Raw genomic sequence first — 113561 nt, 5'->3', positions numbered from 1 at the left:
CGTGCGTGCTGTTCGGCGTGACGATCGTCCCCCTGGCCGTCTACTCGACCACCGAGACCATGCGGTTGATCCGGGACGAGAAGGTCACGATCCTCACCGGGGCACCGACGATCTTCCAGACACTGCTCGACGACCCCACCCGTGGCGACTACGACCTGTCGTCGCTGCGGGTGGCGGTGACCGGCGCCTCGGTGGTGCCGGTGGTGCTCATCGAGCGGATGCAGTCCGACCTGGGGCTGGAGACCGTGATCACGGCGTACGGCCAGACCGAGACGATGGGCTTCATCACCACCACCCGGACCGGTGACGACGACGTCACGGTGTCCACCACGTGCGGCCGCGCCTACCCGGGCATGGAGATCCGCATCGGCGAGCACGGTGAGATCCTCACCCGCGGCGAGATGGTCATGCAGGGCTATCTCGACGACCCCGAGAACACGGCCAAGACGATCGACCCGGACGGCTGGCTGCACACCGGCGACGTCGGCGAGATCGACGCCGACGGAAACCTGCGCATCACCGACCGGCTCAAGGACATGTACATCAACGGCGGGTTCAACGTCTATCCCGCCGAGATCGAGCAGACCCTGGCCCGCCTGGACGGAGTGGTGGAGACCGCCGTGATCGGTGTCCCGGACGATCGGATGGGCGAGGTCGGCAAGGCGTTCATCGTCCGCCGCGAGGGCTCGACCCTCACCGAGCAGGACGTGCTGGACTTCTGCTCCGAGCACCTGGCCAACTTCAAGCGGCCGCGCACGGTCGAGTTCGTCGACTCCCTTCCGCGCAACGCCTCGGGCAAGATCGTCAAGACCGAGCTGCGATGAGTCCCGGCGCGGTCCTGGTCACCGGCGCCTCCGGTGGGATCGGCGGAGCGGTCGCCCGACGGCTCGCGGACGAGTTCCCCGACGCGCCCCTGGTCCTCGGCTACCGCTCGACCGAGCCCGAGGACCTGGCGCGGGAACTGGGGGCGGAAGCCGTGCGCCTGGCGCCGGGCCACGCCGACGGGGACGGCGGCGGTGACGGCGGCGGTGACGACGACGAGGTGGCCTCGGTGATCGACGGGATCGCCTCCCGACACGGCGGGATCCGCGTACTGGCCCACTGCGCCGGTCCGCACGTGCCCATGGTGCACCTGTCCCGGATCGCGCCGTCCGAGTTCCGCCGGCAGCTCGAGGACGACGCGGTCGGGTTCTTCGCGATCGTGCGTCCCGCGCTGGAGCACCTGCGCGCGGTGGCGGGCAACGTCGTCGTCGTCACCACCGCCGCCACCACCCGCTACCCGGTACGCGACGGACTGTCGGCGGCCCCCAAGGGCGCGGTCGAGCAGCTCGTCCGGGGCCTGGCCGCCGAGGAGGGGCGCTTCGGCGTGCGCGTGAACTGCGTGGGCCCGGGGATGCTCACCGACGGGATGGCCTCCCGGCTCATCTCCTCCGGCGACCTCGACGAGCGCGCGCTGGAGGTCACACGCGGCAACATCCCCCTGCGCCGGTTCGGCACGGCCACCGATATCGCCGAGGCGGTCGCGTTCCTGGCGTCGGACCGCGCCGGGTTCATCTCGGGCCAGAAGCTCGACGTGGACGGGGGTTACGGGGTGTGACGAGAGCCGTCTGAATCCGGCTCGCCGCGCCCGTCCGGTACAGTTACCAACCAAGCACTTGCTAGGTAAGGAGAGTCCCAGGTCATGACCGATGCACCCATCCCCCCGGTCCTCGGGGTCGACGACCTCGGGCCGGACACCCAGCCCGTGGCCTACGAGGTCACCGACGGCACCGCGTACGTCACGCTCAACCGGCCGGACTTCCGCAACGCGCAGAACTCGGTCATGACCTACTCGCTGGACAACGCCTTCATCAAGGCCGTGGAGGACGACTCGGTCAAGGTGATCGTCCTGCGCGCGGCCGGCAAGCACTTCTCGGCTGGTCACGACATCGGCACGCCCGAGCGCGACCATCACGTCGAGTACACCAACCGCGCCGCCCTCTGGTGGGACCACACCACCCGCGGCGGCGGCGACCGGCGCCTGGCCCGCGAGACCGAGGTCTACGTCCAGATGTGCCGCCGCTGGCGGGAGATCCCCAAGCCGATGATCGCCCAGGTGCACGGCGCCTGCATCGCCGGCGGGCTCATGCTCGCGTGGGTCTGCGACTTCATCGTGGCCGCCGACGACGCCTTCTTCTCCGACCCCGTCGTGAAGATGGGCATCCCGGGCGTCGAGTACTTCGCCCACGCGTTCGTGCTCGGCCCCCGCCGCGCGAAGGAGATCCTCTACACCGGTCGCAGGTTCGGTGCGGCCGAGGCGCTCGAGTGGGGGATGCTCAACCACGTCGTGCCCCGCGACGAACTGCAGGCCAAGGTCGACTCGATCGCCGAGGAGATCAAGGCGATGCCGGCGTTCGGTCTGACGCTGGCCAAGAAGGTCATCAACTCGAACGAGGACCAGATGGGGTTGCAGACCTCCCTGGACACCGCGTTCGGCTGGCACATGTTCGCGCACTCCGCCAACGCCGAGCCGGACGACACCGACTCGTTCTCCGCCTCCCTGGGCGGCATGGACGCGCGCTCGATGCGCGACAGCGCGAACACCGGCTCGACGGGCGGCGCCGCCCCGACCGGCGAGAAGAAGGACTGACGCCGTGGATCTGGATCTGGACGCATCGACCCGCGAGTTCCGGCTCGAGGTGCGGCAGTGGCTCGAGGCCAACGTGCCCACCGAGCCGCTGCCCCACATGGACACCCGCGAGGGTTTCGAGGCCCACCGCCGGTGGGAGGCGACGATGGCCGACGCCCGCATGTCGGTCGTGTCGTGGCCCGAGGAGTTCGGCGGCCGCGACTGCGGGCTGGTCAACTGGGTGGTCTTCGAGGAGGAGTACTTCCGCGCCGGAGCCCCGCTGCGGGTGAGCCAGAACGGCATCTTCCTGCTGGCCCCGACCCTGTTCGACCACGCCTCCCCCGAGCAGCTGGCCCACATCATGCCGCGCATGGCCCGGGCCGACGACATCTGGGCGCAGGCCTGGTCCGAGCCCGAGGCCGGCTCCGACCTGGCCTCACTGCGCTCGACCGCCAAGCGCGTCGACGGCGGCTGGGTCCTCAACGGGCAGAAGGTGTGGTCCACCCGCGCGTCGTTCGCCGACAAGGGCTTCGGCCTGTTCCGCACGGACCCGGACGAGCCTCGCCACAAGGGCCTGACCTACTTCATGTTCGACCTGCGGGCCGAGGGGGTCACCGTCCGCCCGATCGACCAGCTCGACGGGCTGCCCGGCTTCGCCGAACTGTTCCTCGAGGACGTCTTCGTGCCCGACGACCCGGCGAACCCCGCCGAGTCCGGCGTGATCGGCGAGGTCAACCAGGGCTGGAAGGTGGCCATGTCCACCGCCAACAACGAGCGCGGCCTCTCTCTGCGCTCCCCCGGACGGTTCCTCGCCACGACCGACCGGCTGCTCGACCTGTGGGGCACCGCCGAGGCCGACCTCGACGACCGCACCCGTGGGTCCCTGGCGGACCGCGTCGTGGACGCGTGGATCGGGTCGCGCGCCTACGAGCTGAGCACCTGGAACACGGTCACGAAACTCACCGGAGGCGCCAACCTCGGTTTCGAGTCCTCCATCAACAAGGTCTTCTGGTCGGACTGGGACATCGCGACCCACGAGACCGCCCTGGACGTCCTCGGCACCGCCGGCGAGCTGGCCGGTGAGCAGTGGATGGACGGCTACCTGTTCGCCCTCGCCGGCCCCATCTACGCGGGCACCAACGAGGTCCAGAAGAACATCATCGCCGAGCGACTCCTCGGCCTCCCGCGCGGCTGAGAAGGCGGTTTTCTGAACATGCAGTTCGCACTCGATCCCGAGATCATCGACTTCGCCGGCAGCATCGACTCCCTGCTGGCCAAGTCCGACATGCCCGCGGTGATCCGCTCGTGGGCCGCCGGTGACACGGCCCCCGGCACCGCCGTGTGGGGCCGCGTCGCCGAGACGGGCGCGGCAGCCCTGCTCATCGACGAGGCCGCCGGCGGCGCCGGGGCCACCGCGGTCGAGGCCGTGGCCGCGCTCGAGGTCCTGGGCCGCCACGCGGTGCCGGGTCCCGTCGTGGAGACCGTCATGGTGGCGCCCCGTATCGCCGCCGCCCTCGGCGGGGACTCCGACGCCGGGGACGTGGCCGGGGAGATCGCCGGAGGTGCGCTGGCCTCCGTCGCCGCGCCCGGTGTGTCGCCGTTCGCGCCGGACCCCCACCTCGCGCAGTACCTGTGGGTGGTGTCCGACGACGAGGTGTTCACCGCCGAGGCCGGCGAGACCCGTCGGTCGGTCGACCGGGCCCGCACGGTGGCCACGCCCACCGTGGGCGCCCGCGCGGCCGCGGTGAGCACGACCGACCTCGTCAACCACGGCGCCCTCGGCATCGCGGCCCAGCTCCAGGGCCTCGGGCAGGCCATGCTCACGATGAGCGTCGACTACGCCACGCAGCGCAAGCAGTACGGCAAGCTCATCGGCGAGTACCAGGCGCTCAAGCATCAGCTCGCCGAGGTCGCGATCGCGCTGGAGATGGCCCGCCCGCTGCTGTGGGCCGGCGCGCTGGCGATCGCCGAGAACCCCGGCGACCCCGACGCCGCGGTCCGCGACGTCTCCGCCGCCCGCGTGGCCGTGGCGGACGCCGCCTACCTGGCCGCCCGCACGGCGCTGCAGGTGCACGGCGCGATCGGCTACACGCTGGAGCACGACCTGGGCCTGTGGCTGACCAAGACCCGCGCCCTGCAGACGGCGTGGGGCACCCAGAGCTACCACCGCGGTCGGGTGCTGGACTCACTGCGCGGCGAGGGTGCCGGAGCCGCGGGGACCGCCCGATGACCGCGCCCGCCACCCCGGCGACCGCCACCCCCGGTGTCGATACCGAGGAGCAGGCCGCGTTGCGGCAGTCCGTCGCCGCGCTGCTGGAGAAGAAGTCCGACTCCGCGGCCGTGCGCGCCGCGTTCTCCTCCGACGACGGGTACGACCCCGCACTGTGGGCGACGCTGGTCGACCAGATCGGGGCCGCCGCACTGTCGATCCCCGAGGAGCACGACGGCGCCGGGGCCACCTGGCTGGAGACCCACCTGGTGTGCGAGGAGCTGGGCCGACGCCTCACGCCCTCCCCCATGCTCGGGTCGGCCGTCCTGGCCGCGCAGGCCGTGCTCGCCACCGGCGACGCCGACGCGTGCGCCCGCCTCCTGCCCGGAATCGCCGCCGGCGACCTGTCCGCGCTGTGCTGGGCCGGGCTCGACGGCTGGGCCACCCCGGGTGTCCGCGCCGACGGCACGGCGCAGGGCAATGCCACGCTCACCGGCACCGCCCATCACGTCCTCGGCGCCGACACCGCCGCCACGCTGCTCGTCGTGGCGGTCGCCGGAGACGAGGTCGGCCTGTTCGAGTTGCCCGCCGACGCGGCCGGCGTCACCGTGACCCGCGTGCCGGTGATGGACCCCACCCGCACCCTGGCGCGCGTGGAGTTCGACGGCGCCGCGGCCACCGCGATCCCCACCCGTTCGAGCTTCCTGTCCCGCCTGCGCGCCGCCGGGTGGGCCGCACTGTCGGCCGAGCAGGTCGGTGCCGCCCGCGCCGTGCTGGACGCCACCGTGCAGTACACGCAGGAGCGCAAGCAGTTCGGCCGGGTCATCGGGTCGTTCCAGGCGCTCAAGCACCGGATGGCCGACATGTACGTCAAGGTCGAGACCGCCCGGTCGCTGTCCTACTCCGCCGCCGCCTCCGTCGCCGAGGCGCAGGCGCTCGGCGACGGGCCCGCCGCCGACGAGGCGGCCTACGCGGCGGAGATCGAGGCCGCCGCGGCCAAGGTCTACTGTTCCGAGGCCCTGCAGTGGATCGCCGGGGAGTCGATCCAGCTCCACGGGGGCGTCGGCATCACCTGGGAGTACGACGCCCACCTGTACTTCAAGCGGGCCCACGGGACAGCGCAACTGCTCGGACAACCGCACGAACTCCTCGCCGCCCTGGAGGTCGCGGCGGGGCTGTAGCCGGGGCCACTAGAATCACCCGCATGAGCCCCTTCCCCGCGCACGGACGGACCAACGACCAGCGGTCGGCCGAGGACCTCGCGGCCCAGGCCGGTCGCCTGCTCACCGACCTGCGGGTCTCCCGGGTGGCGCCGGAGGATCTCGGTGCGTTCGCGGAGGCCGAGGCGCAGTCCGTCATCATCGACCGACTGGCCGTGGCGAGGCCCGGCGACCTCGTGTTCGGCGAGTGGGACCCCGACTCCCGCGCCCGGCTGGAGGCCGACCGCGTGTGGTTCGTCGATCCCCTCGACGGAGTGCGCTCCTACGTGACCGAGGGCCGCCCCGACTGGGCCGTCCACGTGGCCCTGTGGGAGAAGGACCCCGAGGGTGTCGGCGGCATCACCGCGTGCGCGATCGCCATGCCCGCCTACGGCCGGGTCCTCACCGGGCGCGGCGCCACCACCTATCAACCCACTTCGATCATCCGCGGCCCGCGGCCCGGACCGCTGGTGCCGCCCCGCGAGGACGACCGCCTGCGCATCGCCGTCTCCGAGGCCGAGCCGCCCGCGTTCGCCGAGGAACTCGCCGAGGAGCTCGACGCCTCCCTGGTCCACCTCGGATCCGGCGGCGGCAAGACCGCCACCGTGCTCGAGGGTGAGTGCGACGCGTACATCCACACCAGCGGTCACCACCAGTGGGACTCCGCGGCCACTGTGGGCGTGGTGCAGCAACGCGGCCTGCACGCCAGCGCCCTGGACGGCTCCGAGCTGGTCTACAACACCGAGCAGATCGAGTTCCCGGACCTGCTGGTGTGCACGCAGGACGTGGCCGAGACGATCATCGACGCGGTCCGCAGATACCTCTAGCGCTCCAGGCCGCGGTAGCCGGCGAACCGCTCCGCGATCAGCTCCTCGCTGAGCCCGTAGTCGGCGAGCGTGTAGCGGTGCGCGGGGGCGCGGTCGCCGGACAGGCTCTTGTCGTTCTCGGCCACCACGCCCGCGCGCACGTCCTCCGGCAGCTCCGTGCCGACGGCGCCGTAGACGCGCTCCACCACGCCGGCCGGGTCGGCCAGCAGCTCATGGTGATCGACGTCGACGAACGTCGCCCGTGACGTCGGGTCCGCCTCGTGCCGGGCGCGGGCGGCGTCGAAGGTCTCGACGCCCCGCGCCCAGAAGTCCAACTGTGACTCACCTATGTATTGAGGGGTGAACCGCGTGGACCATTCCGCGGCGGTCTTGTGCGCGAGCGAGCACATCGACGCCATGGATTTGCGCGGATCGCGATGCGTCTGCACCACGACCGCGTCGGGGTAGACCTCGAGCAACGCGTCGAGGGCGAACAGGTGACTCGGGTTCTTGAGCACCCAGCGACGCTCGGGATCATTCGCCCCGATGAGCTGGAGGTTCCGCTTGTGCCGCCGGTACGCGGGCACCCAGTCGGCGCCGGCCAGCCACTGCGAGTAGCCGTCGAGCCGGGCCAGGCACTCGTACGACGCCGACGTGAGCGACTGCCGCAGCAACTGCCAGCACTCCTCGAGGTCGTCCGCGGAGATGTAGTGCACGCCGCCGTAGTCGGGGTTCTCCGCCATGAAGCCGGAGTACAGGTCCCGTAGGCCCACGTAGGCGGGGTCGTCCTCCCACTTCTCGCGCGGCGGCCGCGGCTGCGGCACCTCGGTCAACCACAGTTCGAGCCCCTGGTTGGCGGGGTCCGCGCCCAGGAGCCGGTGCAGCGCCGTGGTGCCGGTGCGGGGCAACCCGGTGACGACGACGGGCCGCTCGATCGCCACCTCCGCCCCGGCCGGGTTCGCCGAGAATCCCGCGTTCGCCAGCAACCGGGCGGTGAGCGCGCTCTTGAGGACCGACCGCCAGTACTTGCTGCCGGCCGGGGTCAGGCCCGCGTCGGAGTGCAGGGAGTCCAACAGGATCCCCAGCGCCTCACGGTGCCCGTCCTCGCCGTCGCCGAAGTCCTCGAGTCCGACCGTCCGCGAGGCGCTGGCGTGCAGGTCCTCGACGGTGCCGACATGCACACGGTCGGTGTCGCCTCCGGCCGAGACGGTCATGAGAGCCCCCTCCGGGCGAACGCGTCCTGGCGGGCGGCGATCCGCTCGCGCCACTGCTCCGGCGTCACCCGCAACTCCTCGTACCCGGGCACCTCATCGGCGAGCAGCTCGAACGGCACCACCTTCACGGTGGGGCCCAGCTCCGGTGTGATGGGATCTCCCACCCGCTGCCAACGGAACTGCATGATGCCCTCGCGGCGGCCCAGCGTCTCGACCCAGTTGGCCAGCCCCGGGTCGCGCTCGGAGACCACCAGATGGATCAGTCCGTCGGAGGTGACGTGCGCCTGGTCGGCGGTGAGACTGGTCTGGTGGTGCACGTACTCCAGCGAGGCGTACCACATGCTGCCCAGCTGGAAGCCCTGGTAGGGCACCCCGGCGACGGGCACAGAGATCACCATGGCCTCGTCCGGACCGAGCTCGAAGACGCCCGCGGACGAGAACTGCGTGGTTAGCCCACCCGGCGTCTGCCGCGGTTCGTTCAGCGTGTTGCGGGCCTGGTCGCCGAAGAACCACTCCGGGAACGCCAGCCACGTCCGCAGCCGCCCGACGAGCGCCTCGGCGAGCTTGGCGTAGAACTTCTCCTGCCCGGCGAGCGTCACCGGCTCCGGTGCGGTGCCGACCGTGTCGAGTCTGCGGATGATCGCCGACCCGGCCTCCTCACGGCTCCAGTCGGAGTACACCTCGCGGACCGCGATCATGGACGATCCCGGGTGGAGCACCACGTAGCCGGCGTCGCCCTCGTCGTCGTCGTACCTCGCCGGTCCCAATCGGAAGCGATACCGGCCGTCGGCGTCGATCTCCAACGCACGGTCGTCGAACGCCGCGTGCGACGCGGCGCGCTCGTCGGCCGAATACGTCCCGGCCATGACCTGGAACGACAGGTCCGCGGTGGTACCGCGCCGACCCTCGATCTCGTACTCGGCGCCGTCGGTGAGGTTGGCGTAGAAGTACAGCGTGTCCGGGTTGTCCAGGCCCATCTTGGTGTACGGGCCCGTGGCCTGGAACAGTTGCGGGTGACTGCGCCCGCGGTGCTGGCCGGTCTCGATGGCCCCCCGGATGGTCCCCATCAGGTAGTCCAGGCCCTCCGCGACGTCCTCCTCGGTGTGGACGTGCGGCGCCGAGCGGATGATCTCCTCCGCCTCGGCCAACGCCTTGGCCAGCGGCTCCGTGGCCCGCCCGACCTCGCCCACCGGCCCGCTCACAGCCACGTGTAGGAGTCGGCGGAGGTGATGAAGTTCTCCAACTCCTCCTGCTCGGGCGTCGGATCGACCACGTCCTCCTCGATGCTGAGGTAGGCACCGCGGTAGAACAGCAGCGGGCGGATGTCGCGCTTGGTCGGGCCGAGGTTGTCGACCCGCCCCAGCACGATCCAGTGATCGCCGCCGTCGAGGACCTGTTCGATCTCGCAGTCCAACCACGCCATGACGCCGTCGATCACCGGCGAGCCCAGCGGGCTGGGCGACCAGTCGATCTGCGCGAACTTGTCGTCACCGCGGCGGCCGAACGTCGAGGAGACGTCCTCCTGTTCCTCGGACAGGATGTTCACCACGAACCGTCCCGCCTTCTCGATCCCCTTCCACGAACCCGAGGTCTTCATCGGGCAGAACAGCACCAACGGCGGCTCGAGCGACAGGGCCGAGAACGACTGGCAGGCGAAACCCACCGGCTTGTCGTCCTCGATCGCGGTGATGACGGTGATCCCCGTACAGAACTGTCCCAGTGCGTCACGCAGTTCACGGCTGCTGAAGGACTGGCCCTCCGGGCTCTCGTCGGTGCTGCTCATGTGGGTCGTCCTCCCTGGACTTTCGGCTCGTGAACTGTCTGCAAGGCCCAGCCTAGGCGGCTACTTGAACCCGACGGAGAAGTCGTGGCCCCACAGGCTCACGGCCGTCGACTCACGCGCCACCCACTTCTCGTCGTCCTCGACCTGCACGCCCTCACAGCCGTACTCGCAGTCGAAGCCTCCGGGCGTCTTCATGTAGAAGCTCAGCATCTTGTCGTTGACGTGCCGGCCGAGCGAGGCCGACATCCTCACCTTCTTGCGCGTCGCCCGGTCCAGCGCCAGCCCCACGTCGTCCGCGGTACCGACCTCGACCATCAGGTGGATGATCCCGGTCGGGTTGGGGAACGGGGTGAACGCCAGCGAGTGGTGCCGCGGGTTGCAGCCGAGGAACCGCAGCCACGCGGGCTCGCCGTCGGCCGGTCGGCCCACGATCTCCGGCGGCAGGCTCATCGAGTCACGCAGCGAGAACCCCAGGACGTCACGGTAGAACTCGAGCGCCGCGGTCTCGTCCGGGGTGGACAGGACGATGTGGCCCGCACCCTGGTCGCCGGTGACGAACTCGTGCCCGTACGGCGTCGGGATGCGACGGTGCTGCAGCGCGATGGTGTGGTAGATCTCCAGCGTGAACCCGGCCGGGTCCTGACAGGTGATCAGCCCGCGCACCTTGCGGTCGCGCGCCACCTCGGCAGGTGCGTCCTCCCAGGGCACACCGGCCGCGTCGAGGCGCCGCTTGACGTCCTCGAACTCGCCCTCGTTCGCACACTCCCAGCCCACCGCGGAGAGCGTGTCCTCCTCGCCGGGGACGATGATCCACCGGTGCGGATGATCGTCCATCCGGAAGTAGAGCGACTCCGGATCGTCGCCCGCTCCCACCACGAAGCCCAGCACCTTCGTGCCGTACTCGTGCCAGGCGGCCATGTCCGTGGCGAAGACCCGGACATACCCGAAATTGCTGATCGCCATAATTGCCAGTCCTTTCGATCCGTGAGGCGGATCAGACCATCGAGTCGGTGACCTTTTCGCCGAACTCGTTCTGTCCATACATGATGTACGCCTTGGTGGCCTCGTTGGCGGCGTGGACCCGCCCGGCGTTGGCATCCCGCCAGAATCGCTGGATCGGCGAGGTCTCCTCCAGGGCGCGGGCCCCGGAGTTCTGGAACAGCAGACCGATGGCGTCGATCGACCGCTGCGTGGCGCGGACCTGGTCGCGGCGGGCGCGCGTGCGGATCGTCATGTCCGGGTATCCGCCGGCGGTGATGATGTCCTGCTCCTCGCGCACGTTGCGCATGAGCTGCAGCCACGCCGCGTCGATGTCGCCGGCCGCCTCGGCCAGGCGCACCTTGGCGAACGGATCGTCCTTGACCGCGGTGCCGAACGCCGCGCGCACGCGCTCCCGCTGGTGCTCGCGGTGAACGTCATAGCAGCCGAACGCCATGCCGACGATCGGCGTCGAGATGGTGGTGGGGTGGATGGTGCCCCACGGCATCTTGTAGATGGGGTTGGTGTTGACCTCGAGACCCGGGCTCTTGGTGGCCGCCATGAGGCCGAAGGACAGCACGCGGTGCTCGGGGATGAGTGCGTCCTTGACCAGGATGTCGTTGGAGCCCGTGCCCTTGAGCCCGGCGACGTGCCAGACGTCGAGGATCTCGTACTGCGACTTCTCGACCAGGAACGTGCAGAAGTCGACCATCTTGCCGTTGTCGTCGAGCACCGGGCCGCCCACGAAGACCCAGTCGGCGTGGTCGGAACCCGAGGACCAGGACCACTTGCCGTTGAGCAGCAGCCCGTCGGCGGTCTTCTTCGCCGCACCCATCGGCGCGTACGAGGACGAGATCCGCACCGTCGGGTCCTCGCCCCACACGTCCTCCTGCGCCTGCTGCGGGAAGAGCGCGAGGTGCCAGTTGTGGATACCGAGGATGCTCGCGCACCACCCGGTGGACGGGCACGCCGTCGCGATGGTCTTGACCGCCGTGTAGAAGGTCTCCATGTCCGCCTCGTACCCGCCCCACTGGGCCGGCTGGCACAGCTTGAAGAAGCCGGCCTCGTCGAGTTCCGCGATGTTCTGGGGATGGACCTTGCGCAGGTCCTCCGTCTCCTGGGCCCGCTCGGCGAAACCGGGCAGCAGAGCCGTGATGCGGTCGATGACCTCGTGGGAGGCGTACTCGCTCATGTGAACCTCTCTGGCGTTCGTGGGAGTGATGCGGACTAGACTAGAACACGTTACAGTTTTGCACCAGGCAACCGCCGCCGAGCAAGAGCTTCTGGCACCCTGTGCCAGCACTTACGCACCCTGGTTGTGGCCTGCCCGCCCATTCTATAACCTGTTCTCATCCGGCTCACGCCCCTCAGGAGGAATCATGACCGCACCCGGCTCAGCCCCCGGAGCCGTCCGCGAGATCGATACCGGCAAGGCCCGGGATCGATATGCACGCGGCTGGCACTGCATCGGCACCGTCAAGGAGTTCTCCGACGGCAAGCCCCACTCCATCCACGCCTTCGGCACCAAGCTCGTGGTGTGGGCCGACGACGAGGGCGAGATCAAGGTCCTCGACGCGTACTGCCGCCACCTGGGCGGCGACCTGTCCGACGGCTCGATCAAGGACGGCAACATCGCGTGCCCGTTCCACGACTGGCGCTGGGGTGGCGACGGCAAGTGCAAGGGCATCCCCTACGCCAAGCGCGTTCCCCTGCGCGCCAAGACCCGCGCGTGGATCACCAACGTCCAGTCCGGCCAGGTCTTCGTCTGGCACGACCACGAGGGCAACCCGCCCCTCGAGGAGGACGCCATCCCGGTGATCGCCGAGTACGACACCGGTGAGTGGACCGACTGGGAGTGGAACCGCCTCGTCATCGAGGGCTCCAATTGCATGGAGATCGTCGACAACGTCGTCGACATGGCCCACTTCTACTACATCCACTTCGCGTTCCCGACGTACTTCAAGAACGTCTTCGAGGGCCAGACGGCGACCCAGTACCTCAACACCAAGGGTCGTCCGGACCACGACCCGTCCGGCGGCAAGTACGGCGACACCCTCCTGGAGTCCGAGGCCTCGTACTTCGGCCCCGCGTACATGATCAACCCCCTCAAGCAGATGTACGGCGACTTCGTCACCGACGCGATCCTCATCAACTGCCACTACCCGATCGACCAGAACTCGTTCGTGCTCATGTACGGGCTCTCGGTGAAGAAGCCGCAGGGCTTCGACGACGAGACGTCGGCGAAGATGGCCGCGAAGATCGCGACCTTCTTCGGCGAGGGCTTCCTCCAGGACGTCCGGATCTGGCAGCGCAAGTCCTCGATCGCCAACCCGCTCCTGTGCGAGGAGGACGGCCCCGTCTACCAGCTCCGCCGCTGGTACGAGCAGTTCTACGTGGACCGCGACCAGGTCGAACCCGAGATGCAGGAGCGTTTCGAGTTCGAGGTCGACACCACCGCGGCCAACCAGTACTGGGAGAGCGAGGTCGCCGAGAACATGCGCAAGCAAGCGGCCGGCGAGGCGGAGATCTCCGACGAGCAGACCCAGTACACCGGCATGGCCGAGGTCGCCGGCGAGGCGGGCGCGGCCCCGTCGAAGAAGTGATGTTCAAGAAGAACGATTCGCGGCGCGCGCCCACCTGGGACGAGACCGACCCCGCGCGCGCCGCGCGGCTCCACGAGTACACCGACCTGGATCGCGAGACCTACACGCGGGCCGGCTTCCAGCCCGTCGAGTGCCGCAGCTGCGGCACCAGCGTGGCCGTGCGCAAGAACAGCGAGAAGCACACCTCGATCCAGTGGACGGAGGGCGGCGACCGCAACTGCCCCGTCCTCAACGAGTGGCGCGAGGGTGGTGCACGGCCCGATGGCGAGGACACGTGCCCCCGGATGCTCGCGAGCATCCGCTACGCCTACGCCGAGGGTCTGCTGACCATCGCCGAGGGCGTCGACCCGGCCGACGACGAGCACATGGTGAACCCGCTCTACGTCCCCGAGTAACACCCCGACGGCCGGCGACTTCCCCGAGGCGAGAACAGCCCGGAGGAGGTCGCCGTCGTCTGGGACAGTGCACTGAAACCCGTCCGCGCGTATCCAAGCGATAGGCTCCCGATCCATGACCGAAACTCCCCCGCTCGGCTCCTTCGTGCGCGAGCTCACGATCGCCGAGGTGATCGAGGAGACCGCCGACGCCAAGTCGATCGTCTTCGATATCCCCGCCGGCTGCGAGGACGACTTCCGGTACACCCCCGGACAGTTCCTCACCCTGCGAGTCCCCAGTGAGCGGACCGGATCCGTCGCGCGCTGCTACTCCCTGTCGAGCTCCCCCACCGAGGACGCCCGGCTCAAGGTGACCGTCAAGCGCACGATCGACGGATACGGGTCCAACTGGCTGTGCGACAACGCCGAGGCCGGTATGAGCATGCACGTGCTCGCCCCGTCCGGCATCTTCACGCCCAAGAATCTCGACCAGGACTTCATCCTCCTGGCCGCGGGTTCGGGCGTGACCCCCGTGATGTCGATCCTCAAGTCGGCCCTCGCCCAGGGCACCGGCCACATCGTCATGGTCTATGCGAACCGCGACGAGAAGTCGGTCATCTTCAAGGACGAGCTGCAGAAGCTCCAGCGGGAGAACCCGGACCGCCTCACCGTTCTCCACTGGCTCGAGTCGGTCTCCGGCATCCCCACCGCGGAGATGATCGGCAACCTGCTCCAGCCCGTCGCGACCAAGCGACACTCCTACATCTGCGGTCCGGCGCCGTTCATGGAGACCGTCAAGGACGGGCTCCGCCGCTCGGGCGCCGACATGCACCTCATCCACACCGAGGTGTTCTCCTCGATCGAGGGCGACCCGTTCGCCGAGATCGTCATCGACGAGTCGGCCGACGAGGACGGCGCAGGCCCGGCGACCGCGATCGTCGAACTCGACGACGAGGTCCACGAGGTCTCCTGGCCCCGCAAGACCCCGCTCCTCGACGTCCTGCTCTCCAAGGGGATCAAGGCACCGTTCTCCTGCCGGAAGGGCGAGTGCTCGGCGTGCGCCTGCATCCTCAAGTCCGGCGAGGTCGAGATGATGCACAACGGGATCCTCGACCCCGAGGAAGTGGAAGAGGGATACGTCCTGAGCTGCCAACTCCTCCCCAAGACCGACCGCGTCGAGGTGTCGTACTCCGAGTGAGCCCGCTCGGAATCGAGCCGGGGCTGGCAGACTCGGTGGCGTGACCAGCCCCGTCGTCGCCTTCACCTCCAGGTACGGCTCCACCCGGCGCTACGCCACCGCGCTCGGGAGGCGACTCGGCACGCCCGCGGTCGAGCTCGCCGACCTCGCCCCCGCATCCGACGCCGACCCGCTGATCCTGCTCGCGCCCGTCTACGCGACCCGGATCCTCGGGCGACGTCGGATCATCCGGGCGATCCGCTCGGCTCCCGGGAGGGTCGCCCTCGTCGTCGTCGCGATCTCCCCCGCGGACGACCCCGGGCGCGGCTCCCTCTCAGCCCGCCTGATCACCGCCACCGGCCGGGCCGTCGCCACCTTCCACGTCCGAGGGGATCTCGACCCCGCCCGGCTCAACTGGGTCGACCGCGCCCTCATGGCCGCGCTCCGCCGCCAGTTGCGCAGGACCCCCGACACGCCCGCCGCGCGGATGCTGTTGTCCGGCGAGCCCCTGCACTTCGTCGACGAGACGGCCCTCGACCCGGTCGTGGCCTGGGCGGACGGCAGCGACACCGCCCCCTGAACCGCCAGCAGCCGCGCACTCCGGGGGTCATCCGGGGCGCGCGGCTGCAGGCCGGGAGGATCAGGCGTTGGCCCGCTCCTTCTGGATCTCCAGCGCGATGTCGATGAGCTGGTCCTCCTGGCCGCCCACGAGTCGACGCTCCCCGGCGCGGAGGAGGATCTCCGAGGCCGGCACGTCGTACCGCTGCGCGTGGCCCTCGGCGTGCTTCATGAAGGACGAGTAGCAGCCGGCGTAGCCGAGCATCATGGCCTGGCGGTCGACGACACACTCGCTCGGCATGAGCGGGCGCACCACGTCCTCCGCGGCGTCGGCGATCTTGAAGAAGTCGACGCCGGTGGTGATGCCGAGCTTGTCGCACACGCCGACCAGTGCCTCGACGGGCGTGTTGCCCGCGCCGGCGCCGAACCGACGGGTGGAGCCGTCGATCTGCTGGGCGCCCGCGCGGATGGCCATGATGGAGTTGCCCACGCCGATGTCGAGGTTCTCGTGGCCGTGGAAACCGACCTGGGCGTCGTCACCGAGCTCGGCGACGAGAGCCGAGACGCGGTCGGAGACCTGGTCCATGACGAGCGCCCCCGCCGAGTCGACGATGTAGACGCACTGGCAGCCGGCGTCGGCCATGATCCGGGCCTGCTTCGCGAGCACCTCCGGCGGCTGGGTGTGGCTCATCATGAGGAAACCGACGGTCTCCAGGCCGAGGTCGCGGGCGTAGCCGAAGTGCTGGATCGCGACGTCGGCCTCGGTGCAGTGGGTGGCCACGCGGCAGATCGACCCGCCGTTGTCCCGGGCCTGGAGGATGTCGTCCTTGATACCCAGGCCGGGCAGAGTGAGGAATGCGATCTTGGCCTGCTTAGCGGTCTCGGCCGCGACCTTGATGAGGTCCTGGTCGTACGACTTGGCGAAGCCGTAGTTGAAGGAGGCGCCGCCGAGGCCGTCGCCGTGGGTGACCTCGATGACCGGGACGCCGGCGCCGTCGAGCGCGGCGACGACGTTGCGAACGTCCTCGACGGAGAACTGGTGCCGCTTGTGGTGCGAACCGTCGCGGAGCGAGGAGTCGGTGATGCGGATGTCGAGCTCGGCGCTATAGGCGCGGGCGTGGGCGTTGTGCGGGTTGGTCGTATCCATGTCTGTCACACTCCGAGCTTGGTCTTGGCGATGTCCTCGCCGACCTTGGTGGCGGCGGCGGTCATGATGTCGAGGTTGCCGGCGTACGGCGGCAGGAAGTCTCCGGCGCCCTCGACCTCGACGAAGATCGCGACGCGGGCCATGCCGCCGGTGATCTCGGTGGGAGGGTCGAACTGCGGCTCCTGGAGTAGGCGGTAACCCGGCACGTACTCCTGGATCTCCTTCTCCCGCGTGCGGATGGCGGTGGTGATGAGGTCGTGGTCCGCATCCTCGGGGATGGCGCAGAAGATCGTGTCGCGCATGATCATCGGCGGCTCGGCCGGGTTGAGGATGATGATGGCCTTGCCGCGCTTGGCGCCGCCGACCTGCTCGATCGCCAACTTGGTGGTCTCGGTGAACTCGTCGATGTTGGCGCGGGTGCCCGGGCCGGCCGACTCGGAGGACACGGAGGCGACGATCTCGGCGTATTCCACGGGCACAACCGAGGACACGGCGTGGACCATCGGGATGGTGGCCTGGCCGCCGCAGGTGACCATGTTGTGGTTGGGGGCGTCGACGTGCTCGTGGAGGTTCGCCGGCGGGATGACCATCGGGCCGACCGCGGCCGGGGTGAGGTCGATGGCGATGATGCCGGCCTCTTCGTACTTGGGCGCGTAGGCCTTGTGCACGTACGCGCTGGTGGCCTCAAACAGCAGGTCGGGCTTCTCGCCACCGGCCTCGATGGAGGTGAGCAGTTCGTCGGCGCCGCCCGCCATGCAGGTGAGGCCGTGGTCGGCGGCGCGCTTCATGCCCTCGGACTCGGCGTCGATGCCGATCATCCATTTGGGCTCGATGTACTCGCTGCGCTCGAGCTTGTACATGAGGTCGGTGCCGATGTTGCCGGACCCCACGATCGCGGCGGTGAGCTTGGTCTTGTCTGTCATGACGGAAGTGTCGCGCGGGCGGGCTCGCGGGACAACAGGTTGTGCCACTCAGTGAAATCGCGGCACTCCAGGGCGGTGCACGCCGGCACTCAGGCCGGCCGTGCGCGCGCCCGGGCCGCGCCCGGAGGGTTCGTGAGGTGACCGTCTGCGCTGATGAGCCGGTCGGCGAAGGCGTTCCACTCGCGTTCCCGTATGGCGTCGCGCGCACGGGCCAAGGGGCCCTTGGGTCTGGTGCGGTGTTGGTGTCCGGTGTCGGTGAGGATGATCAGTTCGCCGAGTGGGCCGGGCCTGTAGGCGTTGGTCCCGAACGTCTTCTCCCGGTGGTGTTTCCGACACAGGCAGACGAGGTTCCACTCGGTGGTCGGCCCGCCGAGTTCGGGATCCTTCGTGTTGAACGCGATCACATGGTCCACGTCACAGTCCTCCGCGGGAACCGAACACCCCGGGTGGCGGCAGGTGCCGTCGCGCATGCGGATGCGCTCCGCCATCGCGGGGGTGATCAGGTAGCGCAGGGCGTGTTCCGGGGAGTCGAGCACGCCGGGGGCGGGGTCGACGAGTTCGAACCGCACGCGTGCGTCGTCGCCCTCCAGCAACTGCTGGCACAACCAGGAGTAACTGCTGTATGCGCCGTGCACGAACTCCACGCGGTTGGGCAGCCCCTGCGCGGCCGCGGCGATCACGCTCACCCGGATCGGCCGGCCGGCTGCGGCGGCGTTACCGAGCGACGGCCTGGGCATGTCCGCACCCACGGTGACCTCACCCAGCTCGATCGATCCGTCGTCCCCCGGGCCGGAGTCCGCCCCGCCGGCGTCGGCGGGCGCCGGGGCCGGGGCGGGCGCCGGGGCGTGCACGGCGAGGGAGGCGAGAGCGTCGGCACGCAGCTGATCCAGCGTGCCGGGCACCCCGTCTCCGGAGGCAGCGCGGGCGTCGGTCTCGATACGTCCCCGCAGCAACTCCGCATCGGCCAGAGGCAGCTTCGCCCACATCGAGGCCATCCCGTCCCGGCCCGACCGGAACCGGACCGTACGCGTGAGCGCCGCCCGGGCCCGGGCATCCTCGGCGCCCTCCGGGTCGAGCCGGCCGACGGCCTCATCGATCCGGCCGTCCACCGAATTGCGAGTCGGCCGGTCACCGCCGTCCAGGTCGTCGACGATGCCCGCCACCACCTCGTCCTCCACGTCCGAGATGATCGAGTCGGGCACCTCGGCCAGCTTGCAGGCGATGTCGATGGCGAGCTGTTCGGGAACGACCCCGCGCTCCACCGAGGCCCGCAGTCGCGCGAGCCGCGAATGGATCTGGACCCCGGCGGTGACCAGACGCGCGGCGTGCCAGCACGTGAGCTGACAGGCCGCCACGAGATGGTCACGAGCCCTGGATTGCGGGTCCAACCGTGCGTATGCCGGACGTGCACGAGCACCGCTCCCGGCGACCCCTTCGGCGCGGTCGACGCCCGTGCCGACCTCGTCCGCCCGGGACATCTGCTCGACCAGGGCCGCTGCCGCCTCCAGCCTGGTGGCACCTGCCCGGTTCTGCGCCAGGGTCGCGGCCCGTGCCGCCTCGCTCACCGCCGTCGAGTCGAGCCCGCCCAGGGATTCCGGAACCGCGAACAGTGACCTCGTCGTCGACAATTCCCCCACCTCCGGCGTGCTCGATATAGAACTTGCGTTCGATATTATGACCCGGCAGGCGTTAGCGCAAGCGTTCGATCCGCCCGGCCTCCGGTGTCCGACCCGCGCGCTACACTCACCGCATGACCGAGACCCCCTCCTCTCCCGTCGACCGCGCCTTCGAGGTGCTACGCGTGACGGCGGGCGGGATAGGGATGACGCTCAGTGAGATCGCGCGCGAGACCGGGCTGGCCAAATCCACGACGCTGCGGCTCCTGGTCGCGCTCGAGCGCAACGACGCGGTGACGAGGATCGGGCAGCGCTACCGGCTGGGGCCGTTGGTGCACGAGCTGGACCCGATCCCGGTCTCGCCGGCGTACGAGCGGATCCGCCGGGTGCTCACACCGTTCCTCGCGCACCTCTTCGAGGCCACGCGCGCGACCGTTCACCTGGCCACCCTGCACGGCGACGAGGTGGTCTACCTCAACAAGTTGCACGGGCCGCGGCCGATCCCGTCGCCGTCGAGGATCGGCGGCGGCCTGCCGGCGTACTGCACAGGGGTGGGAAAGGCGATGCTGGCGTTCGACGAGGCAGCGGCCGAGCGCGTGGCGCAGGGGCCGTTGGTCGAGTGGACGGACACCACTGTGACCTCCCCCGACGCCCTGGCGGTGGAGCTCGCCGAGATACGACGGAGGAGACGCGCGATCGACCGCGCCGAGCTCACGCCCGGCCTGTACTGCGTGGCGGCGCCGGTGTTCGACGACGACGACGAGGAGCGCGCAGGCGGAACACGGGCCGTCGCCGCGTTGTCCGCCAGCGCGGCGGACGAGAGCGCGCTGGCCCGGCTCGAGCCGCTGGTCACCCGCGTCGCCGCGGCGGCCGGTCGCGCGCTGGCCGCGGACGGTTAGCGGAAGTCCATGGTGACGTCGCCCAGCCCGGCGAACTCGGCGCGGAAGCTGTCGCCCGGGGCGGCGTCCATCGCGCGGATCGCGGTGCCCGGCAGGATCACGTCGCCCTTGCGCAGACGGACACCGAACTTGGCGACCGTCGACGCGAGCCACCCGACCGAGTTGAGCGGGTTACCGAGCACCGCGTCGGAACGCCCGGACGCGAGGAACTCGCCGTTCTTGTAGAGGGTCGCGTCGATCGCCGCGACGTCGATGTCCGCGAGCCGGACCCGCTGCTCGCCCACCACGTAGCCACACGACGAGGCGTTGTCCGCGATCGTGTCGGGCAGCGTGATCTTCCAGTCCCGGATGCGGGAGTCGATCAACTCGATCGAGGGGACGACCCACTCGATCGCCGCGGCGGCCTCCTCCTGGGAACATCCCTCCGGCGGGATGTCGGCGCCCAGGATGAAGCCGACCTCCACCTCGACCCGCGGGAAGCAGAACCGGGCCGCCTCGATCGCGGTGCCCTCGGGGTATTCCATCGTGTCGAGCAGATGCCCGTAGTCGGGCTCGTCGACGCCCATCATCTCCTGCATCGCCTTGGACGCCAGGCCCACCTTGTGGCCGGTCACCACCGCGCCGGCATCGAGCCTGCGGCGGATGTTGACCAGCTGGATCTCGAAGGCGTCGTCCGGGGTCATGTCAGGATGGTCGTCGGTCAGCGGCGCGATCGGCGCGACATCCGACTCGGCGTCCCAGAGTCGCTGGGCAAGTGTGGCGCGGGTCTCCTCGTTGAGCATGAGGGGGATGCTACCTGGGCCGTCTGGCGCCACGGCGCTCAGTTCTATAACGTGTTCTACATGGCAGACCAGGAATTCGACGTCGTCGTCGTCGGCAGCGGTGGAGCAGGCATGACGGCCGCCCTCGCTGCAGCAAAGAAGGGCCTCAGCGTGGTCCTCGTAGAGAAGGCCCCGCACTACGGAGGCTCCACCGCGCGCTCCGGCGGCGGCGTGTGGATCCCTAACAACTCCGTGCTCCGACGCGACGGCGTCCTGGACACCCCGGAGGCGGCCCGCACGTACCTCCGCTCGATCATCGGCGACGCGGTGGAGCCCGAGAAGATCGACACCTACGTCGACCGCGGTCCCGAGGTCCTGGACTTCGTCCTCGCCAACAGCCCCCTGCGGTTGGAGTGGGTCAAGGACTACTCCGACTACTACCCCGAGGCTCCCGGTGGGCGTCTCGGCGGCCGGTCCGTCGAGCCCAAGCCGTTCGACCTCCGCCAGCTCGGGTCCGAGGCAGACAAGCTGGAGCCGGGCTACGCCAAGGCGCCGGTCAACATGGTGGTGATGCAGTCCGACTACCGCTGGCTCAACCTCCTCCAGCGTCCGCACACCAAGGGCATCAGGCGTTCGATCCGGGTCGCCCTCCGGATGTTCCTCGCCAAGGCGCGCGGGCAGAACTCGGTGGGGATGGGTCGCGCGCTCATCGCCGCGATGCGCAAGGGCCTGCTCGACGCGGGCGTTCCGGTGTGGCTCGAGACCCCCATGACCGGCCTGGTGACCGAGGGCTCGGGCACCCAGGAGCGCGTCGTGGGCATCACCGTCACCCGCGGTGACGAGGAGGTGACCCTCCGTGCGCGACTCGGTGTGGTGATCGGGTCCGGTGGCTTCGAGCACAACCAGGAGATGCGCGACAAGTACCAGCGTCAGCCCATCCCCACCTCGTGGACCGTCGGCGCCGCCGCCAACACCGGTGAGGGAATCGAGTACATGGAGAAGGCCGGCGCCTCGCTGTCCTTCATGGAGGACTCCTGGTGGGGTCCGTCGATCCTGCTGCCGCGCGGCCCCTGGTTCGCACTGGCCGAGCGGTCGCTGCCGTGTTCCTTCATGGTCAACTCCCGCGGCGAGCGGTTCATGAACGAGTCGCTGCCCTACGTCGAGGCCGGCCACAAGATGTACGGCGGCGAGTTCGGACAGGCACCCGCCGGGCAGGAGGGGACCCCCGGCGAGAACGTCCCGGCCTGGATCATCTTCGACCAGGAGTACAAGAACCGGTACCTCTTCGCCGGCCTGCAGGCCAAGCAACCGCTGCCCAAGAAGTGGCTCGAGACCGAGAACTTCCACAAGGCGGACACCCTCGCCGAGCTCGCCGATCTCATCGGCGTGCCGGCGGAGGCGCTGGAGCGGACCACCGAGAAGTTCAACGGCTTCGCCGCCAAGGGCGTCGACGAGGACTTCAACCGCGGCGAGTCGGGGTACGACCACTACTACGGCGACCCGACCAACAAGCCCAACCCGAGCCTCGGCCCGGTCCGCAAGGCGCCGTTCTACGCCGCCAAGATGGTGCCCGGCGACCTCGGCACCAAGGGCGGCGCGAACACCGATGTCCACGGTCGGGTCCTGCGTGAGGACGGCTCCGTGATCGAGGGACTCTACGCCGCGGGCAACGCCTCCTCGCCGGTCATGGGTCACACCTACGCCGGCCCGGGCGCCACCATCGGCCCCGCGATGGTCTTCGGCTACCTCGCCGTGGAGAACATGCTGGCCGCCACCCCCACCACCACCGCGAAGACGGGAGTCTGACGTGCCGATCGACCTCGACAAGGCCCTCGGGGCGCAGTTGCCCTCGCAGGAGTTCTCCTGGACCGCCTCCGACGTGGCGCTCTACGCCCTGTCGGTGGGCGCCGCCGCCGACCCGATGGACACCACCGGTCTCGAGTACGTCCACGACACGGCGCCCAAGGTGCTGCCGTCGTTCGCCACCGTCGCAGCGACGATGAACGTCACCGAGGCGCCCCGGGTGTCCTTCCCGGGCGTCGAGATCGACCTGGCCAAGGTCGTCCACGGCAGCCAGTCCGTCACGCTGCACCGGCCGATCCCCGCCTCCGGCACCGCCACCACCACCACGAAGATCGCCGAGATCCAGGACAAGGGCTCGGCCGCGGTGATCATCCAGGAGTCCGAGACGGTCTCCGCCGACGGTGAGAAGCTGTGGACCTCGCGCTCGGGCATCTTCGCCCGCGGTGAGGGGGGCTTCGGCGGCGATCGCGGGACCTCCGAGAAGGTCGAGTACCCCGAGCGGGAGGCCGACCACACCATCGAGGTGGCCACGCTCCCCCAGCAGGCGCTGTTCTACCGCCTCTGCGGCGACCGCAACCCGCTGCACTCCGATCCCGCGTTCGCCGAGGCGGCCGGGTTCCCGCGCCCGATCCTCCACGGACTGTGCTCGTACGGCCTGGTCCTGCGGGCGGTCGTGGATCAGGTGCTCGGCGGCGACGTCGCCCGCGTCGGCGGTTACGGCGTGACCTTCGGCGGCATCTTCTTCCCCGGCGAGACCATGCGCATCCGCGTGTGGGAGGAGGGCTCGCGACTGCTCGTGGCGGCGACCGTCGTGGAGCGCGACGACGCCCCCGTGCTGAAGAACGTGGTGGTCGACCTCGCCTGACCGGCGCTGGTGGAGCGGTTCAGCAGAGCTCGCGGAACTGCTCCACCAGCCGGAGGCGACCCGGGGCGTCGAGCGCCATCGGGGTGACGGTGAGCGTGGTGGCGCCGGCCTCGCGGAACGCCTCGACGCGCTCGGCCACGTACCCCGCCGGGCCGATGAGAGAGACCGATCGAACCAGCTCGTCGGGCACGGCCGCGGCGGCCTCGTCCTTCTTGCCGTCCAGGTACAGGTCCTGGATCCGGGCGGCCTCGGCCTCGTAGCCGTAGCGGCAGGCGAGCTCGTTGTAGAAGTTCTTGCCGCGGGCGCCCATCCCGCCGATGTAGAGGGCCAGGTGCGGGCGCACGAAGTCCAGGTAGCCGGGGACCTCGTCCTCCTCGCAGATCGCCAGCGCCGGCCCCGCGTAGACCTCGAGTTCGCCCAGGGACGCATCGCGCTTCTCGCGGCCGCGGGCCAGCGCGTCGCCCCAGGCCAGGTGCGCCTTCTCGGGGTGGAAGAACAGCGGCTGCCAGCCGTTCGCGACCTCGGCCGCGAGCTCGACGTTCTTGGGCCCCAGGGCGGCGAGGATGATCGGGATGTCCTCGCGCACCGGGTGGTTGATGAGCTTGAGCGGCTTGCCCAGGCCGGTGCCCTGATCGGCGGGCAGGGGGATCTGGTACTTCTTTCCGTCGTGGACGACCTTCTCGCGGCGCCACACCTTCCGGCAGATCTCGATGATCTCGCGCGTGCGGGCGAGTGGCGCGTCGTACTTCACGCCGTGGAAACCCTCGACGACCTGCGGCCCGGAGGCGCCCAGGCCGAGGGTGAAGCGACCGTCGGAGACGTAGTCCAGGCCCGCCGCGGTCATCGCGGTGAGCGTGGGCGTGCGGGTGTAGATCTGCAGGATGCCCGAGGCCAGCTCCATGGTGGACGTCTTGGCCGCGAGGTAGCCGAGCTGGCTGACCGCGTCGAACGAGTAGGCCTCGGGGACGAACGCGATGTCCAGTCCCGCCCGCTCGAGGTCGGCGGCCTCCGCGGCCGTCTCGGCGAATCCGCCGCTGTAGTTGAGAGCCATTCCGATGCGCATGCGCGCAACGCTACCGGGGGGCCCGGTCACCCCGGATCACCACGTCGAGCTCGCTCCCGATCCGCACGAACACCCCGACCCGGCGACGCATCGGCGTATCGGTGCGTTCGTAGCCCACCAGCCGCATCCGCGCGTCGGAGGCGACCTCCAGGACGGTGTGCTCGGGCAGGTCGACGTCGGAGGTGGGGACGATGACGAGGTCGGCGGTCCCCAGCATCCGGGCCAGTCGCAGTCGGCGCGTGGGTTCGTCCCCCCGGCGACGCAGCCACCGGCGCACCGCGACCACACAGGCCGCGATCCCCGACGCGACGAGCGGGAGGAGCGCCACGAGCGTGAGCACCCAGCCGGGGCTCACCGCCGCACCGCCACACGGGTGAACCGCATCGGGTCCAGCCAGGGGCCCCGCTGCACGAGTGCCCGCGTGCCCCCCACCGGTTCCAGGCCCCTGGACCGGGCCGCCGCGTAGACGACCGACCGGGGTAGCCGTAGCTCCCAGGGGCGGATGACCACCTCGTCGTCGTCGCCGTCGAGCCGCACCGCGAGCGCACGGGCGCGCCGACCGTGCCGGCCCCGATACCACCGCGCCGGGTCGATTTTCCGCATGCAACGGATCGTACGGGGCCGTAGGCTCGCCCCCATGGCACCGAAGCCCAGCCTTCAGTCCGAGTCACACCCCGCCGATCCCCGTGCGGCCGATCCGGAGCTCACCGACGACGGGCACGTCGTCGAGCCCAGCGCGGACGACTACCGTCACGCCACCGAACTCGAGATCAACCACGACTGGTACAAGTCCGCGGTGTTCTACGAGGTCCTGGTGCGGGCTTTCTACGATTCCGACGGCAACGGCACCGGCGACCTGCGCGGGCTCATCGAGAAGCTCGACTACCTCGAATGGCTCGGCGTGGACTGCCTGTGGCTGCCGCCGTTCTACGACTCGCCGCTGCGCGACGGCGGGTACGACATCCGCGACTTCCGCACCGTGCTGCCGGAGTTCGGCACCGTCGAGGACTTCGTGGAGCTCCTCGAGCAGGCGCACAGCCGGGGTATCCGGGTGATCACCGACCTGGTCATGAACCACACCTCCGACACCCACGCGTGGTTCCAGGAGTCCCGAGCGGACCCGACGGGCCCGTACGGCGACTTCTACGTCTGGTCGGACGATGACGCCCGGTACCCGGAGGCGCGCATCATCTTCGTCGACACCGAGTCGTCCAACTGGACCTACGACCCGGTGCGCGGACAGTTCTACTGGCACCGCTTCTTCTCCCACCAGCCCGACCTCAACTACGACAACCCCAAGGTCCAGGAGGCGATGATCGACGTCCTGCGCTTCTGGCTGGACCTGGGGATCGACGGGTTCCGCCTGGACGCCGTGCCGTACCTGTTCGAGCGCGACGGCACCAACTGCGAGAACCTGCCCGAGACCCACGAGTTCCTGCGCAAGTGCCGGGCCGTGGTCGAGGAGGAGTTCCCCGGGCGCGTGCTGCTGGCCGAGGCCAACCAGTGGCCCGAGGACGTGGTGGACTACTTCGGCGAGTCCGAGGTGGGCGACGAGTGCCACATGGCGTTCCACTTCCCGCTGATGCCGCGCATCTTCATGGCGGTGCGGCGGCAGTCCCGGTTCCCCGTCACCGAGATCCTCGCCCACACCCCGGACATCCCGTCGTCGGCGCAGTGGGCGATCTTCCTGCGCAACCACGACGAGCTGACGCTCGAGATGGTCACCGACGAGGAACGCGACTACATGTACGCCGAGTACGCCAAGGACCCGCGGATGAAGGCGAACATCGGCATCCGCCGGCGCCTGGCCCCGCTTCTCGACGGCGACACCAACCAGCTCGAGCTGTTCACCGCGCTGCTGTTGAGTCTGCCCGGGTCGCCGATGCTGTACTACGGCGACGAGATCGGCATGGGCGACAACATCTGGCTCGGCGACCGTGACGCCGTCCGCACCCCGATGCAGTGGAGCCCCGACCGCAACGCCGGCTTCTCCCGCTGCGACCCGGGCAGGCTGTACCTGCCGGCGATCATGGACCCGCAGTACGGCTACCAGGGCGTCAACGTGGAGGCGCAGATGAACTCCACCGCCAGCCTGCTGCACTGGACGCGGCGCATGATCCACGTCCGCAAGAGCCACCCGGCGTTCGGGCTGGGCGAGTTCACCGACCTCGGCGGGTCCAATCCGTCGATCCTGTCCTACCTGCGCACGCACGGCTCCGAGAGCGCCGGGGCCGACGTGATCCTGTGCGTCAACAACCTGTCGCGCTTCCCGCAGGCGGTGCGCCTGGACCTGGCGGAGCACGCTGGTCGTCAGCCCGTCGAGCTCACCGGCGGGGTGCCGTTCCCGGAGATCGACGCCGACCCGTACCAGCTCACGCTGCCCGGATACGGCTTCTACTGGCTCGAACTGCGCAGCCCGGAGGAGGGACCGCGATGACCGGACCAGGGACGTCGATCCCCGCCGTCGACGACGACACGATCGCCCGACTGCTCACCGACTGGCTGCCCGAACAGCGGTGGTTCGCCGGCAAGGGGCTGGAACTCACCGGAGTGCGGATCACCCGGCGCGAGGTGTTCCTGGACGATCCCGAGGTCCTGGTCGAGCACCTGCTGGTGGATCTCGAGGTGGACGGTCGGCCCCAGCGCTACCAGGTGCCGATCGCGACCGCGGCCGAGTTGCCGGGTGACCGACGGGCGTTCCCGTTGACCCCGGAGGGCGCCTCCCCCGTGATCTACGACGGACTGCGCGACCCCCGCGGCACCGAGTCCCTGCTCCGCCACCTGGCCGGGCAGGACGAGGTCGGCGGGCTGCGGTTCCGACTGGTCCCCGGCGCCACGCTTCCCGAGCCCACGTGGGGGCGGCTGCTGGAGGGTGAGCAGTCCAACTCGTCGCTGGTGTACGGCGACGACCTCATGGTCAAGGTGTTCCGGCTGGTCCAGCCGGGCGTGAACCCCGACGTGGAGCTGCACGCCGCGCTGGCCGACCGGGAGTGCCCGGCGGTGGCGGCGCTGCGGGGATGGGTGGAGTTGGACGACGACGACACCGCCGCCGGCGACACCGGGGCCGGGCCCACCACGCTCGCCATGGCCCAGGAGTTCATGGCCGGGGCGGCGGACGGGTGGGCGATGGCCACGGCGAGCGTGCGCGACCTGTTCGCCGAGGCCGACCTGCTCGCCGAGGAGGTCGGCACCGACTTCGCCGACGAGAGCTTCCGGCTGGGCGCCGCCGTCGCGCAGGTGCACGAGGACCTGGCGGCGGCGACCGGGGTGAGCACCCGGGACGGCACCGATCTGGTGGCGTCGATGCGGGCCCGCCTGGATGCCGCGGTGGCGGAGGTGCCGGAGCTGGCGGAATTCGCCGACGCGGCCCGGGCGGTCTTCGACGAGGTGGCGGGATCCGGCCCGGTGCGGGTGCACCGCATCCACGGCGACCTGCACCTCGGCCAGACGCTGCGGGTCCCGGACCGGTGGATCGTCATCGACTTCGAGGGCGAGCCGGCCGCGCCCCTCGCCGAGCGACGGGTGGCCGACGCCCCCGCCCGCGACGTGGCCGGCATCCTGCGCAGTCTCGACTACGCGGCACAGCACACCCTGGTCGGTGTGGAGGACCGGCAGCTGCGGTTCCGGGCCCGCGAGTGGCGCGACCGCAACGTCGACGCATTCTGCGCGGGGTACGCCGCGGTCAGTGACTCCGACCCGCGCGAGACCGGTGCGCTGCTACGGGCCTACACGCTCGACAAGGCGCTGTACGAGGTCGTCTACGAGATGCGGAACCGACCCGGCTGGGTCGCGGTGCCGATGGGCGCGGTGCGGCGCATCCTCACCGCGGACTGACACGACTGTCGCCCACCCGGCCGGTCGGGCGGGTGGGCGACAGGGGCGACACCGTGAGGCGTCAGTTGCTCGAGATCCGCTCCTTGGCCCACTTGTAGTCGGCCTTGCCCGCGGGCGAGCGTCGGATCTCGGGGACGTCGACGATCACCTTGGGGACCTTGTAGTTCGCCAGGGACTCGCGCAGGAACGCCGAGAGCTCCTCCTGCTCGGCCGACATGCCCTCGCGGAACGACACCACCGCGGCGACCTTCTGTCCGTACCGCTCGTCGGGAGCACCGGCGACCAGCGCGTCGTGGACGGCCGGGTGCGCCTTGAGCGCCTGTTCGACCTCCTCCGGGAACACCTTCTCGCCACCGGTGTTGATGCAACCCGAGCCGCGGCCCAGGAAGACGATGGTCCCGTCCTCGCGGATCTGGCCCATGTCACCGAGCACCGCCACCCGCTGTCCACCGACCTCCGGGAAGGTCTTGGCGGTCTTCTCCGGATCGTTCCAGTAGCCGAGGGGGACGTGGCCGCGTCGGACGATGTACCCGACCTCGTCCGACCCGGGCGTGATCGGACGGTTCGACTCGTCGATCACCCCGAGGCGCGGGGTGGGGGCCAGGAGCATCTCACCCTGCTCGTTGAGGTTCATCTCGCCGTCGTTGCCGGTCTCGGACGCGCCGAAGTTGTCGCGGATGATGACGTTCGGGAACGCCTCGATCAGCCGGTCGCGGGAGGTCTTGGACCAGATGCCGCCGCCGGACGCGACCATGAACATGGCGCTGAAGTCCTTGGTCTCCTTGGCCGCGAGCAGGGCGTCGGTGATCGGGACCGCCATGCCGTCGCCGACGAACATCAGCAGCTGGGCCTTGTACTCGGCGGTCGCGTCGACGATCACCTCGGCGTCGAAGTCGCGGAACATGACCAGGTGGCCGCCCAGGTTGACGAAGGTCAGCAGGGTGAACAGGCCGGCGCCGTGCATGAGCGGGGCCGAGATGACGATCTTGAAACCGCCCTCGGGCGAGACGTTGTCCGCGACCTCCTGCGGGCTGTGCCGCTTGTCGCCGTACGGGTTACCGCCGGACAGGCACGCGTAGTAGTAGTCCGACATGTGCCACTGGACGCCCTTGGGGAACCCGGTGGTGCCGCCCGTGTAGACGATCCAGTGGTCGTCGCCGCGCACGGGATCGAAGTCGCGCTCCGCGGACTGTCCCGGCAGCTCGGCGTCCACGTCGACGACCGTCAGGCCGTTCTCGGCGCAGGCGTCGGCGAGGACCTGCGGGACGCCACCCACGACGAGGACCGTGCGGGCGGTCTCGAGCTTGGGCACGGCGGCGGCCATGGTCTCCGCGAACTCCGCGTCGACCAGGACGGCGACCGACTGCGAGTCGTTGAACAGGTAGACCAGCTCGGCCGGGGTGTAGCGGTAGTTGACGTTGATCCCGGCCACCCGGATCTTCATGGCCGCGACGATGGCCGCCATGTGCTCGGCGCTGTTCTTCATGTACAGCGCGATATGGCTCTGCGGCTCCGCACCGTGGGCCTTGAGGAGATGACCCATCCGGTTGGCGAGCTCGTCGATCTGACGGTAGGTGTAGTCGACCCCGTCCATCGTGAGCAGGAGGTTGTCCGGGATCTTGTCGGCCACGGCCTCGAAGACGGCGGCCTCGTTCATCTCCGGATTGGTCCCGGCGAGGGGATCGGTGGACTGGTCGGCTGCTGCATCAGTCATCGGGCGGGTCCTTTGCACGCGGGGGGCTAACTGTGTCGTCTCTCACATTGTGACCTGAACTTGTTCTCGTGTCCAGACGCGGGTCTGACCTGCGCTGATTTCAGATTGCTGGAACAGGTTCTATTCACTATAGGCGGCCGCACCGGCAGGTCGCTGCAGCGGTGGGGCCGGGGAGGGCCTACATTGCGAACATGAGCGGATCACGGTCCAGAAATCCCGGCCCGCCGTACGACGGCGGTCTCCGGCTGCCGCGTTCGACGGGGTCGGGTGACGTGCCGCAGGATGGTCGTCGCTCGTCGGCGCGGGAGGCCGACCGGCCCTCGCGGCGGAGCGGCCCGACCCTGCACGGCCCGTCCGAGCAGGGCACTCTGCGGTCCCGCGGGCTCGCGGGAGGGCTGCGGATGTTCGTCCGTCCGGCGCTGGACAGGATGCCCGCGACGGACGTCTCGCTCGGCCGCCTGCGTGCGCTGACCTCCGGCGCCGGGCGGGCGGCCGCCCTGGAGAGCACCAACGACTGGTCCGGGGACGGGCCCGTGCCCGGCCTCTGGGTGGGCCGCAAACGCTTCTTCGACTCGGACAAGGTCATCTACCACATCCACGGGGGTGGTTTCACGTTCGGATCGCCGTGGTCGCACAAGGCCCTGGCGTCGAGGATCGCCAGCGAGACCGGGGTGCCCGTGTTCCTGCCGGACTACCGCCTCGCCCCGGAGCACCCGCACCCGGCGGCCACCGAGGACACGATCGCCGGGTGGGAGTGGCTGCTGGAGATGGGCTTCCCGGCCGAGAACATCGTGGTCGCCGGAGATTCCGCAGGGGGCAATCTGGCGATGCAGCTGGTCGCCCACCTCGAGCGGACCGGGGCGGCGATGCCCGCCGGCGTCGTCCTGCTCTCCCCGTGGGTCGACCTGGACTTCACCGACATGACCGCGCGGGACCGGGCGCGCAAGGACCCGTTCCTCGCGCTGGGGCTGGCCGAACTGTGTCGTCGCCAGTACGCGCCGGGCGTGGACACGGACGATCCGGCGATCTCCCCGATCAACTACGAGCCCTCGCCCGAGTGGCCGCCGTTCCTCATCCAGTGCGGCGGCGAGGAGATCTTCAGCGGGGGCATCGAGGCGATGGCCGAGAAATTCGCCGAGCACGGGGTGCGCCACGAGTTCCAGCTGTGGCCCCACCAGTTCCACGTGTTCCAGGTCTTCCACCCCCTCGTCCCCGAGGCGAAGATCGCGGTGCGGGACATCGGGTCGTTCGTGCGCGGCTGCCTGCGGGGCTGAGCCACTCGGGCAGGCCACGCCCGAGGGCGGCAGCCCGCCCCGAGGCCGCCGTCAGACGGTGAGCACCAGGCCCGAGGTGGGCACGCCGGTGCCCGCGGTGACGACGAGCTTCTCGGCGCCGGGGACCTGGTTGACCGAGTCACCGCGGAGCTGACGGACGCCCTCGGCGATGCCGTTCATCCCGTGGATGTAGGCCTCCCCGAGCTGGCCGCCGTGCGTGTTGAGCGGCAGCCGTCCGCCCACCTCGAGCGCGCCGGGCTCGCGGACGAAGTCCTTGGCCTCACCGCGACCGCAGAAGCCCAGCTCCTCGAGCTGCATGAGGACGTACGGGGTGAAGTGGTCGTAGAGGACGGCCATGTCCATGTCGTCGGGGCGCAGGCCGGACTGCGCCCACAGCTGGTCACCGACGATGCCCATCTCCGGCAGTCCCGCGAGCTCGGGGCGGTAGTACGAGGTCATGATGTACTGGTCCGGCCCGGACCCGGACGCCGCCGCCGCGATCGACACCGGCGTGTGCGGCAGGTCGCGGGCCCGCTCGGGCGTGGTCACCACGATCGCCTGACCGCCGTCGGACTCCTGGCAGCAGTCCAGCAGGTGCAGCGGCTCGGCGATGTAGCGCGAGTTCTGGTGGTCGGCCAACGTGATCGGCTTGCCGTGGAAGAACGCGGCGGGATTGGCCGCGGCGTGCTTGCGGTCGACCACCGCGACCCGGCCGAAGTCCTCGCTCGTGGCGCCGTACTCGTGCATGTAGCGCTGCGCGACCATGGCCACGAAACCGGCCGGGGTGGACAGGCCGTGCGGGTAGGAGAAGGCGTTGTCCGTGCCGGAGGAGTTGACCTGCTGCACCAGCGCCGAGTTGACCTGGCCGAAGCGCATCCCGGAGCGCTCGTTGAACGCGCGGTAGCAGACCACGACCTCGGCCACGCCGGTCGCCACGGCCATCGCGGCCTGCTGCACGGTCGCGCACGCCGCGCCGCCGCCGTAGTGGATGCGGGAGAAGAAGTTCAGGCTGCCGATCCCGGCGGCCCGGGCCACCGCGATCTCGGTGTTGGTGTCCATTGTGAACGACACCAGGCCGTCGACGTCCGAGGGCTGCAGCCCGGCGTCGGCGACGGCCGCCTGCACGGCCTCGGCGGCCAGCCGCAGCTCGGAGCGGCCGGAGTCCTTGGAGAAGTCGGTGGCGCCGATGCCGACGATCGCCGCCTTGTCTGAGAGAGAGCTCATCAGGCCGGGTCTCCGTTCATGTAGAGGGTGGCCGTGGAGGTGACGTGCGCGCCCAGCGAGTCGGTGCCGACGATCTTCAGCGTGACCAGCCCGTCGTCGTCGACCCCGGTCACCTCGCCGGTGAGGGTGAGGGAGTCGTAGGCGTACCAGGGCACGCCCAGGCGCAGCTTGATGGACGTGATGCGGGCGCGCTGGCCCGCCCAATCGGTGACGAACCGCTGCACCAGACCGGTGTCGGTGAGGATGTTGACGAAGATGTCCTTCGAGCCCTTCTGATGGGCCAGGTCGCGGTCGTGGTGGACGTCCTGGAAGTCCCGCGTCGCCAGGGCGGACGCCACGATGAACGTCGGTGTGCCCTCGATGGTCAGCTCGGGGAGCCGGTCCCCCACCGCCACGGCGGGCGGGGTGGCCGGACAGACGGTACGGTTCTCGCTCACTTGACGGCCCCTTCGGTCCTTGCGGGTGACCCCGCGGATTCCTGACGGTCGACAGGGCGTGCGCCGGCCGGGCGCCAGGCGTACAGCGTCCACGGCTCGGTGCCGAACGCGGCGTCGGCGGAGGAGTCGCCGGGCATGTCGAGGAACTCCACCTCGACCTCCATGCCGATCCGGACCTCCGCCGGCTCGATGTCGCGCAGCTCGCCGAGCATGCGCACTCCCTCCTCCAGCTCCACCAGCGCGATGACGAACGGGAACCTGGTGCGGCCCGGCACGCGCGGGGCGTGATGGACCACGAAGCTGTACACGGTGCCGCGGCCCGAGGAGACCACGTAGTCGGTCTGCTCGGACCTGTCCTTCCACAGCGCCGGGACGGGCGGGTGCTGCAGCGAGCCGTCCTCGCGGGTCTGGATGCGCAGCTCGTGGGCGGCGACGCCGTCCCAGAAGAACTGCGTGTCGTGCGAGACCGACGGGCGCAGGACCTTGCCCACCACCAGGTCGTCGGTGGCCGAGCCGGAGCTGGCCACGATCTGGTCGGCGGGCGCCGGCTCGGGCTCGGCGGGCTTCGCCGCGGGGCGGAACTTGAGGATGCGGAAGTCCATCTCCGCGACGACCTCGTCACCGACGCGCCAGTAGTTACGGGTGGTGAAGAACCAGCCCTCCCCCAGGCCCGTGGTCTTGGGGCCGACCACGTCCACCAGGACGGACTCGATGGTCACCTCCTCGCCCGGGCGGGTGTACCGGTGGTAGGTGGAGTCGCAGTTGGTCGCGACGACCGAGGTGAAGCCCTCGGCGTCGAGGAGGTCGGTCATCCGACCCAGCGGGTCGTCGGCCTCACGGGTCTTCCCGAGCCCGCGCATGGTCCACACCTGCGCCATGGCCGGCGGTGCGACCGGTCCGCCGTGTCCGGCCGCGCGTGCGGCCTCCTCGGAGGAGTAGATGGGGTTGGTGTCACCGATCGCCTCGGTCCAGTTCCGGATCATCGGCGTGTTGATCGGGTCGCGGCCCGCACGGCGGGCGCTCCCGCCGGCGGCGCGGACCTCCTCGGCTGCGGCGAGGATACGGGCGGCCTGCTCGTCACTCATGGGTACCTTCTCGGTGGATCAGGGGGATGGTCTCTAGCGGGCGGTGCGGGGCATGCCGAGGCCACCCATGCAGGTCAATTCCCGCATGACCTCGTTGACACCGCCGCCGAAGGTGATCACCACGTTGCGCTTGTTCATCATGTCGAACCAGCGCTGCAGCGCCGCGGTGTCGGGATCGGTGGGGTCGCCGAAACGGCCGAGCAGTTCCTCGACGATTCGGCCGACGTGCTGGATCTCCTCCGTGGAGAACACCTTCGAGGCGGCGGAGTCCCCCATCGACGGGTTCTCGCCCATCGAGGAGACCTTCCAGTTGAGCAGCTCGTTGAGCCGGACGATCGCGAGGATCTCCGCGAGTCCGCGCCGCACCTCGGGCCGGTCCAGGTGGCGGACCCCGTCCGGGCCCGTGCCGCGGGCCCAGGCGGCCAGCTCGTCGTAGTACCCGCCCGGACGCCCGGACGGCGCGAGCATGACGCGCTCGTGGTTGAGCTGGGTGGTGAGCATCTTCCAGCCGCCGTCGACCTCGCCGACCACCATGTCCGCCGGGACGCGCACGTCGGAGTAGTAGGTGGCGTTGACGTGGTGGGCACCGTCGCAGGTGATGATCGGGGTGAACGAGAAGCCCGGGTCGGTGGTGTCGACGATGAAGATCGTCAGGCCGCGGTGCCGCGAGTCCGGGGTCCCGGTGCGGGCGGCCAACCAGATGTAGTCGGCGTGGTGACCGCCGGTGGTCCACATCTTCTGGCCGTTGATGACCCAGTCGCCGGTGGCCTCGTCGCGCTTGGCGGTGGTGCGCAGGGCGGCCAGGTCGGTGCCGGCGTCGGGCTCGGAGTAGCCGATCGCGAAGTGGATCGACCCGTCGAGGATGCCGGGGAGGAACTTCGCCTTCTGCGCCTCGCTGCCGTACTTCTGCAGGGTCGGACCCACGGTCTGCAGCGTAACCGACGGCAGCGGCACGTCCGCGCGCGTGGCCTCGTTGGTGAAGATCTGCTGCTCGATGTGGCCGAAGCCCTTCCCTCCGTACTCGGCGGGCCAGCCCACGCCCAGCCAGCCGTCGCGGCCCATGCGCTTGATGATCTCGGCGTACGTGTCGCCGTGGCGGGTGGTGGCGATATCCGCCGCCTCCTCCGGCGAGATGAGCGTCGAGAAGTACTCGCGCAGCTCGGCCTGCAGTGCGCGCTGTTCGGGCGTGAGGTCGATGAACGCGCCGTCCCCCGCGGCAGCCGCATCGGTGGCGGCGGGGGCCACACCGCCTGTCTCGATACTGTCGACCGGGTCCGCGGCGACCGCGGCACCGAGCGCGTCGAGGTGCAGCTGCGGGCCGCCGACGAACCGTGCCAGGTCCTTGACCGCCGAGGAGTACCGGAACATCGGGTAGGTGACGTCCACGCCCACCCCGCCGTGCAGGTGGTGCAGGATCTGGACGGCCCGCGGGCCCTCGGCCGCCAGCCAGTAGGCGCCGATCGTCGGGTCGGACTCGTAGCGGTCCCCGGACCCGGCCAGGCCCTCCGAGATCCGCCAGGACACGGACTGCGCGATCACGTGGAGCGTCTGCGAGACGATGTACACGTCCGCGAGCTCCTGTTGGACCGCCTGGAACGACCCCAGCGCCTTGCCGAACTGCTGGCGCTCCTTGAGGTAGCCGGCGGTCATGTCCAGCGCGCCGCCGACGAGACCGTCCCCGTGCGCGATACAGGCGGACAGGACGAGACGTCGGAACACCTCGAGGACGGGCTCCGATCCCGAGCCGCGCAGGACGTCGTCGTCGTCGACCCCGGTGGCCTCGAACCGCATCGCGTACTCGGGCACCCCCAGGGAGCCGAGGGTGGGCGTCAGGGTGACGCCCGGGGCGTCGGGGGCGACGACGACGAGTGCGGCGCCCTCGGACGTGGACACCGGCACGAGTACCGAACGGGCCTGGGCCGCATACCGCACCGACGTGGCGGTCCCGGTGAGCTTCCCACCGTCGAGTCGCACGGTGGGCTCGAGCGGCAGTGGGCGTCCGGGCTCGGCGACGGCGGCGGTGAGGATGCGGCCGTCCTCGATGCCCTCGAGGAGCCGGGCCTGCTGGTCGGGGGTGCCCAGCGCGACGATCGGCGCCACGCCGAAGCCCAGCGTCTCCAGGACGGGGATCACCACTCCGGCGCGGCCGACCTCCTCGAGCACCACCGCGATGTCGGCGGGCGTGAGGTCGTCCCCGCCGAGGGCGGAGGGCAGGCCCAGGGAGAGCAGTCCCGATTCGGCGAACGCCGCCCACAGCCGCTCGTCGAAGCCGGCGTCGTCCACGCCCCGGCTGGGTAGCGCGGTGAGCAGTTCCTCGGCCGGGGCGGCCGTCGACAGTGCGCCGGCCACCGCCTCGGCGACGGCGGCCTGGGTCTCGGTACGGGTGAAGTCCACGGGGGTCAGTCCTTAATCCGGAGGGGGTCGGTCACGTGCTCGAACTAGTCCCTGGGCAGGCCGAGGATGCGCTCGCCGACGACGTTGAGCAGGACCTGCTCGGTGCCACCGGCGATCGACAGGCAGCGGACCATGAGGAACTTGCGTCCCTGCTCGGTGAACTCGACGCCGCCGGTGCCGGTGAGCTGCAGGCCGAACTCGGCGATGTCCTGACGGTGGCGCACACCCACGATCTTGCGGACCGAGGACTCGGCGCCCGGACCCGAGCCGGCGAGGCTGCGCAGCGCGGTGCGCAGGTCGAGGAGGTTGCCGACGACGCCGTCGGCGACGTGCTTGCCGAACTCGTCGAGCACGAGCGCGTCATCGGCCACACCGGCGGCGTTGATCAGCCCGATGATCTCCTCCGCCGCGTCGCCGAGCGACGAGCCACCGCCCATGGCCACGCGCTCGTTGGCCAGGGTGGTGCGGGCGATCTTCCAGCCGTCGTTGACCGTGCCCACCTGGAACTCGTCGGGGACGAAGAGGTCCTCGAGGTAGACCTCGTTGAACAGCGCCTCACCGGTGATCTCGCGCAGGGGTCGCGTGCGGATGCCCTCGGAGCGCATGTCCACGAGGAAGTACGTGATGCCCTTGTGCTTGGGGGCGTCCTTGTCCGTCCGGGCCAGGCACATCGCCCAGTCGGCCTCGCGGGCCAGGGAGGTCCACACCTTCTGTCCGTTGAGCTTCCAGCCGCCGTCGACCTTCTCGGCGGTGGTGCGCAGGGCGGCCAGGTCGGAGCCGGCGCCGGGCTCGGAGAACAGCTGACACCACCTGATCGCCCCGGCCATGGTGTCGCGCACGAGCAGGTCGGCGTGCTCGGGGGCCGCCTGGAGGATGGTCGGCACCGCCCAGCCACCGATGGTGATGTCGTGGCGGGTCACGCCGGCGGCCTCGAGCTCCTCGTCGATGAGGAGCTGCACGGCCGGGCTCGCGCCGAGGCCCCACGGCTCGGGCAGATGGGGCATGAACAGGCCGGTGTCGGCGAGGGCACGCTTGCGCTCGTCACCCTCGACCGCCGCGACCGTCGCCACCAACGCGCGGATGTCCTCCCGCTTGGCGTCGAGGCCCTCGATCTCCGACAGGTCGATGTCCAGGTGACGACGCTTGCCCGCCAGCGTGAGCTCGGCCAGGGATCGCCGCCAGCGGGCGGAGCCGCCGATCGCCTGGCGCAGTGCGCCCGCCCTGCGCATGTAGAAGTGGGCGTCGTGCTCGAAGGTGAAGCCGATGCCGCCGAGGATCTGGATGCAGTCCTGGGAGTTGCGCACGGCGTTGTCGAAGGCCAGGGCGCCGGCCACGGCCGCTGCGACGGGCAGCTCCGAGTCGCCGGCGAGCAGGTCCTCCGCGGCCGCGGCGGCGTCCCACGCCAGCGCACGGACCTGCTCGGTGCGGCACAGCATGTCGGCGGCGAGGTGCTTGATGGACTGGAACGAGCCGATCGTGCGCCCGAACTGCTCGCGGATCTTGGCGTAGTCCACCGCGGTGGCGAGCGTGTAGTCGGCGACGCCCGCGGCCTCGGCGGCGGCCAGGGTGACGAACAGCTGGTGGACGTGTGCGGTGGTGACGCCCTCGAGGACGCGGTCGGCCGGGATCGTCACGCCCTGCAGGCTGACGTGGCCGATCGACGCCGAGATGTCGTACGGGGTCGCCGGGGTGACGGTGAGCCCCGGCGTGCCCGCCTCGAGAAGCGCCCAGCGGGTGGCGCCGTCCACCTCGACGGGCAGCAGCAACCCTCCGCCGGGGGTGCCGCCGTAGGCGACGCCGGGATCGCCCGTGATCTCCCCCGACCCGTCCAAGGTCGCGGTGCCGATGCCCAGGCACACCCCGACGGGCAGGCCGCCCTCGGCGATCGTCTCACCCAGCGCGTTGGCGACGGCTCCGCCTGCGCGCGAGACCAGGACACCGGTCAGCGCGGTGGACAGGACCGGGCCGGGCGCCATTTTCGCCGCGGCCTCCTCGAGCATGCACGCCAGGTCGACGATCTCGGCGCCGGCGCCACCGTGCTCCTCCGCGATGGCGACGCCGAACAGTCCGAGCTCGGCGAGCTGGGGCCACACTGCCTTCCAGGCTTCCGGATCGTCCTCCTGGGCGCGTACCGTGGCCACGGGATCGGCGGACCTCGCCCAGGCCTTGATCGAGTTCTGGATCTCGGTCTGATCCGGGGTGGTGGCGATACTCACTGCTGGGCTCCTCGGGCGCGACGGGATTTCCGTACTCGGCGCGGGCCCGCTGACCCGCGCGCTCCACGCCATAATAGAACGTGTTCTAGGTATCGTGATCTAGAATGCACCAGAAGGGTCCCCGACGCACACTCGGGTCCCGCCCCAGCCCGCCGGGATGCCCCGCCGACCCGATCCGACCAGCGCAGAAGGTTTCGCCTCCATGACCAAGAGCTCAGCCGAGACCCGTTCCGCCGCCGCGTCGGACCCCGCCGCCCGGAGCGACGAGCCCACCACGTCGTCGCAACGCGAGCGCCGTCGGCGGATCCTGGACGCGACCCTCGCCCTGGCCGCCAAGGGCGGCTACGAGGCCGTGCAGATGCGTGCCGTCGCCGAGAAGGCCGAGGTCGCGGTGGGCACCCTCTACCGGTACTTCCCGTCCAAGGTGCACCTGCTGGTCTCGGCGCTCGCCCGTGAGTTCCGTCGGCTCGACCAGCGCACCGAGCGGTCAGCCCCGCCCGGCGACACGGCGCAGGAGCGGATGAAGGTCGTGGTGGAGATGATCACCAAGTCCATGCAGCGCGATCCGAACCTCACCGAGGCGATGACGCGCGCCTTCATGTTCGCCGACGCCTCCGTGGCCAACGAGGTCGAGGAGGTCGGCTTCTACATGGACCGGATCCTCGCCCGCGCGATGGCCCAGGGCACCCCGGACGAGGTGCAGCTCTCGATCGCCCGGGTCGTCTCCGACGTATGGATGTCCAACCTCGTGTCGTGGCTGACCCGCAGGTCGTCGGCCGCCGAGGTCGCCACCAGGCTCGGTCTCACCATCGATCTGCTGCTGGGCAGCGACGACTCTCCCCGCCGGGCCCGGATGCACACCGCGATCGGGAACGGCCACGACACAGACTCGGACTCCGACCCCGGCGAGATCGGCGAGGGCAGAGACTCAGCCGTCTGACAGCCCGCCCAGAGCGGCACCGCAACCGCTCCCGCGGCTGGCGTCTCGCCTGCCCATCGGGGCACGCGAGACGCCATGTCGAGGGGCGACGGGCCCGGGCGGTTGCGTAGGGGGCGGTCAGGGCACGACGACCGGCGGCACCGTCCGGACCGGGCCGGAGACGTCGGCGATCCACCGCAGCGGGCCCCGGCTCGGATCCCAGCCGGTGAGCAGGTCGGCGACCTTGGCGGTCATCTCGCGGCCCAGGCGGAGGAACGAACTCTCCGGCTGGTCGTCGACCTCCCCGAGGATCAACCACCACGCCCAGGCGACGGCCCCGGCGTTGGCGACGAAGTCCGGCAGCACCGCGATCCCGCGGGCCGTGAGGTCGAGTTCCGCGTCGGCCGTGGTGGCGGCGTTGGCCGCCTCGACCACGATCGGTGCGGTGACCTCGGTGCAGTTGTCCGCGGTGATGGCGTACGAGACGGCGGCAGGCACGAGCACGTCCACGTCCATGCCGAGGATCCGGTCGCGGTCCAGCCGCTGCACCCGGGCGGGGACGGCCGAGCGGTCGATCTCCCCGAAGCGGTCGCGGGTCGCCAGCAGCGCCGGGACGTCGAGTCCCGCCGGGTCGTAGAGGGTGCCGGCGGCGTCGGCCAGTGCGACGACGCGCATGCCGGCCTCGTGGAGGTACCACGCGGCGCCGCCCCCCATCGTGCCCACGCCCTGGACGGCCACCGAGGTGCGCTCGATGTCCCAGCCCCGGACGTACGCCGCCGCGAGGCACGCCTGCGCGACCCCGTAGCCACCGATCACATCGCCGAGCAGCCCGCCCGGAACCCCGGCGTTCAGCCCGCGGAAGATCCGGTCGGCGGTGGCGGCGGGATCGGCCGACCGCTCGATCGCCGCGTGATAGGACTGCCGCATCCCCAGTCGGGCGAACACCTCGTCGATCAGGTGCTGCGGGACGCCCAGATCCTCGGCGGTGACCCAGTGTCGGTCGAGGAACGGCCGCATGGCCTCGCAGAACCGGCCGAGCACGTCGATGGCGCGGGGGTCCTTGGGGTCGAAGTCGATGCCGCCCTTGGCCCCGCCGATGGGCAGGTCGAACGCCGCTGTCTTGCGGGTCATTCCGCGGGCCAGGTCCTCGACCTCGCGGAGGGTGCACCCGGCGCGCATGCGGGTCCCGCCGGTGGCCAGACCGCCGACGAGGGTGTCGACCACGAGGTAACCCCGCGCCCCGGTCTCGTCGTCCTCCCAGTGCAGCCGCAGGTAGGGCTCGCGGCTCGGCCGGGCGGCCCTGTCGGGAGCGGCGGGCACGGTCTGGGGGGCTGACCCGGTATGACCGGTGGTGCCCGGAATCTCGATGGATGTCATGGTGCTCGCCTCCTCGGCGACCTCGTCCGCCGGCGGGTCCGGCGGGGATGTCCCCAGCATGCGAGCATGCGTCCCGGGGGTCCAGCGAGACTTCGTGGACCTGACCGTTCACTTTTCCTGCACGATGCGTCCGCGCGCTCCTACGCTCGGGGAATGGAGCCGTCACTGCACCGGCTACGGCTGCTCGCCGAGCTGGAGCGCCGCAGCACCGTCACCGCGGTCGCGGCCGCGCTGGGGTACACCGTCTCGGCCGTGTCGCAGCAACTCTCGTTGCTCGAGCGGGAGGCGGGGACCCCGCTGTTCGAGAAGCGGGGTCGCGGGCTCGCGCTGACCGAGGCGGGGCTCATACTGGCCGGGCACGCGCGGACGATCCTGTCCGCCGTGGAGGACGCCGGTCACGCCATGGAATCGGCCCGTGCGGGCGTCGGCACGAACCTCACCGCCGGGGTGTGGGCGTCGGTGGCCGTCACGCTGCTGCCCGCCGGGATGCGGATCCTGGCCCGTGACCACCCTGGCATCGTGGTGCGGACCCGGGAGCTCGCCCCGGAGGACACCACCGGCGCGGTGCGGGACGGTTCGCTCGACCTGTCGTTCGTGCTGGACTACTCCAGCTACGTGATGGCGGACGTGACCGACCTGGTGCGGGTGCCCATCGCGAGGGAGTCTCTGCACGCGGTCGTCCCCCGCGGCTTCGTGGACTCGACCCGACTGTCGCTGGCCGACCTCTCCGGGGCGCCGTGGGTCGTCGCGCACCCGCGGTCGCACTTCGGTCGCGCGGTGCGGATCGCCTGTCGCGAGGCGGGGTTCGAACCCGACGTGCGGCACGAGGCGGGCGAGCAGTCCACGGCGCTGTCCCTGGTCGCCGCGGGCCTCGGGGTCACCCTGGCCTCCGACCTCGGGCTGAGCACCTTCGGCGCGGACGTGGAGGTGATTCCGCTGACCGACGAGCTCACCAGGACGGTGTCGATCACCTATCGCCGTCGGGACGCCCGGCGGCGACCACTGCAGGCGTTCGTCGAGGCGTTCACCGACGGCGCGCGCGAGGTCGGCCTGGACCCCGCCTGACTCCGGCGCACCGATGCCGGGTCCCGCACCCGCGGGGCCCGGCATCAGTGTCCGGCTCAGGGCCGGCGCGCGAGGAAGTCCGGCCGCGGCGGGGTACCCGCGAACGGCTCGGTCAACTCGTTCTCGACACTGTTGAACACGATGAACACATTCGCCCGGGGCAGCGGCGTGATGTTGCCGCCCGAGGCGTGCAGGGCGTTGCAGTCGAACATCGTCATCGACCCGGCCCCGCCCGTGAGCACGTCGAGACCGTGGCGCTCGTACATCTCGGTGATGTGGTCCTCGGACGGGACACCGATCTTCGGCGACGTCGACACGAGCGATTCCTTGTAGTAGTCCTCCGGTGTCTCCCCCGCGCACTGCACGTAGTACCTGTGCGTGCCCGGCATGATCATCAGGGGACCGTTGTAGGTCTCGTTGGGCGTGAGCGCCAGGGAGGCGCTGCACGCACGCGGCCGGGGCATGCCGTCCTCGGCGTGCCAGGTCTCGAAGTCCGAGTGCCAGTAGAACGCGCCACCGGCAAAACCGGGCTTGTAGTTGAGCCGGCTCTGGTGGACGTAGACGTCCGAGCCGAGGATCTGCCGGGCCAGGTCGATCGCGCCGGATCGCTCGACCGCCTCCCACACGACCTCACTCAGGTCGTGGACGTCGAAGATCGAACGGACGGCCTCGCTGCCGGCCTCGCGGATGATCCGGGGGTCGCCGGCCATCTGCGGATCCGATCCGATGCGGTCGATCTCGGCCAGGCAGGCGTCGATCCGTTGCCGGTCGAGTGCGCCCTCGCGCTGGATGTAGCCGCGCTCGCCGAACTGGAGGACCTCGGGATCCTCACTGCGCCCCCACAGAACGGGGTCCCGGCGCTCGACGATCTCCGGCCGCCCGCTCACGCGGGACTGGTAGTCATCTATGGCAATGGTCACCTACGACTCCTTTCTCTCCTCAGCCTGAAAACCCCGGCCGACTCGGGAAAAGCGAGGGGTGCCGCCCCTCGCGGAGCCGACCGTATCCGGGGAGATGACCCCGGACAACCGCTCAGCCGCTGACGTACCCTCGACCCTTGTCCACGTGTGGGCCGGGGGTCCCGCCGCCGGTCCACGTGCGCAGGTGGTCGAGGAACTGCCCGGAAAGTGTGTCCCGCCACCCCACGACGTCGCCGGACATGTGGGGACTGATGTGCGCGCCGTCGAGGGTCCAGAGGGGGTCGCCCCCGGGGAGGGGTTCGACGACGAGGACGTCCAGGTGCGCCGAGAGTCTGCCCGTCCCGATCTCGCGCGTGAGGGCGTCCTGATCGACCAGCTCTCCGCGACCGACGTTCACCACGTGGGCACCGTCGGGCAGTGCTGCCAGTGCCGCGGGGCCGAGCATCCCCCGCGTCGCGTCGGTCAGCGGCGCCACCATGACGAGATGGTCCACGTCGCCCAGATGCTCGGACAGGCGCGCGGAGTCCAGGACGCGGCCGAAGTCCTCGTCGTCGTCGCGCGGTCGACGTCCGGCCCCGCTGACGTCGAGCCCGACCGCCCGCAGTAGCCGCGCGGTGGCCCGTCCGATGCCGCCGGTGCCCACCACCAGGGCGCGCCGGCCGGCCACCCGGGTGGTCTCGCGGTGGCGCCACTGACCCGCGCGCTGCAGCGCCTCGGTCTCGTGGAGCCGTTTGTCGTGGGCCAGGACGCAGGCCAGGACGTACTCGGCGATCGGCCCGTCGAAGACCCCGCGGGCGTTGGTGACCAGCACGTCGGAGTCGCGCAGCTCGTCGAAGAGGAGCTTGTCCACCCCGGCGGCGGCCACGTGGACCCACCGCAGCGCGTCGGCGGCGTGCCAGGCGGAGGCCAGGGCGTCGGAGAAGATGTCCCACACCAGCAGGATCTCGGCCCCGGGCAGAGCCTGCGCGAGGGTGTCGGCCGTGCACTCGCGCACGTCGGCGAGCTCGCGGATCAGCGCGAGGGTGGTGGGGGGCTCGACGCCGTCCGCGGTGAGGACGACGACGGTCGGCCGGGTGCCCGGGTCATGGTTGCCCGGGTCGCGGTGCGGCTGCGTCATGGCCCCACCGTAACGCGCCGACCCTCACGCGAACCAGGATCGTCGGATTGTTGACAATCGACCGTGGCGCACCACACACTGGCACCCATGACCGCGCACCTGTCGCCCCATCTCAAGCAGGCCACGCCCGTCGTGGTGGACCACGCCCTCGGCTCGTGGATCCACGGCACCGACGGCCGCGACTACCTGGACTTCACGACCGGCATCGGCGTGACCAGCACCGGCCACTGCCACCCCGACGTGGTCGCCGCGGCTCGCGAGCAGTGCGGGAAGATCATCCACGCGCAGTACACGACCGTCATGCACCAGCCGCTGTTGGAGCTCACCGAGAAGCTGGGCGAGCACCTGCCCGAGGGGATCGACTCGGTCTTCTACGCCAACTCCGGATCCGAGGCGGTCGAGGCCGCGGTCCGGCTGTCCCGCATGGCCACCGGCCGGCCCAACATCGTCACCGTCCAGGGCGGCTTCCACGGCCGCACCGTCGCCGCCGCCAGCCTCACCACCGCGGGCACCCGCTTCTCCGCCGGGTTCTCCCCGCTCATGGGCGGCGTGGTGATGACCCCGTTCCCGCACGCCCTGCGCCACGGGTGGACGGAGGACGACGCGATCGACTTCGCGCTGGCCGAGCTCGACTACCTCATGGCCACCCGGGTCGACGCCCGCGAGATCGCGGCCTTCCTCATCGAACCCGTGCTGGGCGACGGCGGGTACATGGCCACTCCCCCGCGCTACCTGGAGGGACTGCGCGAGCGCGCCGACCGGATCGGCGCGCTGCTGGTGCTCGACGAGGTCCAGGCCGGCATCGGGCGCACCGGCCGGTTCTGGGGGCACCAGCACACCGACGGGCTCGTGCCGGACATCATCATCACCGCCAAGGGCATCGCCTCGGGCTTCCCCATCTCCGCGATCGCCGCACCCTCCGCCCTCATGGCCAAGGCCTGGCCGGGGTCGCAGGGCGGGACCTACGGCGGAAACGCGGTCGCCGCGGCGGCCGGGGTCGCCACCCTCGGCGTCGTCGAGCGCGAAGGCCTGGTGGACAACGCCGCCGCCCGCGGGACCCAGCTTCTCGACGGGCTCCGGCGTACCCTCGGCGACGTGGGCGAGATCTGCGACATCCGCGGGACCGGGCTCATGCTGGGCGTCGAGTTCGGCGACGCAGGCGCGCCCGCCGGCAGCTCCGGTGCGCTCGAGGCCGCCCGCCTGGCCGCGGCGGTGCAGCAGGCGTGCATCGACGAGGACCTGCTCACCCTGACCTGCGGCCCGACCGGTTCGGTCGTGCGCCTCATCCCCGCGCTGGTGGTGACCGCCGACGAGGTGGACGCCGGTGTCGAGCGCTTCACCCGCGCCGTGCACCGGGTGTGCGACGGGGCGGCGTGACCTCCCACGTCGCACCGGACGCCCCCGGGCGGGCGCTCGTCGGCGCGCTCGTGGACGCGGGTCTGGCGCCCGAGTCGGACCCCCGCCGGATCGCCGAGTACTCCTACGACGCCTCGAACTACCGGGTCGTGCCCGCCGCCGTGCTGTTCCCGCGGTCGGAGAGCGAGGTCGCCGCCGCCCTGGCCGTGTGTCACCGGCTAGGGGTTCCCGCGACCGCCCGTGGCGGCGGCACGTCGATGGCCGGGAACGCGATCGGCACCGGCCTGGTCCTGGACCTGTCCCGGCACATGAACCGGGTCCTCGAGGTGGACGAGGCGGCGGGGACCGTCGCCGCCGAGGCCGGCACCGTGCTCACGGCCCTGCGCGCGGCCGTCCACGCCGCCACGGGCGACCGCCTGACCTTCGCCCCGGACCCCTCGAGCCAGTCCCGCGCCTGCCTGGGCGGCGCGATCGGCAACGACGCGTGCGGCAACCACTCCGTGCGCCACGGCCGGACCGCCGACCACGTCGAGGCGCTGCGGATCGTCACCGCCGACGGACTGCGCCTCACCGCCACCCGCAGCGGCGTCGAGGCCACCGATCCGGCCGACGCGCCCGCCGCCGCCCGCGCCGAGCACCTCACCACACGGTTGCGGGACCTGACCGCCGACCACCTGGCCGCCATCCGCACCGAACTCGGCCGCCTCCCCCGCCAGGTGTCCGGCTACCACCTGCGTCACCTGCTGCCCGAGGAGGGCTTCGACGTGGCGCGGTCCCTCGTGGGCTCCGAGGGCACGTGCGCGATCGTCACCGCCGCGACCGTGCGGGCCGTCCCCCGTTCCGCGCGCACCGGGCTGGCGGTCGTGGGGTACGCCGACGTGGTGGACGCTGCGCGGGACGTGCCAGCCATCCTGCGACACCGCCCCACAGCCGTAGAGGGTATCGACGAGGTGATCGTCGCGACGATGCGGCAGCGCCGCGGCGCCGACTCGGTCGCCGAGCTGCCGCGCGGCCACGCGTGGCTGTTCGTGGAACTCGATGACGACGGGAGTGACGACGACGGGGGCGACGACGACGGGGGTGACGACGACGAGGCCGGCGCCGGCGGTCGTGGGCTCGACGCCCGGGTGGCCGAACTGGCCGACGAGCTGACGCGGGACGGCCACGCTCTCGAGGTCCTCGTCGTGGCCGATCCCGTGGCCCGCGCGGACCTGTGGCGCGTGCGTGAGGACGGCGCCGGGCTGAGCTCGAGACTGACCGATCCGGCGACGGGCGCGACCATCGAGTCCTGGCCCGGCTGGGAGGACTCCGCCGTCGCCCCCGAGCGGCTGGCCGACTACCTCGCCGACTTCCGGGACCTACTGGCCCGGCACGAGCTCACGGGCGTCATGTACGGGCACTTCGGGGCGGGCTGCATGCACATCCGGATCAGTTTCGACCTGCGCTCGGACGCGGGCAGGTCCGTCATGCGCGCGTTCTGCACCGACGCCGCCCACCTCGTCGTGCGGCACGGCGGGTCGCTGTCCGGGGAGCACGGCGACGGCCGTGCCCGCTCCGAGCTGCTGCCGGTGATGTACTCCCCCGAGATGCTGGACGCCTTCGCGCGCTTCGCCGGCGTCTGGGACCCGGCGGGGATCCTCGCCCCCGGCGGGCTGACCGCCACCCGACCGCTCGACGCCGACCTGGCGCTGGCCGGGGTGGGCCGACGCGACCTGGGCCTGCTCACCTCGCCGGACGGCGCCCACCCGGTCCAGGCCTGCATCGGCGTGGGCCGCTGTCGCACCACCTCCGGCGGTGTGATGTGCCCGTCCTTCCGGGCCACCGGGGACGAGAAGGACTCCACCCGCGGTCGGGCCCGCGTCCTGCAGGAGGTGGTCCGCGGCACCCTGCCGATCGACGACCCGGCCGTCGAGGAGTCGCTCGAACTGTGCCTCGCGTGCAAGGCGTGCTCCTCGGATTGCCCGACCGGCGTCGACATGGCCACCTTCAAGTCCGAGGCCCTGCACCACCGCTACACGCGTCGAGTGCGACCGACGGCCCACTACTCCCTTGGCCTGCTCCCGCTGTGGCTCCGCGGGACCGTCCGCGCGGCCGGGCCGATCAACGCCCTGCTGGGAACCCGCGCCGGCCGCGCCGCGGCGCGGATCGGGGGTCTGAGCACCGAGCGCACCCTGCCCCGCTTCGCGTCCGCCCGGCAGCTGCGCGACGAGCTCGCCCGGGTCCCGGAGAGCGTGTGGACCGTCCGCGAACCGGCACCGGGGCGCACCTCCGCGGAGGTCGTGCTGTTCCTCGACTCGTTCACCCGCGGACTGCGCCCCGCGGTCGCCGGCGCCGCCGCCCGCGTGCTGGGTGGCACGCACACCTCCGTCGCCTGCACAGCCGACCAGTGCTGCGGGTTGACCCACGTCACCACCGGCCGGCTCGACGCCGCACGCCGCACCATGACCTCGACCGCGCGCCGCCTCGACGCGATCCGCGGGCCGGGCGGGGAGGAGGTCCCCGTCGTCGTCGTCGAACCCTCCTGCGCCGCCACCCTCCGCGAGGACCTCCCCCGCCTGCTGGCCGACTCCCCCCACGCGGACGCCGCCCGCCGCGTGGCCGCCCGTGTCCGCTCCTCCGCCGACCACCTCGGCTGGCTCGCCGCCGAGGGCCGCGCCCCCGCGTGGCCCGGCGGCGCGCCCCCGGACCGCGTCACCGTCCAGACCCACTGTCACGAGTACGCGACCTTCGGCAACCGCGTCCAACGCGCCACGCTCACCGCCCTCGGCGTGGGCTCGGTCCGCGAGGCGACCGGCTGCTGCGGCGTCGCCGGCGACTTCGGCTTCACCGCCGGCCACGAGACCGTCACCGCGGCCGTCGCCGAACTAGCCCTCGCCCCCGCCCTGCGCGCCGACACCGACGCCCCCGTCCTCACCGACGGGTTCTCGTGCGCCACCCAGGTCGACCACCTCGGCGCCGGCGACCCCACCACGGGACCAGGCCGCACCGGCCGTCACCTGTTCGAACTGCTCGACCCCGACCCCCGTCCCGACCCCAGCCCCGCACCCACCAGGAGGCCCACATGACCCGCTCCGCAGCCGACATCATCAGTGCCCTCGGGACCGGCATCCACGTCGACGGGGCCTGGCACGACGCCGCCTCCGGCGCGACGTTCGACGTGGTCAACCCCGCGACCGGTGAAGCGATCGCGACCATCGCCGACGGTGGGGCCGGTGATGCCACCGCCGCGATCGAGGCCGCCGGTCGCGCCCAGCCGTCGTGGGCGGCGATCCCCGCCCGCGAGCGGGCCGAGATCCTGCGCCGGGCCTACGAGCTGATCGTCGAGCGCGCCGACGAGCTGGCGCTGCTCATGACCACCGAGATGGGCAAGCCACTGGCCGAGGCGAAGGGCGAGGTGACCTACGGCGCCGAGTTCTTCCGCTGGTTCTCCGAAGAGGCCTGCCGCATCCGCGGCGACGCCCGCCGTTCCCCCGACGGCAAGACCCGGCTCATGGTCACCCACGAGCCCGTGGGACCGTGCATCCTCATCACCCCGTGGAACTTCCCCCTGGCCATGGCCACCCGCAAGATCGGACCCGCCATCGCCGCCGGCTGCACCATGGTCTTCAAGCCCGCCAACCTCACGCCGCTGACCTCGCTCTACGTGGTGGACCTCCTGCGCGAGGCGGGTCTGCCCGACGGCGTCCTCAACGTGGTGTGCACGACCGACGCCGGGGGCGTGGTGGAGCCGTGGATCGACTCCGGCATCGCCCGCAAGCTGTCCTTCACCGGATCCACGCCCGTCGGCCGCATGCTCCTCGAGCAGTGCGCGCGCGGGGTGCTGCGCACCTCCATGGAGCTCGGCGGCAACGCGCCGTTCGTGGTCTGCGAGGACGCGGACATGTACACCGCCGTCGCCGCGGCGATGGCCGCCAAGATGCGCAACATGGGCGAGGCCTGCACGTCCGCCAACCGGATCCTCGTGCACCGCTCGGTGCTGGACGAGTTCGGTCGTCGCCTGACCGAGAAGATGTCCGACCTGACCGTGGGCGACGGCACGACCGACGGCACCGACGTGGGCCCCCTGGTCGAGGAAAAGGCCGTCACCAAGGTCGTGGACCTGGTCGACGACGCCGTCGAGCGCGGGGCCGAGGTGCTGACCGGCGGCTCGCGCCTCGAGGGGCCCGGCTACTTCTACCCGCCCACCGTGCTCACCGGTGTCACCCCGGACGCCGAACTGATGTCGACCGAGATCTTCGGCCCCGTCGCCGCCCTCGTGCCGTTCGACACCGACGACGAGGCCGTGGCACTGGCCAACGACACCGAGTTCGGCCTGGTCTCGTACGTGATGACCGAGAACCTCGACCGCGCCATGACCATGTCGGAGCGGCTCCAGGCCGGCATGGTCGGCATCAACGTCGGCGTGGTGTCCAACCCGGCCGCCCCGTTCGGCGGCATCAAGCAGTCCGGGCTGGGGCGCGAGGGCGGGCTCAGCGGGATCGAGGAGTTCGTCGAGACCAAGTTGGTCGCGATCCCCGTGCGCTGAGCCGATTCACACTGAGCCGACCCGCGCCGGGCCGGCCCTCCTGCTCCCCTAGCCGGTGCGGACGCGGCCGGCCCGGCGGTGACGCTCGGCCTCGGTCATCCCGCCCCAGACGCCGTACAACTCACGCTGGGCCATCGCGTGCTGACGGCACGCGTCGATGACGGGACACTGCCCGCAGAGCTTCTTGGCGGCGGCCTCCTTGCGGCGCCGCGTCGACTTGGCCTCGTCCTCCGAGTTGTAGAACAGGTCCGGGATCTCGCGGCACATCCCGGAGTCGGCCCACGCCCACCGATCGTCGAGTCTGGTCATCGCGGTCTGCATCATGGTTCCCCTCGCCGTCCGGTCCAGCTTCCGATGTCCCGGGGGGATTCGGCACACCCCCAGGGGTGGGATGGGTCACAACTGCTAATGTTCCTTCATGAAGGTCCGGGTCTCGGTGGTCAACGACTACTCGCTGGTCGTCGCCGGCGTGGAAGCCCTGTTGGGCCCGTATGCCGACCGGGTACAGGTGGTGCCGACCCATCACGCGACCGACGTGGCCACGCCGGTCGACGTCGCGTTGTTCGACACCTTCGGCTCCGGCCCCGGGTGGCAGCAGCGGTGCGCCGAAATGGCCCGTGACCCGCAGATCGGCGCGGTGGCGGTCTACTCGTTCATCACCGATCCGCGGGCCGTCGACGAGGCGCTGGCGGCCGGGGCCCGGGGTTTTCTCGCCAAGTCCCTGATCGGGGACGAGCTGGTCAGCGGTATCGAACGCATCGCTGCCGGTGAGCGGGTCACGGTGATCGACCGGGAGGACTCCGGGCCGGCCGCGCCGTGGCCCACCGGAGGTGTGGGCCTGACCCCTCGGGAGGCGGAGATGCTCGCACTCATCACCCAGGGCCGGTCGAACGAGGAGATCACCGCGGCCTGCTACCTGTCGATCAACACCGTGAAGTCCTACATCCGGGACGCCTACCGCAAGATCGGGGTGACGACCCGGCCGCAGGCCGTGGCGTGGGCACTGCGCAACGGCCTCGGGTCGAGCCACTGACCGCCGTGCCCTGACCGCCCTCCCCTGAGCTACGCGCCCTCGCTGACCCTGGCCAGCCCGTCCCGCATGTGGTCGACGAGCAACGAACGGGCCCGGAGCCGGTCACCGGAGCGCACCGCGTCCGCGATCGCCCGGTGCTCCGCGAGCCTGGACGCGGAGTCGGTATAGGTGCTGCGCATCGCGTGGAGGCACATGCTCGTCTCCACCACCACGGTCTCGTGCACCCGCGACAACCGCGGGCTCCGCGCGGCCTCCACCAGCGCGTGGTGGAAGTCCAGATCCGCCGCCACCATGGCCGCGGACCGGGGTTCGTCGGCCAGCGCCGCCATCGCGTCGACGGCCGCGTCGAGGGCGTCGGCCGTGGCCTCCCCCAGACCCAGTTCGAGCACCCGCTCCAGAGCGCCGGTCTCGATGGTCGTCCGCAGCAGGTACATGTCCTCGACGGCGTCGGGCGTCAGGTCGGCGACGAACAGTCCGCGATTGCGGTGCGAGACGAGCAACCCCTCCTGGGTGAGCCGCTGCATCGCCTCGCGCAGCGGGCCGCGACTCACGCCGAGCGAGCGTGCGAGAGCGGCCTCGCCGAGCTGCGTCCCGGGGGCCAGGGAGCCGTCCGCGATGCCCCTCCGGAGAGCGCGTGCGATGAGGGACGGCGTCGACTCCTGGACGACGGGTTCCAGTCCCGCGGTCGAGTCGATCACGGCCGACCGTCCCCCGGACGCCCCGCCGCGTGGACCCGCGGGGTGGGCACGACCTGACCGAGCGCGGCTTCGAGTGCGGCACCGACCCGGACCACCAGTCGGTCCTCGAACCGCGCACCCACCACCTGCAGCCCCACCGGGAGGCCCGCGTCGGTCGTCCCGCAGGGGACGCTCAGCGCCGGCTGCTGGGTCATGTTGAACGGATAGGTGTACGGCGTCCACGACGTCCAGTCGGGACTGTCCCAGCCCGGCGGCACGTCCGATCCCACGGCGAAGGCGGCGATCGGCGTGGTGGGCGTGATGAGGATGTCGTGGGCTTGGTGGAAGTCGGCCATCCGCGCGCCCAGGGCCATCCGCACCGCCACGGCGTCGAGATAGTCGGCGGCGGAGTAGTCGTGGTACCGCCCCAGCGCCTCGCGCATCGACGGGTCGACGTGGTCGACGGCGCCCGGCCCGTGGGGCGCGAGGACCGCGGCGAGTCCGGCGAACCACAGGACGTGGAACGCGTCGACCGGATCGGTGATCCCGGGGTCGACAGTCTCGACCCGCGCCCCCAGCGATTCCAGCACGGCGACCGCGCGTCCGACCTCCCGCTCGACCTCCGGGTCGGTGGTACCGAAACCGAGGTCGGGGCTGTACGCGACGCGCAGGCCCTCGAGTGGGCGGTCCCCGCGCGAGCCGTCGACGGCCGCGGCGAGGTACCCGCCCGGACCGGGGGTCGTCGCGCGCGCCGGCACCGCCGACCAGTCGCGGGGGTCCGGACGCAGGAGGGTGTCCATGAACGCCGCCGTGTCGGCGACCGTGCGGGTCATCGGCCCGGCGTGCGCGAGCGTGCCGAACGGGCTGGACGGGAACATGGGGATCACGCCGTAGGTGGGCTTGAGCGCCACGATCCCGCAGAACGCGGCGGGGATGCGCACCGACCCGCCGCCGTCGGTGCCCAGCGCGAGCTGGCCGAGCCCGGCGGCGACCGCGGCCGCCGCCCCGCCGCTGGATCCGCCCGGGGTGAGGCCCGGGTCGTGCGGATTACGGGTGATCCCGGTGAGCGTGTTGTCCGTGACCCCCTTCCACGCGAACTCCGGGGTGGTGGTCTTGCCGATCACCACGCACCCGGCCTCGCCGACCGCCGACGTGACGGGGGCGTCGTCGGGCCACGAGGCGGGATCGGACGCACCGGGCTTGTCGGCCAGGAGGCGGGAACCCCGGAGCGTCGGGACGCCGCGGGTGTAGAAGATGTCCTTGATCGTGGTGGGGACGCCGTCGAGCGGGCTGAGCGGTTCACCTCGGCGGTACCGCTCCTCGGACGACCGCGCGGCCGTCAGCGTCGCGTCACGGTCGACGTGACAGAAGGCGTTGATCTCGCCGTCGACCCGATAGATCGCGGTGAGCACCTCCTCGGCGGCATCAACCGGGGAGAGTTCGCCCCGGCGGTAGCCGTCGGCCAGTTCGAGGGCCGTGTGCGACAGGGTCATCGGCGCGCCTTCCATGGAACCGTCTGATTGTCGACAATCCTACAGGCGACCGGGGCACGGTCAAGCGTCTCGCCACACGGCGCGGGTCACCGTTCGAGGACGGCCTTGAGGAACGTGCGTGTCCGGTCCTGCTTGGGATCGGTGAAGATGGCCTCGGGGGTGCCCTCCTCCACGATCTTGCCCTGATCGAACACCAGCACGCGGTCGGCCACGTCGCGGGCGAACCCCATCTCGTGGGTCACGATGAGCATCGTGATGTCGGTGGACTCGGCGATCATCCGCAACACGCCGAGCACGTCGGCGACCAGCTCGGGATCGAGAGCCGAGGTGACCTCGTCGAGGAGCAGGATATCGGGATCCATCGCCAGCGCCCGGGCGATGGCGACCCGCTGCTGCTGCCCGCCCGACAGCGTGGTCGGGTGGGCGTTCTCCTTGTCCGCGAGACCGACCGTGTCGAGGAGCTCACGTGCCCGCTCCACCGCCTCCCCCTTGGACCGCCCCAGGACGTGGATCTGCGCCTCGGTGATGTTCTCGAGCACCGTCATGTTGGGGAACAGGTTGAACTGCTGGAACACCATCCCGATCTTCGAGCGGACGGCGCGCAGGTGCTTCTGGGAGGCCTTGACCAGCGTGTCGCCCTTGAACTGGTGGGTCAGGGGTTCGCCCTCCACCCAGATCACGCCGTCGTTCGCCTCCTCGAGGGTCATCAGCAGGCGCAGGATCGTCGTCTTGCCCGACCCGCTGGGGCCGATCAGCGCGACCCGCTCGCCCCGCTGCACGGTGAAGTCGAGGTGGTCCAGGACCACGTGGTCGCCGAACTGCTTGACCACCTTCTCGAACACCACCATCGGCGACTCGCCGCCTGTCGGCGTGCTCGGCCGCGTCGGCGTGCTGGGGTCAGTAGACAAGGGACTTCTCCAGTCTGCGGATGAGGATCGAGGTCGGGTAGCTCGCGAGCAGGAAGATCACCCCGGCGAGGGTGATGGGCTCGAGGTACTGGAAGTTGCGGGCGCCGTACTGCTGCGCGGCGGTCACCATCTCCACCACCGTGATCGCGAACAGGAACGGGGTGTCCTTGAACAGGGAGATCGCGTAGTTGCCGAGCGCGGGGACCGTGTTGCGGATCGCCTGGGGCAGGACGACGGCGCGCCACGTGCGCCCCGCGGGGAGTGACAGCGCCCGGGCGGCCTCCCACTGCCCGGTCGGGACCGCGTCGATTCCCGCGCGGTACACCTCCGCCATATAGGTCGCGTAGTGCACGCCGATCACGGCGATGCCGATCTGCAGCGCGGTGAACTGCGGGAGCAGGAAGTACGCGAACAACAGTTGGACGACGAGCGGGGTCAGGCGGATGAACTCGGTGACCAGGCGCAGGGGCACGGTGATCACGGCGGGCGCGGCGCGACGCACCATCGCGACGAGCAGTCCCAGCACCGCGGCGATGAGGAAGCCGACGACGGTGGCCAGAAGAGTGATCCGGAACCCCTCCAGCAGGATCGGGATGCTCTCGATGGCGCGTTCCCAGCTCCAGTCGACGCTCATCGGCCCACCCCCACTGCCTCGTTGACCCGTTCGGGTCGCAGGCTGAGCACCTCACGGAGCGACGGCCCCGCCCCCAGTCGTGATTTCGCCCGGACCTCGAGGAGATTCATGAACAGGGTGAGGACGTACGCGATGACGAAGTAGAGGATCAGCCCGACACCGAAGGCGAACACCGTATCGCCGGTCACCCGGCGCAACTCCCCGATGTGGAAGGTCAGGTCCTGCAGCAGGATGAAGCTGGCCAGGGCACTCCCCTTGAGGAGCTGGACCAGGAGGTTGTTCAGCGGCGGGATCATCTGCACCCACGCCTGCGGGAAGACGACCTTGGACATGCGATGCCAGGGCGAGAAGTTCAGGGCGACCGCGGCCTCCTTCTGCGGGGTCGGGACGGCGGCCAGCGAACCACGGACCACCTCGGCGGCGTACGCGCCGTAGTTGAGTCCCAGCGCCAGGATTCCGCAGAAGAGCGGATCGAGTTCGTAGCCGAGCAGCGGCAGCACGAAGAACAGCCAGAACAGCTGCACCAGCAACGAGGTGCCCCGGAAGAACTCGACGATCGTCCTCGACACCCCGCGGATCACCATGAGGCGGGACCCGGCCGCCACGCCGAGGACCAGCGCCATGGCGAAGCCCAGCGCCGCACCGCCCAGTGTCAGATAGATGGTGGTGACGATGCCTTCCTGGAAGCGGGGCCACGCCTCCAGGAAGGCCTCGATGTTACTTTCCACGGTCGTTCGTCACCGGACTCCGTGCACCGTCACTCGCCGGCGCAGAGGTCGGCGGTCGTCAGCGCGGGGTCGGGGAGTTCCGCCTCGGTGAACCCGAACTCGCCGACGATGGAGAGGTACTTCTCCGGATCGGAGGTGATCTTGGCCAGTTCCTCGTTGTAGGCGTCGAGGAGCTCCTGGTCGTCAGTGCGGAACACGGTACCGCCCGCGCCGACCTGCGGCTCGCCGTTGATCTCCGCGACGAACGACTCGGTCACCTCGACGGGGGCGTCGGGGTTGTTGTTCTTCATCCAGTTCAGCGAGATGCCGGTCAGGGCGAAGACGTCGGCGCGCCCGGAGGTGACCGCGTCCATCCCGTCCTGGGGGGTGGCGACCTGCATGCTCTCGATACCCAGCTCGGAGGCGTAGTCGGACTCGATCGCGCCCGTCATCGTCGCGAGCCGCGCACCGCTCTCGGCGACGGACTGCATGTCCGCGAGGTTCATCGGGTTGCCCTCCTCGACCATGAGGGCGGTGGTGTAGTTGAACTCGGGCTCGCTGAACGCGGCCTGCTCGCAGCGCTCCGGGAGGATCGACATGCCCGCGCTGACCACGTCGAAGCGGTTGGCCTGGAGACCGGGGATGAGGGCACCGAAGTCCGCGTTCACGCCCTCGACGGTGTCGATGCCCAGATTCCCGAAGATCTCGCGGTGGAGGGCGACGGTGGCGCCGGTCAGCTCGCCGTTCTCCTGGAATGAGTAGGGCGCCTCGCCGGCGAAGCCGACCGTCACGCTGCCGCGGTCCTGCAGGGTCTCCAGCAGGCTCGAGTCGTCGTCGGAATTGGTCGATGTACAGCCCGTGAGCCCCAGGCCGATCACCGCGGCGGCGGCGATCACGCTCATCGAACGACGGCGTACGGATGTCCTCAACACTGATGGTGCCATGGTCTTCTCACCTTCCGGTCGCGGTCGGACACTGGGCGCACCCGGTGCCCGATCCTCTGCGCTCACCGGTACGTCCTTCCGACGCCCGACTTCAGCCTTTGAGTCTCCTGAACGTAACACGCGTCACATGGCGTGCCGGGCGCTTTCGCGGTGCCGGGGTCCGGGCGGCGCGCCTATCCTGACGTCCATGACCACCGCCGAGACCCTGGACGAGGCGCTGCGCCGCGCCGCCGACGCCCCCACCCTCGTGGTGGCGTGCGACTACGACGGCACCCTCGCCCCGTTCGTCGACGACCCCACGAAGGCCGTGCCCGCCCCCGGTGCAGCCGACGCGCTGGCGAGACTGGCGGGACTGCCCCGGACGACCGTCGCCCTCCTGTCCGGCCGCAACCGCGCGGCCCTGGCGGAGGTGAGCGGCGCCGACGCCCCGGTGGTCCTGGTGGGCAGCCACGGATCGGAGTGGGAGGGTGGTTTCGACTCCCCCCTCGACGACGACGAGGTGGCGCTGCTGTCCCGGGTGCGGTCCGCCCTCGAGGAGATCGTCTCCCGTACCCCCGGGGCGCACGTCGAGTCCAAGCCGACGGCCGCCGTCCTGCACGTCCGCCCGGTGGCCGACCCCGCCGAGCGCGACCGCGCGCAGTCCGAGGCGATGGCGGGGCCCGCCGCGTTCGACGGGGTGTTCGTCACCGAGGGCAAGAACGTCGTGGAGATCGCCGTGCGGGAGGCGAGCAAGGGCGCGGCCATCGAGACGATGGTCGAGCAGACCGGAGCGGGGGTGGCGCTGTTCATCGGCGACGACGTCACCGATGAGCGCGGCTTCGCGCGCCTGCGACCGCAGGATGTCGGCGTCAAGGTCGGCGAGGGCGAGACGGCGGCCGCGCACCGCGTCGCGGACATCCCCGCCGTCGTGGAGCTGCTCGACACCCTCGCCGATCTGCGGGGCTGACACCCCCGGATGTACACACTCGCCGTGTCGCGGATCTACACTTAACGACAACGGTTCCCATTACTACGAGAGTGGTCCACGTGATGTCGTCCTCCTCACCCGCCCGCACCTCCCCCGCCCGCACGCCCCGCGCGCTGGCCCTCGCCGCGGCTGCCCTCCTGGGCGGGGGCGTGCTCACCGCCTGCGGCACCGACGGCGACGCCGGCACGGGCGACGACGGGCCCACCGTGGTCGCCTCGACGACCGTCTACGCGGACATCGCCGAGCAGGTCGCCGGCGACAACGCCTCGGTGGAGTCGGTGATCTCCGACCCGGCCGCCGACCCGCACTCCTACGAGGCAAGCCCTGCCGATGCCGCCGCGGTCGCGGGCGCCGACCTGGTCGTCTACAACGGCGCCGGCTACGACGCCTTCGTCGACATGGCGCTGGACAACGCCGGGGACGTCCCTGTCGTACGGGGGGTCGACGAGTTCGAGCGGGTCACCGGTGCGGCCGTGGACGGGCTGAACCACGCGGAGGAGGACCACGCGGACCATGCCCACGAGGCCGCCGGCAACGAGCACGTGTGGTTCAGCCTGCCCACCGCCGCCGCCGTAGCCGAGCGTGTGGCCGAGGAACTCGCCGCGATCGACTCCGGCAACGCCGAGCAGTACCGCGACAACGCCCGCGCCTTCGCCGACGCCCTGACCCCGCTCGAGGCGCGGCTCGACGAGATCCACGACCGCGGCCACTTCCCCTACGCCCAGACCGAGCGGGTCGGCGCGCACTTGTTCGAGGCCGCGCATCTGACCGACCTGACGCCGCGCGGGTTCCTCGCCTCCGTCGAGGACGACACCGACCCGTCCGCCGCAGACCTCGCCGCCATGCTGGACCTGCTGGCCGAGCGACGGGTCGCGTTCCTGGCCTTCAACACCCAGACCGAGACCTCCGTGACCGCCCGCGTCCGCGACGCGGCCGAGGACGCCGACCTCGCCGTCGTCGACCTCACCGAGACCCTCCCCGAGGGCGCCGACTACATCGGCTGGATGACGGGGATCGTCGACGGCGTCTCCGGCGCACTGGCCGACGCGACCCCGGTGGGCGACGGTGGCCACTGAACCGGCGGGGGGTCACGTCCGCGGCGCCCCCGGTCCCGGCCCGATCGTCTCGCTGCGGGGCGTGACGGTCTCCCGCGGCGGCCGCACCCTCATCCGCGACCTCGACCTGGAGATCGCCCCCGGCGAGTTCGTCGCCGTGCTCGGACCCAACGGTGCCGGCAAGTCCACCCTGCTCAAGGTGCTGCTCGGCGAACACCGGCCCGACTCCGGCACCGTCCTCGTCGACGGCCGCGCCCCCGGCGACCGCGGCACCCACCTCGGGTACGTGCCACAACAGCGCGCCTTCGACCCCGGCATCACCCTGCGCGGACGCGACCTCGTGTCCCTGGGCATCGACGGCACGCGCTGGGGCCCCGGCTGGCCGTCACGTCGCGCCGGGAAACGCGACATCGTCGACGACGCCCTCGAGAGGCTCGAGGCCGGAAACCTCGCCGACAAGCCCCTGGGCCGGATGTCCGGCGGCGAGCAACAACGCGTGCGGGTCGCCCAGGCCATCGCGTGCGACCCGTGCGTCATGCTCTGTGACGAACCGCTGCTCAGCCTCGACCTCACCGGTCAACGCACCGTCGCCTCCGTACTCGACCACCGACGCCGCGAGCACGACACCGCGGTCGTGTTCGTCACCCACGAGATCAACCCGGTGCTGCCGATGGTCGACCGGATCGTCTACCTGGTCGACGGGCGGCACCGCATCGGCACCCCGGACGAGGTCTTCACCACCGAGGTCATGTCCGAGCTGTACTCCTCCCCCGTCGAGGTCCTGCGCGTGCGCGGACAGATCGTCGTGGTGGGCGACACCCAGCACCTCGTCGCCGAACCCTGGTCGAGCGGGCACCACCACCACGAGGACGCCGCAGGCGGCCACGACCACGGACACGGAGCGCACTGATGGACCGACTGCTCGAGATCCTCGGGTCCATCGCCGACACCGAGACCACCGCGTACCTGCTGGAGCAGGACTTCGTGCTCTTCGGCCTCGCCGCGATCGCGCTGCTCGGCCTGCTCTCCGGGGCGATCGGGCCGTTCATCGTGATGCGGCAGATGTCGTTCTCCGTGCACGGCGCCAGCGAGCTCGCCCTCACCGGCGCCGCCGCCGCGCTGTTGTTCGGGCTCAACCTGGGCCTCGGTGCGATCGTGGGGTCGGTGATCGCCGCCCTCATGTTCGGCCTCATGGGCTCGCGTGCCTCCCAGCGCGACAGTTCCATCGGCGTCGTGCTGGCGTTCGGACTCGGCCTGGCCGTGTTGTTCATCCATCTCTACCCCGGCCGCTCGGGGACGAGCTTCTCCCTGCTCACCGGGCAGATCGTGGGAGTATCCGAGCACGGGCTGGTGCAGATGGCGGTGGTCGCGGCCATCATCGTGGGCGCGCTGATCGTGCTGTACCGGCCACTGGTGTTCTCGTCGGCCGACCCCGAGGTCGCCGAGGCGCGGGGCGTCCCGGTGCGGGCCATCAACATGGTCTTCGCCGTGCTCGTGGGACTGGCCGCCGCGCAGGCCGTGCAGGTCGTCGGCGCACTGTTGGTCCTGTCCCTGCTCATCACGCCGGCCGCCGCCGCAGCCGCTGTCACCTCCAGCCCGTTGCGGGCGATCGGGCTGACGATCCTGTTCGCCGAGATCGCGGCCGTCGGGGGGATGCTGCTCTCCCTCGCGCCGGGCGTGCCGGTCTCGGTGTTCGTCACCACGATCTCGTTCGTCATCTACCTCGCGTGCCGCGGTGTCGCGGCGGTGCGGCGATGAACGCGGGCGCCGGGGCGGGCGGTGCTGAGCCGGACGGTGCCGGGCCGGACGGTGCCGGGCCGGACGGTGCCGGGCCGGACGGTGCTGCCGTGGCGCCCGACGATGCCACCGAACTCGAGGCCATCCGGGCCGACTACCCAACCCTGACCTGGGACTCCGCCGAGCGGATCGACGAGGGCTGGGACCACGTCGTGATGATCTGCCGCGGGTGCTCCGGGGCGGATGCGCACGGCCACCGCGACCTGGTGTTCCGGTTCCCCGCCGACGACCAGGCCCTCGCGCAGCTGCCGACCGAGATCGCGGTCCTCGACCACCTGGCGGGACGCGTCGACGCCGCCCTCCCCCACTACTCCCACGTACCCGCGCACGGCCGCTTCGCCGGGTACCCGCTGGTGCGCGGGCAGCGCCTCACCCCGGAGCTGTTCGACAGCCTGCCCGCCACCGCGAGGACGACGCTCGCCGCCCAACTCGGCGCGCTGCTGGCCGCGCTGCACATCCAGGACACCTCGGCGCCCCCGATCGACCGGGTGCCCCACTCCTACCAGCCGGAGAACCTGGACTTCGTCCGCGGGATCGTGGACAACAACCTGCCGGCGGTGTTCACCGACGCCGAGATGGCCACGGCCCGGGAGATCTGCGACGAGGTCGGGGCGCTGCAGTCCACCCTGCTACCGCGGGTGCTGCTGCACAACGACGTCTACGTCCGACACCTGTACTGGGACCGCGGGCAGGCGGCCGGCGGGGCCGGCGGGGTCAGTGGGCCCGGGAGGCTCGGCCTCATCGACTTCACCGACATGTGCCTGGGCGACCCGGCCGTCGACTTCGCCGAGCTGTACGAATACGGCCCGCGCTTCGTCGAGGACGTGCTGGCCCACTACACCGGCCGGGCCGACGAGACCTTCCTCGACCGGGCGTGGACCTACCAGCGATTCGCTGCGCTCTACATGATCGCCGGCCACCTGTACTACGGGGTGGAGTCCTGGGAGCACGCCCGGTCGGCGTTCGACCGGTGCCGCTCCCCGCGCCGGCCGCGGGCCTGACACCCTCCGCGGGACAGCCCCTGCGCCCGATCTGCGCCCGACCTGCGCCCGCATCCACAGCCGCTCCCGCGCCTGGCGTCTCGCTCACGCGCCTGCTCGGCCAGCCCACAGCCGCTCGTCGGCATGGCGTCTCGCGCGCGCACCGGGGCAGGCCAGACGCCATGCCAACGAGCGAACGTTCAGGCGTGCGTGCGAGACGCCAGGCGCGGTAGCGGATGCCGCGGACCAGCGGGCTGGCGGGCCGGGCCCGCGGACCAGCGCGCTGGCCGGCCGGCGGGCCGGCGGGCCGGGCGCCAGTCCCGGCGGGTCAGCGCTTGACGCGCCGCTGGCGGGCGAACTCCGAGAGCACGACGCCCGCCGCCACCGAGGCGTTGAGGCTCTCGACCTCGGACGCGATCGGGATGGACAGGATCGAGTCGCAGTTCTCGCGGACGAGGCGGGACAGGCCCTTGCCCTCGGAGCCCACGACGATGACCGTGGGGCCGGTGCCGTCGTAGTCGTCCAGCGAGACGTCGCCCCCGGCGTCCAGGCCGACGAGCTGCGCGCCCTGCTTGGCCCAGTCGAGCAGCGTCCGGTTGAGGTTGGTCGCCTTGGCCACGGGTAGGCGGGCCGCGGCGCCGGCCGAGGTGCGCCAGGCCACCGCGGTGATGGACGCGCTGCGCCGCTCGGGGATCAGCACGCCGTGCCCACCGAAGGCCGCGACCGAGCGGATGACGGCACCGAGGTTGCGCGTGTCGGTGATGTTGTCCAGTGCCACCAGCAGGGCCGGCTTCGAGGAGTGCATGGCGCTCTGGATGAGGTCGTCCGGGTCGGCGTACTCGTAGGGTGGTACCTGGAGACCGATCCCCTGGTGCATGCCGTTGGAGGTCATCCGGTCGAGATCGTGGCGGGGCACCTCGAGGATCGAGATCCCCTTGTCCGCGGCGAACCGCACGGCCTCGGTGAGCCGCTCGTCGTTGTCGGCCCCCACGGCCACGAACAGTGCCGTCGCCGGGACTCCGGCGCGCAGGCACTCCACGACCGGGTTGCGGCCCACCACGAGTTCGGGCCCGTCGGCCTTCTTCTGGGCGTACTGGCGGCGCTGCTGGGCACCGTCCGACTTCCGCGAGGCGGCCTTGGCCTTGCGGTGCGCCGGGTGGTAGGTCCGGTCCTCGGCCTTGGGGGTGGCGCCGCGCGCCTCGAGCCCGCGACGGCGCTGGCCGCCGGAGCCGACGACCTGTCCCTTCTTGGTGCCGGATTTGCGGATCGCTCCGCGCCGGCTCGAATTGCCCGCCATGTCAGTCCTTCCGGTTGGCGAGCGACCACTTCTGGCCGTCCGCGGTGTCGGCCACCTCGATACCCGCCGCGACCAGTCGGTCACGGATGGCGTCGGCGGTGGCGAAGTCCTTGTTCGCCCGCGCGTCGGCGCGGGCCTCGAGTTCCGCGCGCACGAGGAGATCGAGCGCTGTCATCGCGGCGTCCTCCGCACCCGCGGTGGAGGTCCACTGCGGGTCCAGCGGGTCGACGCCCAGCACCGCGGCCATCGCCCGGACGGCCTCTGCCGTAGCGATAGCCACCGCGTCATACCCCTTATCAAGTGCGCTGTTGCCACTAGATACCGCGCCGTGAATAGCCGCCAGAGCCTCGGGAACGTTTAGATCCCGATCCATCGCGGAGATGAAGGCGGACTTGTCCCAGTTGTCATCAGACAACTCGGCGATTCCGAGTCTCGTTGCGCTTCCGTCCAGCTTCTCTAATACGACGCGCTGAATGAACCGCTCGATCCGGCGGTAGGCCGCGGCCGCCTCCTGCAGTGCCTCGGGAGAGTATTCCAGCATCGACCGGTAATGCGCACTTCCGAGGTAGTAGCGCAGTTCCACGGGGCGGACGGCGGTGAGGATGTTGGGCACGCTGAGCACGTTGCCCAGTGACTTGCTCATCTTCTCGCCGGCCATCGTCACCCAGCCGTTGTGCAGCCAGAAGCGGGCGAACCCGTCGCCGGCGGCGTGGGACTGGGCCGCCTCGTTCTCGTGGTGCGGGAACTGCAGGTCCAGCCCACCGCCGTGGATGTCGAAGGTGTGACCGAGGTACCAGGTGGCCATGGCCGAGCACTCGAGGTGCCACCCGGGCCTGCCGTCGCCCCACGGGGTGGGCCAGGCGGGCTCGCCGGGCTTGGCGGCCTTCCACAGGGCGAAGTCCCGCGTGTCGCGCTTACCGCGCAGGTCGGCGGACTCGCCCTGGTCGACCTCGTCGAGTCGGTGTCCGGACAGGTGCCCGTAGTCGCCCTCGGGCGCGGCCGACCAGGCGGCGACGTCGAAGTAGACGCTGCCCTCGGCCGGGTACGCGAAACCCCGCTCGATGAGCCTCTCCATGTAGTCGATCATCTGGGTCACGTGCCCGGTCGCGCGTGGCTCGGTGGACGGCGGCAGCACGCCGAGCGCGTCGTAGGCGCGGGTGAACTCGCGCTCGTGGGTGGCCGCCCATTCCCACCACGGGCGCCCGTTCTCGGCGGCCTTGGTGAGGATCTTGTCGTCGATGTCGGTGACGTTGCGCACGAACGCCACGTCGTAGCCGTTGGCGAGCAGCCAGCGGCGAAGGATGTCGAACGCGACGCCGGAGCGGACGTGGCCGATGTGCGGGACCGACTGGGGGGTGGCTCCACAGAGGTAGACGGACGCGTGCCCTTCCCGGACGGGGGTGAACTCCCTCAGGGAGCGGGCGGCGGTGTCGTACAGATGGAGCGTCACGGGTGCCGAGTCTACCGGTGTCGGGCCGTCAGGCCCGGTACACCAGTGCCGTGGCCACGGCGGAGACCCCCTCGCCGCGGCCGGTGAAGCCCATGCCGTCGGTGGTGGTGGCGGAGACGGAGACCGGGGCGCCGATGATCTCGGACAATCGCTGCTCGGCCTCGGTACGGCGCGGCGCCATCTTGGGCCGGTTGCCCACCATCTGCACGGCGGCGTTGCCGATCGCCCAGCCGTGCTCAGCGAGTTCGGCGACCGCCTCCCGCAGGAGTCGCTCGCCGGAGACGTCGTCGTACTCGCTGCGCCCGGTGCCGACCAGCGTCCCGAGGTCGCCGAGCCCCGCCGCGGAGAGCAGCGCGTCGACCAACGCGTGGGCCACCACGTCGCCGTCGGAGTGCCCCTCGCAGCCGCTCTCGTCCGGGAAGTGCAGGCAGGCCATCATGCAGGGCTTGCCGGGTTGGACCTGGTGGGCGTCGGTGCCGATGCCCACACGGGGGATCACGGGCTGGGTCATCGTCTACTCCTGGGGGCCGGGTCGATGCTGCGGGGCGTCGGGCTCGGGCCGGTAGGGCGCCCAGCCGAAGGTCATCGTCTGCGGGCCGTCCGAGAGGCTCCGTTCGGACAGCAGCTGTATCTCTGCCGTCATGCGGTCGCTCGCGGTGGTGACCTTGAACGCCATCGCATCACCGTCCACGGTGGCCACGCGACGTCCGAGCCGCTCGACGAGGCCCGCGTCATCGGTGGCCACGTCCCCGGCCGCGTCGTAGGCCGCCAGCAGCACCGCGGGCGCGAAGCCCTGAGGGGTCTGGACCGCGCGCAGTGCCGAGCGGTCGGGGGTGCCGACCACGTACCCGTCGTCGTCGACCTGCTTGACGGTGTCCACCACCGGCAGGACGGGTACCACCGCCGCCTCCCCCGCCCGGACGGCCCGGACGACGCGTCGCACCGGCCCGGCAGGCGTGAGGCACCGCGCCGCGTCGTGCACCAGCAGGACGTCGTACACCGCCGCGCCGGCATCCCCGTGGGTGGCGGTCAGCGCCGCGAGCCCGTTGCGCACGGAGTCGGTGCGCTCCGCGCCCCCGGTGGTGACGACGACGAGGTGGTCATCGTCCCGGAGCCGGGCGAGCATCGACTCGGCTTCCCGCACGCGGTCCGACGGGACCACCACCACCACGTCGTCGACGGCCCCCGAGGCCAGCAGACCGGCGACGGCCCGCTCCAGCATCGTCCGGCCGTGGAGTTCGACGAAGGCCTTGGGCAGTCCCGCGCCGAGCCGGAGCCCGGAACCGGCCGCGGGAACGACGGCGGCCACCCTGCCCGTGGGGGCGGGGTGGCCGTCCGGACCGTGTCCGGTCACTCCGACGGTCGCGTCACGCCGGTGCGGCGGAGCCCAGGACCTCGCCGAGGAGGGCGTCAGCGCGCTCCTCGTCGGAGCGCTCGGCGAGCGCGAGCTCCCCGACGAGCACCTGGCGCGCCTTGGCGAGCATGCGCTTCTCGCCCGCGGACAGGCCACGATCGAGGTCGCGACGCCAGAGGTCGCGCACGACCTCCGCGACCTTGTTGACGTCACCGGAGGCGAGCTTCTCGCCGTTGGCCTTGTAGCGACGCGACCAGTTGGTGGGCTCCTCCGCGTGCTCGGTGCGCAGGACCTCGAAGACCTTGTCCAGGCCCGCCTGGTCCACCACGTCGCGCACGCCCACGTACTCGGCGTTCTCGGCCGGTACCTTCACCGTGAGGTCGCCCTGTGAAACCTTGAGGACGAGGTATTCCTTCTCGGTGCCCTTGACCGTCCGCATCTCGATCGCCTGGATGGTGGCGGCGCCGTGATGCGGGTAGACGACGGTGTCGCCGACCTTGAACTCCATGAGTGGCTTTCCCCTTTCGACCGCCCTATCTTAGCACGCCCTCAGTGCAGGCGTTTTCCGTTTGCGCAGGTCAGCAACGTGTACAGGCTGAAGAGCGAATCCCACGGGTGTGAGGGGGCCACTCTGACGCCGGTCTGGACGGGCCGTGGACTACGATGAGACCGGCCTGAGAGACGACCATCCCCGAGGAGCCTGACGTGACTTCACCGAACACCGGCCTGCGCCGCACCGCGCTCGTAGTCCTGGCCGTGGGCGCCGCCCTCGGGGCGTCGGCCTGCAGCGCCGGCCAGGTATCCCAGACCGCCAACCAGGTCGCCGCGGTCGACGGTGGACGGGGTTCCGCGGGCGACCTGCACGTCAACGACCTGCAGGTGGTCGTCCCCGAGAACGGTGGCGAGGCCCGCGTCGGATTCGTCGCCTCGTTCACCGGCTACGGCCTCGGCGAGGCCGTCTCCCTCGATCAGGTCGAGATCGACGGCACCCCGGTCCAGCTCGGCGAGACCCGGCCGCTGCAGCGTGGCTGCACGATCGTCGTCGACGCGACCGAGGGCGCAGAGCCCGCCCCCGCACCGGAGGGCGTCTGCGTCGAGCAGACCACCGCGACCCTCCCCTCGGCCGACGACCTCGACGTCGGGGTCTCCGTGCCCGCCACCGTGAGCTTCTCCAACGGCGACCGGATCGAGACCGAGGCCGCCGTCGTGGGCGAGCTCGTCGAGGCCGGCGAGTACACCCGTCCGACGGAGTACGCCGGCGAGTCCGAGGAGCACTGACACGTCCGCCCTCTCCGCCCGCTCGGCCGACGGTTCACCGGTCGACCCCGACATGCGGGCCGTCCTGCGGCGACTCGCCCCGGGCACCCCGCTGCGTGACGCACTCGACCGGATCCGCCGTAGCGGCACCGGGGGGCTCGTGGTGCTCGGTGACGATCCCGCCGTCCGGGCCATCTGTGACGGCGGCGTCGACCTCGACGTCGAGTTCGCGCCCGCCCGACTGCGGGAACTGAGCAAGATGGACGGCGCCGTCGTGCTGTCCACCGATGGCTCCCGGATCACCCGCGCCAACGTCCACCTGGTCCCCGACCCGTCGCTGCCGGCCGTCGAGACGGGCACCCGTCATCGCGCCGCCGAGCGCACGGCGCTGCACACCGGCGTCCCCACGGTGGCCGTGTCGGCATCGATGACCACGGTGACCGTCTACGCCGGCGGACTGGCCCGGGTACTGGCCGACCCGGTGGTCCTGCTGGCCCGGGCCGACCAGACGGTCGCCACGATGGAGCGGCACGGCGCCCGCACCGCCCGTGCCCGCGCCCGGCTCGACCGGGCGGAGATGGGCGACTACGCCTCGGTGCGCGACGTCGTGACCATGGCCCAGCGCCTGCTCAGGCTCGAACGCCTGGGCGCCGAGCTCGCCGAGCTCACGGTGGAGATGGGCGAATACGGGCGCCAGACCACCCTGCAGCTCGAGGAGCTGCTCTCCGACACCCCCGATGAACTGTGGGGCCTGGTCGCGGATCACCTCCGCGTGGAGGCCGTCGACGGCGATGCACGCCCGATACCGACACCGGAGCAGGTCACGGCCGGGCTCGAGCGACTGGCCGCGTTGACCGACGCCGACCTGCTCCTGTCCGCGCCCGTCGCGCGCTGCCTGGGGCTACCGGCCGAGCCCGAGGACCTGGACGAGCACGTCACCGCCCGCGGACACCGCATGCTCGCGCACATCCCTCGCCTGCGGCCGGTGCAGATCACGGCGCTGGTCGAACGTTTCGGATCGGTGCCCGCACTGCTGGCGGCCGAGCAGTCGGACTTCGCCGACGTCGAGGGCGTCGGCGCGCTGTGGGCCCGCCACGTCCGGCAGCGCCTCACCGGCCTGGGCACCGGCTGACGACCACCGCGGCGCCCCATCGCTGCGGCGCGGACCCGGTCAGGACCCGGTCAGGACTCGGGGGCCTCGACCACGTTGAAGGTGGAGGCCGGGCTGAAGACGTTCCCGACCAGTGCGTACACCTGGTAGGCGCCGACCTCGACCGGCGTCCGGTCCGACTCGGAACACGCGCCCTCGGCGGACCGTCGGCCGGTCCAGTCGATCTGACGCGGCTCCGGCTCATCGGGGCGCAGCTCGACCTGGTCCTCCTCGCGCGGCGTGGTGCAGTCGATGCTCGACCACACCTTGGAGTTGTCGTCGAGCCGGTAGACCTCGAACGACAGCGGCGCCTCCGACAGGTCCCGGTCGCACGTGGTGTCCGAGACGTTGACGATGTTGACGAAGAAGCGCACGTCGGAGCCCACGGGCACGTTGGGCACGGCCGGCCACACGTCCAGACGGAGATCCTCGTCCGCGCACCGGCCCCGCGAGGCGCCTCCGTCGTCGTCCCGCTCGGTGGTCGCGGAGGTCGACGTCTCCGAGGTCTCGACGGCCCCGGTCGTGCCGTTCTCCCCGCCCGCGGCGGTCTCCTGGGTGTCAGTCCCGCTGTCGCGGGAGGCGAGGAACAGCGCGAGCACCACCACGACCACGGCGATGACGGCGACGACGACCGCGGCGACGCGGCGACGCACATAGACTTCGCGCGGTAGGGGGCCCTGGGGTTCCTGCACGGGTCCAACTCTAGAGCCGCGCGGGTGCCCCACCTGCCCGTCGGCGCGGCGTGTCCCTCAGACCGGGTGGCCGCCGGGCCGCCGGAGGGCGTCAGATCGCGACCATCTCCTCGCCGGGACCGCGCGCGACGTCCTCCACATCGCCGAGGACGCTGCGCAGGTAGGCGCGGCCGTCGGAGAGCTTGTAGGTCACCCCGACGATCGCGAGCTCGCCGCTGTCGATCCGGTCGCTGATGATCTTGGAACGCTGCTGCAGCAGCTCGCCGGTCTCGAGCACGTGGCGTGCCTCGAAATCGTCGATGCTGCTGAGCCCCTCGCGACGCCCGTTGAGGATCGACGGGGACACCTTCTCCACCACGTCCCGGAGGAAACCGGGCGGGATCTCCCCGGTCGCCAGCGCGTCCACCGTCGCCTTGACGGCGCCGCAGCTGTCATGGCCGAGCACCACGATCAGCGGCGTGTCCAGCACGTGGACGGCGTACTCGATCGACCCGAGCACCGCGGTGTCGATGATGTGGCCGGCCGTGCGGATGACGAAGAGGTCACCGAGCCCCTGATCGAAGATGATCTCGGCCGCCACCCGGGAGTCCGAACACCCGAACAGGACCGCCTTCGGGTGCTGCGCGGCGACGAGCTGCTCGCGACGCTGGGTATTCTGGCTGGGATGACGCATCTCGCAATCGACGAAGCGGTGGTTGCCGTCACGGAGCGAGGCCCATGCGCTGATCGGGTTGGTATGAGGCATGGCTCATATTGTGCCCCGCCGACCCAGGAAGACTCGCGTTGACCTCTCTCGACACCTCCGCACTCCTCTCCTGGTTCGCCCGCGCCGGCCGCCCACTGCCGTGGCGCGGTGGGCAGGTTGGCGCATGGGAGATCCTGCTCTGCGAGGTCATGAGCCAGCAGACGCCCGTCGCCCGGGTCGAGCCCGTCTGGCGGGCCTGGCTCGACCGCTGGCCCGGCCCCGCGGAACTCGCCGCCGCCGCCCCGGCCGACGTGATCCGCATGTGGGGCAAGCTCGGCTACCCCCGCCGCGCGCTACGGCTCCGCGAGTGCGCCCTCGCCGTCGTCGACCTCCACGACGGTCGGGTCCCCCACGACGTCGACCAACTGCTCGCGCTGCCGGGCGTCGGCGACTACACCGCGCGCGCGGTCGCCTGCTTCGCGTACGGGCGGCGCGTCCCCGTGGTCGACACCAACGTCCGGCGGGTCGTCGCGCGCGCCGTGCGCGGCGTCGCGGAGGCGGGGCCCCCGTCGACGCGACGCGACCTGGCCGCCGTCGAGGCGCTGCTGCCGGACGACCGCGAGCGAGCCGTGGCGTTCTCCGTGGCCGTCATGGAGCTCGGTGCGCTCGTGTGCACTGCCCGGACCCCGCGCTGCGACGACTGCCCCCTCGCCCCCACCTGCGCATGGCTGGCCGCGGGCCGACCCGAGTGGGACGGCCCGCGGCGCAAGGTGCAGACGTTCGCCGGCACCGACCGGCAGGTGCGGGGGCTGCTGCTGGACGTCCTGCGCGACGGCGACGGCACCGCCGCCCGCAGCGCCCTGGACGCGGTGTGGCCCGACGCGACCCAGCGCGACCGGGCACTGGACTCGCTGCTCGGCGACGGGCTCGTCTTCCGCGTCGGCGAGCACTACTCACTTCCCGCGTAGGCCCGCCTCGGTAGGCTCGGCCCATGGCCGTCGTGAAGATCAATGCCCTGAACGTCCCGCCGCAGGCCGGCGCCGAGCTCGAGCGCCGCTTCTCCGAGCGGGCGCACACCGTCGAGAACTCGCCCGGGTTCCTCGGTTTCCAGCTGCTGCGCCCCACCGGCGGCGAGACCCGCTACTTCGTGGTGACGACCTGGGAGGACGAGGAGTCCTTCGCCGCGTGGCGTGACGGTGACGCCCGGGCCGCCCACGCCGGCGAGCACGGCAAGCCCGTCGCCGAGGGCGCGAACCTGCTGGAGTTCGACGTCGTGATGGACGTCAAGCCCTCCGCCTGACACCCTCCGCCCGACACCCTCCGCCCGACACCGCCGCCCCGTTCCCGAGCGGGGGAGAACGAGAACGACCCCCGCCTCAGGGCGGGGGTCGTTCTCTGCGTCACCCGCTCGGGCTCTGCGTCAGCCGCTCGGGGCGGATCGGCGTCCGGTCAGGTGGTGGCGGGAGCCGCCCCGCCGCCCGAGCCCGAGGGCCCGCCGGTGGAGCCGCCACCGAAGCCACCGGACGTCGGCGGCAGCGAGTCACCCGGGCCGGCCTCGCCGGTGGGCGCGACACTGGCCGTGATCTCCTCGCCCTCACGGTCCGTGGGGGCGTCGGGACGCGGGGCGCCCGAGAAGGTGAACTTCGCGTCCTCGGTCTTGTCGGACTCACCGTCCCAGCCCTCGACGTCGACCGTGACCAGCTCGCCGGCCGCGACCTCGCCGAAGAGGATCTTCTCCGAGAGCGTGTCCTCGATCTCGCGCTGGATGGTGCGACGCAGCGGCCGCGCACCCAGGACCGGGTCGAAGCCCCGCTTGGCCAGCAGCTGCTTGGCCCGGTCGGTGACCTCGATGGTCATGTCCTTGGCCTTGAGCGCCACGCCCACACGGCTGACCATGAGGTCGACCATCTGGACGATCTGCTCCTGCGTGAGCTGGTGGAACACGACGATCTCGTCGATACGGTTAAGGAACTCCGGGCGGAAGTGCTTCTTCAGCTCGTCGTTGACCTTCTGCTTCATCCGCTCGTAGGCGTCCTCGGTGTTGTCGGAGGACTGGAAGCCCATCCCGACGGCCTTGGAGATGTCCCTGGTCCCGAGGTTCGAGGTGAAGATCAGCACGGTGTTCTTGAAGTCCACCATGCGTCCCTGACCGTCGGTGAGACGGCCGTCCTCCAGCACCTGGAGAAGGGTGTTGTAGATCTCGGAGTGGGCCTTCTCGATCTCGTCGAACAGGACCACCGAGAACGGCTTGCGCCGCACCTTCTCCGTGAGCTGGCCACCCTCCTCGTAACCGACGTACCCGGGGGGCGCGCCGAACAGCCGCGAGGCGGTGAAGCGGTCGTGGTACTCACCCATGTCGATCTGGATGAGCGCGTCGTCCTCGCCGAACAGGAAGTTCGCCAGGGCCTTGGACAGCTCCGTCTTACCGACACCGGACGGGCCGGCGAAGATGAACGAGCCCGAGGGGCGCTTGGGGTCCTTGAGCCCCGCACGCGTGCGGCGGATCGCCCGCGAGACCGCCTTGATGGCGTCCTCCTGGCCGATGATCCGCTTGTGCAGCTCGTCCTCCATGCGGAGCAGACGGGTGGTCTCCTCCTCGGTGAGCTTGAAGACGGGGATACCGGTCCAGTTGCCCAGGATCTCGGCGATCTGCTCCTCGTCGACCACGGCGGCCACGTCCATGTCGCCCGCGCGCCACTGCTTCTCGCGCTCGGCACGCTCGGCGATGAGCTTCTTCTCCGTGTCCCGCAGTCCGGCGGCCTTCTCGAAGTCCTGCGCGTCGATCGCGGACTCCTTCTCACGGCGCGCGTCGGCGATCTTCTCGTCGAACTCGCGCAGGTCCGGCGGAGCGGTCATCCGCTTGATGCGCATGCGAGCACCGGCCTCGTCGATGAGGTCGATGGCCTTGTCCGGCAGGAAGCGGTCGTTGATGTAGCGATCCGCCAGCTGGGCCGCCGCGGCCAGGGCCGAATCCGTGATGGTGACCCGGTGGTGGGCCTCGTAGCGGTCCCGGAGTCCCTTGAGGATCTCGATGGACAGCTCGACGCTCGGCTCGGGCACCTGCACCGGCTGGAAACGACGCTCGAGCGCCGCGTCCTTCTCGATGTGCTTGCGGTACTCCTCGAGCGTGGTGGCACCGATGGTCTGCAGCTCACCGCGGGCCAGCTTGGGCTTGAGGATCGACGCCGCGTCGATCGCGCCCTCGGCGGCACCGGCCCCGACGAGGGTGTGGATCTCGTCGATGAACAGGATGATGTCGCCGCGCTGGTTGATCTCCTTGAGGACCTTCTTCAGGCGTTCCTCGAAGTCACCGCGGTACCGGGACCCGGCCACGAGCGAGCCGAGGTCCAGCGAGTACAGCTGCTTGTCCTTGAGGGTCTCGGGGACCTCGTTGTTGACGATGGCCTGCGCCAGGCCCTCGACGACGGCGGTCTTGCCCACGCCGGGCTCACCGATGAGCACCGGGTTGTTCTTGGTGCGCCGGGAGAGCACCTGCATGATGCGCTCCACCTCCTTGGCGCGACCGACGACCGGGTCGAGCTTGCCCTCCATGGCGGCCTGGGTGAGGTTGCGACCGAACTGGTCCAGGACCGTCGACGACGACGGGGTCCCGGCCTCGCGGCCACCGGAGCCGGCGGGCGTGCCCGAGGCCTCGGCCTCCTTGCCCTGGTACCCGGACAGCAGCTGGATGACCTGCTGGCGCACCCGTGTGAGGTCCGCGCCGAGCTTGACCAGCACCTGGGCGGCGACGCCCTCGCCCTCACGGATGAGGCCGAGCAGGATGTGCTCGGTGCCGATGTAGTTGTGGCCGAGCTGCAGTGCCTCGCGCAGGCTCAGCTCCAGGACCTTCTTGGCCCGCGGCGTGAACGGGATGTGCCCGCTGGGCGCCTGCTGGCCCTGGCCGATGATCTCCTCGACCTGACTCCGCACCGCTTCCAGCGAGATCCCGAGGGACTCGAGGGCCTTGGCGGCCACTCCCTCGCCCTCATGGATGAGACCCAGCAGGATGTGCTCGGTGCCGATGTAATTGTGGTTGAGCATCCTGGCCTCTTCCTGGGCCAGGACGACGACGCGACGCGCGCGGTCGGTAAACCGTTCGAACATCGTGCTACCTCACATTCCTCGGTTTTTCACCACTGTAGTGGCCGGTTCTGACGCTCTGCACCGCAGGAGCAGCACGAGGCCCGTCACCAGTGTTCAACGCGGCAGGTCGGGGAACGATTGCATGATCGTGTACGCCGTCAGCGAACGCCCCGCATCGGGCCGGATCCCCGGCCACTAGGGTCATCGCCATGAGCAACGCGATCGGCGGCCGGCCGGCGTGAGCGCGTTCGATCTCGACCGCATCGGCCGCGGGCTGCCGTTCGCCCGCGCCCTGCCCGCCCTGCGGGACGCCCTCGCCACGGTGGGCACGGCGGTGGTCCAGGCACCGCCCGGCACCGGCAAGACGACACTCGTCCCGCCCGCGGTCGCCGACGCGGTGTCGGGACGGGTCGTCGTCACCCAGCCCCGACGGGTCGCCGCCCGCTCGGCGGCCCGGCGGCTGGCCGCCCTCACGGGGACCGAGACCGGCGGCGTGGCGGGTTACACGGTCCGTGGGGACTCGCGTGTCGGCAGGGACACCCTCGTCGAGTTCGTGACGCCGGGGGTGCTGGTGCGCCGGCTGCTCGCCGATCCCGACCTGCCCGGTGTCGGGGCCGTGGTGCTCGACGAGGTCCACGAACGCGACGTCGAGTCCGACCTGGCCTTCGCACTGCTGTGTGAGGTGCGGCAACTGCGCGACGATCTGCCGGTGGTGGCGATGTCCGCGACGGTGGAGGCCGGGCGCTTCGCCCGGCTGCTCGGCGGCGGGGCCGGGGCCCCGGACACCGCGGCGCCGGTCGTCGACGTCCCTGCGGAACCGCACCCCCTGGAGATCCGGTACGCCCCGCCGCCGGCGGCCCGCCTGGACGCCCGCGGGATCACCAACGCCTTCCTGGACCATGTGGCCGCGGTGACGGCGCGCGAGGTCGCCGCGAGTGGCGTCGACGCACTGGTGTTCCTGCCGGGTGTGCGCGAGATCGAGCGGGTCGTGCGCGCGCTGTCGGGGAGGTCGGGCGACGCGGTCGAGGTCCTGCCGCTGCACGGCGGGCTGGACGCCGCTGCGCAGGACCGGGCGGTCTCGGGTTCCGGGAGACGGACCGGGCCGGGCGACGCGGTGCTGCCGCGGATCGTGGTGTCGACCGACCTGGCGGAGTCCTCGCTGACGGTGCCCGGGGTACGACTGGTGGTGGACGCGTGCCTCAGCCGCGAACCGCGCCGGGACACCGCGCGGGACATGACCGGGCTGGTGACGGTCTCGGCGTCGCGGGACTCGTGCGTCCAGCGCTCCGGACGGGCCGCCCGGCTCGGCCCCGGTGTGGCGGTGCGCTGCCTGACGGAGCAGGAGTACTCACACCTGCCCGACCACCGCACCCCGGCGATCGCGACGTCCGACCTGACGACGTTCGCGCTCGATGTGGCCTGCTGGGGTGCTCCCCGCGGCGAGGGGCTGGCGCTGCCCGATCCGCCGCCGTCGGGGGAGATCGCCCGCGCCGAGGCGGTGCTGCACGGCCTGGGCGGGGTCGACGACGACGGCCGCGTGACCGACCGCGGGCGCGACCTGGCACGGGTGCCGGCCGATCCGCGTCACGCCCGGGCGCTGCTCGACGGCGCGGGGCTCGTCGGGGCGACGACGGCCGCCGAGGTGGTCGCGATGCTGGCCTCGGGTCGGCGCTCGCCCGGCGGCGACCTGGTCGCGGACCTGCGGGCGCTGCGATCGGGACGGGCGCCGGACGCCTCGTCGTGGGAGCGGGAGGTCCGCCGCCTCGAGCGGATCGCGCGGGGCGGCCGCGGTGACGGGCGTAGCGGGCGCGGCCAGCCGGGAGGAGGGATCCCGCTGGCGGACGCCGTCGGGACGGTCGTGGCGCTCGCCCACCCGGACCGCATCGCGCGCCGACGCGGCGACCAGTACACCTTCGCCTCCGGGACCGGCGCGGTGGTGCCGCCGGGTTCCGCACTGGCGGGCCACGAATGGCTCGCGGTCGCCGAGGTCGGTCGCGCCTCCGGGCGTGCGGCGGGAGAGGCCGGCGCGGTGATCCGCGCGGGCGCCGCCGTGGACCGGCCGACCGCGGAACGTGCGGCGTCACACCTCCTCGACGACGACGAGACGGCCGTCTTCGACAGTGGTTCGGTGGCGGGGCGACGCATCCGGCGGCTCGGCGCGATCGAGCTCTCCTCCACACCGGTCCGGCCCTCCCCCGCGGCCGCCGGACGGGCGGTGGCGGCGGTGGTCCGGGCCGGCGGACTCGCCGCGCTGGGTCCCGACGACGACGCGGTCCGGCTGTGGCGCCGTCTCGGGCTCGCACACCGGGAGCTCGGCCCGCCGTGGCCGGACGTGTCCGCCGACGGGCTGGCGGAGCGGCTGGACGACTGGCTCGGTCCGGAGATCGACGCCCTCGCCCACGGCTCCCGGCTGGCGGGACGGGACCTCGGACCGGCGCTGCGCCGACTGCTGCCCTGGCCCGAGGCCGGTCGGTTCGACGAGCTGGTGCCCGACCGCCTGCAGGTGCCCTCCTCGTCGTCGTACCGCGTCGACTACCCGGAGGTCGGGTCCGATGACCCGCCGGTGCTGGCGGTGAAGTTGCAGGAGTGCTTCGGCTGGACCACCTCCCCCCGCGTCTGCGACGGCCGGGTGCCCGTGACCGTCCACCTGCTCTCGCCCGCCGGCCGGCCGCTCGCGGTGACACGGGACCTGGCGTTCTTCTGGCGCGAGGCCTATCCCGGGGTGCGCGCGGAGATGCGGGGGCGGTACCCCAGGCACCCGTGGCCGGAGGATCCCATGTCCGCCGAGCCGACCCGCCGGACGAACCGGCGGCGGTGACCGACGGCGGTGACCGGCGGCGGTGACCGGCGGTGGATCCCCGGGCGATCCGGGACTAGGATGTGACGTACACCACAAGTGCACGTCCGTGCCGGAAGGGTGATCGACATGACCGCGTACACGCCTCGCGCGCCCCACCGCGAGGACCGCTCCGAGACGTCCCCCTCCCACGACGGGCTCATCCCGCACGTGCGGAACCGGATCGGCGCCCTCATCGCGGTGGCGGGCCTCGGAGCGGCGCTGCTCAGCCTCTACCTCCCCTGGCTCTCCGCCGACGGGGGCGGACAGATCACGGCGATCGGCATCACCGAGATCATCGACGTCCGTGGCGTCGCCCCGGTCCTCTTCCTCGGGCTGGTCCTGATGTCCTTCCTGGTGGTGGTGACCACGGTGACCCGACTCGGCGCCTTCGCCTACGCGAGCGCGATCGTGGCGCTGGCCGTGCTGGCCGCCCACCTCGCATTCGTGTGGACGCTCGGTACCTCCACCGGCAGCGCGGACCCGATCCTGGCGGGGCTGCCGTCCGACGCATCCGTGATGTTCGGCCCCTACGTGGCCGCGCTGGGGTTCGTCCTCGTGGCTGCCGGGTCCGTATGGGCGGCCCGCGCCGCCGACTACCTCTTCCCGGACGTCGAGGCGGGGCGACACCTCCGGGACTGAGCGACGCCGGCCGACGCGGGCCCGCCGCATCGGGTGGATGCACTGACGGTTCGGGCATATCATCAGGTCAGGACCACACTGGCGGCCCTGCGTCGCCGAAAGGCGATCCTCATGGCCGCGTACACACCTCCCCCACCCCACCGGATCCCCCTCCCGACGAGGACCCCCACCCGGACCAAGGTCATATCCCGCGGCCGAAGCCGGCTCTGCGCGCTGGTGGAGGTCGGAGGCCTGGCCGTGGCCCTGCTCAGCCTCTACCTGCCCTGGTTGAGCACCGGGCGGGGAGAGCAGATCACCGCGCTGGGGATCACCGACCTCATCGACGTCCGCAGCGTGGCACCCGTGCTCTACCTGGGCCTGGTGGGAATGCTCCTGTTGGTGGCGGCGACCGCCGCGACCCGACTGGGCGCGTTCGCACTGGCGGCCGCGGTGGTGGCGTCGGGCGCCCTGGTCGGACACCTCGCGTTCGTGTGGATCCTCATCGCCTCCACGGGGGAGGCGGAACCCATGCTGTCCGGCCTGCCGTCGGACGCGTCGGTCACCTTCGGGCCCTACGTGGCGGCCCTGGGCTTCGTCACGGTGGCGGCGGTGTCGGCCTGGGCCGCCCTCACCGCCGAGTACGTCCACCCGGACCCCGGTTCGGGCCACCGACCGATGGACGCGCAGGTGATCTAGTACGGGCGATCTAGAACACCACCACCGTGTCGCCGACCTCCAGTCGATCGAAGAAGGTGGCGGCCGCGGGCTGGTCCAGGCGGATGCACCCGTGCGACTCCACCGTGGGATCGCCCTCGTGGAACGCGATCCCTCCGACGAAGTACACCGCGTAGGGCATGGGCGCGTTGTCGAACAACCGGCTCACCTCGTGCCGCACTTTTCGCGTGACCTGATAGGTCCCCCTGGGGGTCTCCCAACCTGCCATGCCGTGGGACATCCGCACCGGCCCGTAGCTCAGACGCTCCCCGGACTGCAGCCACGTCCGGTTCCCGTCCAGGTCCACACACGCCGCGGCGGTGCGCGGGCACGGGCTCTGCGGGGTCGGGTCCGGGGGCGGAGGCGGAGGCGGGGCGGGCTGCGGTGAGCGGGCCTGCGACGGGGCGAGACCGGATGGCGGGGCGAGACCTGGTGGCGGGGTGATGCCGGCGGCGGCGAGCGAGCCGCCCACCGAGGTCCGCACCTGCTCCTCCGCCTGCGCCGAGCCCGCCTGCGCCTGGTCCACCACCTGCTGCACCTCTGCCGGGAGGGCGACCGGCAACTGCGCGGACGCCACCGGGGCCGCCCCTCCGACGGCGATCAGCGCGGCGGCCACCACCGCTCCCGCGCGCGATAAGAGTGTGTCCATACCCGGATTATCGCCCACCCGGATCGCCTGGACGGGCGACTCGCAATCACGTTCCGGTCTCGTCCCCACGGACGTTCCCGGCGGGCGGGTGCCGAAACGGGGTCCGGGAGTTCGCGGGCCGGCTGACCCGCGAGTTGGGAATGGATAGGGTCGCGGCATGGCCACTCGGAGCAGTACCACCGGCCGGGTCCGGCTGCTGGCGTTCGGCGCCGCCGCCCTCCTCGGCGCCTCCGTCGCCGGGACGGCGTCCGGGATGTCGCCCTCGCCCGCCCCGCCCGCCGACCCCGCCGCGGTCGTGGAGACGGGCACACCGGCCGTGATCGATCCTCCCCCTCGGCCGGCGGCCGTCGACGAGCAGATGGTCCGCTCGGTCGCCCACCGGGTCCTGGAGGAACAGGGGCAGCCGGCCCACCTGACCGACGTGGACCTCGTCGCCCGCGACGTGCTGGCCGGCGGCCCCGTCGAGGCCAAAGAGGTGGACGAACTGATGCGTCAGACCCTGCTGGGGAACGGTCCCAGCGCCCCGGACGCCGTCGGCGAACCCGCGCCATCCCGGTGCCCACCGACCGCCCGGGCGTGCGTCGACGTCGACGGCAAGCGGGCCTGGATGGTCGACGACGGGGAGATCACCTACGGTCCCGTCCCCGTGACCACCGGCATGCCCGGCTACGAGACCGCGCGGGGCGCGCACCGGATCCTGCGGCACGTGCGCCACGACCACAGCCGGGTCTTCGACTCCCCGATGCCGTACTCGACCTACTTCACCGTGGACGGCATGGCATTCCACCAGGGTCGGCTGGACGAACCGTCCCACGGGTGCGTCCACCTGGGCCAGCAGGCGGCCGCACACTTCTTCGAGCAGCTGAGGGTCGGGGACGAGATCGTCGCATTCTGACCACGGGGCGGGGCGATCGTTGTGCACCTGAACCTGGTCGGGCCCCACATTCCGGTCTAGCGTCGTGGGCATGACAGGTCCTCCGCTGCCGCTGCCACGGCTCTCGGCCCCGGCGACGCGCGCCCTGGCCACCGCGGGAATCACCGACCTGCGGCACCTCGACGGCACCCCGGAGAAGGACGTCCTCGCGCTCCACGGGGTGGGACCGTCCCAGCTCGGCGTCCTGCGCGAGGCGCTGACCGCCGCCGGGCTCGCGTTCTCCGCCCCCGTGTCCCGGCCCGCGGCCACCGGCCGCAACGACAACACCGCGCTACTACCCACCGGGGCGCCGCCGAGGCAGTGGATCGAGGGCCTTCCCACCGCTCGGCGCGTCGACGACGGCCTGCGGCTGCTCGCGATGTTCGACGAGGTCACCGGGGAGCCGGCCTCGATGTGGGCCGGTTCGATCGTCGGATACGGACACAGCCACTACGTCTACGACAGCGGCCGGGAGGGCGACACCTTCGTGGTGGGCTTCAGCCCGAGGTCGTCGGCAACATCCCTCTACGGGCTCCTGGGCGGGCCGGACGAGGAGGAGCAACTGGCCCGACTCGGCCCCCACAAGAGCGGGAAGGGCTGCCTCTACGTGACCAGGCTCGACCAGATCGACGCCCGCGCGCTGCGCGACATGGTCGCCAGCGCGTGGGACCGGCGGGCGGCCGGCGCGGGGGCGCCTTGACCGGCGACCCGAGCGCCGGCCGGGCCGCAGCCCCACCCGGCCGCGGCCCCACCCGGCCGGCCGGCCGCCGCCGTCAGTCGCGCGGCAGCGGCTTGACCATCGGGAACAGGATGGTCTCGCGGATGCCCAGGCCGGTCAGCGCCATGAGCAGCCGGTCGATCCCCATCCCGAGCCCGGTGGTCGGCGGCATGCCCTGCTCCATCGCGGCGAGGAACTCCTCGTCAAGCACCATCGCCTCGTCGTCACCCGCCGCCGCGAGCCGTGCCTGGTCCTCGAAGCGCTGACGCTGGATGACGGGATCGACGAGCTCCGAGTAGCCGGTCGCCAGCTCGAATCCGCGGACGTACAGGTCCCATTTCTCCGTGACCCCGCGGTCGGTGCGGTGATCGCGGGTCAACGGCGAGGTCTCCACGGGGAAGTCCCGCACGAAGACCGGTCCGTCGAGCTGATCGCCGCACAGGTGCTCCCAGAGCTCCTCGACGAGCTTGCCGTGCAGCCACCCCTGGCCACTGGGGACCTCCAGCCCGACCCTGCCCGCCAGTTCGGTGAGCTCGTCGACCGTCGAGTCGACCGTGACGGGGTCCTCGTCGTCGTCCCCCACCACCCCGGGGTGCTTGGCGCGCAGCGCCTCGTTGAGGGACGGGTACATCCGCATCTCGCGCCACTGACCGCCGAGGTCGTACTCGGTGCCGTCGGCGAGCGTGACCGTCGTGGAGCCGAACACCGCGTGCGCGACCTCCTGGATGACCTCGCGGATCATCGTGGCTGACGTGTCGTAGTCCCCGTAGGCCTGATAGGTCTCGAGCATCGCGAACTCGGGACTGTGCGAGGAGTCCACGCCCTCGTTGCGGAAGTTGCGGTTGATCTCGAAGACCCGCTCGATCCCGCCCACCACGCAGCGCTTGAGGAACAGCTCGGGGGCGATGCGCAGGTAGAGGTCCAGGTCGAGCGCGTTGGAATGGGTGATGAACGGCCGGGCCGCCGCGCCGCCGTGCAGGGTCTGCAGCATCGGCGTCTCCACCTCGAGGAAGCCGCGCTTCTCCAGGGCGTCACGCAGGGCGCGGACCACCTTGATGCGGGTGACGGCGTTGCGGCGGGCGGCGTCCCGCATGATCAGGTCGGTGTAGCGCTGGCGGACGCGGGTGTCCTCGCTCAGCTCCTTGTGCGCCACCGGCAGCGGGCGCAGCGACTTGGCCGCCAGCACCCAGGAATCGGCCATGACGGACAGCTCACCGCGCTTGGACCGGACCACCCGGCCGGTCACCGAGACATGGTCACCGAGGTCGACGTCCTGCTTCCACGCGTCGAGACGCTCCTGGCCGACGGCTGCCAGCGAGAGCATCACCTGCAGCTGCGGGGTGAGCGGTCCCACCTCCCCCTCCGCCACCGGGGCGGACAGGTCCGCTGACGGGTCGAGACCGTCCTGCAGGCGCACGAAGCACAGCTTGCCCGTGTTGCGGATGAACAGGACCCGGCCCGCCACCGAGACCCGGGCGTCGGTCTCCTCACCCGGCTCCAGCGCGGTGAAGCGGGGGTCCGAGGTGATCTCGGCGAGCCCGTGGGTACGGGGGACCTCCACCGGGTAGGCCTGCGCCCCGGAGTCGAGGATGCGCTGCCGCTTGTCGCGGCGGATGCGCAGCTGCTCAGGGGTGTCGTCGGCGGGCTCACCGGTGGCGGCCCCGGGCGCGGCGGGAGTCGAATCGGTCACGACTGTCGAGGATAGTCGTGACCGGCCCGGGGACCGAACCCGTGGGCTGCGACCCGTCGGCCTCAGGCCATGTCGAGGACGTGCAGCTCCAGTCGGTCGGACAGCGCCTCGATCGCGGCGGCGGCGCGCACACTGTTGCCGTGCTCGTCCAACCGGGGCGAGTACGCGGCCACCCCGAGCCGGCCGGGCACCACCGCGAACAGGCACCCCGAGACGCCGCTCTTGGCGGGCAGACCCACCTGGTAGACCCAGTCCCCGGCCGCGTCGTACATGCCGCACGTGAACATCACACTGTTGGCGTAGCGCACCGCCCGTCGACCCAGGACCTGCTCACCGTCACCCGGCAGCCGCCCGCCGCCCGCGAACATCGCGGCCATGTGCGCCAGCTCGCGGGTGTCCACCCGGATGGCGCACTGCCGGCCGTACCCGGAGACCACCTGGTGGGGGTCGTCGGCCAGGGTGCCCTCCTCCGCCAGCAGATGCGCCAGCGCCTGGTTCCGGTGGGCGCTCCGGGCCTCGATGTCGATGATCTGCTGGTCGACCTCGACCTCCCGGCCCACGAGGCGGGAGAACATCACGCGGATCTGTTCGAAACGGGTGTCCTCGTCGTCGTCCTCCTCCCCCACGAGCGCGTGCGCGGCCAGCGCGCCGGCGTTGACGAGGGCGTTGGGGGCGCGGCCGGTGCCGGCCTCGAGGGAGATCTCGTTGAACGGGTCCCCGGAGGGTTCCACCCCGATCCGCTTCGCGACCACGTCGACGCCCTTCTGGTCCAGCGCGAGCGCGTAGACGAACGGCTTGGACGCGGACTGCAGGTCGAAGAGCGTCTCGTCATCGCCGGCCGAGACGACGTGGCCGTCCAGGTCGCAGACCGCCAGCGCGAGGGCGTCGGGGTGGGGGTGCTCGTAGTCGCCGAGGTGAGGGACGACGTCGCCGGAGGCGTCCTCCCGGACCTCGTCGAGGATCTCGGCCAGCAGGTCTGCGGAGATGTCCGTCATGGTGCGACCGTACCGGCGCCGGCGTGTCGACGCCCCCGGTCGACCGGGCTCAGTGGGCCGAGATGGCCGAGCGCTCCCGCAGCAGGTGGTCGGCCCCGGAGAGCAGGGCAAGCGCCCGGGCGGCCCGGAGCGCGTCGTGGCCGCCGTCCACCGCGCGGACCCCGCGGACGCCGCGCGAATGGAGCTCCAGGGCGAACAGTTCGGCGTCGAGGCCGTCGTCGCTGACGAGGACGACCGCCCTGCCGTCGGCGACGGCGGCGAGCGGCGCCGCCGATCGGGGGTCGAGGAGGTCGACGACGGGCCGGGCCTCCACCGCGACGGCGCCCGCGAGCACTCCCTGGCGCTCACGCTGGGCCCGGGACCGGATGTCGACGACGAGGGCGCCCGCACGGACCGCCGCGGGGTAGTCGCCGGCGGCGAGGGTGGTCGCGGCGCCCGTGCTGGACGACGTCGCCGGGGCGGGGGTTCCCGTCGTGGCGGAGGTGGTGCTGAAGCTGGTGGTCATGCGGTGCTCCCGGGAGGGGTGAGGGCGGCTGGGGTGTGGCGGGGGCCTGCCGGTCGGGGACACCTGTGCTGGACGCGCGCGGAGGCCACCGGACCGGCCGGGGGCATTCGTCGCGTTGTCATGCGGCCATAGTAGACAGACCGGTCTATCTACCGCAAGGATCGCTCGCGCACGGGGTGGGCACGCGGGGCCGGCGTGGCGGTCGGCGCACGGGGTCGGCGTGGCGGTCGACACTGGCGCCCGGCCGCGTAGTTGATGCATCATGTATGTGAGAGAAGGAGAACCATGACCGCCCCGACCGCCCCGACCGCCCCGTCCCCCTCGACCGCCCGACAGCCCGCCGTCTTCATCGGACACGGCGTTCCCCTCAACGCCCTCGAGGAGAACGAGTGGACCCGCCAGTGGGCCGCCCTCGGCGCATCCCTTCCCGAGCGGCCGCGGGCCGTACTGGCGGTGTCGGCGCACTGGTACATAGGCGCCACGGCGGTCACCGCGATGTCGGCGCCGCGCACCATCCACGACTTCTACGGCTTCCCCCGCGAGCTCAACGAGTTCGAGTACCCCGCCGCGGGCGCCCCGGAACTCGTGGACGAGGTGGCCGATGTCGTCAAGCCCACCTGGGTCGGCGCCGACCAGGACTCCTGGGGCCTGGACCACGGCACGTGGTCCGTCCTCACGCACGTGTTCCCCGACGCGGACGTGCCGGTGGCGCAATTGTCGGTGGACGCGTCCAAGCCGGCGGGTTACCACTTCGACCTGGGCACCCGGCTGGCCGCCCTGCGGGATTCGGGCGTCCTCGTGCTGGCCAGCGGCAACGTGGTGCACAACCTCGCGGCGGTGGACCCGTCGCTCGGCGACACGGGCACCGACTGGGCCCACCGGTTCGACGACCACGCCCGGGAGTTGCTCACCACGCGCCCCGAGGACGCCCTCGCGCTGACCGAGCACCCGGACGCCCGGCTGGCCGTGCCCACGGCGGACCACTTCCTGCCGCTGCTGTACACGGCGGGAATGGCGGCGGGCTCCGGCGAGACGCTCGACGCGTTCACCAGGGGCTACGCCTGGGGCTCGGTCTCCATGACCAGCTACCGCTCGGCGGCCTGAGCCCTGGGCCCCGGGCCCGGTCTCCCTCCCGCGTCCGGCGGCCGCGCGGGCCTGAGCCACGGCCCCGGCATCCGCTCGGCCGCCTGCTCGCCCCCCGACAGTCGCTTCTCTCGATGGCGTCTCGCGCGCCCCGCGGTGCAGGCCAGACGCCATCGCCGCGGGCGGCTGCGTTTCCGGCGGACAGGGGCGCGAGCGAGAGTCCATGCGCGGGAGCCCCTGCGTGCGAGGCATGACCTCGGCGAGCTGCTCAGCTCAGGAATTCCTCTCGAACACCAACCGCAGGCCCTCCAGCGCCAGTTCGGGCTCGACGTCGGTGATGGTCCGGGATTCCTCCGCCACCACGTCCGCGCGCAGCCCCGTGAGGACGACGGAGGCGTCGGCGAGCTCGGGGACGTCGGTGCGCAGCCGGTCCACGAGTGCGTCGATCTGGCCGGCGAACCCGATCACGATGCCGGCCTGGAGTGCCGCGACGGTGTTCTTGCCCAGGGCCCCCTTCGGCCGCACGACCTCGATCTTGCGCAGGGCGGCGGCGCGCTCGGCGAGGGCGTCGACGGAGATGTCGATGCCGGGCGCGATCGCCCCACCGAGCAGCTCGCCGCGGGCGGAGACGGCGTCGACGGTGGTCGCCGTGTCGACGTCGACGACGACGACGGGCCCCTCGAACAGCGTGTGGGCGGCCAACGCGTTGACCACGCGGTCCGAGCCCACCTCCCGCGGGTTGTCGACCTTGAGCGGCACCCCGGTCTTCACCCCGGGCGCGACGACGACGGCCGGAAGTCCCGGCCAGTAGTCGGCGGCCATCCGGCGCAGTTCCCCGGTGACAGACGGGACCACGGACATCGCGGAGATTCCGGTGAGCTGCTGCGCGCAGTCCCCCAGCAGGCCGCGGATCGTCAAGGCGAGTTCGTCCGAGGTCACCGCCGGTGACGTGCGCATACTCCAGGTGCGCACGAGCGGCCCGCCGCCCGGGGGGAAGATGCCGAGCCGGATGTGGGTGTTGCCGACGTCGACGGTGAGCAGCATCTTCTGTCCGCGCTGCCTAGACGGCGGCGGGCTCCGGCACGCGGGGGTTCTTCAGACCCGAGCCCTCGGGCACGTCCGCGGGGTCGGTGCCCTCGGTGAGCATGCGGTTGTCGCCGTCGACGAACACCACGCGGGGGGAGTAGGCCCGCGCCTCGGCGTCGGACATCTGGGCGTAGGCGATGATGATGACCAGGTCGCCGGGGTGCACGAGGTGGGCGGCGGCACCGTTGATGCTGATCACGCCGGAGCCGCGCTCGCCGGTGATGGCGTAGGTGGTCAGGCGGGCGCCGTTGTCGATGTCGACGATGTCGATCTGCTGGCCCTCGAGCAGGTCGGCGGCGTCCATGAGGTCGGCGTCGATCGTGCAGGAACCGACGTAGTGCAGGTCGGCCTGGGTGACGGTGGCACGGTGGATCTTGGAGTGGAGCATGGTGCGCTGCATCTACTGGCCTTCCTCGAGGTCACGGGCCATCTCGGCCTGTTGGGCGGCGACGGTGGCCTCGGCGGCGGCGACGAAGCCGGTACCGATCGCCACGCCGACGTTGTCGATGAGTCTGGTGGTCCCGATGCGGGCCGCGACGAGAAGCCTGCCGGGACCCTCCTCCGGCGGTTCCCCGAGGTCCCCGGCGCGCAGCTCGAGGTAGTCGATCGAGATCTGCGGCCGCTCGTCCAGGACCGCGCGGGCGGCGTCGACGACGGCCCGGCGTCCGCCCTTCGCGGCGAACGTCCCCGCCACGAGGGCGGCGTTGAGGACGGTGGCCGCTTCCCGCTCCTCGGCGGACAGGTAGCGGTTGCGGGAGCTCATCGCCAGCCCGTCCGACTCCCGGATGGTCGGGACGCCGACCACGCGCACGTCCATGTCCAGGTCCGTCACCATCTGGCGGATGAGCACCAACTGCTGGTAGTCCTTCTCCCCGAAGAACGCCTGGTGGGGGGAGACGATGTTGAACAACTTGTTCACCACGGTGAGCATCCCGGCGAAGTGGCCGGGTCGCGCGGCCCCGTCGAGGATCTCACCGGTCGGGCCGGGCTGCACCGTCGTGCGGGGGCCGTCCGGGTACATGGTGGCCGCGCTGGGCGCGAAGACGAGTTCCACGCCGGCGTCGGCGAGCCGGGCCACGTCCTCGTCGAGGGTGCGCGGGTAGGCGTCGAGGTCCTCGCCGGGCCCGAACTGCAGCGGGTTGACGAAGATCGACACCACCACGACCGACCCCGGGGTGCGGCGGGCCGCCTCGACCAGCGCGAGATGCCCCTCGTGGAGGGCACCCATGGTGGGGACGAACGTGATCTGCTTGCCGACCTTGCGCAGCGACTCGGTGACCGCGCGCAGCGAGGACGGGTCGTGGTGAATGGTCAGCTCACCCCGGTTGTATCCGGTGTTCGGGCGACCGGGGACCGCGGTCCGGACCGCGAAGGTGGTGGGGGTCATCGAAGCTGCTCCGTGAGGTCGGGGGCCAAGAGGTCGGTCACGTCGGCTCCGGCCCCGACGCGGTCGGCGGTGCGCAGCGCGAGCGCCCGGTAGCCGGCGGCGATGCCCCCGTCGACGTCCTCGAGGGCATCGAGGTGACGGGAGACCGTGACGGCGTCACCGCGCATCACCGGACCGGTCAGGGCCGAGTCCCCGGAGGCCAGGACGTTGTCGAGGGCGGCCCGCAGGAGCGGCTCCAGGGTGCGGCGCGCGAGCGCCTCCGCGTCCTGCCCGAGCATGCCGTCGGGATCGCCCTCGACTCCGCCCCCGGGCAGGACGGCGAACGACGCGGCGAGCGCCTCGGCGGCGTCGTTCACGAGGGTGACGAGGTGGTTGGCGCCGTGCGCGAGGGCCGCGTGGTAGAGGGCCCGGTGGGATTCGGCGACGGTGACGGGCAGGCCACCGGTCTCCATGACCAGCATCTGGCCGACGACCAGTCCGATCTCGTCCGGGGAGGTGAGCGCCCACGAGCACCCCTCCATGCGGTCGATATCGGCCGCTCCCCCGGTGAAGGTCATGGCCGGGTGCGCGGCGACGACCACGGCTCCGGCGTCGGCGGCGGGGCGCAGGACCTCCGCGCCCACCGCGCCGGCCACGTGGACGACGATGTGGCCCGGACGGAAGGCGTTCGCGTCGGCGAGCTCGGCCACGACCCCGGGCAGGGCCGAGTCCGGCACCGCGAGGATGAGGAGTTCGCCCGCCGCCGCCGCGCCGGCGGGATCGGTGGTGCGGGCCTCGGGGAGGCGGCGGGCAGCGAGGTCCCGCGACTGCGACGAGCGTGCGACGAGGGCGGAGACGACGTGTCCCCGCCGCTCGAGCGCGGCGCCCACAGCGGTGCCCACGCGACCCGCGGACACGAGGCCGATGGACAGGCGGGCAGGGGGTGTTCCGGTGACGCCGTGGTCGGACATCTCAGGGTTCTCCAGTGCTCGATCCGTTCCAGGCCCACTCACTGATGGTGGGTCCCGGACATCTCGCAGGCGAGAGTAGTCGCGGCTGCGGCCACGAGCAGCATCGAGTGGCGTACTTCACACAACCGGTGCGAGGGGCGGCGCCACCGTCGGCGCGGCTCAGTCCTCCGCGCGACGGCGGCGGCGACCCGAAGTGGATTCGGACCCCTCCCCCAGCCGCGCCATGAGTTCTGCCACCGACAGACCCGAGCCCTCACCGTGGCGACTCGGCGAAGCCGACTCGGTGGCCGGGGCCTGCGTCGACTGCGACCGCGGCAGCGTGGCCGTCTCGCCGGCCGTGGCGGGCGACTCGTGTTTGCCGGCCTTCTCGGAGGGCGTGGGCGACTCGTGCTTGCCGGCCTTCTCGGAAGGGGTGGGCGACTCGTGCTTGCCGGCCTTCTCCGAGGAGCCGGACGCGGCCGCGCCCCCGGACGCCGCCGGGGATCCCGACGCGGCGGTCTTGTCCGACGTGGCGCCCTCGACGGCCGACGCCGCGGGCCGGGAGCTCGTGCTCGTGCTCGTATTCGCGGGCGTACGCGCGGGCTCGGGCGAGCTGGCGGGCTCGGGCCGTGCCTGCGGTCGCGAGGTGGCGCCGGAGCCGAAGCCGGAGCTGCTGCCGGCGCTGCTGCCGGCACCGGAACGCGCATCGCGCGCGCCGGACGTGGGGCGCACCGCCGGGCGACGGGGATCCCCCGTCGGCGTATCCGACCGGGACTCCCGATCGGAGACCGGGGACAGTCGCTCGGTCCGCTCGGTGCTCGGGGTGGCGTCCGGACCGACGCCGGAGGCCGATGATGCGGGGGACCGCGTCGCGCCGGAAGCGGAACCGGGACCCGCAACCGGGCCGGTGTCCGATCCCGGGGCACGCCGACGGGGCGACACCCGCTCGGACGGGACGGACGGCAGCGACGATCCCGCACCCAGCTGCCCGGCGGGGCCGAGCCCGCCGACCGCGAAGCGGTCCTCGGGGAGACTGACGCCCAGTGCGCCGAGCTGCTCGCGCAGCGCCGCGATCTCCTGCCGCAGTGCGACGATCGAGTCACTGGTCTCGGCGCGTACCGAGGCCCGCAGGTCCCGCTCCACGACGAGCTCGTGCTCCCGGCGGGCGGAGATCTCCCTCTCGAGCTGCAGTTCGTAGACGGTGTGCAGGTCGCGGACCCTGGCGGCCTCGGTGGCGGCCTGCCGCCGGTACCGGGCGACGAGGAACGCGCCGATGAACGCGGCCCACAGTGCGGAGAGTGTCCCGATGCGCATCCAGACGGGATTGTCGGAGAAAACCATCACGATCGTGGCGATGAGCGCCAGGAGGAGCAGCACCCCCAGGGCGATGTTCGCCAGTCCACGATCGTCGCCTCGCGCGGGGCGAGCTGACCGGGGCTTGTCCATCGCGCCGTCGGAACTCATGCCCCGCATGATACGCGGAGAATCACGGGTCACACGGGTAACCAGCGCGTGTCTGCGGTAACGGGGGCGGGCGTGAGAGGACCGGTCCGGCCCGGGCCCCTCAGGCGGGGTCGGCGAGGCCGCCGTTCTCGTCGTCGTCGGGGGGCGTCTCACACGCCGATTCGAGGAAGAGTCCCGCCGCCACCAGCACCGCGCCGGACACCAGGACGGCGACTGATGCGGGCAGCTCCGCGCCCGCCACCGCGAGGTCGCCGAGCCGTGACAGGAAGAACAGCGTCAGCCCGGCCCCTGCCCCGGCGCCCGCGGCGCCGAGCACGGCGGAGGCCTGTCCGAGGGCGGCGCTGCGGGCGATGGTGAGCGGGTGCATCTGGCTGCGGTCCTGCCCGACGCCGCCGTCGGAGATCGCGGCGCGGATCCGCAGGGACAGCAGCACGTCGACCACCGCGATCGCCACGAGGGTCACCCAGCCGAAGCCGATCGGGGTCACAGCGCCGAGGAAGGACCCGGTGAGAACGTAGGCGGCCACCGCCGCGACGAGCGCCACCAGGACGAGGGTGGACTTCGCGACACGCGTCATGTCACTCCCCCCGGGCCGCCGGGAGCCAACGGATCGGGCAGCCGGCGCACCGCGGCGACGTCCCCGGGATCGAGCGCGTCGAGACACTCCCGGACCGGCACCCCGTCCAGCCGGGCGGCCGGGTCGATCTCCAGCCACGGGACCATCACGAAGGCCCGCTCGGCCGCGCGGGGGTGCGGCAGCGTGAGCCCCGGGTCGTCGGACGCCACCGGCTCACCGTCCAGCTCGGCGGTCACCACGTCCACGTCGAGGGTCCGCGGACCCCAGCGCACCTCGCGGGTCCGGCCCGCGGCCCTCTCGCGGGCGAAACCCCACTCGAGGACGTCCGTCGGGGAACCGGGATGGTCGACGACGAGGACGGCGTTGAGGAAGTCGTCCTGCTCGACGCCGCCCCACGGCGGGGTGGCGTACACCGACGAGACCGCGCGCAGGATGCCGTCCGCGGCCGCGGCGTCGACGACCCCCCGCAGCAGCGAGAGAGCGTCCCCCTGGTTGCCGCCGATCGACAGCACCGCCCGGCAGCTCACCGCTCTCCCCCCGCGGCGGCGCTCCCGCCCGCGCGCGAGCGGTGGGCCACGACGGCGACGTCGGCGAACTCCGCCGGGATCGGCGCCTGGGGCTTGTGCAGGGTCACCTCCACCGCGTCCGCACCGGGGGCCATCTCCATGATCCCGTCGGCGATCCGCGAGGCGACGGTCTCGATGAGGTCGAGCGATGGTCCGGCCACCACATCACGGGCGAACAGGGCCAGCGCCCCGTAGTCGACGGTGTCGGCCAGGTCGTCGGACGCGGCGGCGGCCGTGAAGTCGGTCCACAGGACGAGGTCGACCAGGAAGTCCTGGCCGTCCCGCTTCTCGTGCTCGAAGACCCCGTGCGTGCCGCGCACCTTCAGGCCCCGCAGTTCGATCCGGTCGAGTTCGCTGCGATCCGCCATCAGTTCACCCCCGCCCGTCCGGCGGCCCACGCGGCGGCCACCCGCACCGCGTCCGCACTGGGGGCCACGTCATGGACCCGGACCGCCCACGCGCCGGCGGCGGCGGAGAGCGACGTGATCGCGGCCGTCGCCGGATCGCGGCCCGCCACCTCGCGCGGCCGGGCGTCCGATCCGGGCAGCAGCGACCCGAGGAATCGTTTGCGGGACGCGGCGACGAGTACCGGGAACCCCAGCTCGGTCAGTCGGTCCAGCCCGTGCAGCAGCGCCCAGTTGTCGTCGGCGTCCTTGGCGAAGCCGAGGCCCGGGTCGAGCACGATGCCGGCGGCGTCGACCCCCGCGGCGATCGCGGCGTCGGCGCGGCGGGCCAGGTGGTCGCGCACCGCACCCACGACATCCCCGCCGTAGTCGGATCGGCCTCCCGCGCCGGCGCGGTACTCGTCCGGAGACACCCAGTGCATGAGGATGACGGAGGCGCGGTGCTCGGCCACGACCCTCAACATGTCGGGGTCGGCGAGCCCGCCCGAGACGTCGTTGACGATCGCGGCGCCCTCCTCGAGGGCACGCGACGCCACCCCGGCGCGCATCGTGTCAACCGAGACCGGCGCGAGGCCGGACACCGCACGGACCAGCGGGACGACCCGCTGCTCCTCGTCCGACTCCTCGACGCGGAGGGCGCCGGGCCGGGTGGACTCCCCACCGATGTCGATGAGGTCGGCGCCGTCGGAGACCATGCGTCGGGCGTGCGCGACGGCATCGTGATGCGCGAGGTGGCGCCCACCGTCGGAGAAGGAATCGGCCGTGACGTTGAGGACGCCCATCACCGCGCACCGGTCCGGGCGGGGCAGCAGACCGGGCGCGCTCACGTCCCGCGCAGGAGGCCGAGCGCCTCCGCCCTGGTGGAGGCGTTGGTCCGCATGTTGCCGCGGACGGCCGAGGTGGTGGTGACCGCCCCCGCCTTCTGGATCCCCCGCATCGACATGCACAGGTGCTCGCACTCGATCACCACGAGCACGCCCGAGGGCGCGAGCCTGTCGACCAGCGCGTCGGCGACCTGACTGGTGAGCCGTTCCTGGACCTGGGGCCGCTTGGCGTAGAGATCCACCAGTCTGGCGAGCTTGCTCAGACCGGTGACCGCCCCGGACTGTCCCGGGATGTAGCCGATGTGGGCGACGCCGTGGAAGGGCACCAGGTGGTGTTCGCAGGTCGAGTAGATGGGGATGTCCCGCACCAACACGAGCTCGCGGTGGTCCTCGTCGAAGGTCCTGGACAGCACCTCCGACGGGTCTGTGTACAGCCCGGAGAAGACCTCGCGGTAGGCCCTGGCCACCCGCGCGGGTGTGTCCTGCAGCCCCTCGCGCTCCGGGTCCTCGCCCACGGCGATCAACAGCTCGCGGACCGCGGCCTCGGCGCGCTCGGCATCGAAGACCCGCCCCGCGGGGAGCGACCGGGCATCGGCGGCGGGTATGTGGTCAGGCGTCGTCATTCATTCCTCTTCTCGCACGGAGTCGACCGTGCGGTCAGTCCTCACGTTCCCACGGCGCACGCCAGTCGGCGTCCTTGTCCTCACGGCGGTGCGAACCGCGGTCCACGGCGCCCGGGGTCGACCCGCCGGACGCGTCGCCGTCACCGCCGTCGCCCACCGCCGACCACGCCCGGGTCGGGGCCTCGGACGGCCCCTCGCTCCGACCGGCCCGTTCCGGACCGTCAGCGCTCCCGGATCCTTCCGTGCCCCCGGTTCCGTTGGTGCTCCCGGAGCCGTTGGTGCTCCCGGAGCCGTCGTTCCTCTGCAGGCCCTCGGGCGCGGCCGGCAGGCGGGTGGTCTCGGCCCCGCTCGGCCCCCGGTCACCGCGGTGCGCGGGCTGACGCGGGGGCCAGCCCGGCGCCGACCAGCCCGGGGGCGGCGGCGTGCCGTAGGCCGGGATACCGGTCGGACGCTGCCCGCCGCCGGCGGGCACGCCACGGCCCGAGCCGCCACCGGGCATCCCCACAGGGGCGCCCACGCCGTTGCGGTCACCCCCGTCGTCGCCGGGGCCGTCCGCCTCGCCCGGATCACGGGCGTCCTCGGCGTCGCGGCCGGCCGGGAGGACCGGCATGGCGAACGGATCGGTCACCGGCGGGGGCCACGGCTCGCCACGCTCCTTGGCCAGTTCCCCCGGGGTCTTGATGGGCGGACGGGCCGACGGGATGCGTCCACCGAAGTCGTCGAACTCGGTGATCCGCGGCCGCTTGACCACGTCGGCGAACAGCCTCTCGAGGTCGTCCTGCCGCAGGGTCTCCTTCTCGAGGAGTTCGCCCGCGACCGCGTCGAGGATGTCGCGGTTGGACTCGAGGACCTGCCAGGCCTCGGTGTGGGCGGAGTCGATGATGCGGCGCACCTCGTCGTCGATGATCTTGGCGACCTCGGGCGAGTACTCCCCCGCCGCGGAACCGCCGCGGCCGAGGAACGGGTCCCCGCCCTCGCCGCCGTACTTCACCGCACCGAGCTTCGCGCTCATGCCGTACTCGGCGACCATCGTCCGCGCGATCCGGGTGGCCTGCTCGATATCCGAACTGGCGCCCGAGGTGGGCTCGCCGAAGACGTACTCCTCGGCGGCGCGGCCACCCATCGCCATGACGACGCGGGCGATCATGTCCGCCCGGGTCATCAAGGACTTGTCGTCCTCGGGGACCACCAGTGCGTGACCACCGGTGCGCCCACGCGCGAGGATGGTGACCTTGTGGACGGGCTCGAGGTCCTCCATCGCCCACGCCGCCAGCGCGTGGCCGGACTCGTGGTACGCGGTGACCTTCTTCTCGTGCTCGCTGATCACACGGTGCTTGCGGCGGGGTCCGCCCACCACCCGGTCGGTAGCCTCCTCGAGGATGTCGATGTCGATCTCGTCGCGACCCAGCCGGGCCGCGAGCAGGGCGCCCTCGTTGAGCACGTTGGCCAGGTCCGCGCCCGACATCCCGATCGTGCGCCTGGCCAGCGAGGTCATGTTGACGTTCTCGGCCAGCGGCTTGCCCGCGGAGTGGACGGCGAGGATCGCCTCGCGACCCTTGAGGTCGGGATTGGTCACCGGGACCTGGCGGTCGAAACGGCCCGGCCGCAGCAGCGCCGGATCGAGGACGTCCGGACGGTTGGTCGCGGCGATCATGATGACGGTCTCGCGGTCGCTGAATCCGTCCATCTCGACCAGGAGCTGGTTGAGCGTCTGCTCGCGCTCGTCGTGGCCGCCCCCGGTGCCCGAGCCACGGTGCCGGCCCACCGCGTCGATCTCGTCGACGAACACGATGCAGGGCGCGTTCTGCTTGGCCTTCTCGAACAGGTCACGCACCCGCGAGGCGCCGACACCGACGAACATCTCGACGAAGTCCGAACCCGAGATCGAGTAGAACGGCACCCCGGCCTCACCCGCGACCGCGCGGGCCAGCAGGGTCTTGCCCGTTCCGGGCGGGCCGTAGAGCAGCACACCGCGCGGGATCTTGGCGCCGAGACGCTCGTAGCGCGCCGGGTTCTGGAGGAAGTCCTTGATCTCGTTGAGTTCCTCGACCGCCTCATCCTCGCCCGCGACGTCGGCGAACGTGGTCTGGGGCATGTCCTTGGTGAACTCCACGGCGCGCGACTTGCCCACGCCGAACAGTCCGCCCTTGCCGCCCTGCATGCGGGACATGAAGTAGAACAGCAACCCGAACAGGATGAGCATCGGCAGCAGGAACGACAGCATCTGCGACAGGAAACCCTGCTGGTTGACCGCGGTGTCGTACTTCTCCGGCTCCGCCGCGGCCACCCGGTCGAAGACCTGGTCCGCCGCCCGCTCCGGGTACTTGGCGAGGAGCTTGTCGGTCTCGTCCGCACCGTCCTCCGGGGCGATCGGGGTCTCGAGCGTGAGCCGGAGCTGCTGCTCCCGGTCCTCGATCAGCGCCTCTTTCACGTTCCCCGCGTCGACCTGCGCCAACGCCACCGACGTGTCGACCTCGGCGTAGTCGCGGTCATCTCCTGTGAAGAACGAGAAGCCGACGATCGCCAGGATGATCACGCCCGCGATCGCGACGTTGCGGAAGACGGTATTGCTCTTGCGTTCCATTCGGTCCTCGTGTGGAAGGACGGCCCAGCCGGTCGACGGGCCCGGTCGTGCATCCGACTTCGTCGGTATCACCCCAGGCTACCCGCCGAGCGGGTCCTCCCACCGTGATGATCGCCATGGGCGGACACCGCCGGGGTCGTACGATCATGGCCGTGACCACCGACCCCCTCTCCGCCGCCGAGACCGCCGAGGCCGTACGCACCGGTGCCGTCGGCGCGCTGGCCACCCTCGACGCGGCTTTCGACCGGGTGGGCGACCTCGACCCCTCGCTGCACTCCTTCACCTCCCTGCTGCGAGCGGACGGCCGCGCGGCCGGGGCCGCCGTCGACGCCGCGAGCCCGGCCGACCGTGCGGCACTGCCCCTGGCCGGGGTACCGCTGGCCGTCAAGAGCACCGTCACCCTGGACAACCCGGTCGTCGCCCCCCTGCTGGCCGCGGGCGCGGTGCCGGTGGGCATCACCGCGGCACCCCAGTTGTGCGCCTGGGGGATGACCGATTCCGACGCCCACGGCATCACCCGCAATCCGCGCGACCTCGCCCTGTCCGCCGGCGGGTCCTCCGGGGGGTCCGCGGCGGCGGTGGCCTCGGGCATGGTCCCGCTCGCGGTGGGTGACGACGGGATGGGGTCCCTGCGCATCCCCGCCGCGGCGTGCGGGATCGTCACCATCAAGCCGGGGCCCGGCGTCGTCCCCACCCGCCTGGCCGGCGACAACTGGGGCGGCCTGGCCGAATCCGGTCCGCTGGCCAGGACCGTCGGCGACGTCGCGCTGGCCCTGTCGGTGATGGCCGGTCGTCCGGAACTCGCGGACGTCGGACCCGTCCCCGGCGGGACGCGTATCGGCATGTCCGTGGCCAGCCCGATCCGGCTGGGCAGCGATCTGGTGCGCATCCACGCGCCCTGGACGCGCGCGGCCCGGGAGGCCGCGGAGGTGCTGCGGGGGGCCGACCTCGTCGTCGTCGACACCACCCTGCCCTCCCCCACCGACCCCGTCCTCTATCTCGCGCGCTGGACCACCGGCGTCGCACGGGCGGCGGAGGACGAGAACCTGCCCCTGTCCGCGATGGAGCGACGCACCCGGCACCACGCACTGCTCGGCCGGACGGTCTTCCGGCGCGGCGGCGCGGGAGACGGGGACACCCGCTGGAACCGTGGCGTCGAGACGCTCCGCGCGGAGGTCGAACGGGCGATGGACTCGGCGGGGATCGACGTGTGGCTCACCCCGTCGCTGGCGGACGTGCCACCCGAGGCGACCGACTGGCACCGACGCTCCTGGGGCCGGTCATTGTGGGCGTCGATGAGGTTCTCCCCGTTCACCCCGCTGGCCAACGTGCTCGGTTGGCCCGCCGTATCCGTCCCGTGCGGTACCACCCACACCCCCCTCGGCCGGGTCCTGCCCACCTCGGTCCAGCTCGTCGGGCGGCCCGGTTCGGAGGCGACACTGCTCGCGCTGGCGGCGGTGATCGAGCGGTCAGCCGTCGAGCCCGACCGCCGTTGAATCGGTCGTCCGTAGACGCCGACCCGAACAGGAACGTGTTGCACTGCGCAGCTCGGTGCGGATACAAGTGAGTCTGGCCGCCAGGAGCGGCCCCGGGCTCGACACCAGTCGTACCGCAGCACTTCGTGAAAGGACTTCCATGTTCGACAGCTCCAGTGACCTCGGCTCCGCCCTCGGCGACATGACGACCGACTTCCTCGGCGCGACGGTCGAGATGATCGTCGGTTTCGTCACCAGGTCCGGTGAGCTGTTTCTCGGCAGCGCGTCCTGACGCTCCCGGAGGCACGCGAAGACCCGGTTCCCGCGAGCGCGGGAACCGGGTCTTCGACTCTCGCGGCCGTGAACCCGGCCGCCCGGTCGGATCAGACGTACTGCTGCACGATCCGGCGCTTGACCAGCTTGCCGGTGGGGGTGCGGGGCAGTTCGTCCACGAAGTCCAGGCCCCGCGGGATCTTGAAGTCGGAGATCTTCCCGCGCAGGGCGCCGAGGATCTCGTCGGCGAGGCCGGGGTCGCCCGCACGGTCGGCGGCCGGTACCACCACGGCGTGCACCCTCTCGCCCATCTCCTCGTCCGGGATCCCGATCACGGCGACGTCCTCGACCGCCGGGTGCAGGACCAGGGCGTTCTCGATCTCCTGCGGGTAGATGTTCACCCCGCCCGAGATGATGGTGAACGCCTTGCGGTCGGTGAGGTAGAGGAAGCGGTCCTCGTCGAGGTAGCCCACGTCGCCGAAGGTGGACCAGTTGGGGTGCTCGGGGTGGAAGACGGACGCCGTCTTCTCCGGGTCGCCGTGGTACGAGAACGTGCCCTCGTCCTGCTGCCAGTAGATGGTGCCGATCTCGCCGGTGGGCAGCTCGTTGCCCTCCTCGTCGCAGATGTGCGCGATGCCCTTGAGTCCGTCGCGACCCACCGAACCGGGGCGTTCGAGCGCCTCCTGCGAGTTGATGAACGTGATGCCCATGCCCTCGGTGGCCGAGTAGTACTCGTGGATCACCGGGCCCCACCACTCGATCATCCGCCGCTTGACCTCGGGCGCGCACGGCGCGGCGGCGTGGATCGCGTGGGTCATGCTGGACACGTCGTAACGCGCCCGCGTCTCCTCCGGCAGCTTGAGCATGCGCACGAACATCGTCGGCACCCACTGCGAGTGCGTCACCCGGTACTCCTGGATGAGCCGCAGCGCCTCCTCCGCGTCGAAGCGGTCCATGAGGATCACGGTCCCGCCGACGGAGTTGACCACGCCGCAGAACCGCAGCGGAGCCGCGTGGTACAGCGGTGCCGGGCACAGGTAGACACTGTCGGCGTCGAAGGCGTACAGGAAGCTGAACACCGGCGTGTAGCTGTCCGGCACCTCGTCGATCTGCCCTTCGGGCGGGTCGACGCGCACGCCCTTCGGCCGGCCGGTCGTGCCGGAGGAGTAGAGGAAGTCGTGGCCGCGGGGCTGGTCGGCGGGCGGCTCGGTCGACCTGCCCTCGAGCAGCGTCCGGTAGTCCTCGAACCCCTCCAGCGCGCCGCCGAACACCACGCGGTGCTCCACGCCCGGATGCGCCTCCGGGGAGACGTCGACGTGGTCGGCGACCGGGGCGGAGACGAACAGCGCCCGGGCCCCGCAGTCGCCGATGATGTATGACGACTCGTCCGCAGTGAGGTGGTGGTTGATGGCCGCGATGTACAGGCCGCAGCGCAGCGCCCCCCAGTAGATCTCGAGCATCTCCAGGGTGTTGTCCGAGACCACGGCGATCGTGTCACCGGGACGCAGCCCCCAGTCGTCGGTCAGGAGATGCGCGAGCTGCGCGGAACGCGCCTCGAGCTCGGCGTACGTGATCTGCTCCCCCGTCGCCGGGCGGATGGCCGCGGGCTTGTCGGGGGTGGTGGCGGCGAAGGTTCCTGGAAACATGCTGCCAGGCTAACCGCCGAACGTGATCTGGATCACGAATTAGGCAGACAAGTGTCCAGCAGTCCGTGCGTCAGGAGTACATGCGCGGGTGCAGCCTGCCGATGTACGGCAGATCGCGGTAGCGCTCGGCGAAGTCGAGGCCGTAGCCCACGACGAACTCGTTGGGGATGTCGAACCCGATCTCGAGGATGTCCAGGTCCGCCTTCACCGCGTCGGGCTTGCGCAGCAGGGTGACGATCTCCAGCGACCGCGGGTTGCGGGTGCGCAGGTTGCGCATGAGCCAGGACAGGGTCAGCCCGGAGTCGATGATGTCCTCGACGATGATCACGTCACGGTCGGCGATGTCGCGGTCGAGGTCCTTGAGGATCCGCACCACACCGGAGGAACTGGTGGAGGAGCCGTACGAGCTGACGGCCATGAACTCCATCTCGGACGGGATGGGCAGGGCCCGGGCGAAGTCGGAGACGAAGATCGCGGCGCCCTTGAGGACGGCGACCAGCACGACCTCCTTCTCGACGTTCGCGTAGCGCTCGCCGACGGTGGCGGCCATCTCGGCGATCCGCTCGCGGATCGACTCCTCGTCGAGCAGGACCGATTCGATCTCGTCCGCGTACTTGTCCGTGGTCATCTACGTCCCCGCTCCGCTCGCCCGGTCGTTCTCCAGGACCACCTTTCCACGTCGGCGCCGGGCGACCAACCTGGCCGAGGGCCCCGCCCCACCCGCGTCCGCGGGTCCGGTGCCACCGACCGCCACCCCACCCTGCCCGCGCCAGTCCGTGACGAGCGCGGCCACCGCCGTCAGGTGTGCGTACGTGGGTGAGGCGACCCCCCTCGCCAACAGCCAGCGGCGCAGGACCCGGGTCAGCACGGCCGTCGGCAGGGGTTCCAGCCGGCTCACCTCCAGGGCGCCGTCGTCGCCGACGGGCACGGCCGCCGCGAGACGCTCCAGCTCGTCGTCGTCGACCCCCAACAGCGACGCGGTGCGCGCCAACCCCTCCGCGACACCGCCACCCAGCACGTCCTCGAGCAGTGGCAGGACCTCGTGCCGCAGGCGCACCCGGGTGAACGCCGGGTCGGTGTTGTGCGGGTCCTCCCAGAACCCCAGGCCGAGGTCGCGGCACGCGGCACGGGTGTCGGCGGCGCGGACCCCGAGCAGCGGGCGCCCCCACGGCGCGTCCCACGGCGCCATCCCGCGCAGCGAACGGGCGCCGGAGCCGCGCCCCAGGCCCAGCAGAACGGTCTCGGCCTGGTCGTCGAGGGTGTGGGCGAGCATCACGGGCCGTCCGCGGCGCGCGGTGTCGAGCGCGGTGTAGCGCGCCGTGCGGGCGGCGGCCTCGGGGCCGGAACCCCTCTGATCCACGACGACGACGAGGACCTCCGCCTCTGCGCCGAGCCCGCGGGCCGCGGCGGCCGCGTCCCGGGCCACCTGATCCGACCCCTCCTGCAGACCGTGGTCCACCACGAGGGCGGTCACGGCGACGAACTCGACGGCGGCCGCGGCGGTCAGCGCCAGCGAGTCCGCTCCCCCGGACAGTCCGACGCACACCTCGTCACCGAGCTCGGGGTGGGCGCGGCGGAACGCCCGCAGCGCCGCGCGCACGGTCCAGGCCGGGCCGGTCCACTCCCCACCGGGCCGGTCCCCACCGGGCCGGGCGGGGTCAGCGGCAACCACAGGCACTGATCTCGGCGGCGATCCGGTCGAGGACCGGGCGCGCGACGGCGGGGTCGGTGCCGGAGGACAGCAGGGCGAAGCTCATGGTGCGGCCGTCGGTGCTGGTCACCGAGCCCGCCAGGGTGCTCGTCCCGGCGAGGGTGCCGGTCTTGGCGCGCACCCAGCCGGCGCCGGCGGCGGCGGGGCCGGTGAACCGGTCGACCAGCGTCCCCGACCCGGCGGCCACGGGCAGGGTGTCGAGCAGGTCGCGCATCTCGCGGGTCGCGTCGGGTGCGGAGGCGGTGCGCAGGACGTCGGTGAGCACGGCCGCCGAGATGCGGTTGCCGTTGCTCATGCCGGAGCAGTCGTCCAGGCGCACCCCGGACATGTCGAGGCCACGGTCGGTGAGCGTGTCGAGCACGGCGGCGGTCCCGGCGGCGAAGTCGACCGGATCGTCCGGGTCGCGGTCCAGCGCCACCTCGCGGCAGATCGCCTCGGCCAGCACGTTGTCGGAGTGCACGAGCATCGAGCGGAGGCGATCGGTGAGCTCCGCCGACGACACCCTGCCCAGCTCATCGGTCGTCTCCACCGGGTCGGAGGCGACCCGCACGCGCTCCGGGTCCACGCCCAGTTCGCGGGCCAGGGCCCTGCCGGCCGCGAGGGCGGGTTCGGTCGTGCGGGGCGAGTACTCGTCGGCCGGGTCGAGGCGGCCGGAGTCGAGCATCCACGCCTCGATGGGCGCGATGTTGCCGGCCGGGATCTCCGACGGGGGCCAGCCGGGGCCCAGTCGCGGCCCGGTGTACGGGCCCGGGTCCACGACGATGCGCGCCGGGGTGAGCCCGGCATCGCGGACGACGTCGGCGGCCTGGGTGAGCGTGGCCGCGCCGGGGAAGAGCGGTCCGGGCTCGGCGCCGCCGGACATGGTGGGGTCGCCGCCGGGGACCACGACGAGCGTGTCCGGCTCGGCGCCGCGGGCGAGGACCGTGTCGACGCGGGTGTCGCCGGGCAGTCTGCTCAGCGCGGCGACCGCGGTGAGCAGCTTGGTCGTGGACGCGGGGACCATGGCGTCGCGAGGGCGGCGCTCCCACAGGACCTGTCCGGTCGCGTCGTCGACCACGCTGGCGGTGAGGTCGCCGACCGCCGGGGACGCCGCGAGGGGGCCGAGGATCTCCTCGAGGGCGGCGGGGTCCGGCAGGGGCGCCGAGTCGTCCGCCGCGTGCAGTCCGGGGTTCAGTTCCGCCGTGGTCTGCGCGGGGGCGCCGACGACCGCGCGGACGTCGTCCTCCACGTCGGTGAACAGCGCCGCCGCGACGAGCCCCGCGACCAGGAGTACGACGACGACGAACACGACCCCCGCCCGCCACACGAGCCCACGCCCGCGCCACACTCCGCGCTCGGTCACTCGTGCCCACCCTCCCGGACGCTGTCGCCTCCACTGTCACCGCCACCGGTCGCCACCGGCGGCTGCCGACGCTACCCTCGCCTGCCGTGCGTCGGACCCACGCTAGCGGCCCGCGTGACGGCGGCCACCCCCGGCGCCGGGGCCGCCTACTAGAATCGGCCCGGATTGTCCGGGAGAGCCGTCCCGGGTCCGGAGAATGACGATTTGTGAGGTAGCCCGTGACCGTCGAAGTGACCATCGAGATCCCCAAGGGTTCGCGTAACAAGTACGAGATCCACCACGAGACCGGCAAGATCTATCTCGACCGTTTCCTCTTCACCTCGATGGGCTACCCGGCCGACTACGGCTACATCGACAAGACCCTCGCCGACGACGGTGACCCCTGTGACGCCCTGGTCCTGCTCGACGAGTCCGTCTTCCCCGGCGTGATCGTCAAGTCGCGCGTCGTGGGCGTCTACACCATGTCCGACGAGGCCGGTGGCGACGACAAGCTGCTGTGCGTCCCCGCCCTGGATCCGCGCTGGGAGCACATCCAGGACGTCGACGATGTCCCGGACTTCGAGCTCAAGGCGATCGAGCACTTCTTCCTGCACTACAAGGACCTCGAGCCGGGCAAGCACGTCACCCCGGGCGAGTGGCGGGACAAGGCCCATGGCGAGAAGCTCATCGCCGAGGGCCTCGAGAACTTCACCGAGCACCCCGAGGAGAAGGCCGAGCCCTTCCGCGGCTGACGCCGTCTGGCCCGGCGCCAGGCCCGGCACGCGTGCGGTGCCGTGCCTGGCGCCGGGCCGGGACGCCGAGAAGAGCATTTCGCTCGTATCGCCCGAGTAGCGAGGTGCGAAACACTCTTCTCGGCGGACGGGGCGCGCGGCCGGCGGTCGGCGGTCGGCGGGGCGCGGTCAGCGGCCGGTGTACCTCGCCTCGCGCTTCTCCAGCGTCGAGCCGATGGCCTCCATCATGTCCGCCGAGGCCAGGAAGCCGGCGTTCCACGTGGCGACGTAGCGGTTGGACTCGTAGATCGGCCCCTCGATCGCCCGGTTGAGGACCTCGCGGGTGCCGCGGACCACCAGCGGCGGGTTGTCCGCGATCTCGGCGGCCGTGGCGTGGGCCGAGTCCAGCACCCCAGCGGCGTCGTCGGCGACGTGCGTGACCAGCCCGTAGCGCAGCGCGGTCTCCGCGTCGATGTCGCGCCCGGTCAGCGCCAGCTCACGGGTCAGCCCGGAGCCGATGATGTACGGCAGTCGCCCGAGCGAGCCCATGTCGGCGACGATGCCCACCTTGACCTCCCGGACCGAGTAGCTGGAGTCCGCCGAACCGTGGCGGACGTCGCAGGCCGAGATGAGGTCCATGCCACCGCCGATGCAGCGGCCCTGGATCGCGGCGACGGTGGGCGTCCTGGCCGACGCGACCGCGTCGACGGCGCGGCGCATGTTCTCCACGAAGTCCAGGATGCGCTCGTTACGCGAGGCGTCCGGGGTCTTGTCCTCGGGCAGGAACTCCATGAACTGCGGCATCATCGCCATCAGGTCCAGGCCGTACGTGAAATTGCGGCCCTCGCCGGCGAGCACGACGGCGCGGACCTCGGGGTCGGCGTCGAGCTCGGCCATCACGCGGGGCATCTCGGCCCAGAAGTCCGGGCCCATCGCGTTGTTGCGCCCCGGGCCGATCAGCGTCACCTGGGCGACGTGCGGGTGACGGGCACCCTTCTCGATGCGGACGGAAGCGTACTCGCCGGGAGCGGCTGAGGTGTCTGGAGTGCTCATGACCCCAGCCTGCCACGGGCCCCTCAGGCGCGGACTCGCGAGGCACGGGAATCGGGCATGACGAACCACAGGATCACGTAGATGAGCAGCTGCGGACCCGGCAGCAGGATCGAGGCCACGAACAGGAGGCGGACCAACGCCGGGTCCAGCCCGAAGTAGTCGGCGAGCCCACCGCACACGCCGCCGATCCAGCGGTCCTCCGACCGCATCAGTCGCTTGGGCCCGGAATCTGGGGAGTAGGTCATGACGTCACACCTCGTCGTCGTCGGGAAAGGGGGATCGGGGACCTCTCCCCGGTGACCTCCACTCTCCTCCCCGAGCACCCGCTCCGCATCGGGGAAAGACCCGATTCTCAGACCCTGATCCGGCGTCGGGGTGCGGTCCGCCCGGTTCAGGTGTGGAACTCGCCGCAGTCCACCGTGAGGGTCTGGCCCGTGACCGCGGAGGCGGCGTCGGAGAGCAGGAACAGCACCGGGTCGACGATCTCGCGCTCGGAGGGCAGGCGCCGCAGATCCATCTTCTCTGCGGTGTGGGCGTAGACGTCGTCGACCGTGCCGCCGTACTTGGTGGCCAGGTGCTCGAAGTACGCCTTGAGCGTCTCGCCGTAGATGTACCCGGGCGCCACGGTGTTGACGCGGATGCCCCGCGGGCCGAGCTCGGTGGCCAGGGAATGGCCCAGCGCGACGAGGGCGGTCTTGGCGATCTTGTAGCCCGCGTAGCGCTCGCGGGAGTGGTGGATCACCGCTGAGGCCATCATGACGACGGACGCGCTGGCGGGGGCCGCGCCTGTGGCGGAGTCGGTGGCGGCAGCGGCGCCGGTGGCGGGAGCGGCGCCGGTGGCAGGAGCGGCGCCGGCCTCGAGCAGCGCGGTGAACTCCTGGGTGGTGCGCAGGGCGCCGAGCACCGACAGGTCGATCCCGCGGGAGATCTGCTCGTGGTCGGTCTGCGCGAGCGGCTTCATGCTGGGCACCGCGAACGCGCTGTACACGAGCCCGTGGACGGCATCGGTGTGACCCTCCACCGTCTCCCGCAGTGCGCGTACCGACTCCGGGTCGGTGGCGTCCACGGCCGCGGCGATCGCGCTTCCGCCAGCCGCACGGACCTCCTCGGCGATCTCGACGACCCGCGACTCCGTGCGGGCGGCGACGACCACCGTCGCCCCCTGTGCGGCGGCCTGCAGGGCGAGCGTGCGGCCGAATCCCGGACCCGCTCCCACGATCACGACGGTCTTGCTGCTGAGGTTCTCTGTCATCCGCCTCACTTAACCAGCCCCGGGTGACCGCGGCGGGCAGTTCACCTACGCGGGATACGATCCGCGGGTGGCCACCATTCCCGCGCAGTATCTTCGCAGCTCACACGCCGCGGAACCCCGGACACTCCTCGACGTGTTCGACGCGGCGGCGACCCGCCACCCGGACGCGCCGTGCATCGACGACGGCACCCGGGTCCTGAGCTACGACGAGGTGGCGCGGACGATCCATACCTCCGCCCGATGGATGCACGACCAGGGCGTCGTCGCCGGCGACCGGGTCGGCATCCACATGCCCTCGGGCTCCGCGGACCTCTACCTGGCCATCCTCAGCACCCTCGCCGCCGGCGCGGCGTACGTTCCCGTCGACGTGGACGACCCCGCCGAGCGCGCCGAGCTGGTGTTCGGTCAGGCGCAGGTCGCGGCCGTCTACACCGCCGACGGCATGCTCGTCACCGATCCCGACCGGGCCACCGCACCCTCGCGACACCGCGGCCCGACGGTGGACGACGACTGCTGGGTCATCTTCACCTCCGGGACCACCGGCCTGCCCAAGGGTGTGGCCGTGACGCATCGCAGCGCCGCGGCGTTCGTCGACGCCGAGTCCCGGCTCTTCCTCACCGGCGCGCCGCTGGGCCCCGGCGACCGGGTGCTGGCGGGGCTGTCCGTGGCGTTCGACGCCTCCTGCGAGGAGATGTGGCTGGCCTGGGCCCACGGGGCGTGCCTCGTGCCCGCGCCGCGCTCGGTCGTCAAGTCCGGCCTCGACCTCGGCCCGTGGCTGCGGGATCGGCGGATCACCGTCATCTCCACGGTGCCGACCCTCGCCTCGATGTGGCCCGATTCGATGCTCGCCGGTATCCGGATGGTGATCCTCGGCGGCGAGGCCTGCCCTCCGGAACTGGCCGAACGCCTGGTCGGTGACGGTCGCGAGGTGTGGAACACCTACGGCCCCACCGAGGCGACCGTCGTCGCCTGCGCGGTCCGGCTGGACGGCGTCGGTGAGGTGTCGATCGGGCTGCCGCTGGACGGCTGGGACCTCGCGGTGGTCGATGCGGCGGGCGATCCGGTGGGCTACGGGGAGTCCGGCGAGCTGGTGATCGGCGGGGTCGGCCTGGCGCGGTACCTGGACCCCGAGAAGGACGCCCAGAAGTACGGGCCCATGCAGACCCTGGGCTGGGAGCGCGCCTACCGCTCCGGCGACGTGGTCCGACTCGAGGCCGACGGCCTGTACTTCAACGGCCGCGTCGACGACCAGGTCAAGATCGGCGGCCGCCGCCTCGAGCTGGGGGAGGTCGACACCGCCGTGTCCGCCCTGCCCGGGGTGAGCGCCGGCGCCGCCGCCGTGAAGAAGACCGACGCCGGCCAACCGGTGCTCGTCGCGTACCTGGTGGCCGAGCAGCCCGACCAGTTCGACCTGCCCGGCGCGGCCGGCCTCCTGCGCGAGCACCTGCCCGCCGGCGTGGTCCCGCGCCTGGCCCTGGTCGACGAGCTGCCGACCCGCACCTCCGGCAAGGTCGACCGCGCCGCCCTGCCGTGGCCGCTGGCCCAGACGTCGGCCGCCGAGTCGGAACTCGACGGCATCGAGGCGTGGGTCGCCGAACTGTGGTCGGCCGCCCTCGGGGCCGACGTCTCCGGGGTCGACGAGGACTTCTTCGCCCTCGGGGGCGGTTCGCTCGCCGCCGCGCACGTGGTGGCCCGCGTCCGGGAACGCTTCCCCGCGGTGACCGTCGGCGACATCTACGACCGCTCGCGCCTGGGCGACTTCGCCGGGTACCTCGACGAACTCGAACCGGAAGCCGAGGTCGAACCGCGGTACGTCCGACCCGTCGGCCGCGGCGCGCAGCTCCTGCAGGTGCTCGCCACGATCCCGCTCCTCACCATGACCGGCCTGCAGTGGCTCACCTGGGTGGGTATCGCCAACAACGTCGCCGTCGGCCTCGGGCTGCCCTGGGCGCGGCCGGTGTCGTGGTGGGTGCTCGGGATCATGGTGGTTCTGCTCCTGCTGCCCGCCGGCCGCATGCTGGTCACCGCCGGCCTGTGCCGGGTGCTCACCGCCGGAGTGACCCCGGGGACGTACCCGCGGGCGGGGTCGGTGCACCTGCGGATCTGGGCCGCCGAGCGGTTGGTCGAGGTCTCCGGGGCCGCCAATCTCGAGGGTGCCGGGTGGCTCACCCCCTTCGCGCGGTTGCTGGGGGCGCAGATCGGCCACGGTGTGGACATGCACACCCTCCCGCCGGTCACCGGCCTGCTCCGGGTGGGCGACGGGGCCTCGATCGAACCCGAGGTGGACCTGGCCGGGTACTGGATCGACGGCGACCTCGTGCACGTGGGCTCCGTGGAGATCGGCGAGAACGCGGTGGTGGGCGCCCGGTCCACCCTGCTGCCCGGCGCGGTGGTGGGCCGAGGTGCCCACGTGGAGATCGGGTCCGCGGTGGTCGGCACGGTCAAGGCCGGTAAGCGCTATGCCGGCTCCCCCGCACTCAAGCGTGGCAAGCGTGGGTCGAGTTGGCCGGCCGAGCCCGCGCCCCACAACCGGTTCTGGAGCCTGGTCTACCAGTTCTCCGCCGTCGCGCTCGGTGCGATGCCGCTGGCGGCCCTGCTCGCGGGCCTCGCGCTGGTGGCCTGGGGAGCCCGCGGCGCGGGCGGCCCGGGCGAGATGGCCCTGCTCGCCGCTCTGTGGTCGGTCCCCGCCACCCTCCTCGCGCTCGCACTCTTCGCCGTGGCCACCCTCGGGGCGGTCCGGCTGCTGTCGATCGGCCTGGACCCGGGCTTCCACCCGGTCCACTCGCGGATCGCCTGGCAGGCCTGGTGCAGCGAGCGCCTCATGGACGCCGCCCGGAACTGGCTCTACCCGCTCTACGCGTCCATGCTCACCCCGGTCTGGCTGCGCATGCTGGGAGCCAGGATCGGCAAGGACGTCGAGGCCTCGACCGTGCTGCTCATCCCCGCCCTCACCACCGTCCGCGACGGGGCGTTCCTCGCCGACGACACCATGGTCGCACCGTACGAACTGGGCTCCGGATGGATGCGTCTGGAGCACGCCCAGGTCGGCAAGCGCGCCTTCCTCGGCAACTCCGGGATCGCCTCCGCCGGGCGGAAGGTGCCCGCGCGCGGCCTGGTCGCCGTGCTCTCGTCGGCCCCTCAGAAGGCCAAGAAGGGCACCTCGTGGCTGGGGTCGCCGCCGCAGAAACTCCCTCGCGCCGTCGCCGACACCGACGACGTCCGCACCTACCAGCCGCCGCGACGGCTCAAGGTCGCCCGGGCGGCGTGGGAGACCCTGCGACTGGTCCCCGTGTGGATGTCGTTCCTGCTCCTGGTCAGTGTCCTGGTGGTGATGCAGGAGCTCCACCTGAAGTGGGGCTTCGGCGTGGCGGCACTGACCTCCGGGCTGACGCTCGCCTACGCGGGCCTGGTCGCCCTGGTGGTTGCCGCGCTGGCCAAGTGGATCCTCGTGGGCCGAATCCGCGCGGGCGAGCAGCCGCTGTGGTCGTCGTTCGTGTGGCGCAACGAGGTCGCCGACTCGTTCATCGAGTTGCTCGCCGCGCCGTGGATGGCCCGGCCCGCGTCGGGCACCCCGGTGATGAACGCGATGCTGCGCCTGCTGGGCTCACGGATCGGCCGAGGCGTGTGGTGCGAGTCGTACTGGCTGCCCGAGGCGGACCTGATCTCCCTCGGCGACGGCGCCACCATCAACCGCGGGTGCGTGGTCCAGACGCACCTGTTCCACGACCGCATCATGCAGATCGACCGGGTGACGATCGAGGCCGGCGCCACGCTGGGGTGCCACTGCGTCGCGCTACCGGCGTCGTCGATCGGCGACGGCTCGACCGTCGGCCCGGCCTCGCTGGTGATGCGCGGTGACCGCATTCCGCCCGGCACCCGTTGGCAGGGCAACCCGATCGCACCCTGGCGGGGCTGAGCCGGTGGGCGGGTCAGCCGCCGGCGATGGCCCGCAGCGCCGCCAGGTGGGACGCGTAGGCCTTGCGTCCGTCGCGGGTGAGCGACAACCACGTCCGCGGTCGCTTGCCGACGTACCCCTTGCTGACCTTGACGTATCCGGCTTTCTCCAGCACCGATGCCTGCTTGGACAGTGTCGAGTCGGTGACCTCGACCGCGTCGCGGATGGTGGCGAAATCCGCGTAGTCGACGCCGGCCAGGGCCGCGACGATGGAGAAGCGGACGGGCGCGTGGATGACCTCGTCCAACCGGTGGCGGGCGTGCCCTCCCGATCCGCCGCCCGCCCCCGAGGCGGAGCCCCCCGATGCAGCCGGGGTGCTCGTCGTCGTCTCGTCGCCCGTCATATGACCGCCCGTCGTCTCACCGCCCATCTTCTCTCCGCTCACCGATCGGATCCCCGCCGGTCGATGATCGCGGCGGCCACCAGGCCGGGCAGGGCGACGAGCAGTACCCCGAGGAGGTACCACCAGGTCGTGAGCCCGATCGTGGTGCGGACGACGTTCAGGCCGGTGACGACGACGAGGATCATCACGCCCGATCCCGCGACGCCCCACGTGTAGGTCCGTCCCGATCCGCGGGGGCCCGCCTTGATCGCGCGTCGCTGCCAGAAGATCGCCACGAACAGCAGCAGTACGTACGGCACGAGCGCCCAGTTGGAGAACATGATCGCGACTGTCCCGATCCCCATCAGAAGCGAGATGGCCGCGGCGAACGCCGCGAACAGGCGGGCGTCGTGCCGGGAGCTGACCGGTGGGCGCCCCTCGGCCTCGGCGAGCATGCGGGCGGCCTCCGCTCGATCGACCTCGCCGGTGCTGGAGTTCTGCGGGTCCATGGGTCTGCCTTCCGTCGGTGCCCCGGGGGAGTTTCCGCCGCGGAGTGGTATTGAGAGTAGGCAAGTGCTTTCCAGTTTGGCAACTACTTTCTCGGGATCGGCCACGTCTCGCGTCGAGAAGGGCGTCGCCGGACGCGGGTCCTCTAGACTCGCGCAGGTCATGGAATTGAAGGCAGTGAAGTCAGACCTCGTCGCCCGGATCGCGTCCCCACGCACGCCGTCGGGCGCCGACCCGGTCGACCCCTACCTGCCCGGCGCGGGCAACCACGGATATCGCGTCACGCGCTACGAGCTGGACCTGAACTACAAGGTGAGCCCCAACAACCTCCGTGGCGAGGCGGTGATCACCGCGACCGCCACCGAGCCGCTGGAGACGATCCGGCTCGACCTCTCCCCACACCTGACCGTGTCCAAGGTGCTCCTCGACGGGGGCCGCGTCGCCCGCTACACCCGGCCCCGCGGCAAGCTCTCGATCACCCCCGCCGAACCGCTCGCCGTGGGATCCGCGTTCACCCTGACCATCCGCTACTCCGGCAACCCGAAGCCGATCCGTGGGCCGTGGGGCGAGGTGGGCTGGGAGGAACTGACCGACGGGGTCCTGGTCGCGGGCCAGCCCAACGGTGCCGCCAGCTGGTTCCCCTGCGACGACCACCCCTCGGCGAAGGCCCCGTTCCGTATCAGGCTCACCACCGACTCGCCGTACCGCGCCGTCGTCACCGGCACGCTGGTCGGCAAGAAGCGCAGTGGCAGCACGACCGCCTGGGACTTCGACCTCCCGCACCCCACCTCCCCCTACCTGGTCACCGTCAACCTCGGGCAGTACGACCACCTCGAGGCCACCGACGGGCCGGTGCCGTTCCACGCCTTCGTCCCCGCCGACCTCAAGCGGGGATTCCGGCAGGCCTTCGCCCGGCAACTCGAGATGATCACCGTGTTCTCCGATCTCTTCGGCCCGTACCCGTTCGACAGCTACAAGGTCGTGGTGACCGACGACGAACTCGAGATCCCGCTCGAGGCGATGGGCATGTCGACGTTCGGACGCAACACGTGTGAGGCCGCGGGCCGGCCGGACTCGGACGAGCGACTCATCGCCCACGAGCTGGCCCACCAGTGGTTCGGCAATGCCGTCACCATCGCCGAGTGGAAGCACATCTGGCTGCACGAGGGGTTCGCCTGCTACGCCGAGTGGCTGTGGACCGAGTTCTCCGGCGGCGCCGACGCCGGCAGTCACGCCCTGCGCTATTACTCCAAGCTGCAGAATTCCCCGCAGGACCTCCTCCTGTCCGACCCCGGACCGGAGGACATGTTCGACGACCGTGTCTACAAACGCGGCGCCCTGACCCTGCACGCCCTGCGCCTGACGATCGGCGACGACCGCTTCTTCGACCTCCTCCGCACGTGGGTGGCGACGTACTCCGGTAGCACGGTCACCACCGACGACTTCCTCCACCTGGCCGCCGACCACTCCCCCGTCGACCTGCGCCCGCTGTGGAACGCCTGGCTGTTCTCCGAGCCCCTGCCGCCGACCCTCGGTATGCCCGATGACGACACCGGCAGCCACTGAGCCGACGCCCACCACCGGCCGCTCGGCCGCGGGCGGGATGCGGGCACTGACGTTGGCGACCGTGTTCGCCGCGGCCTCCGGGTACCTGGTGATGCTGGTGGCCGGCCGCGCACTCGGCCCGGCCGACTATCCACTGTTCGCCACCTACTGGGGAGCGTTCTTCGCCCTCGGCGGCGTCGCCAACGGGCTGATGCAGGAGGTCACCCGCGCCGTCCGCTCGGCCCGCGTGGGTGGGACCGGCACGGTCGGCGCGCGGCCGCCGCGGTCGGCCGTCCGGTTGCTGCCGGCCGGGCTCACGCTGGGCCTGGTCCTCGCGGCCGCGGTGGCCGTGAGCGCACCGGCCTGGCCCGCGCTGGGCCTGCCCACGTTCTCCGGCGTCGGCGTCGCCATCATGGCGTTCGGCATCCTCGGCTTCACCCTCCAGGCCGCCACCGCGGGCGCCCTGTCGGGAACCGAACGCTGGGGCCTGTACGCGGTCCTGCTCACCGTCGACGCGGCGCTGCGCCTGGCCGTGGCGGGCGTCGCGTGGTGGCTCGGCGACGCCGGTCTCGGATTCGCCGTGGCCACGGTCGCAGGCGCCGTCACGTGGGCGCTGCTCATCGCCCTGTCCCCCGCCACCCGCGACGCGCTGGCCTCCGCCGTCGACGCCGGCCGCCGGCGCTTCTGGCGCAACACCGGGGCAGCCATGCTCGCCTCCGCCGGCACCTCGGCCCTGGTGACCGGGTTCCCGCTGTTCGTCACCGCCACCGTCCGCGCGGACGATCCGGCCCCACTCGTCGGCGCGGTGATCCTCGCCATCACCCTGACCCGCGCGCCGTTGCTCGTGCCGCTCACCAGTTTCCAGAGCGCGATCATCGTCTACTTCGTCCAGCGCCGCGCCCGCGGACCGCGGTCGCTGGCCGCCCCCCTCGGCCTGGTGACGGCGGTGGGGATCGTGGGAGCGGGGGCCGCGTGGCTGGTCGGCCCGTGGCTGATCCGCGTGTTGTTCGGCGGCGACTTCGAACTGCCCGGTGCGGTGCTGGCCGCCCTGACCGCCGCGTCGGTGGGCACCGCCGCCCTGATGGTGACGGGCAACGCGGCGCTGGCCTTCGACCGCCACCTGCTCTACAACGCCGGGTGGTGGGTCGCGGTCGTCGCCGCGGCGGCCCTCCTCGTCGCCGTCCCCGGACCGCTCGACGTGCGCGCCGCGATCGCGCTCCTCGCGGGCCCCGGCATCGGGGTGGCGGTCCACGTCACCGGCCTGGCCGTGACCGCGCGCCACCCGGAAACCGACGCATGACCGACGTCCGTCTGCTCGCCCGCCGGGGCGGCGAACTCCTCGCCGCCCTCCTGGTCGCGGCCGTGGTCGGTGCCCTCACGTTCACGGGAGTCGACGCGCTGCCGTTCGTCGAACCCAGCTGGCTGCCCGAGACCTTCGGCGCGACCCTCGCCGCGGGGGTCGTCATCCTCGCCGGGTGGCTGTTGCTGCGCAGGGCCACTGGCGGCCGGGCCCTGTGGCTGCTCGGAACCGCCGGGCCGGCCTTCCTGGCCTCCTCCCACCTCGGACTGCTGCTGAACGGCACGCCGCACTACCTGTTCGGCCTCGGCGGCGACCAGCTCAACCGCGTCGCCTACGTCACCCGCTTCGCCGACTCCCCCGCCCTCGCCGACCCCTTCTACGCCGACGCCGCGCCCTTCTACCCGCCACAGTGGTTCTGGGTGGGCGGGCAGCTGTCCCGGATCACGGGCATCGACGGCTGGGAGTTCTACAAGCCGTACGCCATCGTCACCATGGCCATCGCCGGCGCGATCGCGTTCGTGGCCTGGCGATGGCTCGTCCCCGCGCGGCTTGCCGTCGTGTTCGGTCTCGTCACCTCGGTCATCGGCGGGCACACCAACGCCTACGAGCCCTACTCGTGGATCCTCATCTGCCTGCTCCCGCAGGTCGTCGTGGCGACGTTCCTCCTCTGCGCACGGGTGGCCGCCGCAGCCGGATCCCGGACGAGCCGCGGACCCACGTGGCCGCTGGTCGCGACGACCGGCCTGTACCTCGGCTGGGCTGCGCTGGGCTACACCCTCATCGCGGGTGTCGCGGCGCTGCTGGTGGGCCTCGTCGTCGTCATCCATTCCTGGCGATACCGCACCGATCGTGCGGTGGTCCTCGCCCTGCTCGGCCGCCTGGCCGCCATGGCGGCGATCTCCGCGGCGATCGCACTGTTGTTCTGGCACCGATTCCTGCTGGCCGCCCTCGGCGGCGCGGACACCGAACCCTCGGTGGCCAACGACTTCGCGCCCGAGATCGCCTCGCGGTGGCCGCTGCCGATGCTCGAGGTGTCCGCCGTCGGGCTACTGTGCCTGATCGGCGTGGTGTGGCTGGTCGTCACCGTCTGGCCCGACGGAGCCGGCCGGGCCTCCGAGCGCGCGGCGGCGACGTTGCGAACGCGGATCGGCACCGAGCACGACACGGACCACGTCGCCGACACCGACGCCGACGGCCCTCTCCCCCCGACCGATCGACGGCTCGTCCTCGCACAGGCCCTGGGCCTCACGGCGGTGACCGTCCTCGGGTGGTACGTGCTCTCGGGGCTGCGGGCGGTCACCGGCAGCACGCTGCTGCCGTTCCGGATGATCCCGATCATCACCCTCGTCCTCGCCCTGGCGGGCGTGGTCGGCGCGCTGACGCTGGCCCGGTGGGCCGTGCGGACCTCTCCCGACCGGTCCCGTGGCCGCGTCACCGCCGCGGCGGTGGTGGTCGCGGGCCTCGCTGCCGTCCAGATGGTGCAGCACGTCTCCGGGGAGGATGCGGAGTTCGCCGCCGAAGCCCGCGGGTTCCCCGCGGTGCCCCGCGACGTGCTGGACGCTGTGGACGACATGACCGGCGACCGGGCACCCTCGGACCTCGTCCTGCTGACCTCGGATCCGACCCTCTACGCCTACCGGCCGTACTTCTCGTTCCAGGCGCCGGCCCAGGCGTACGCCACGCCGGCCGGCCGGTACGAGGAGCGCCTCGACGAGATCCGGAGCTGGGCGGACACCGAGACCCCCGGAGAGCTGACCGCCGCGCTGGACTCGAGTGAGTTCCGCAGCCCCGACGTGCTGGTCCTCACCCGCGAGGGGTCCCGCCGCTGGGTTTTCCCCGCGATCATCAACCAGATGCCCCGGGTCCAGAACAACGCGCGCGAGGAGATCGTCTTCCGGCCGCGGCAGTTCGACGATCCCGCCCGCTTCGACGTCCGCGAGGTGGGGTCGCGGATGGTGATCGTCCGTCGCTGACGCGTTCCGCCAGCCACCCCTGGGCCACGTGATCATGCCGCCTCCTGCCTGGTGGCGAGTCGGTCAGCGATCGCGGCGTCGAGGTCGTGGAGGAGCGCGAACGGGAGTATCGGCGCTTCCAGC

General features: G+C 71.6%; 105 protein-coding genes and 1 pseudogene (1 of these 106 running past the window's edge). 45 read left to right on the top strand and 61 right to left on the bottom strand.

The features are described from left to right. The 7 genes from NR111_RS04540 to NR111_RS04510 form a co-directional block, all read left to right on the top strand. Positions 1 to 824, top strand: the final stretch of a protein-coding gene (locus tag NR111_RS04540; protein WP_256820066.1) for a FadD3 family acyl-CoA ligase. It extends 841 nt beyond the left edge of the window; the window shows 824 of its 1665 coding nt (coding positions 842–1665); its start codon lies off the left edge, out of view; the stop codon is at positions 822 to 824. Continuing rightward, a complete protein-coding gene (locus tag NR111_RS04535) occupies positions 821 to 1597 on the top strand; it encodes an SDR family NAD(P)-dependent oxidoreductase (RefSeq protein ID WP_096906045.1) in 777 nt (258 codons plus the stop codon). Before NR111_RS04540 ends, NR111_RS04535 begins: the two co-directional genes overlap by 4 nt. Positions 1598 to 1681: 84 nt before the next feature. Then, a complete protein-coding gene (locus tag NR111_RS04530) occupies positions 1682 to 2629 on the top strand; it encodes an enoyl-CoA hydratase (RefSeq protein WP_256820065.1) in 948 nt (315 codons plus the stop codon). A 4-nt stretch (positions 2630 to 2633) separates the two neighbouring features. Continuing rightward, complete coding sequence (locus NR111_RS04525) at positions 2634 to 3803, top strand: acyl-CoA dehydrogenase family protein (protein WP_154828950.1); 1170 nt, start codon at positions 2634 to 2636, stop codon at positions 3801 to 3803. Positions 3804 to 3821: 18 nt separating this feature from the next. Continuing rightward, a complete protein-coding gene (locus tag NR111_RS04520) occupies positions 3822 to 4838 on the top strand; it encodes an acyl-CoA dehydrogenase family protein (RefSeq protein ID WP_256820063.1) in 1017 nt (338 codons plus the stop codon). Further along, the gene (locus NR111_RS04515; RefSeq protein WP_256820062.1) at positions 4835 to 5998 is read left to right on the top strand and encodes an acyl-CoA dehydrogenase family protein; all 1164 of its coding nucleotides are present in this window, start codon (positions 4835 to 4837) and stop codon (positions 5996 to 5998) included. The genes NR111_RS04520 and NR111_RS04515 overlap by 4 nt, the downstream gene beginning before the upstream one ends. A gap of 23 nt (positions 5999 to 6021) precedes the next feature. Continuing rightward, complete coding sequence (locus tag NR111_RS04510; RefSeq protein WP_067711783.1) at positions 6022 to 6843, top strand: inositol monophosphatase family protein; 822 nt, start codon at positions 6022 to 6024, stop codon at positions 6841 to 6843. Here the strand turns inward: NR111_RS04510 and NR111_RS04505 are convergent. Genes NR111_RS04505 through hsaA form a run of 5 tightly spaced genes read right to left on the bottom strand, consistent with a single transcriptional unit; the run spans position 6840 to position 11989 of the window. Then, positions 6840 to 8036, bottom strand: a complete 1197-nt coding sequence (locus tag NR111_RS04505) for a sulfotransferase (RefSeq protein ID WP_256820061.1) — start codon at positions 8034 to 8036, stop codon at positions 6840 to 6842. The two genes, NR111_RS04510 and NR111_RS04505, sit on opposite strands and share 4 nt — an antisense overlap. Beyond that, positions 8033 to 9238, bottom strand: coding sequence for a hypothetical protein (locus NR111_RS04500; protein ID WP_256820138.1), 1206 nt, complete (start codon positions 9236 to 9238; stop codon positions 8033 to 8035). The genes NR111_RS04505 and NR111_RS04500 overlap by 4 nt, the downstream gene beginning before the upstream one ends. Next, the gene (gene hsaB, locus NR111_RS04495; RefSeq protein WP_256820059.1) at positions 9235 to 9819 is read right to left on the bottom strand and encodes a 3-hydroxy-9,10-secoandrosta-1,3,5(10)-triene-9,17-dione monooxygenase reductase subunit; all 585 of its coding nucleotides are present in this window, start codon (positions 9817 to 9819) and stop codon (positions 9235 to 9237) included. The genes NR111_RS04500 and hsaB overlap by 4 nt, the downstream gene beginning before the upstream one ends. 60 nt (positions 9820 to 9879) lie before the next feature. Next, complete coding sequence (gene hsaC, locus NR111_RS04490) at positions 9880 to 10782, bottom strand: iron-dependent extradiol dioxygenase HsaC (protein ID WP_096906051.1); 903 nt, start codon at positions 10780 to 10782, stop codon at positions 9880 to 9882. Between the two features lie 31 nt (positions 10783 to 10813). After that, complete coding sequence (gene hsaA, locus NR111_RS04485; RefSeq protein WP_067711772.1) at positions 10814 to 11989, bottom strand: 3-hydroxy-9,10-secoandrosta-1,3,5(10)-triene-9,17-dione monooxygenase oxygenase subunit; 1176 nt, start codon at positions 11987 to 11989, stop codon at positions 10814 to 10816. Between the two features lie 187 nt (positions 11990 to 12176). On the opposite strand from hsaA, the gene NR111_RS04480 reads away from it, so the two are divergent. The 4 genes from NR111_RS04480 to NR111_RS04465 all read left to right on the top strand — a co-directional run bounded on the left by NR111_RS04480 (position 12177) and on the right by NR111_RS04465 (position 15531). Continuing rightward, complete coding sequence (locus tag NR111_RS04480) at positions 12177 to 13400, top strand: Rieske 2Fe-2S domain-containing protein (RefSeq protein WP_256820053.1); 1224 nt, start codon at positions 12177 to 12179, stop codon at positions 13398 to 13400. After that, positions 13400 to 13795 (top strand): hypothetical protein, encoded by a 396-nt coding sequence (locus NR111_RS04475; protein WP_067711766.1) that lies wholly within the window; start codon positions 13400 to 13402, stop codon positions 13793 to 13795. The genes NR111_RS04480 and NR111_RS04475 overlap by 1 nt, the downstream gene beginning before the upstream one ends. A gap of 115 nt (positions 13796 to 13910) precedes the next feature. Continuing rightward, positions 13911 to 14972, top strand: a complete 1062-nt coding sequence (locus tag NR111_RS04470) for a ferredoxin--NADP reductase (protein ID WP_067711763.1) — start codon at positions 13911 to 13913, stop codon at positions 14970 to 14972. A 40-nt stretch (positions 14973 to 15012) separates the two neighbouring features. Further along, positions 15013 to 15531, top strand: coding sequence for a flavodoxin domain-containing protein (locus NR111_RS04465; protein ID WP_256820050.1), 519 nt, complete (start codon positions 15013 to 15015; stop codon positions 15529 to 15531). 60 nt (positions 15532 to 15591) lie between these two features. Here NR111_RS04465 and dmpG read toward each other — a convergent pair whose 3' ends face one another. The 3 genes from dmpG to NR111_RS04450 all read right to left on the bottom strand — a co-directional run bounded on the left by dmpG (position 15592) and on the right by NR111_RS04450 (position 19216). After that, positions 15592 to 16656, bottom strand: coding sequence for a 4-hydroxy-2-oxovalerate aldolase (dmpG, locus tag NR111_RS04460; RefSeq protein ID WP_256820049.1), 1065 nt, complete (start codon positions 16654 to 16656; stop codon positions 15592 to 15594). 5 nt (positions 16657 to 16661) lie between these two features. Then, positions 16662 to 17579 carry an acetaldehyde dehydrogenase (acetylating) gene (locus NR111_RS04455; RefSeq protein WP_253003178.1) on the bottom strand — a complete coding sequence of 306 codons (918 nt, stop codon included), beginning with the start codon at positions 17577 to 17579 and terminating at the stop codon, positions 16662 to 16664. 89 nt (positions 17580 to 17668) lie between these two features. Continuing rightward, positions 17669 to 19216 (bottom strand): HNH endonuclease signature motif containing protein, encoded by a 1548-nt coding sequence (locus NR111_RS04450; RefSeq protein WP_256820048.1) that lies wholly within the window; start codon positions 19214 to 19216, stop codon positions 17669 to 17671. Positions 19217 to 19329: 113 nt separating this feature from the next. On the opposite strand from NR111_RS04450, the gene NR111_RS04445 reads away from it, so the two are divergent. Continuing rightward, positions 19330 to 20094, top strand: coding sequence for an IclR family transcriptional regulator (locus NR111_RS04445; RefSeq protein WP_256820046.1), 765 nt, complete (start codon positions 19330 to 19332; stop codon positions 20092 to 20094). Here NR111_RS04445 and NR111_RS04440 read toward each other — a convergent pair. Then, positions 20091 to 20876 carry a 2-keto-4-pentenoate hydratase gene (locus tag NR111_RS04440; RefSeq protein WP_096906067.1) on the bottom strand — a complete coding sequence of 262 codons (786 nt, stop codon included), beginning with the start codon at positions 20874 to 20876 and terminating at the stop codon, positions 20091 to 20093. The genes NR111_RS04445 and NR111_RS04440 overlap by 4 nt on opposite strands. 51 nt (positions 20877 to 20927) lie before the next feature. On the opposite strand from NR111_RS04440, the gene kstD reads away from it, so the two are divergent. After that, entirely contained in the window at positions 20928 to 22661 is a 1734-nt protein-coding gene (gene kstD / locus NR111_RS04435) for a 3-oxosteroid 1-dehydrogenase (RefSeq protein ID WP_256820044.1), read from the top strand. 1 nt (position 22662) lies between these two features. After that, positions 22663 to 23523, top strand: a complete 861-nt coding sequence (locus NR111_RS04430) for a MaoC/PaaZ C-terminal domain-containing protein (RefSeq protein ID WP_067711742.1) — start codon at positions 22663 to 22665, stop codon at positions 23521 to 23523. 19 nt (positions 23524 to 23542) lie between these two features. Here the strand turns inward: NR111_RS04430 and NR111_RS04425 are convergent, their stop codons facing one another. Genes NR111_RS04425 through NR111_RS04415 form a run of 3 tightly spaced genes read right to left on the bottom strand, consistent with a single transcriptional unit; the run spans position 23543 to position 25189 of the window. Beyond that, positions 23543 to 24586, bottom strand: a complete 1044-nt coding sequence (locus NR111_RS04425; RefSeq protein ID WP_067711725.1) for an LLM class F420-dependent oxidoreductase — start codon at positions 24584 to 24586, stop codon at positions 23543 to 23545. A 10-nt stretch (positions 24587 to 24596) separates the two neighbouring features. Beyond that, a complete protein-coding gene (locus NR111_RS04420; protein ID WP_067711723.1) occupies positions 24597 to 24941 on the bottom strand; it encodes a hypothetical protein in 345 nt (114 codons plus the stop codon). Continuing rightward, entirely contained in the window at positions 24938 to 25189 is a 252-nt protein-coding gene (locus NR111_RS04415) for a hypothetical protein (RefSeq protein WP_067711720.1), read from the bottom strand. The genes NR111_RS04420 and NR111_RS04415 overlap by 4 nt, the downstream gene beginning before the upstream one ends. A 34-nt stretch (positions 25190 to 25223) precedes the next feature. Between NR111_RS04415 and treS the strand changes: the two genes are divergently transcribed. Continuing rightward, positions 25224 to 27023: a maltose alpha-D-glucosyltransferase gene (gene treS / locus NR111_RS04410; protein ID WP_256820042.1), complete on the top strand. Its 1800-nt coding sequence runs from the start codon at positions 25224 to 25226 to the stop codon at positions 27021 to 27023. Beyond that, entirely contained in the window at positions 27020 to 28420 is a 1401-nt protein-coding gene (locus tag NR111_RS04405; RefSeq protein WP_256820041.1) for a hypothetical protein, read from the top strand. Before treS ends, NR111_RS04405 begins: the two co-directional genes overlap by 4 nt. Before the next feature lie 61 nt (positions 28421 to 28481). On the opposite strand, the gene NR111_RS04400 is transcribed toward NR111_RS04405, so the two are convergent. After that, positions 28482 to 30134, bottom strand: a complete 1653-nt coding sequence (locus NR111_RS04400; protein ID WP_067711713.1) for an AMP-binding protein — start codon at positions 30132 to 30134, stop codon at positions 28482 to 28484. 191 nt (positions 30135 to 30325) lie between these two features. Here NR111_RS04400 and NR111_RS04395 point away from each other — a divergent pair, with 191 nt between their 5' ends. Continuing rightward, complete coding sequence (locus tag NR111_RS04395; protein WP_067711710.1) at positions 30326 to 31408, top strand: alpha/beta hydrolase; 1083 nt, start codon at positions 30326 to 30328, stop codon at positions 31406 to 31408. 51 nt (positions 31409 to 31459) lie between these two features. Here the strand turns inward: NR111_RS04395 and NR111_RS04390 are convergent, their stop codons facing one another. The 6 genes and pseudogenes from NR111_RS04390 to NR111_RS04370 all read right to left on the bottom strand — a co-directional run bounded on the left by NR111_RS04390 (position 31460) and on the right by NR111_RS04370 (position 38764). Next, the gene (locus NR111_RS04390; protein ID WP_119192641.1) at positions 31460 to 32632 is read right to left on the bottom strand and encodes a lipid-transfer protein; all 1173 of its coding nucleotides are present in this window, start codon (positions 32630 to 32632) and stop codon (positions 31460 to 31462) included. Continuing rightward, positions 32632 to 33069: a MaoC family dehydratase gene (locus NR111_RS04385; protein WP_308202003.1), complete on the bottom strand. Its 438-nt coding sequence runs from the start codon at positions 33067 to 33069 to the stop codon at positions 32632 to 32634. Before NR111_RS04385 ends, NR111_RS04390 begins: the two co-directional genes overlap by 1 nt. Next, positions 33066 to 34154, bottom strand: a complete 1089-nt coding sequence (locus NR111_RS04380) for a bifunctional MaoC family dehydratase N-terminal/OB-fold nucleic acid binding domain-containing protein (protein ID WP_256820039.1) — start codon at positions 34152 to 34154, stop codon at positions 33066 to 33068. Before NR111_RS04380 ends, NR111_RS04385 begins: the two co-directional genes overlap by 4 nt. A 33-nt stretch (positions 34155 to 34187) precedes the next feature. Further along, entirely contained in the window at positions 34188 to 35399 is a 1212-nt protein-coding gene (locus NR111_RS18675) for an acyl-CoA dehydrogenase family protein (protein WP_308202004.1), read from the bottom strand. A 105-nt stretch (positions 35400 to 35504) separates the two neighbouring features. Continuing rightward, positions 35505 to 36437: pseudogene (locus NR111_RS18670) on the bottom strand (acyl-CoA dehydrogenase family protein); the annotation flags it as partial. 155 nt (positions 36438 to 36592) lie between these two features. Then, complete coding sequence (locus NR111_RS04370; RefSeq protein ID WP_256820037.1) at positions 36593 to 38764, bottom strand: acyl-CoA dehydrogenase; 2172 nt, start codon at positions 38762 to 38764, stop codon at positions 36593 to 36595. A 202-nt stretch (positions 38765 to 38966) separates the two neighbouring features. On the opposite strand from NR111_RS04370, the gene kstR reads away from it, so the two are divergent. After that, on the top strand, positions 38967 to 39704 hold the full coding sequence (gene kstR / locus NR111_RS04365; protein WP_154829003.1) for a cholesterol catabolism transcriptional regulator KstR: 738 nt from the start codon (positions 38967 to 38969) through the stop codon (positions 39702 to 39704). 117 nt (positions 39705 to 39821) lie between these two features. Here the strand turns inward: kstR and NR111_RS04360 are convergent, their stop codons facing one another. Next, complete coding sequence (locus tag NR111_RS04360; protein WP_256820036.1) at positions 39822 to 41060, bottom strand: Glu/Leu/Phe/Val dehydrogenase dimerization domain-containing protein; 1239 nt, start codon at positions 41058 to 41060, stop codon at positions 39822 to 39824. A 153-nt stretch (positions 41061 to 41213) separates the two neighbouring features. Here NR111_RS04360 and NR111_RS04355 point away from each other — a divergent pair, with 153 nt between their 5' ends. After that, on the top strand, positions 41214 to 42125 hold the full coding sequence (locus tag NR111_RS04355; protein WP_067711690.1) for a LysR family transcriptional regulator: 912 nt from the start codon (positions 41214 to 41216) through the stop codon (positions 42123 to 42125). Positions 42126 to 42181: 56 nt separating this feature from the next. Here NR111_RS04355 and thpD read toward each other — a convergent pair whose 3' ends face one another. Together thpD and NR111_RS04345 are read right to left on the bottom strand one after the other, a co-directional pair. Further along, complete coding sequence (thpD, locus tag NR111_RS04350) at positions 42182 to 43045, bottom strand: ectoine hydroxylase (RefSeq protein ID WP_256820035.1); 864 nt, start codon at positions 43043 to 43045, stop codon at positions 42182 to 42184. Between the two features lie 112 nt (positions 43046 to 43157). After that, positions 43158 to 44162: a D-2-hydroxyacid dehydrogenase gene (locus tag NR111_RS04345; protein WP_256820034.1), complete on the bottom strand. Its 1005-nt coding sequence runs from the start codon at positions 44160 to 44162 to the stop codon at positions 43158 to 43160. A gap of 87 nt (positions 44163 to 44249) precedes the next feature. Between NR111_RS04345 and NR111_RS04340 the strand changes: the two genes are divergently transcribed. Genes NR111_RS04340 through NR111_RS04330 form a run of 3 tightly spaced genes read left to right on the top strand, consistent with a single transcriptional unit; the run spans position 44250 to position 50043 of the window. Then, positions 44250 to 45539, top strand: coding sequence for an aspartate aminotransferase family protein (locus tag NR111_RS04340; RefSeq protein WP_256820033.1), 1290 nt, complete (start codon positions 44250 to 44252; stop codon positions 45537 to 45539). Continuing rightward, the gene (locus tag NR111_RS04335) at positions 45536 to 48583 is read left to right on the top strand and encodes an FAD-binding and (Fe-S)-binding domain-containing protein (RefSeq protein ID WP_256820032.1); all 3048 of its coding nucleotides are present in this window, start codon (positions 45536 to 45538) and stop codon (positions 48581 to 48583) included. Before NR111_RS04340 ends, NR111_RS04335 begins: the two co-directional genes overlap by 4 nt. Then, on the top strand, positions 48580 to 50043 hold the full coding sequence (locus NR111_RS04330) for an NAD-dependent succinate-semialdehyde dehydrogenase (protein WP_256820031.1): 1464 nt from the start codon (positions 48580 to 48582) through the stop codon (positions 50041 to 50043). Before NR111_RS04335 ends, NR111_RS04330 begins: the two co-directional genes overlap by 4 nt. 48 nt (positions 50044 to 50091) lie before the next feature. Here the strand turns inward: NR111_RS04330 and NR111_RS04325 are convergent, their stop codons facing one another. Next, positions 50092 to 50364 (bottom strand): WhiB family transcriptional regulator, encoded by a 273-nt coding sequence (locus NR111_RS04325; protein ID WP_167507195.1) that lies wholly within the window; start codon positions 50362 to 50364, stop codon positions 50092 to 50094. A 97-nt stretch (positions 50365 to 50461) separates the two neighbouring features. On the opposite strand from NR111_RS04325, the gene NR111_RS04320 reads away from it, so the two are divergent. Beyond that, positions 50462 to 51076, top strand: a complete 615-nt coding sequence (locus NR111_RS04320; protein WP_206473798.1) for a response regulator transcription factor — start codon at positions 50462 to 50464, stop codon at positions 51074 to 51076. Positions 51077 to 51105: 29 nt separating this feature from the next. Here NR111_RS04320 and NR111_RS04315 read toward each other — a convergent pair whose 3' ends face one another. The 6 genes from NR111_RS04315 to ehuB all read right to left on the bottom strand — a co-directional run bounded on the left by NR111_RS04315 (position 51106) and on the right by ehuB (position 56397). Further along, on the bottom strand, positions 51106 to 51774 hold the full coding sequence (locus NR111_RS04315; RefSeq protein WP_256820030.1) for a GntR family transcriptional regulator: 669 nt from the start codon (positions 51772 to 51774) through the stop codon (positions 51106 to 51108). Further along, positions 51771 to 53246: an amidase gene (locus NR111_RS04310; protein ID WP_256820029.1), complete on the bottom strand. Its 1476-nt coding sequence runs from the start codon at positions 53244 to 53246 to the stop codon at positions 51771 to 51773. The genes NR111_RS04315 and NR111_RS04310 overlap by 4 nt, the downstream gene beginning before the upstream one ends. A gap of 86 nt (positions 53247 to 53332) precedes the next feature. After that, positions 53333 to 54094 carry an ectoine/hydroxyectoine ABC transporter ATP-binding protein EhuA gene (gene ehuA / locus NR111_RS04305; RefSeq protein WP_256820137.1) on the bottom strand — a complete coding sequence of 254 codons (762 nt, stop codon included), beginning with the start codon at positions 54092 to 54094 and terminating at the stop codon, positions 53333 to 53335. Positions 54095 to 54143: 49 nt separating this feature from the next. Then, positions 54144 to 54788: an ectoine/hydroxyectoine ABC transporter permease subunit EhuD gene (ehuD, locus tag NR111_RS04300; protein ID WP_182633759.1), complete on the bottom strand. Its 645-nt coding sequence runs from the start codon at positions 54786 to 54788 to the stop codon at positions 54144 to 54146. Continuing rightward, a complete protein-coding gene (gene ehuC / locus NR111_RS04295) occupies positions 54785 to 55516 on the bottom strand; it encodes an ectoine/hydroxyectoine ABC transporter permease subunit EhuC (RefSeq protein ID WP_067711660.1) in 732 nt (243 codons plus the stop codon). Before ehuC ends, ehuD begins: the two co-directional genes overlap by 4 nt. Before the next feature lie 29 nt (positions 55517 to 55545). Next, the gene (ehuB, locus tag NR111_RS04290; RefSeq protein ID WP_256820026.1) at positions 55546 to 56397 is read right to left on the bottom strand and encodes an ectoine/hydroxyectoine ABC transporter substrate-binding protein EhuB; all 852 of its coding nucleotides are present in this window, start codon (positions 56395 to 56397) and stop codon (positions 55546 to 55548) included. A gap of 229 nt (positions 56398 to 56626) precedes the next feature. On the opposite strand from ehuB, the gene otsB reads away from it, so the two are divergent. The 5 genes from otsB (at position 56627) to NR111_RS04265 (ending at position 61259) form a co-directional block, all read left to right on the top strand. Continuing rightward, positions 56627 to 57385 carry a trehalose-phosphatase gene (otsB, locus tag NR111_RS04285; RefSeq protein WP_206473795.1) on the top strand — a complete coding sequence of 253 codons (759 nt, stop codon included), beginning with the start codon at positions 56627 to 56629 and terminating at the stop codon, positions 57383 to 57385. An 83-nt stretch (positions 57386 to 57468) separates the two neighbouring features. Then, complete coding sequence (locus NR111_RS04280) at positions 57469 to 58482, top strand: metal ABC transporter solute-binding protein, Zn/Mn family (RefSeq protein ID WP_256820023.1); 1014 nt, start codon at positions 57469 to 57471, stop codon at positions 58480 to 58482. Then, positions 58472 to 59371, top strand: a complete 900-nt coding sequence (locus NR111_RS04275; RefSeq protein ID WP_374210684.1) for a metal ABC transporter ATP-binding protein — start codon at positions 58472 to 58474, stop codon at positions 59369 to 59371. The genes NR111_RS04280 and NR111_RS04275 overlap by 11 nt, the downstream gene beginning before the upstream one ends. Beyond that, entirely contained in the window at positions 59371 to 60219 is an 849-nt protein-coding gene (locus NR111_RS04270; protein WP_120284652.1) for a metal ABC transporter permease, read from the top strand. Before NR111_RS04275 ends, NR111_RS04270 begins: the two co-directional genes overlap by 1 nt. Then, a complete protein-coding gene (locus NR111_RS04265; RefSeq protein ID WP_256820022.1) occupies positions 60216 to 61259 on the top strand; it encodes an aminoglycoside phosphotransferase family protein in 1044 nt (347 codons plus the stop codon). The genes NR111_RS04270 and NR111_RS04265 overlap by 4 nt, the downstream gene beginning before the upstream one ends. Positions 61260 to 61566: 307 nt before the next feature. Here the strand turns inward: NR111_RS04265 and rlmB are convergent, their stop codons facing one another. Genes rlmB through NR111_RS04240 form a run of 5 tightly spaced genes read right to left on the bottom strand, consistent with a single transcriptional unit; the run spans position 61567 to position 65847 of the window. Continuing rightward, positions 61567 to 62535 (bottom strand): 23S rRNA (guanosine(2251)-2'-O)-methyltransferase RlmB, encoded by a 969-nt coding sequence (gene rlmB, locus NR111_RS04260; RefSeq protein ID WP_069390413.1) that lies wholly within the window; start codon positions 62533 to 62535, stop codon positions 61567 to 61569. 1 nt (position 62536) lies between these two features. Then, positions 62537 to 63985 (bottom strand): cysteine--tRNA ligase, encoded by a 1449-nt coding sequence (gene cysS / locus NR111_RS04255; RefSeq protein WP_256820021.1) that lies wholly within the window; start codon positions 63983 to 63985, stop codon positions 62537 to 62539. 28 nt (positions 63986 to 64013) lie between these two features. After that, entirely contained in the window at positions 64014 to 64496 is a 483-nt protein-coding gene (ispF, locus tag NR111_RS04250; protein WP_256820020.1) for a 2-C-methyl-D-erythritol 2,4-cyclodiphosphate synthase, read from the bottom strand. 3 nt (positions 64497 to 64499) lie between these two features. Further along, complete coding sequence (gene ispD, locus NR111_RS04245; protein WP_256820019.1) at positions 64500 to 65339, bottom strand: 2-C-methyl-D-erythritol 4-phosphate cytidylyltransferase; 840 nt, start codon at positions 65337 to 65339, stop codon at positions 64500 to 64502. Positions 65340 to 65352: 13 nt separating this feature from the next. After that, on the bottom strand, positions 65353 to 65847 hold the full coding sequence (locus NR111_RS04240; protein WP_067711635.1) for a CarD family transcriptional regulator: 495 nt from the start codon (positions 65845 to 65847) through the stop codon (positions 65353 to 65355). Positions 65848 to 66044: 197 nt separating this feature from the next. Here NR111_RS04240 and NR111_RS04235 point away from each other — a divergent pair, with 197 nt between their 5' ends. Both NR111_RS04235 and disA read left to right on the top strand, forming a co-directional pair. Further along, positions 66045 to 66617 carry a hypothetical protein gene (locus NR111_RS04235; RefSeq protein ID WP_067711632.1) on the top strand — a complete coding sequence of 191 codons (573 nt, stop codon included), beginning with the start codon at positions 66045 to 66047 and terminating at the stop codon, positions 66615 to 66617. 52 nt (positions 66618 to 66669) lie between these two features. Next, positions 66670 to 67728, top strand: a complete 1059-nt coding sequence (gene disA, locus NR111_RS04230) for a DNA integrity scanning diadenylate cyclase DisA (protein ID WP_256820018.1) — start codon at positions 66670 to 66672, stop codon at positions 67726 to 67728. 50 nt (positions 67729 to 67778) lie between these two features. Here disA and NR111_RS04225 read toward each other — a convergent pair whose 3' ends face one another. Beyond that, on the bottom strand, positions 67779 to 68438 hold the full coding sequence (locus NR111_RS04225) for a hypothetical protein (RefSeq protein ID WP_256820017.1): 660 nt from the start codon (positions 68436 to 68438) through the stop codon (positions 67779 to 67781). Positions 68439 to 68529: 91 nt separating this feature from the next. Further along, the gene (locus NR111_RS04220; RefSeq protein ID WP_067711624.1) at positions 68530 to 69183 is read right to left on the bottom strand and encodes a carbonic anhydrase; all 654 of its coding nucleotides are present in this window, start codon (positions 69181 to 69183) and stop codon (positions 68530 to 68532) included. A 38-nt stretch (positions 69184 to 69221) separates the two neighbouring features. Between NR111_RS04220 and NR111_RS04215 the strand changes: the two genes are divergently transcribed. Continuing rightward, on the top strand, positions 69222 to 70091 hold the full coding sequence (locus tag NR111_RS04215) for an A/G-specific adenine glycosylase (RefSeq protein WP_256820016.1): 870 nt from the start codon (positions 69222 to 69224) through the stop codon (positions 70089 to 70091). 23 nt (positions 70092 to 70114) lie between these two features. Then, entirely contained in the window at positions 70115 to 70423 is a 309-nt protein-coding gene (locus NR111_RS04210) for an antibiotic biosynthesis monooxygenase (RefSeq protein ID WP_067711618.1), read from the top strand. A gap of 149 nt (positions 70424 to 70572) precedes the next feature. On the opposite strand, the gene NR111_RS04205 is transcribed toward NR111_RS04210, so the two are convergent. After that, complete coding sequence (locus NR111_RS04205) at positions 70573 to 73227, bottom strand: ATP-dependent Clp protease ATP-binding subunit (protein WP_067711615.1); 2655 nt, start codon at positions 73225 to 73227, stop codon at positions 70573 to 70575. A gap of 217 nt (positions 73228 to 73444) precedes the next feature. On the opposite strand from NR111_RS04205, the gene hrpB reads away from it, so the two are divergent. The 3 genes from hrpB (at position 73445) to NR111_RS04190 (ending at position 77359) form a co-directional block, all read left to right on the top strand. Further along, complete coding sequence (gene hrpB / locus NR111_RS04200) at positions 73445 to 76024, top strand: ATP-dependent helicase HrpB (RefSeq protein WP_256820015.1); 2580 nt, start codon at positions 73445 to 73447, stop codon at positions 76022 to 76024. Positions 76025 to 76132: 108 nt separating this feature from the next. Beyond that, complete coding sequence (locus NR111_RS04195) at positions 76133 to 76684, top strand: hypothetical protein (protein WP_256820014.1); 552 nt, start codon at positions 76133 to 76135, stop codon at positions 76682 to 76684. Positions 76685 to 76795: 111 nt separating this feature from the next. Further along, positions 76796 to 77359 carry a hypothetical protein gene (locus NR111_RS04190; protein ID WP_067711607.1) on the top strand — a complete coding sequence of 188 codons (564 nt, stop codon included), beginning with the start codon at positions 76796 to 76798 and terminating at the stop codon, positions 77357 to 77359. A 10-nt stretch (positions 77360 to 77369) separates the two neighbouring features. Here NR111_RS04190 and NR111_RS04185 read toward each other — a convergent pair whose 3' ends face one another. Further along, positions 77370 to 78026 (bottom strand): L,D-transpeptidase, encoded by a 657-nt coding sequence (locus tag NR111_RS04185; RefSeq protein ID WP_256820013.1) that lies wholly within the window; start codon positions 78024 to 78026, stop codon positions 77370 to 77372. 157 nt (positions 78027 to 78183) lie between these two features. On the opposite strand from NR111_RS04185, the gene NR111_RS04180 reads away from it, so the two are divergent. Next, complete coding sequence (locus NR111_RS04180) at positions 78184 to 78921, top strand: L,D-transpeptidase (protein ID WP_206473785.1); 738 nt, start codon at positions 78184 to 78186, stop codon at positions 78919 to 78921. Positions 78922 to 78991: 70 nt separating this feature from the next. Next, positions 78992 to 79639, top strand: coding sequence for a DUF1801 domain-containing protein (locus tag NR111_RS04175; RefSeq protein WP_206473784.1), 648 nt, complete (start codon positions 78992 to 78994; stop codon positions 79637 to 79639). 73 nt (positions 79640 to 79712) lie between these two features. Here NR111_RS04175 and lysS read toward each other — a convergent pair whose 3' ends face one another. The 3 genes from lysS to NR111_RS04160 form a co-directional block, all read right to left on the bottom strand. Next, complete coding sequence (lysS, locus tag NR111_RS04170; protein ID WP_256820012.1) at positions 79713 to 81347, bottom strand: lysine--tRNA ligase; 1635 nt, start codon at positions 81345 to 81347, stop codon at positions 79713 to 79715. A gap of 62 nt (positions 81348 to 81409) precedes the next feature. Then, positions 81410 to 82342, bottom strand: a complete 933-nt coding sequence (gene glsA / locus NR111_RS04165) for a glutaminase A (RefSeq protein WP_067711597.1) — start codon at positions 82340 to 82342, stop codon at positions 81410 to 81412. A gap of 49 nt (positions 82343 to 82391) precedes the next feature. Then, entirely contained in the window at positions 82392 to 82847 is a 456-nt protein-coding gene (locus NR111_RS04160) for a rhodanese-like domain-containing protein (protein WP_067711594.1), read from the bottom strand. A gap of 285 nt (positions 82848 to 83132) precedes the next feature. Here NR111_RS04160 and ygiD point away from each other — a divergent pair, with 285 nt between their 5' ends. Then, positions 83133 to 83951, top strand: a complete 819-nt coding sequence (ygiD, locus tag NR111_RS04155) for a 4,5-DOPA dioxygenase extradiol (protein WP_067711591.1) — start codon at positions 83133 to 83135, stop codon at positions 83949 to 83951. A gap of 252 nt (positions 83952 to 84203) precedes the next feature. Here the strand turns inward: ygiD and NR111_RS04150 are convergent, their stop codons facing one another. From NR111_RS04150 to ftsH, 11 genes are all read right to left on the bottom strand, one after another. Then, positions 84204 to 84974 carry a type III pantothenate kinase gene (locus NR111_RS04150; RefSeq protein ID WP_067711588.1) on the bottom strand — a complete coding sequence of 257 codons (771 nt, stop codon included), beginning with the start codon at positions 84972 to 84974 and terminating at the stop codon, positions 84204 to 84206. Between the two features lie 16 nt (positions 84975 to 84990). After that, positions 84991 to 85416: an aspartate 1-decarboxylase gene (gene panD / locus NR111_RS04145; RefSeq protein WP_067711586.1), complete on the bottom strand. Its 426-nt coding sequence runs from the start codon at positions 85414 to 85416 to the stop codon at positions 84991 to 84993. Continuing rightward, complete coding sequence (gene panC / locus NR111_RS04140) at positions 85417 to 86403, bottom strand: pantoate--beta-alanine ligase (protein ID WP_067711584.1); 987 nt, start codon at positions 86401 to 86403, stop codon at positions 85417 to 85419. It abuts the gene before it with no gap. Continuing rightward, on the bottom strand, positions 86400 to 87353 hold the full coding sequence (locus tag NR111_RS04135) for a Rossmann-like and DUF2520 domain-containing protein (protein WP_067711581.1): 954 nt from the start codon (positions 87351 to 87353) through the stop codon (positions 86400 to 86402). The genes panC and NR111_RS04135 overlap by 4 nt, the downstream gene beginning before the upstream one ends. Before the next feature lie 159 nt (positions 87354 to 87512). Beyond that, a complete protein-coding gene (locus NR111_RS04130) occupies positions 87513 to 88796 on the bottom strand; it encodes a DUF6779 domain-containing protein (protein WP_206473780.1) in 1284 nt (427 codons plus the stop codon). A 100-nt stretch (positions 88797 to 88896) separates the two neighbouring features. Next, complete coding sequence (locus NR111_RS04125) at positions 88897 to 89373, bottom strand: DUF3180 domain-containing protein (RefSeq protein WP_067711578.1); 477 nt, start codon at positions 89371 to 89373, stop codon at positions 88897 to 88899. After that, positions 89370 to 89900: a 2-amino-4-hydroxy-6-hydroxymethyldihydropteridine diphosphokinase gene (gene folK, locus NR111_RS04120; protein ID WP_067711575.1), complete on the bottom strand. Its 531-nt coding sequence runs from the start codon at positions 89898 to 89900 to the stop codon at positions 89370 to 89372. The genes NR111_RS04125 and folK overlap by 4 nt, the downstream gene beginning before the upstream one ends. Continuing rightward, positions 89897 to 90307 carry a dihydroneopterin aldolase gene (gene folB, locus NR111_RS04115; protein ID WP_256820009.1) on the bottom strand — a complete coding sequence of 137 codons (411 nt, stop codon included), beginning with the start codon at positions 90305 to 90307 and terminating at the stop codon, positions 89897 to 89899. Before folB ends, folK begins: the two co-directional genes overlap by 4 nt. Then, on the bottom strand, positions 90307 to 91125 hold the full coding sequence (gene folP, locus NR111_RS04110) for a dihydropteroate synthase (RefSeq protein ID WP_067712093.1): 819 nt from the start codon (positions 91123 to 91125) through the stop codon (positions 90307 to 90309). The genes folB and folP overlap by 1 nt, the downstream gene beginning before the upstream one ends. A gap of 41 nt (positions 91126 to 91166) precedes the next feature. Further along, positions 91167 to 91790, bottom strand: a complete 624-nt coding sequence (folE, locus tag NR111_RS04105) for a GTP cyclohydrolase I FolE (RefSeq protein ID WP_256820008.1) — start codon at positions 91788 to 91790, stop codon at positions 91167 to 91169. A gap of 34 nt (positions 91791 to 91824) precedes the next feature. Beyond that, on the bottom strand, positions 91825 to 94374 hold the full coding sequence (gene ftsH, locus NR111_RS04100) for an ATP-dependent zinc metalloprotease FtsH (protein ID WP_256820007.1): 2550 nt from the start codon (positions 94372 to 94374) through the stop codon (positions 91825 to 91827). Positions 94375 to 94520: 146 nt separating this feature from the next. Here ftsH and NR111_RS04095 point away from each other — a divergent pair, with 146 nt between their 5' ends. Beyond that, positions 94521 to 95870, top strand: a complete 1350-nt coding sequence (locus NR111_RS04095; RefSeq protein ID WP_256820006.1) for an amidase — start codon at positions 94521 to 94523, stop codon at positions 95868 to 95870. Positions 95871 to 96009: 139 nt separating this feature from the next. Next, the gene (locus tag NR111_RS04090; RefSeq protein WP_256820004.1) at positions 96010 to 96141 is read left to right on the top strand and encodes a hypothetical protein; all 132 of its coding nucleotides are present in this window, start codon (positions 96010 to 96012) and stop codon (positions 96139 to 96141) included. A gap of 91 nt (positions 96142 to 96232) precedes the next feature. On the opposite strand, the gene NR111_RS04085 is transcribed toward NR111_RS04090, so the two are convergent. From NR111_RS04085 to dacB, 4 genes are all read right to left on the bottom strand, one after another. Continuing rightward, a complete protein-coding gene (locus NR111_RS04085; protein WP_256820003.1) occupies positions 96233 to 97768 on the bottom strand; it encodes an acyl-CoA synthetase in 1536 nt (511 codons plus the stop codon). Positions 97769 to 97838: 70 nt separating this feature from the next. Then, complete coding sequence (hpt, locus tag NR111_RS04080; RefSeq protein WP_096906114.1) at positions 97839 to 98396, bottom strand: hypoxanthine phosphoribosyltransferase; 558 nt, start codon at positions 98394 to 98396, stop codon at positions 97839 to 97841. Then, complete coding sequence (gene tilS, locus NR111_RS04075) at positions 98397 to 99368, bottom strand: tRNA lysidine(34) synthetase TilS (RefSeq protein ID WP_256820135.1); 972 nt, start codon at positions 99366 to 99368, stop codon at positions 98397 to 98399. It lies immediately after the preceding gene. 58 nt (positions 99369 to 99426) lie between these two features. Beyond that, on the bottom strand, positions 99427 to 100821 hold the full coding sequence (gene dacB, locus NR111_RS04070; protein WP_256820002.1) for a D-alanyl-D-alanine carboxypeptidase/D-alanyl-D-alanine-endopeptidase: 1395 nt from the start codon (positions 100819 to 100821) through the stop codon (positions 99427 to 99429). Positions 100822 to 101039: 218 nt separating this feature from the next. Here dacB and NR111_RS04065 point away from each other — a divergent pair, with 218 nt between their 5' ends. Continuing rightward, positions 101040 to 101552 carry an inorganic diphosphatase gene (locus tag NR111_RS04065; RefSeq protein WP_067711556.1) on the top strand — a complete coding sequence of 171 codons (513 nt, stop codon included), beginning with the start codon at positions 101040 to 101042 and terminating at the stop codon, positions 101550 to 101552. Between the two features lie 168 nt (positions 101553 to 101720). Here NR111_RS04065 and NR111_RS04060 read toward each other — a convergent pair whose 3' ends face one another. The 3 genes from NR111_RS04060 to NR111_RS04050 form a co-directional block, all read right to left on the bottom strand. Further along, positions 101721 to 102584 (bottom strand): crotonase/enoyl-CoA hydratase family protein, encoded by an 864-nt coding sequence (locus NR111_RS04060; protein ID WP_256820001.1) that lies wholly within the window; start codon positions 102582 to 102584, stop codon positions 101721 to 101723. A gap of 23 nt (positions 102585 to 102607) precedes the next feature. Next, complete coding sequence (locus NR111_RS04055; RefSeq protein ID WP_067711554.1) at positions 102608 to 102829, bottom strand: PspC domain-containing protein; 222 nt, start codon at positions 102827 to 102829, stop codon at positions 102608 to 102610. Between the two features lie 146 nt (positions 102830 to 102975). Further along, a complete protein-coding gene (locus NR111_RS04050; RefSeq protein WP_256819999.1) occupies positions 102976 to 103836 on the bottom strand; it encodes an SDR family oxidoreductase in 861 nt (286 codons plus the stop codon). A gap of 67 nt (positions 103837 to 103903) precedes the next feature. Here NR111_RS04050 and NR111_RS04045 point away from each other — a divergent pair, with 67 nt between their 5' ends. Continuing rightward, entirely contained in the window at positions 103904 to 107752 is a 3849-nt protein-coding gene (locus tag NR111_RS04045; protein ID WP_256819998.1) for a Pls/PosA family non-ribosomal peptide synthetase, read from the top strand. 13 nt (positions 107753 to 107765) lie between these two features. Here NR111_RS04045 and NR111_RS04040 read toward each other — a convergent pair whose 3' ends face one another. Together NR111_RS04040 and NR111_RS04035 are read right to left on the bottom strand one after the other, a co-directional pair. Further along, a complete protein-coding gene (locus NR111_RS04040) occupies positions 107766 to 108176 on the bottom strand; it encodes a transcriptional regulator (RefSeq protein ID WP_256819997.1) in 411 nt (136 codons plus the stop codon). Next, positions 108173 to 108622 (bottom strand): hypothetical protein, encoded by a 450-nt coding sequence (locus NR111_RS04035; protein ID WP_256819996.1) that lies wholly within the window; start codon positions 108620 to 108622, stop codon positions 108173 to 108175. Before NR111_RS04035 ends, NR111_RS04040 begins: the two co-directional genes overlap by 4 nt. A gap of 160 nt (positions 108623 to 108782) precedes the next feature. Between NR111_RS04035 and NR111_RS04030 the strand changes: the two genes are divergently transcribed. Genes NR111_RS04030 through NR111_RS04020 form a run of 3 tightly spaced genes read left to right on the top strand, consistent with a single transcriptional unit; the run spans position 108783 to position 113438 of the window. Next, positions 108783 to 110186 (top strand): M1 family metallopeptidase, encoded by a 1404-nt coding sequence (locus NR111_RS04030; RefSeq protein WP_256819994.1) that lies wholly within the window; start codon positions 108783 to 108785, stop codon positions 110184 to 110186. After that, positions 110164 to 111465 carry a polysaccharide biosynthesis protein gene (locus tag NR111_RS04025; RefSeq protein ID WP_256819993.1) on the top strand — a complete coding sequence of 434 codons (1302 nt, stop codon included), beginning with the start codon at positions 110164 to 110166 and terminating at the stop codon, positions 111463 to 111465. Before NR111_RS04030 ends, NR111_RS04025 begins: the two co-directional genes overlap by 23 nt. After that, positions 111462 to 113438: an arabinofuranosyltransferase gene (locus NR111_RS04020; RefSeq protein ID WP_256819991.1), complete on the top strand. Its 1977-nt coding sequence runs from the start codon at positions 111462 to 111464 to the stop codon at positions 113436 to 113438. The genes NR111_RS04025 and NR111_RS04020 overlap by 4 nt, the downstream gene beginning before the upstream one ends. The last annotated feature ends 123 nt before the right edge of the window (positions 113439 to 113561 follow it).

The organism is Dietzia sp. Die43, from assembly GCF_024519835.1.
GTDB classification, from domain to species: domain Bacteria; phylum Actinomycetota; class Actinomycetes; order Mycobacteriales; family Mycobacteriaceae; genus Dietzia; species Dietzia kunjamensis.
This window is presented reverse-complemented; position numbering and strand designations above follow the sequence as displayed.

Excerpts from the sequence above, each read along its gene's own strand:
- NR111_RS04535 (WP_096906045.1), top strand. The coding sequence starts at position 821 with ATGAGTCCCGGCGCGGTCCTGGTCACCGGCGCCTCCGGTGGGATCGGC.
- NR111_RS04530 (WP_256820065.1), top strand. The coding sequence starts at position 1,682 with ATGACCGATGCACCCATCCCCCCGGTCCTCGGGGTCGACGACCTCGGG.
- NR111_RS04520 (WP_256820063.1), top strand. The coding sequence starts at position 3,822 with ATGCAGTTCGCACTCGATCCCGAGATCATCGACTTCGCCGGCAGCATC.
- NR111_RS04515 (WP_256820062.1), top strand. The coding sequence starts at position 4,835 with ATGACCGCGCCCGCCACCCCGGCGACCGCCACCCCCGGTGTCGATACC.
- NR111_RS04510 (WP_067711783.1), top strand. The coding sequence starts at position 6,022 with ATGAGCCCCTTCCCCGCGCACGGACGGACCAACGACCAGCGGTCGGCC.
- NR111_RS04505 (WP_256820061.1), bottom strand. The coding sequence starts at position 8,036 with ATGACCGTCTCGGCCGGAGGCGACACCGACCGTGTGCATGTCGGCACC.
- hsaB (WP_256820059.1), bottom strand. The coding sequence starts at position 9,819 with ATGAGCAGCACCGACGAGAGCCCGGAGGGCCAGTCCTTCAGCAGCCGT.
- hsaC (WP_096906051.1), bottom strand. The coding sequence starts at position 10,782 with ATGGCGATCAGCAATTTCGGGTATGTCCGGGTCTTCGCCACGGACATG.
- hsaA (WP_067711772.1), bottom strand. The coding sequence starts at position 11,989 with ATGAGCGAGTACGCCTCCCACGAGGTCATCGACCGCATCACGGCTCTG.
- NR111_RS04480 (WP_256820053.1), top strand. The coding sequence starts at position 12,177 with ATGACCGCACCCGGCTCAGCCCCCGGAGCCGTCCGCGAGATCGATACC.
- NR111_RS04475 (WP_067711766.1), top strand. The coding sequence starts at position 13,400 with ATGTTCAAGAAGAACGATTCGCGGCGCGCGCCCACCTGGGACGAGACC.
- NR111_RS04470 (WP_067711763.1), top strand. The coding sequence starts at position 13,911 with ATGACCGAAACTCCCCCGCTCGGCTCCTTCGTGCGCGAGCTCACGATC.
- dmpG (WP_256820049.1), bottom strand. The coding sequence starts at position 16,656 with ATGGATACGACCAACCCGCACAACGCCCACGCCCGCGCCTATAGCGCC.
- NR111_RS04455 (WP_253003178.1), bottom strand. The coding sequence starts at position 17,579 with ATGACAGACAAGACCAAGCTCACCGCCGCGATCGTGGGGTCCGGCAAC.
- NR111_RS04445 (WP_256820046.1), top strand. The coding sequence starts at position 19,330 with ATGACCGAGACCCCCTCCTCTCCCGTCGACCGCGCCTTCGAGGTGCTA.
- NR111_RS04440 (WP_096906067.1), bottom strand. The coding sequence starts at position 20,876 with ATGCTCAACGAGGAGACCCGCGCCACACTTGCCCAGCGACTCTGGGAC.
- NR111_RS04425 (WP_067711725.1), bottom strand. The coding sequence starts at position 24,586 with ATGCGCATCGGAATGGCTCTCAACTACAGCGGCGGATTCGCCGAGACG.
- NR111_RS04415 (WP_067711720.1), bottom strand. The coding sequence starts at position 25,189 with ATGCGGAAAATCGACCCGGCGCGGTGGTATCGGGGCCGGCACGGTCGG.
- treS (WP_256820042.1), top strand. The coding sequence starts at position 25,224 with ATGGCACCGAAGCCCAGCCTTCAGTCCGAGTCACACCCCGCCGATCCC.
- NR111_RS04405 (WP_256820041.1), top strand. The coding sequence starts at position 27,020 with ATGACCGGACCAGGGACGTCGATCCCCGCCGTCGACGACGACACGATC.
- NR111_RS04400 (WP_067711713.1), bottom strand. The coding sequence starts at position 30,134 with ATGACTGATGCAGCAGCCGACCAGTCCACCGATCCCCTCGCCGGGACC.
- NR111_RS04395 (WP_067711710.1), top strand. The coding sequence starts at position 30,326 with ATGAGCGGATCACGGTCCAGAAATCCCGGCCCGCCGTACGACGGCGGT.
- NR111_RS04390 (WP_119192641.1), bottom strand. The coding sequence starts at position 32,632 with ATGAGCTCTCTCTCAGACAAGGCGGCGATCGTCGGCATCGGCGCCACC.
- NR111_RS04380 (WP_256820039.1), bottom strand. The coding sequence starts at position 34,154 with ATGAGTGACGAGCAGGCCGCCCGTATCCTCGCCGCAGCCGAGGAGGTC.
- kstR (WP_154829003.1), top strand. The coding sequence starts at position 38,967 with ATGACCAAGAGCTCAGCCGAGACCCGTTCCGCCGCCGCGTCGGACCCC.
- NR111_RS04360 (WP_256820036.1), bottom strand. The coding sequence starts at position 41,060 with ATGACATCCATCGAGATTCCGGGCACCACCGGTCATACCGGGTCAGCC.
- NR111_RS04355 (WP_067711690.1), top strand. The coding sequence starts at position 41,214 with ATGGAGCCGTCACTGCACCGGCTACGGCTGCTCGCCGAGCTGGAGCGC.
- NR111_RS04345 (WP_256820034.1), bottom strand. The coding sequence starts at position 44,162 with ATGACGCAGCCGCACCGCGACCCGGGCAACCATGACCCGGGCACCCGG.
- NR111_RS04340 (WP_256820033.1), top strand. The coding sequence starts at position 44,250 with ATGACCGCGCACCTGTCGCCCCATCTCAAGCAGGCCACGCCCGTCGTG.
- NR111_RS04330 (WP_256820031.1), top strand. The coding sequence starts at position 48,580 with ATGACCCGCTCCGCAGCCGACATCATCAGTGCCCTCGGGACCGGCATC.
- NR111_RS04325 (WP_167507195.1), bottom strand. The coding sequence starts at position 50,364 with ATGCAGACCGCGATGACCAGACTCGACGATCGGTGGGCGTGGGCCGAC.
- NR111_RS04320 (WP_206473798.1), top strand. The coding sequence starts at position 50,462 with ATGAAGGTCCGGGTCTCGGTGGTCAACGACTACTCGCTGGTCGTCGCC.
- NR111_RS04310 (WP_256820029.1), bottom strand. The coding sequence starts at position 53,246 with ATGACCCTGTCGCACACGGCCCTCGAACTGGCCGACGGCTACCGCCGG.
- ehuA (WP_256820137.1), bottom strand. The coding sequence starts at position 54,094 with ATGGTGGTGTTCGAGAAGGTGGTCAAGCAGTTCGGCGACCACGTGGTC.
- ehuD (WP_182633759.1), bottom strand. The coding sequence starts at position 54,788 with ATGAGCGTCGACTGGAGCTGGGAACGCGCCATCGAGAGCATCCCGATC.
- ehuB (WP_256820026.1), bottom strand. The coding sequence starts at position 56,397 with ATGAGCGTGATCGCCGCCGCCGCGGTGATCGGCCTGGGGCTCACGGGC.
- otsB (WP_206473795.1), top strand. The coding sequence starts at position 56,627 with ATGACCACCGCCGAGACCCTGGACGAGGCGCTGCGCCGCGCCGCCGAC.
- NR111_RS04280 (WP_256820023.1), top strand. The coding sequence starts at position 57,469 with ATGTCGTCCTCCTCACCCGCCCGCACCTCCCCCGCCCGCACGCCCCGC.
- NR111_RS04270 (WP_120284652.1), top strand. The coding sequence starts at position 59,371 with ATGGACCGACTGCTCGAGATCCTCGGGTCCATCGCCGACACCGAGACC.
- NR111_RS04265 (WP_256820022.1), top strand. The coding sequence starts at position 60,216 with ATGAACGCGGGCGCCGGGGCGGGCGGTGCTGAGCCGGACGGTGCCGGG.
- rlmB (WP_069390413.1), bottom strand. The coding sequence starts at position 62,535 with ATGGCGGGCAATTCGAGCCGGCGCGGAGCGATCCGCAAATCCGGCACC.
- ispF (WP_256820020.1), bottom strand. The coding sequence starts at position 64,496 with ATGACCCAGCCCGTGATCCCCCGTGTGGGCATCGGCACCGACGCCCAC.
- NR111_RS04240 (WP_067711635.1), bottom strand. The coding sequence starts at position 65,847 with ATGGAGTTCAAGGTCGGCGACACCGTCGTCTACCCGCATCACGGCGCC.
- disA (WP_256820018.1), top strand. The coding sequence starts at position 66,670 with ATGCGGGCCGTCCTGCGGCGACTCGCCCCGGGCACCCCGCTGCGTGAC.
- NR111_RS04220 (WP_067711624.1), bottom strand. The coding sequence starts at position 69,183 with ATGCCTCATACCAACCCGATCAGCGCATGGGCCTCGCTCCGTGACGGC.
- NR111_RS04210 (WP_067711618.1), top strand. The coding sequence starts at position 70,115 with ATGGCCGTCGTGAAGATCAATGCCCTGAACGTCCCGCCGCAGGCCGGC.
- NR111_RS04205 (WP_067711615.1), bottom strand. The coding sequence starts at position 73,227 with ATGTTCGAACGGTTTACCGACCGCGCGCGTCGCGTCGTCGTCCTGGCC.
- NR111_RS04195 (WP_256820014.1), top strand. The coding sequence starts at position 76,133 with ATGACCGCGTACACGCCTCGCGCGCCCCACCGCGAGGACCGCTCCGAG.
- NR111_RS04190 (WP_067711607.1), top strand. The coding sequence starts at position 76,796 with ATGGCCGCGTACACACCTCCCCCACCCCACCGGATCCCCCTCCCGACG.
- NR111_RS04185 (WP_256820013.1), bottom strand. The coding sequence starts at position 78,026 with ATGGACACACTCTTATCGCGCGCGGGAGCGGTGGTGGCCGCCGCGCTG.
- NR111_RS04180 (WP_206473785.1), top strand. The coding sequence starts at position 78,184 with ATGGCCACTCGGAGCAGTACCACCGGCCGGGTCCGGCTGCTGGCGTTC.
- NR111_RS04175 (WP_206473784.1), top strand. The coding sequence starts at position 78,992 with ATGACAGGTCCTCCGCTGCCGCTGCCACGGCTCTCGGCCCCGGCGACG.
- glsA (WP_067711597.1), bottom strand. The coding sequence starts at position 82,342 with ATGACGGACATCTCCGCAGACCTGCTGGCCGAGATCCTCGACGAGGTC.
- NR111_RS04160 (WP_067711594.1), bottom strand. The coding sequence starts at position 82,847 with ATGACCACCAGCTTCAGCACCACCTCCGCCACGACGGGAACCCCCGCC.
- ygiD (WP_067711591.1), top strand. The coding sequence starts at position 83,133 with ATGACCGCCCCGACCGCCCCGACCGCCCCGTCCCCCTCGACCGCCCGA.
- NR111_RS04150 (WP_067711588.1), bottom strand. The coding sequence starts at position 84,974 with ATGCTGCTCACCGTCGACGTCGGCAACACCCACATCCGGCTCGGCATC.
- panD (WP_067711586.1), bottom strand. The coding sequence starts at position 85,416 with ATGCAGCGCACCATGCTCCACTCCAAGATCCACCGTGCCACCGTCACC.
- panC (WP_067711584.1), bottom strand. The coding sequence starts at position 86,403 with ATGACCCCCACCACCTTCGCGGTCCGGACCGCGGTCCCCGGTCGCCCG.
- NR111_RS04135 (WP_067711581.1), bottom strand. The coding sequence starts at position 87,353 with ATGTCCGACCACGGCGTCACCGGAACACCCCCTGCCCGCCTGTCCATC.
- NR111_RS04130 (WP_206473780.1), bottom strand. The coding sequence starts at position 88,796 with ATGAGTTCCGACGGCGCGATGGACAAGCCCCGGTCAGCTCGCCCCGCG.
- NR111_RS04125 (WP_067711578.1), bottom strand. The coding sequence starts at position 89,373 with ATGACGCGTGTCGCGAAGTCCACCCTCGTCCTGGTGGCGCTCGTCGCG.
- folB (WP_256820009.1), bottom strand. The coding sequence starts at position 90,307 with ATGGCGGATCGCAGCGAACTCGACCGGATCGAACTGCGGGGCCTGAAG.
- folP (WP_067712093.1), bottom strand. The coding sequence starts at position 91,125 with ATGGGCGTCCTCAACGTCACGGCCGATTCCTTCTCCGACGGTGGGCGC.
- folE (WP_256820008.1), bottom strand. The coding sequence starts at position 91,790 with ATGACGACGCCTGACCACATACCCGCCGCCGATGCCCGGTCGCTCCCC.
- ftsH (WP_256820007.1), bottom strand. The coding sequence starts at position 94,374 with ATGGAACGCAAGAGCAATACCGTCTTCCGCAACGTCGCGATCGCGGGC.
- NR111_RS04095 (WP_256820006.1), top strand. The coding sequence starts at position 94,521 with ATGGCCGTGACCACCGACCCCCTCTCCGCCGCCGAGACCGCCGAGGCC.
- NR111_RS04090 (WP_256820004.1), top strand. The coding sequence starts at position 96,010 with ATGTTCGACAGCTCCAGTGACCTCGGCTCCGCCCTCGGCGACATGACG.
- NR111_RS04085 (WP_256820003.1), bottom strand. The coding sequence starts at position 97,768 with ATGTTTCCAGGAACCTTCGCCGCCACCACCCCCGACAAGCCCGCGGCC.
- hpt (WP_096906114.1), bottom strand. The coding sequence starts at position 98,396 with ATGACCACGGACAAGTACGCGGACGAGATCGAATCGGTCCTGCTCGAC.
- NR111_RS04060 (WP_256820001.1), bottom strand. The coding sequence starts at position 102,584 with ATGAGCACTCCAGACACCTCAGCCGCTCCCGGCGAGTACGCTTCCGTC.
- NR111_RS04055 (WP_067711554.1), bottom strand. The coding sequence starts at position 102,829 with ATGACCTACTCCCCAGATTCCGGGCCCAAGCGACTGATGCGGTCGGAG.
- NR111_RS04050 (WP_256819999.1), bottom strand. The coding sequence starts at position 103,836 with ATGACAGAGAACCTCAGCAGCAAGACCGTCGTGATCGTGGGAGCGGGT.
- NR111_RS04035 (WP_256819996.1), bottom strand. The coding sequence starts at position 108,622 with ATGGACCCGCAGAACTCCAGCACCGGCGAGGTCGATCGAGCGGAGGCC.
- NR111_RS04030 (WP_256819994.1), top strand. The coding sequence starts at position 108,783 with ATGGAATTGAAGGCAGTGAAGTCAGACCTCGTCGCCCGGATCGCGTCC.
- NR111_RS04025 (WP_256819993.1), top strand. The coding sequence starts at position 110,164 with ATGACGACACCGGCAGCCACTGAGCCGACGCCCACCACCGGCCGCTCG.
- NR111_RS04020 (WP_256819991.1), top strand. The coding sequence starts at position 111,462 with ATGACCGACGTCCGTCTGCTCGCCCGCCGGGGCGGCGAACTCCTCGCC.